The organism is Microbacterium sp. SORGH_AS_0505, assembly GCF_030818715.1.
Lineage (GTDB): Bacteria > Actinomycetota > Actinomycetes > Actinomycetales > Microbacteriaceae > Microbacterium.
Genome location: NZ_JAUTAT010000001.1, coordinates 2,824,647 through 2,939,989, shown reverse-complemented (window position 1 = coordinate 2,939,989; position 115,343 = coordinate 2,824,647). Strand labels below are relative to the sequence as shown.

Below are 115,343 nucleotides of genomic sequence, written 5' to 3'. Positions count from 1 at the left end.
TGTCGAGCCCCACGAAGTCGACGTTCGGCGAGAGCGGGCTACCGCGGCCGCCCCAGTCCGAGACGCTCACCCAGAGCGCCATGAGGACGGGGAGGAACAGGAACACCCCGAGGATCACGACGACGGGGGAGACGAACAGCCACCCGGCGACACCCTCGCCGCGACGCAGACCGTGTGAGCGGTGGTCGCGGCGAGGGGTCTTCTCGGGTGCCCGTTCGGTGGTGACGGGCGAGGCCATGTCAGCCGACGATCGCCTCGAGGTTGGACTGGACGCTCTGCAGGATCGTGGCGGGGTCGCCGTCCTTCAGAGTCGCCAGCTGCGCGTTGAAGTCGGTGAAGACGTCGGACACGCCGTCGTTGGTCGGCACGCCCTGGGCGTAGTCCGCGCCGGCGAGGAACGCGGCGAGGTCGGGGTTGTCGGTGGTCCACTGATCGGCGGCGGACTGGACCGACGGCATCGGGCCGAACGCCTTCGAGAACGCGAGCTGCTGCTCGGCGGTCGTCAAGTACTCGACGAGGCTGAGAGCGGCCTCCTGGTTGGGACTGTCGGCGGCCATGCCCCAGCAGTTCGTGAACTGCAGGGTGCCCTTGCCGGCAGGGCCGGCGGGCAGCTCGACGACGAGCGGGTCGACGTCGGGGTAGTCGCCGAGCGCGCCGGTGATCCAGTTGCCCTCGATCGTCATGGCGCCCAGCTGCTTGCCGAACGCCTCACCGCCCCAACCCGCACCGACGTCGGCGGCGTAGGCGAACGTGCCGTCGGCGAGGTGCTCCTTGACGTAGGCGAGGGCGTCGGTGTTCTCCTGACTGTCGGCGACGGCGGTGGCGCCGTCCTCCGAGACCAGTCGGCCGCCGGCCTCTGCCATGAAGGCGCCCACTCGCTGGTACTCGCCGCTGAAGACGAGACCCGTGGTGTCGCCCGAGGTCAGCTTCTTCGCCGCTGCGGCCAGCGAGTCCCAGTCGGTCGGGATGTCGGCATCCGTGAGGCCCGCGTCATCCCACAGGTTTCTTGTTGATGATGAGCTGCAGCGTCGAGAAGTCCTTGGGCGCGCAGTAGAACTCGTCGTCGTAGGTGAAGTTGGTGACGAGCGACGGGTAGAAGTCGTCCTTGTTCTCGAGCTGGTCGCCGTAGGCGATCACCGACCCGTTGTCGGCATACCCGGCGAGAAGTTCGGTCGCGAGGTAGAACAGGTCCGGCGGGTTGCCGCCGGCGAAGCCCTGCGAGAGCTGCTGGGTGAGGTCCGTGGCGGCGATGACCTCGGCGTCGACGCCGGATTCCTTCGACCAGGCCGCGACGGCCTCCTTGACCGCGGCCGTCTCGGCGTCGCCGGACGAGCCGATCATGATCGTGAGGGCGTCGTCGGACGATGTGAGCCCGCCGCCGTCGGCGGAGCCGGATGCAGCTGGGCCGTCGTCGAAGCCCGAGCCTCCGCATCCCGCGAGGGCGAGTGTGGCGGCGAGGCCGATGCCGCCGAGCGCCATGAGTCGTCTGCTGTGTCGCATGTCCGTATCTCCTTCGATCCCGGTGCTGCGATCGTTCCGACCGTGCTGATCTCGGTCGACTTTGAACGATCAAATTGTGGAATGCTGACCAACGTAAGAGGGTGGTCCCATCACTGTCAAGGGGGCGGGATGCGTCGATGAGTGAAAAGTCGATAACGATCGAGGACGTCGCCACGGCGGCCGGTGTGTCGCGTCAGACCGTCAGCAACGTCCTCAACTCGCCCGCCATCGTGAAGACCGCGACACGCGAACGCGTGCAGGAGGCGATCTCGCGCCTCGGCTACTCACCGCACGCCTCCGCGCGGCGGCTCCGCACGCAGCGGAGCGCGACCATCGGCATCCACCTCGATCCGTACGCCGGTGGAATCTCCGGCGTTGTGCTCGACCGGTTCGTCCACGCGCTCACCGAGAGCGCCGGCGACCGAGGACTGCGCGTGCTCGTGTACGCGGCATCCGATCAGGACGAGGAGATCCGGCGGATGTCCGACCTCGTCCACGCCGGCGACGTCGAGGCCGTCGTCGTCACGGGCACCCGGTACGACGACCGGCGGATCGCCTGGCTCACCGAGCGCGGCGTGCCCTTCGTGTCGTTCGGCAGGCCGTGGGATGCCGCCTCACCCGACGAGTCCGCGCACCTGTGGGTCGACGTCGATGGCGCGTCTGGCACGCGGGCCGCCACCGAGCACGCGCTGACCGTCGGCCCGCGGGTCGCGTTCCTCGGCTGGCCCGCAGGATCGCCGACGGGAGACGACCGCGAGCGCGGGTGGCGCGACGCGATGACGGATGCCGGTGCCCGCCCGGATCTGCGCCTGTCGGCCGAGGAGCGGGTCGCCGATGCGCGGGAGCGGGTCGCGGAGTTGCTGGCGACGACGGCAGTCGACGCGATCGTGTGCGCGAGCGACACCCTCGCCGTCGGCGCGCACGTCGCCGCCGTCGCGGCGCAGCGGCCGGACGTGCTCATCATCGGGTTCGACAACACCCCCGCGGTCGAGGCCCTGGGCCTGTCGAGCGTCGAGCAGCTGCCCGAGCTGGTCGCCGCGGGCACCCTCGACCTGCTGATGGGCAGCGGTGGCCGCATCGAGCGCCGCGCCGCGGGGGACGGCGAGGGGCACGTGCTGGTCCAGCCGCGCCTCGTCGTCCGCTGAGGCGCGGGCCTCGCGGCTCGCCGGGGTTCGCGGCTCGCCGGCCGTACGGCGGAGATTACCGCGACACGCCGGGGATCCCGGTGGCGGCCCGCGCGTGTCGTCGGGATCTCCGCCGTTCGGTCGCGTGCTACCGCCGGCCGATGCGGCGGGAGAGCTCGGCGGCCGCCTCGGCGGCGAGGGTCGCGAGGTGCTCGGGGTCGGCGGCGGCGTCGTCGGGCCAGGTCACGGCGATCGCAGCGGCGGGCCACTCGGCGTGGTCCCGGACGGCGACGCCGACCGAGCGGAAGCCGAGCGTGACCTCGCCGTCCTCGCTCGCGTGCCCCGCGGCGCGGGTCTGCCGCAGCAGTTCGCGCAGTTCGCCCGGGCGGCCGGGTCCACGACCCGTGCGCTGTGGGGAGAGGGATGCCGCGTCGGGGAACAATGCGCGGACCTGCTCGCGGGGGAGTGTGGCGAGCATCGCGCGGCCGGTCGCCGTCAGGTGCGCCGGCAGCCGCACGCCGACGTCGGTGATGAGGGCGGGGCGTCGCGGGGCTCGTTCCTCGACGATGTACAGGACGTCGCGCCCGGTCATGACGGCGAGGTGCGCGCTTTCGCCGGCGCGGTCGGCGAGTTGCGCGACGATGGGGCGTCCCAGCCGTGCGAGCGGCTCCTGCCGCGCGTAGCCGCCGGCGAGCTCGAACGCGGCGGTACCGAGTCCCCAGCGGCGGTCGCCGTCGAGGTGCACGACGAACCCGTGCGCCGCCATCGCCGCGAGCAGGTGGTACACCGTCGATCGAGGCAGCTCGAGGTGCGTCGCGATCGTCTGCGCCGCGACGGGCCCGCGCTGGTGCGCAAGGAAGCTCAGGATGCGGAGCGTCTGATCCGCCGCGGGGACCTTGGGCCTGTCGGGGGCCGGCGCCTGCGGCTTGTCTGGGATCGACGCCCGCGGCTTGTCTGGGATCACAGACACAGGATGCCACGTCCGCCTCCCGCGGACCGTCGCCGCGCGCTGGAATCGACGCATGCCCGTCCTCACCGCCGTCGTCCTCGCGGACGCCCCGCTCACCCCCGCCGAGGTCGTCGCCGTCGCCCGCCACGACGCGCACGTCGTCGTCTCGGACGCGGCGCTCGCCCGCGCGGCCGAGACCCGCGCGCTCATCGAGCGGCTCGCCGACGATCCCCACCCGCACTACGGCATCTCGACCGGCTTCGGCGCGCTCGCGACGACGTTCATCGCGACCGACCGGCGCCGCCAGCTGCAGGCGAGCCTCATCCGCTCGCACGCCGCCGGGACCGGACCCGAGGCCGAGCGCGAGGTGGTCCGCGCCCTGCACCTGCTGCGCCTGCAGACCCTCGCGACCGGCCGCACCGGCGTCCGCCCCGTGGTCGTCGAGACGTACGCCGCGATGCTCAACGCCGGGATCACCCCGATCGTGCACGAGTACGGCTCGCTCGGCTGCTCCGGCGATCTCGCCCCGCTCTCGCACATTGCGCTCGCCGCGCTCGGCGAGGGGCCGGTCCGCACGGCGGACGGCACGAAGGTCGACGCCGCCGAGGCGCTCGCGGCCAGCGGCATCCGTCCCCTCGTCCTCGAGGAGAAGGAGGGGCTCGCCCTCATCAACGGCACCGACGGCATGCTCGGGATGCTGTCGCTCGCCCTCGCCGACCTCGACACTCTGCTCGCGACCGCCGACCTGGCCGCCGCCCTGTCGGTCGAGAGTCAGCTCGGCACCGACGCCGTCTTCGCCGCGGACCTCATGGCACTCCGCCCGCAGTCGGGGCAGGCCGTGTCGGCCGCGAACCTGCGCCACGCGCTCGCCGACTCGCCGATCGTCGCGAGCCACCGCGATCCGGCCGTCTGCACCCGCGTGCAGGACGCCTACTCGCTCCGCTGCTCGCCGCAGGTGCACGGCGCCGCGCGCGACACCCTCGACCACGCCCGCATGGTCGCGGAGCGCGAGCTGGCTTCGGCCGTCGACAACCCCGTCGTCACGCCCGACGGTCGCGTCGAGTCGAACGGCAACTTCCACGGAGCGCCGGTCGCGTACGTCCTCGACTTCCTCGCGATCGCCGTGGCCGACGTCGCCTCGATCTCCGAGCGCCGCACTGACCGGGCGCTCGACCGTACGCGCAGCAACGGGCTGCCGCCGTTCCTCGCCGACGAGGTCGGCGTCGACAGCGGCCTGATGATCGCGCAGTACGCCGCGGCGGGCATCGTCTCGGAGCTCAAGCGACTCGCGGTGCCGGCATCCGTCGACTCGATCCCGTCGTCGGCCATGCAGGAGGACCACGTCTCGATGGGGTGGGCCGCCGCCCGCAAGCTCCGCCGCGCGATCGACGGCCTCGCCCGCGTGCTCGCGATCGAGGTGGTGACGGGATGCCGCGCCCTCGACCTGCGCGCCCCGCTGCAGCCTGCGCCGGTCACCGGGGCCGTCCGTGACCTCGTCCGCACGGTCGTCGCGGGGCCCGGGCCCGACCGCTTCGTCGCCCCGGACATCGAGGCCGCGACGCAGCTCGTCGTCTCGGGCGAGGTCGCCCGCGCCGCGTTCGGACCCGCCGCGGAGCGGACATCCGTCGCCGCGAGGACGAATCCCCCCGAATCCGTCCGCCCGGGCGCAGATCCCCGCCCGAGCGCCGCACCGTTCGAAGGAGAACAGGCATGACCGACACGACCACGACCCGCAGCGTCCGAGCGGAGCGAGGCGCCGAGAGGACAGCGAAGAGCTGGGGCGCCGAGGCGGCGAAGCGGATGCTGATGAACAACCTCGACCCCGAGGTCGCCGAGCACCCCGAGGACCTCGTCGTCTACGGCGGCACGGGAAAGGCGGCCCGCTCGTGGGAGGCGTTCGACGCGATCGTCCGCACCCTCGACGAGCTCGAGCCCGACGAGACGCTGCTCGTGCAGTCCGGCAAGCCGGTCGGCGTCTTCCGCACGCACGAGTGGGCGCCGCGCGTGCTCATCGCGAACTCGAACCTCGTCGGCGACTGGGCGACGTGGCCCGAGTTCCGGCGGCTCGAACACCTCGGCCTGACGATGTACGGGCAGATGACCGCGGGCTCCTGGATCTACATCGGCACGCAGGGCATCCTGCAAGGCACGTACGAGACGTTCGCCGCCGTTGCGCGCTCGCTCGGCCGCGACTCGCTCGCCGGCACGCTCACGCTCACCGGTGGCGCGGGCGGCATGGGTGGCGCGCAGCCGCTCGCCGTCACGATGAACGGGGGAGCGGTGCTCGTCGTCGACGTCGACGAGTCCCGCCTGCGCCGCCGCGTCGAGCACGGCTACCTCGACGAGCACACCGCCGACCTCGACGCCGCGATCGAGCGCGCCGTGGCTGCGAAGGACGCCGGCGAGGCGCGGTCCATCGGCGTCGTGGGGAACGCGGCCGACGTCTTCCCGGAGCTTTTGGCCCGCGGCATCCCCATCGACATCGTGACCGACCAGACGAGCGCGCACGATCCGCTCGCCTACCTCCCCTCGGGCGTCGCGTTCGAGGACTGGAAGGGCGCGGCATCCGCCGATCCCGAGGGCTTCACGGAGCGGTCCCGCGCGTCGATGGCGCGGCACGTCGAGGCGATGGTCGGATTCCAGGATGCCGGGGCCGCGGTCTTCGACTACGGCAACTCGATCCGCCGGGAGGCCGAGCTCGGCGGCTACGAGCGCGCCTTCGCCTTCCCCGGGTTCGTGCCTGCGTACATCCGGCCGCTGTTCGCGGAGGGGAAGGGACCGTTCCGCTGGGTCGCGCTGTCGGGCGACCCAGAGGACATCGCGAAGACCGACCGCGCCGTCGCCGAGCTCTTCCCCGAGGACGCCGCGCTGCACCGATGGCTTGAGAAGGCCGCCGAGAAGGTGCACTTCGAGGGACTTCCCGCACGCATCTGCTGGCTCGGATACCAGGAGCGCCACCTCGCGGGGTTGAGGTTCAACGAGATGGTCGCGTCGGGAGAGCTGTCGGGCCCGATCGTCATCGGTCGCGACCATCTCGACGCCGGCTCCGTCGCGAGCCCCTACCGCGAGACCGAGGCGATGGCCGACGGTTCCGACGCGATCGCCGACTGGCCGCTGCTCAACGCGCTGCTGAACACGGCATCGGGCGCTGCGTGGGTGTCGATCCACCACGGCGGCGGCGTCGGCATCGGGCGTTCCATCCACGCCGGTCAGGTCACCGTCGCCGACGGCACGCCGCTCGCCGCCGAGAAGCTCGCGCGGGTCCTGGTCAACGACCCGGGCACGGGCGTCATGCGCCACGTCGACGCCGGCTACGACCGCGCAAAGGAGGTCGCCCGCGAACGCGGCCTCACCGTCCCCATGCTGGACGCGTGACGTGGCGACGCTGTTCACCGGCATCGCCGAACTGACGACGAACGCGGATGCCGCGGCCCCCACCGCGACGATCGCCGACGCCGCCCTCCTCGTCGACGGGGGCCGGGTCGCGTGGTCGGGTGCGGCCACTGACGCCGAGACTGCAATCGCGCGCCGAGACAGCGGTCTGCTGCCGACGTCTCGGCCTGCCGCTGCAGTCTCGCGGTCGGAGGCCGAGGTCGCGCGCGTCGACCTCGGCGGCCATGCCGTGATCCCGGGCTTCGTCGACAGTCACACGCACCTCGTGTTCGCCGGCGACCGGGCCGACGAGTTCGAGGCGCGGATGACCGGCGTGCCGTATGCCGCGGGCGGCATCCGTCGCACCGTCGCGGCGACACGTGCGGCGACGGACGACGAGCTGCGCGCTCGACTCGCCGCGCTCGTCGCCGAACTGCACGCGCAGGGGACGACGACGTTCGAGGTCAAGACGGGCTACGACCTCACCGTCGACGGCGAGGCGCGGCTCGCGCGACTCGCGGCCGAGGTCACCGACGAGGTGACCTACCTCGGCGCGCACGTTGTGCCCGAGGGGGCGGACCGTGCGGCGTATGTCGACCTCGTGTGCGACGGCATGCTCGCCGCCGCCAGGCCGTACGTGCGCTGGGTCGACGTGTTCTGCGAGCGCGGCGCCTTCACCGAGGCCGAGAGCGAGCGCATCCTCCGCGCGGGAGCGGATGCCGGGCTCGGCGTCCGGGTGCACGGCAATCAGTTGGGCACGGGTCCGGGCGTGCAGCTGGCGGTGCGGCTGGGTGCGGCATCCGTCGACCACTGCACCCACCTGACGGATGCCGACATCGCGGCGCTCGCGGGATCCGATACCGTCGCGACCCTCCTGCCGGGTGTCGAGTTCTCGACGCGGCAGCCGTACCCCGACGCGCGCCGACTCATCGACGCCGGTGTGACCGTGGCGCTCGCGAGCGACTGCAACCCGGGCTCGAGCTTCACGAGCTCGATGCCGCTCATGATCGCGCTCGCCGTGCGAGAGATGGGGATGACGGTCGGCGAGGCCGTGTGGGCGGCGACCGCCGGGGGAGCGAGGGCGCTGCGCCGCACCGACGTCGGCCACCTCGGCGCGGGGGCGCGTGCCGACCTGATGGTGCTCGATGCCCCGAGCAGACGCCACCTCGCCTATCGGCCGGGCGTGCCGCTCGTGCGCCGCGTCTACCGCGGCGGCGAGGAGCTCAGTCCGCGCTGACGTCCCGCGGGGTGTCGACGCTCCACCGAGCCGGCGGCACGGACGTCGCGACGTCCCAGTCGTCGGTGTCCCAGGTGAACGTGGCCACCGCGCACGTCGGCATCTCGCCGATGCCGCCGTCCGACAGCTGCTCGGCGAGCACCGTCATCCCTGGATCGTGGGCGACGACGAGGACATCGGTCACGCCGCTCGCCGCGGCCGTCGCGAGCAGACGCGACCCGGGAGCACCGTACAAGCCCTCATCGGTCTCGACCTCGAGTCCGAGCGCGCCGGCGAAGGCCTGCGCCGTCGTCCGGGCCCGCACGGCCGTCGACGACAGGATGCGCGCGGGGCGTACGCCGGTCGCGGCGAGGCGTCGCGCCATCACGGGCGCGTCCCGCCTGCCGCGGTCGTTCAGCGGGCGTTCGTGGTCGTCCTGGCCGGTGCCCCAGTCGCTCTTTGCGTGACGGACGAGGATGAGGGTGATCATGCGAGTGCCCTTCCGGCGAGGAGTTCGAGGACGCAGAGCGCGGCGAGTCTGACGGTGCGGCCGTCTGCGGCATCCGCTGTCGCGTCGACCTCGACGATGTCGGCGCTCACGATGCGACGGTCCCCGGTCGCCGCGCGAACGAGGGCGCGGAGCTCCCACGCCTCGAGGCCGCCGGGGACGGATGCCGGGCACCCCGGTGCGACGGAGCGGTCGCACACGTCCACGTCGATGTCGAGATGCACGTCGCCCGCGGCTCCGGCGACGGCCAGAGCCTGGATCATGACGTCCTCGGCGCCGCGGCGGCGGACCTCGTCGAGCGTGATGACGGTGATGCCGAGGTCCGCGGCGCGCTGCGCGTACGCGACGGAGTTGGCGAAGTCCGCGATGCCGATCTGCACAATTCGTCGGGGGTCGAGACCGTCCTCGACGAGGCGGCGGACAGGGGAGCCGTTGGAGACGCCGTCGCGCAGGTCGAAGTGCGCGTCGAGCGTGATGAGCCCCGACACGCCGGCACCCTGCGCGGTCGCATACGTCACCGAGTTGTCGCCGCCGAGCGCGATCACGAGGCCCGCGTCGGCACGCAGTGCGCGGACGCGCTCGCGCACCCGGGCTTCGCCGTCGGGGCCATCCGGATCGTCGACGTCGCCGGCATCCGCGATCCGGAGAGCCTCGTTCAGGTCGACCGGGGGAGGCCCGATCAGCGTCGGGCTGAATCGGCGGAGCGCGTCGCGGACGGCGGCCGGTGTCGCGTGCGCGCCGGTGGGGGACAGTGAGGTGCGGAAGGCCGGCAGGCCGAGGATCGCGGCATCCACTCGTCCCTTCGGTGCGGGCCAGTCGCCGGCGCGCGGCCAGAGCGGATCAACGGAGAGCGCCATGGTCAGGGCAGCAGCAGGTGGGCGACGGTGAAGATCGCGAGTCCCGCGAGGGCGCCGACGATCGTGCCGTTCAGGCGGATGTACTGCAGGTCGCGGCCGACCTGCAGCTCGATCTTCTGGCTCGTCTCATCGGCGTCCCACCGCTCCACCGTGTCGGTGATGATCGACGCGATGTCGTGGCGGTAGCGGTCGACGAGGAAGACGGCGGCGTCCGCGATGCGCTTGTCGACGCGCTCCTGCAGCGCGGTGTCGGTCGCGAGCCGGTCGCCCAGGTCGCCGAGGGCGGCGGTGACGCGGCGGCGGAGCGGGCTCTCCTCGTCGGCGAGCGAGCGCAGGAGGCCCGCCTTCGCGGTGTTCCAGGCGTCGGCGGCGAGCGCGCGCACGCGCGGGCTGTCGAAGACCGCGCTCTTCGCGCCCTCGAGGCGGCCGATGGTCTCGGGGTCGTGCTGCAGGTTGTCGGCGAGGCGCTCGAGATACTGGTCGAGCGCCTTCCGGGCCGGGTGCTCCGGGTCGCGCTGCACGGCCGCGACGAACTTCGTGGCCTCGTGATAGACGGTGTCGTCGACGAGGCGCATGGCGACCGACGGCACCCACGACGGCAGGCGTCGTGAGACGAGTCCGTCGAACGCCTCGCGGTTCGCGTCGAGCCAGCGGGCGATGCTGTCGACGCCCAGGTCGACCGCGCCGCGGTGGGCGTCGGCGTCCACCACCCGCGACAGCCAGGTGCCGAGCGAGGGACCCCACGAGGGCGAGAGCAGGTGTTCGTGCGCGAGGTCGCTGATGAGGTCCTGCACCTCGTCGTCGCTGAGGGCGGTGAGGATGCCGGAGGCCATCGTCGAGGCCTCGGCCGCGACCGTCTTCGCGTGAGCCGGATCCTGCAGCCACGTGCCGGCGGTGCGGGCGATGTTGGTGGACTCGAGCTTCTGGCGGACGACGCCGGCCTCGAGGAAGTTGGTCTCGACGAATTCGCCGAGCGTGCGTCCGATCTCGTCCTTGCGGCGCGGGATGATCGCGGTGTGGGGGATCGGGATGCCGAGGGGGTGCCGGAACAGCGCCGTCACCGCGAACCAGTCCGCGAGGGCGCCGACCATGCCGCCCTCGGCCGCCGCGCGCACGTAGCCCCAGCCCGAGAGGTCCTTCTCGAGGATGAACGCGACGACGAAGACGATCGCCATGAACAGCAGGGCGCCGAGGGCGACCGCCTTCATGGTGCGGAGCCCGCGGTACCGCTGCTGGTCAGCGGTGCTCAGCGAGTCGTACGGGATGCGGGCCATTCGGCCATCCTGCCACGGTGGCCCTCAGCGACCCGGGCGACTCACGGTTCGACCGGCCCCAGCCACGCGTTCGCGAGCGCACTGTGCACCGACTCCGGGTCGGAGGGGTGGAACACACCGGCGAGCACGTCGCGGTAGAGCCTGCTCAGCTCGTTGCGGGTGAAGAAAGACGACCCGCCCGCGACGAGCATCGCCTCGTCGACGACCTGCTTCGCCGTCGTCGCGGCGCGGTGCTTGATCGCGGAGAGCTTCGGGAACCACATCGCGCCGTGGTCCGCGAGACCGTCGACGTCGGCCGCGAGGGTCTCGACCTGCACCGGGAGGGCATCGTAGGCGAGCGCCATGTCGGCCACCCGCCAGCGGATGTCGGGATCCTGACTGTAGGTGCGGCCCGTCTTCTTCGAGGTGCGCGAGCGGGCGGTCTCCACGGCCAGGTCGAGCGCGCGGCGGGCGATACCTGTGTATACGGAGGCCAGCAGGACCTCGAAGGCGCTGAAGATCCCGAAGACGAGCGGGTCGGGGCTCGGCCCGACCGGCAGCCGGCGGACGATCCGGTCCGCCGGGGCGACGGCGCCGTGCAGCTCGGTCGTCCGGGACTGCGTTCCGCGCATGCCGAGGGTGTCCCAGTCGTCGCGGGTGACGACGGCGTCGCTCCGGGGGACGAACGCGAACACGAGTCGCGGGTCGTCGGGGTCGGACGTGTCGAGGCCGTGGAGCCCCAAGTGCGTCCACACCGGCGCGAGCGACGTGAAGATCTTGGTGCCCGTGAAGGCGTACGAGCCGTCGGGGCGGGGCGCGGCATCCGTGTCACTGCCGAACAACACGAGGTCGTTGCCCGCTTCGCTGATCCCGAACGCGAAAACCTCGCCGCGGACGGCGCCCTCCTGCACGAAGCGGAGCGCGTCGTCGCCGCGGTCCGACATCACCTTCGCGACGCCGGTCCAGACGAGGTGCATGTTGATCGCGAGGGCCGTCGCGGGAGCGGCGCCGGCGAGCCGCTGCTGCAGGACGGATGCCTCGCGGAGCCCGAGCCCCGCCCCGCCGAGCTCGGTCGGCACGAGGATCGCGAGGTAGCCGGCGTCGCGGAGCTCGGCGAGGTCCTCGTCCGGGAAGCGGTTCTCAGCGTCGACGGCGGCAGCACGGGAGCGGATCCGCGCGAGCAGGTCATCCGGCAGGTGCGCGGCGGGATCGAACGTCATGACGGCAACCCCCACGTCCGGATCGCGTCGAGGAGCGCCTGGGCCGCGGCATCCGGAGCGTCGCGGTGCGGCGAATGCCCCGTGCCCGGTACGACGGACATCGACACCCGGGGATTCTGCAGCACCTCGGCGGCGAGGTCGCCCGTGAAGATCGAGTAGACGGCCGGGTCGCCCGCGATGACGTGGGTGGGGACGGTGAGACGGGATGCCGCCTCCCGCACGTCCCACGGCGTGTTCTGCAGTCCCGTCTGCTCGACGGCGAAGCGGCTCGCCTGCTGCGCGGCGACCGCCTTCAACTCGATGTCGAGCTCGAGCCACTCGGGGTGCGCGGCCCGGACGGCGTCGACCGAGGTGTCGGCGAACGCCTGCTCCTGGCTCGCGCGGACGGCGTCGCGATCGGCGTCCGCGAGGTGGATCGCGGGATCGACGAGGACGAGGTGACGTGTCCAGGTGGGGGAGGATGCGACGGCCACGGTCGCGGCCGCGCCGCCGAGCGAGTGGCCGAGGACGAGGTCCCACGTCGCGCCGTCGCCGGGCTGCGTCTGGACGAGGTCGGTCGCGTACGCGGCGATCGTGTAATCAAGGCCGCGTGGGGCGGTGCCGTGGCCGCGCAGGTCGACCGCGTCGACACGCCAGCCGGCGTCGGCGAGGGCGACGGCGTAGCGCCACATGAGCGCTCCGGTCGAACCGACGCCGTGGACGAGGAGTGCCCGGCGGTCGCTGCGCGGATTGCCCCAGCTCAGCCGGGGGAGAGTGACGGGTGACGGCATGCTCTCAGCCTAGGACGGGCCCCACCGGTCAGCGCAGGGCCAGGATGGGGGGATGATCTCCACCGACCTGGCACGCGAGCTGCGCGCGAGCGGCCTGATCTGGCGTCCCCGTTCCGGCGACCGGTTCCAGCTCGACGAACCCGAGTTCGAGGCCGACGTCTACACCGTCAGCGACATGACCGTCGAGGCTCGCAGCTACCCCACCGGCGATCTGCTCGCCTTCAACGGGACGACCGAGTGGGCGCTCGATTCGGTCGCCCTCGAGGACGCGCTGTGGCTGCCCTCCGAGGCGCAGCTGCGCGAGATGCTCCGCGGCACGTTCCGTTCGCTCCGTCGTCTTCCCGACATCCACGAGGTCGAGATCGAAGTGGATGCCGCCCCGCACCTCTTCCGGCACCCGCAACCCGCCGACGCGTACGCGCAAGCCGTCCTGTTCCTGCTCCGTCGCGCGGCGTGATGCGCTCGCTCAAGTGATGAGCGGGACGGGCTCCGTGTCGGGGATGGGGCTCGCGTCGCGGCCGCGCAGGTCGGGGAACCCGCGGACGAAGACGGCGGCGACGAGCGCGCCGGCGACGGCGAATCCGGATGCCGCGATGAACGCACCGACCGAGCCGACGCCGTCGATGAGGAAGCCGGCGACCGCAGAACCGGCGGCGGCGCCGATGAGCTGGCCGGTGCCGATCCACCCGTAGGCCTCTGCCGTCTCACTGAAGCGCACGCTGGCGCTCGTGATCGCGAACATGACCGCGAGGGCCGGAGCGATGCCGAGGCCGGCGATGAAGAGCGAGGCGCCCATCCACCAGGCGTTGAGGCTGATCATGACGAGTGAGACGCCGACGGCGACGATCGTCAGGCGACGGGCCATCGCCCACCGGCCGATCGGGATGTGGCCGAAGCCGAGACCGCCGGCGAGGCTGCCGACCGCGAAGACGGCCAGGACGATCCCCGCCTCGAGCCCCTCGTGGCCGAACGACGCGACGACGCCGGCCTCGACGGCCGCGCACGCGCCGATCAGCAGGAAGCCGGTCACGGTGGACAGCAGCACGACCGGCTTGCCGAGGACCCGTCCGAATCCACGACGGCTGCGGGGGATGCGGACACGCCCCACCTCGGGCGAGGCGATGAACCAGGTGCACCCTCCGATGAGGATGACGACGATCAGGAACAGCGCCGGAACCGTGCCCACCTGCGTCGCGACCAGCGTGATGAGAACGGGCGCGAAGATCCAGATGATCTCCTGCAGGCTCGCGTCGAGCGAGAAGAGCGGCGTCAGTTGGCGCGACGTCACGATCTTGGGATAGATCGTCCGCACGGCGGGCTGCACCGGGGGATTGGCGATGCCGGCGACGAAGCCGAAGACGATGAACCCCGGCATCCCGAACGGATTCACTGCGAGGGCGAGGACCGCGGCCGCGCAGACAGCGGCGGTCAGGGTGAGGACGCGGCGCATGCCCCAGACGCCCATCCACCGGCTGGTGACGGGACCGGAGATGGCCTGGCCGATCGAGACGGCGGCGAGGACGATGCCTGCGTAGCCGTAGGACCCGGTCGACTGCTCGACGTGGAGGAGTACCGCCAGGCTGGTCATCCCACTCGGGAAGCGTGCCGTCAGCTGTGCCGCGATGATGCGCGCGACACCCGGTGCGCGCAGGAGCTCCGAGTATCCCGCCACCCCTCCAATCTACCGTCGCCGACCGACATCCCAGATGTGGGGGTGAGGCCTCGGGGCGACACGCCGACGACACGCCGGGGCGCCGGATTCGCTCTCGATCCGATGTCGGAGGTTCCTCGTATCGTCCGACCTGTGGACAACCAGCCGAGGGCCTCGCGGTTTCGGCCGGAATCCCGGCCTTTTCGAGCCCGTTCCGAACTTCGCGGATTGGGGATGAATCGGTGGACAACCTGTGTTGTATCTGTGGAGAGATGCGGAAAAACTACACGGATGTAACTACTACCCCTTGTGGTGCTTCCGGGTGTCCGTACCCATATGTAGTATTGAGCTCCCGGCGGCCTCACACCCCCGGGAACCAGGTCGACGGGCGGATCCGGCCCGCATCCTGCAGTCAGATTTCACGAACGAGAAGGACCCCGCACCGGCGGGGGCCAGAGGCAGAGAGAGGGTCGACAGATGGCGATCACCGTGTACACGAAGCCGTCCTGCGTGCAGTGCAACGCGACGTACCGCGCGCTGGACTCCAAGGGCATCGACTACGAGGTCCTCGACCTCTCCGAGGACCCGGCGGCCCTCGAGCACGTCAAGTCGCTCGGGTACCTCCAGGCTCCGGTCGTCGTCACCGACGAGGACCACTGGTCGGGCTTCCGTCCCGACAAGATCGACGAGCTCGCGTCTCGCCTGGTCTGACCGATGAGCGCGGCCGTCATGACGAACGTGCCGCTGCTCGTCTACTTCTCGAGCGTGTCGGGTAACACGGCGCGATTCATCGAGAAGCTCGGGATGCCGGCTCGCCGCATCCCGCTTCACTCCTCCGAACCCGCTCTCCGCATCGAAGAGCCGTACGTCCTGGTCACCCCCACCTACGGGGGAGGCCAGGGCAGGGGAGAAGAGAAGGGCGCGGTCCCCAAGCAGGTCATCCGCTTCCTCAACGACGAGGGCAATCGGAGCCTGCTGCGCGGAGTCATCTCCGCAGGTAACAGCAATTTCGGCGAGGCGTTCTGCCTGGCCGGAGACATCATCAGCCGCAAGTGTCGTGTGCCGCACTTGTACCGGCTCGAAGTATTCGGCACGCCTGAGGACGTCGACCGCGTGAGCGGCGGATTGGAAGACTGGTGGAAGCTGCAGTGACCGACATGGCCTTCAAGACGGAGGTTCGTTTCGAGGGGATGGATTACCACGCCCTCAACGCGATGCTGAACCTGTACGGCGAGGACGGGAAGATCCAGTTCGACGCCGACAAGCGGGCCGCGCGGGAGTACTTCCTGCAGCACGTCAACCAGAACACCGTGTTCTTCCACTCCCTCAAGGAGAAGCTCGACTACCTCGTCGAGAAGGAGTACTACGAGGGTGCCGTCATCGAGGCGTACCCGTTCGAGTTCGTCCAGCAGATCCACGACCGTGCGTACGCGGCGAAGTTCCGCTTCGACACGTTCCTCGGCGCGTTCAAGTACTACACGAGCTACACGCTGAAGACCTTCGACGGCAAGCGCTACCTCGAGCGCTTCGAGGACCGCGTCGTCATGACCGCCCTGGCCCTCGCCGCCGGTGATCAGGACCTCGCGAACAAGCTCGTCGACGAGATCCTCTCGGGCCGCTTCCAGCCCGCCACCCCCACCTTCCTCAACGCAGGCAAGGCGCAGCGCGGCGAGCTCGTCTCGTGCTTCCTCCTGCGCATCGAGGACAACATGGAGTCGATCGCCCGCGGCATCAACTCCGCCCTCCAGCTCTCCAAGCGCGGCGGCGGCGTCGCCCTCCTCCTCTCGAACATCCGCGAGGCGGGCGCCCCGATCAAGCAGATCGAGAACCAGTCGTCGGGCATCATCCCCGTCATGAAGCTCCTCGAAGACAGCTTCAGCTACGCGAACCAGCTCGGCGCGCGTCAGGGCGCCGGTGCCGTGTACCTCTCGGCCCACCACCCCGACATCATGAAGTTCCTCGACACCAAGCGCGAGAACGCGGACGAGAAGATCCGCATCAAGACGCTGTCGCTGGGTGTCGTCGTCCCGGACATCACGTTCGAGCTCGCCAAGAACGACGAGGACATGTACCTCTTCTCGCCGTACGACGTCGAGAAGGTCTACGGCGTGCCCTTCGGTGACATCTCCGTCACCGAGAAGTACCGCGAGATGGTCGACGACGCGCGCATCAAGAAGACGAAGATCAAGGCGCGCGAGTTCTTCCAGACTCTCGCCGAGATCCAGTTCGAGTCGGGCTACCCGTACATCATGTTCGAGGACACGGTGAACAAGGCCAATCCGATCAAGGGCCGGATCAACATGTCCAACCTGTGCTCGGAGATCCTCCAGGTCAACACGCCGACGACGTTCAACGAGGACCTCTCGTACGACCAGATCGGCAAGGACATCTCCTGCAACCTGGGCTCGATGAACATCGCCCTGGCGATGGACGGCCGCAACCTCGCCGGCACGGTCGAGACCAGCATCCGTGCGCTCAGCGCGGTCAGCGACCAGAGCCACATCCGCTCGGTCCGCTCCATCGAGGACGGCAACGACAAGTCGCACGCCATCGGCCTCGGCCAGATGAACCTGCACGGCTACCTCGCCCGCGAGCACGTCCATTACGGCTCGGAGGAGGGTGTCGACTTCACGAACATCTACTTCTACACGGTGCTGTTCCACGCGCTGCAGGCCTCGAACCGGATCGCCATCGAGCGCGGCCAGGTCTTCGACGGCTTCTGGGACTCGAAGTACGCCACCGGCGAGTTCTTCGACAAGTACACCGAGCAGGAGTGGACGCCGGCGACGGCCCGCGTCGAGGAGCTCTTCGAGGGCATCCACATCCCGACGCAGGAGGACTGGCTGGAGCTGAAGGCATCCATCCAGAAGCACGGCATCTACAACCAGAACCTGCAGGCCGTCCCGCCGACCGGCTCGATCTCGTACATCAACAACTCGACGAGCTCGATCCACCCGATCGCGTCGAAGATCGAGATCCGCAAGGAAGGCAAGATCGGCCGCGTCTACTACCCGGCGCCGTTCATGACGAACGACAACCTCGAGTACTACGAGGACGCGTACGAGATCGGCTACGAGAAGGTCATCGACACGTACGCCGCCGCCACGCAGCACGTCGATCAGGGCCTGTCGCTGACGCTGTTCTTCAAGGACACCGCCACCACGCGCGACATCAACAAGGCGCAGATCTACGCCTGGCGCAAGGGCATCAAGACGATCTACTACATCCGTCTCCGTCAGATGGCGCTCGAGGGCACCGACATGACCGAGTGCGTCTCCTGCATGCTCTGACCGGCTGAGATTCGAGAGAGAAAAGACATGACCCCCGAACCCCTCAAGCTCCTCGGCTCGGTCCAGGCGATCAACTGGAACCGCATCCAGGACGACAAGGACCTCGAGGTGTGGAACCGCCTCGTCAACAACTTCTGGCTTCCCGAGAAGGTGCCGCTGTCCAACGACATCCAGTCGTGGGCGACGCTCACCCCCGAGGAGCAGCAGACGACGATGCGCGTGTTCACCGGCCTGACGCTTCTGGACACCATCCAGGGCACCGTCGGCGCCGTCTCGCTCATCCCCGATGCGATCACCCCGCACGAGGAGGCCGTCTACACGAACATCGCGTTCATGGAGTCGGTGCACGCGAAGAGCTACTCGTCGATCTTCTCGACGCTCGCCTCGACGCCGGAGATCGACGACGCGTTCCGCTGGTCGGTCGAGAACGAGAACCTTCAGAAGAAGGCCCGCATCGTCATGGACTACTACCGTGGCGACGAGCCCCTCAAGCGCAAGGTCGCCTCGACCCTGCTCGAGTCGTTCCTCTTCTACTCGGGCTTCTACCTGCCGCTGTACTGGTCGTCGAAGGCCAAGCTGACGAACACGGCCGACATCATCCGCCTCATCATCCGCGACGAGGCCGTGCACGGTTACTACATCGGCTACAAGTTCCAGCGCGGACTCGAGACGCTCGGTCAGGCCGAGCGCGACGAGCTCAAGGACTACACGTTCTCGCTGCTCTACGAGCTCTACGACAACGAGGTGCAGTACACGCAGGACCTCTACGACGGCATCGGTCAGACCGAGGACGTCAAGAAGTTCCTGCACTACAACGCCAACAAGGCGCTCATGAACCTCGGGTACGAGGCCATGTTCCCCGCTAGCGTCACGAACGTGAACCCGGCGATCCTGTCGGCGCTCTCGCCCAACGCGGACGAGAACCACGACTTCTTCAGCGGGTCGGGTTCGTCGTACGTCATCGGCAAGGCCGTCGCCACCGAGGACGACGACTGGGACTTCTGAGGCGCGGAGCCTCTGAAGAGGGCCCCCGGCACTGCTCGAGAGAGCGGATGCCGGGGGCCTTCCTCGTCCTCGCGACTGCGGGCGGTGACGGATGCAATAGATCGGGCGTGACGCGCCGCCGCGCGGGCGCTGGGAACGGCGTGTCGCGTCGGATCCATTGCATCGGCGCACGTTCAGCGAGGGCGAGTGCCTCGCCTCAGGCGGACTCTGCGGCCCGCCGCCGCAGGAACCGGCGCTCGGCCTCCGTGGGGGCCAGGTCGGCCGCGCGCTCGTAGTGTGCGAGCGCCTCGTCGCTCCGACCCGCCCGACGCAGGAGGTCCGCGACGGTCGCGTGGAGCAGGTGGTACCCGTCGAGCGTCCCTTCCGGCAACGCGGCGAGAAGTGCGAGGCCCGCATGCGGCCCCTCGGCGAAGCTCACGGCGACGGCGCGGTTGAGTTCCACGATCGGTGACGGCGCCACCCGCGAGAGTCGACCGTAGAGCTCGGCGATGCGCACCACGTCCGTGTGGCCGAGCGACGGCGCGGTCGCATGCAGCGCCGCGATCTCCGCCTGCAGCAGGTAGGGCCCGTCGACGCCGTCGACGAGGCGCCGTGCAGACCGAGCCGCCGCGAGCGCCGCGACACCGTCGGCGATCATCCGCGCATCCCATCGCGCGCGGTCCTGGTCGGCGAGGAGAACCAGGTCGCCCTCGACGTCGAGTCTGGCCGCGGTGCGCGAGTGCTGGAAGAACATGAGGGCGAGCAGCCCTCGCACCTCGGGAAGGTGCGGGGAGTCCACCATGAGGAGATCGAGGAGCCGGACGAGGCGGATCGCCTCATCCGCCAGAGCAGGCCGCACGAGGTCTCCGCCGCCGGAGTACCCCTCCGTGAACAGCGTGTAGAGCACGGCGAGCACGGCATCGGTGCGTGCGGGCCACTGTTCTCGCGCCGGGACCCGGTACGGGATGCCCGCGTCCCGGATCTTCGCCCGCGCGCGGACGAGCCGCTTCTGCATGGTGGCGGGGGCGACGAGGAAGGCCCGGGCCACCTCCTCCACATCGAATCCGACGACAGTGCGGAGCGTGAGAGCCACTCGCGCTTCCATCGAGAGCGCCGGATGGCAGCAGGTGAAGATCAGACGGAGCCGATCATCGCCGACCTCGGTGTGCTCCTCGGGGTCTCGCCACGCGGCGGTGCGTGCCTGATCGAGGTCCACCGCGGCTTCGACGGCGGCTCGTCGTGCGGTGGCCTGCCGCGTCGACGCCCGGCGGAGACCGTCGATGGCGGCATTCTGCGCGGCCGTCGTGAGCCATGCCGCCGGGTTGCGGGGGATGCCGGTGCGCACCCAGGCGGTGAGGGCGCTGGCTGCGGCATCCTGCATCGCGTCCTCCGCGAGCTCCCAGTCGCCGGTACGACCGATCAGGCCGGCAACGATCCGCAGGCGCTCGGCGGCGACCGTCTCGGCAAGCGCCGTGCTCACTGCGACGGTCGCCGGATCGCCGGTCACGGGGTCATCCCAACGGCCACACGGGGCGCACCTCGACGCGTCCGAAACGGGCCATCGGATGCCGCGACGCGATCTCGATGGCCTCATCGAGGTCGGCGACGTCGATCAGATCGAAACCCGCGATCCATTCCTTCGTCTCGGTGAAGGGGCCGTCGGTGAGGATGGTGCGACCGTCGCGGACGGTGACGGTCGTCGCATCGGACGGTGGGCGTAGACGATTGCCGACGCGCGCCGCGCCGCGCCGGTCCAGATCGGCAGCCCAGTCCTCGATGTCGTCCTCCTCCGGCACGTAAGTCGGGGCGGCGGGATCGCTGACGATGAACAGCAGATACTCCATGGTTCTCTCCTTCGAAGGTCGGTGTCTCAGGGACGACGCAGGTGGGGCCCGGACGAGGACACCGTGTGGAAGATCCGGTCGTTCCTGATTACACGACGGATGCCCCGCCGCCCAGAGGACAGCGGGGCATCCGTCGACGTCACGCCGGGCGTCGATCAGCCCTTGACGCTCCCGGTCGCCAGCCCGCTCTGCCAGTACCGCTGGAGGAAGAGGAACGCGATGATCAGCGGCAGGATCGAGACGAACGAGCCCGTGATCACCGTGGAGAACAGCGCCTGCGCGCCGCCGCCGGCGGACGCCGCGGACTGGAGCTGCGCAAGTCCCACCGTGACGGGGTACAGCTCCGACGTGTTCAGCATGATGAGGGGCAGGAAGTAGTTGTTCCACGTCGCCACGAGCGAGAACAGGAACACCGTGACGAGGCCGGGGCCGAGCAGACGCAGCCCGACCTGCCAGAAGATGCGGAACTCGCCCGACCCGTCGACCCGCGCCGCTTCCATGAGCTCCGTCGGAATGGAGTCGGCCGCGTAGACGCGCATCAGGTACACGCCGAAGGGGCTCACGAGCGACGGGACGATGATCGCCCACGGCGTGTCCGTCAGACCCGCGTTCGAGAAAAGCAGGTAGGTCGGCAGTGCGAGGGCGGTGAGCGGGATCATGATGGCGCCGAGGGTCGCGCTGAACAGTGCCTTCTTGCCCGGGAAGTCGTACTTCGCGAACGCGTAGCCGGCCATCGCCGAGAGGAGGGTCGCCCCGGCCGCCGACACGACGGCGTACAGCACCGTGTTGACGAGCCAGCGCCAGAAGATCCCGCCGCGCACGGTGAAGAGGGTCGCGAGGTTGTCCCACAGGTGGAAGTCGCCGCTGAACCAGAGTCCGAAGGTCGCGAACAGGTCGGAATTGTCCTTCGTCGCCGACACGATCAGCCACCACAGCGGGAGGACGAAGTACGCGGCGCATAGCCACAGCAGCACGGTCAACGGCACGTTCCGCTGACGCCCGCGGTCGTAGGCGCGACGGGCGCCGACTCGGTGTGCAGGCGTGCCGGTCACGACGGCGCGGGTCTCCAGATCGGTCATCGGACGGCCTTCCGTTCGCGACGCTCGCTGCGCTGGCTGGCGAGCTGGACGACGTACGAGACGATCGCGATGAACAGTCCGAGCAGGAACGCGATCGCCGCGGCGTAGTTCAGCTCCTGGTTGATGAACGCGAGGTTGTACGCGTAGTAGTTCGGCGTGTAGGAGTTGGTGATCGCGTCCGGCGCGATGTTGTTGAGCAGGCTCGGCTCGGCGAACAGCTGGAAGGTCCCGATGATCGAGAAGATGACCGTCAGCAGGATGGCGGGGCGGATGGCCGGGATCTTGATGCTCCACGCGACACGGAACTGTCCCGCTCCGTCGATCTCCGCCGCCTCGAACAGGTCGGCGGGAATGGCGCGCAGCGCCGCGTACATGATGATCATGTTGTAGCCGACGAACTCCCACGTGACGATGTTCATCATCGAACCGAGGATGCTGCCGGGCGAGAGGAACTCCGGAGTGCCCCAGCCGATGCCGCGGGCGATCTGCGCGATGGGGCCGAAGTCGGGCCCGTACAGGTAACCCCACATGAGGGTCGCGACGACCGCGGGCACCGCGTACGGCATGAATACCAGCAGGCGGACGCTGCGCGAACCGCGCACCCGGCCGCTGTCGAGGGCCAGCGCGAGGAACAGCGCGAGCCCGAGCATTATCGGCACCTGGATGACGAGAAACAGCCCCATGCGTCCGATGCTCGCGAGGAATGCGGAGTCCTGCAGGGCGCGGACGTAGTTGGCGAAGCCGGCGAACACGTCGCCGCCGATGAGCTTGCTCTGGAAGAGCGAGAGGTAGCCGGAGTAGGCGAGCGGCACGATCAGCATCGCGATGAACACGATGAAGAACGGCAGGATGAAGAGGTAGGCGGCGACGTTCTGCCGGCGGCGGTTCGAGCCGGTGCGACCGCGAGACGCGGCGGGGGAACGCTCAGCGCTGAGCGTCGAGGTGGTGGTCACGGATCCTCCTGGGATCGGATGCGGAGGGGATCGGGGCGCCCCGATGGGACGCCCCGATCGCACTCACTTGACGGTGAAGCCCTGGTCCTTCGCGTAGGAGACGAGCTGGTCCTGCCAGGTGTCCAGCGCCGCCGCGATGTCGCCCTTGTCGGCGATGACCGTGCCGAGGGTCTCTTCGTAGCTGGAGTAGACGTACTCCATGAAGGGGAGCCACTGGAAGTCGGTGTCGACCGTCTGGGAGATGTCGGCGAACAGCTTGTTCACCTGCTGGCCGCCGTAGAACTCCGACGTCGCGTCGAGGAACGCGGGGTCTTCGAGCACCGAGTTCTGCGGCGGGAAGAAGAACTGCTCCGTCGCCAGCATCATGGCGGACTCCTCGTCGTGGTTGATGAACTTCGCGAGCTCGGCTGCCGCGATCTTGTTCTCCGACGATGCGAGGACGGCGTCCGAGGACCCGCCCCAGTTGCCCGAGACCTGCGACCCGGCATCCCACTGCGGGAGCGGTGCAGCGCGCCAGAGACCGGACGTGCCCTCGGCGGTGCCCTGCAGGAAAACGGGCCCCCACGCGGCGGTCAGCCATCCGGCGTATTTGCCGCTGGCGAGGCCTTGGTACCACTGGTCGTTGAAATCGACGTCGGTCGAGACGAGGTCGCGCTGGATGAGATCGGTCCAGTAGGCGGCGACCTCCTTGGCCTCGGTGCTGTTGACGTCGATCGACACGGTCTCCTTGCCGTCGTAGCCGAACGGCTTGATGCCGCGCTGCCAGAAGAACCCGATGAGCTGGCCGGCCTGGGTCGCGCCGAGGTTCGAGATGTACGAGCCCGTCTTGGACTTCACCGCCTCCGCGGCCGTCGCGTACTCCTCCCACGTCGTGGGGGCCTCGGTGATGCCGGCCTTCTTCAGGATGTCCTCGCGGTAGAGGTTGCCCATGGGGCCGACGTCCTGCGGGATCGCCCAGACCTCGTTCCCCGGTGAGACCTGATTCCACGCCCATTCGACGTAGTCGCCCGACAGGTCGTCCGCGCCGTACGGCGCGAGGTCGAGCAGGGAGTCGGCCAGGACGAATGACGGGATGTACTGGTATTCGATCTGCGCGACATCGGGCGCCCCCTGGCCGGCTTCGATGGCGCTCCGGAGCTTCTGATAGTGGGGGAGGCCCTGGCCGACGTTCTCGACCGTGACGTCGATCTTCGGGTACTTCTTCTCGAAGAGTGCGACCTCCTTCTCGATGTCGGGCACCCACGTCCAGAACGTGAGCTTGGTGGGGGTGTCCATCGCCTCGTCGATCTGATCCTGCGTGACCGTCTCCTGCGAGGGGCCGTCGGAGGATGCCGGGGCGCAGGCCGCGAGCCCGCCGATGGACATGGCGCCGACTGCCAGCGCCGCTGCTGTCTTGCGTGCCGTTCTCATGTGATCTTCCTTCGTGGTGGGTGGGGTGGTTCAGTTGTCGGGGGTGGAGCTGAGGAAGCAGCGGGTCGCCCACGCTGCGAGGACGAGGTCTGCGCCGGGAGCGAGCTCTTCGCCGGTGACCGCGTCGCGCGCGCCGACGGCGAGCTCGACGGTCTGCGGCGCCCAGCCCCAGTTGAAGACGAACCAGGCCCGACGACCGTCCGGAAGCGAGCCGGACGCGACGGAGACGGGGAGGGCGGCCTTCTGGAGCAGTCCCGCCGAGATCGGTTCGGGGACGGCCCAGCGCACGAGATCGGCCGCGAGGGCGGGTGAGGGCAGCGTGCCGACGACCGTGATCCTGCCGCTGCCGTGCGAGCGCGTCGTGACGGCCGCGAAGTCGCGGAACCGCGGGTGATCGTAGGTCACGAGCGTGTCCGCATCCGTCGGCATCAGTCCGTCGGCCCAGGCCTCCGCGGTCGCGCCGGGCGTCACCTCGAGGGTTCCGACGCCGACCGCGGCCACCGGTCGCTGCAGATTCGAGAACTCCTCGTACGAGACTCCGGCGGGCTCGGCGAGGCGGGCCGGCGCAACCTCGATTCGGGCCCGCGCCTCGTGGTCGCCGTAGCCGGTGCGGATGCCGACGATCAGGTGGCCACCGGCATCCGCGTACTCCCGGAGGAGCTCGAGGGCGCCGTCGTCGGCGACGTAGACACCGGCCGCGATGAGGACGGGGAAGCGTGCCGCGAGTTCGGCTGCGCCGAGATCGCGGGCCTGCGCGACGTGGATGACCCGTGCCTGGGCGCCCGCGTCGAAGACACCCCGGTAGGAGGCGTCGAAGATGCGCTCGTACGACGCGGCGGCAGGTTCGCCCGCGTCGTCCATGAGAGGCGGGAAGAAGTCGAACGCGAACCGGCTGTCGGTGGACCAGAGGAGGGCGACGTCGGCGTCGGGCTCGAAGCCGTCGAGGGTCGGTCCGATGGCTCCGAAGGCCGCGCCGACCTCGGACAGCTCGCGGTACACACGTCCGGGCTCGAGGCTGTGGGGCAGGATGCCGCCCCAGTAGGTCTCCGTGCCGTAGGGCAGCGTGTGCCAGTGCCAGTACTCGATCATGGCCGCGCCGCGCGAGACGAAGGCGAAGGCGGCTTGCGTCAGCTGGCCCGGGTAGGGCGGCAGGTTGAAGGCGGAGCCGCCGATGGACTGGGCATCTGTCTCGGTGATGAGGAACCGCTCCTGCTTCGAGGAGAACGTGCGGTCCGCCTGGCGGAACATGCTGCTGACGCCCGACGTCGTCCACGGCGTGACCGGGGGGAGTTCCCGGGTCGCGTCGAGGTGGTCCTGCATCGCGTAGTAGGGATTTCCTGCCGTCACGTCGAGCTCGAGTGTCACCGAGCGGTCGTCGAGAGCCGGTCGCGGGTAGGCGATGCAGGTCGTCACGAACTGGTCCGCTGAGGCGTACTCCCGCACGATGGCCGCCTGCCAGGCGATGAATTCCGTCGTGAGGTCGGCCTGGTAGCGCCGCCAGGCCAGGTCGTACTGCGGCAGGCTGTTGCCGTCGGGTGTCCACAGTTCCGACCAGTCCGCAATGCGGTGGGACCAGTAGGTGAGCCCCCACTCTCGGTTGAGCGTCTCGACGTCGCCGTAGGTGGCAGCCAGCCGTCGGACGAATCGCTGGAACGTGCTCCGGTTGTGAGGCAGGAGCATGCCCGGCTCGTTGTCCACCTGGTAGCCGATGACCGCAGGGTGATCGGCGTAGCGGGCGACGACGGCGCGGATGATGCGCTCGGCGTAGTGGCGGAAGGCCGGGTGGGAGTAGTCCACTTCCTGACGAGCTCCCCACGGGTGCGGATGGCCGGTGGTGATCTCCGCGGCGATCTCGGGGTGGGCGACCTGAAGCCACGGCGGGACGGCGTAGGTGGGCGTGCCGAGGATGACCGCGATACCCCGGTCGTGAGCACCGTCGAGCACGGGCTGCAGCCAGTCGAGGTCGAACTCGCCGTCACGGGGCTCCCAGGTCGACCAGACCGACTCGCCGACACGGATGACGGTGAACCCCGCCTGCTTCATCAGGTCGAGGTCGAGTTCGGTGCGCTCCGTCCAGTGGTACTCCGCGTAGTACGCGGCGCCGAACAGAAGGTGCGAGGGCAGGGGCGCAGGCATGCAGGGACTCCGTCGTCAGGCTGGATGTTGTCGGAAACATCTCCGATGCGCACCATGATGTTTCCGATAACATCAGATGTCAAGTAACAGTTCGGGGACGAGGGCGCATGGCTGGTCGGAGCACGAAGCCGGCGACGATCTACGACGTCGCCGAGGCGGCCGGTGTCTCGCATCAGACGGTCAGCCGGTACTTGGCGGGGTACGAGGGTATCCGCCCGGCGACCCGGGAACGCGTCGAGCATGCCCTCCACCGGCTCGAGTACCGGCCCAACCTCAGTGCGCGGGGCCTGAAGCTCGGTCGATCGCACATCATCGCCGCTCTCACCCACGAGCTCGGGCAGGTGGGGCCGGCACGCGTTGCCGAGGGCGCCGCGGCCGCAGCCCGCGAGGCCGGGTACGTCCTCGACCTCATCACCCTCGACGTCCACAATCCGCGCGCGATCGAGGAGTCTCTGCGTCTGCTGAATCAGCAGACGCTCGCCGGCGTCCTCGCGCTGTCCTCAACGGACGAGATGAACCGGGTGTTCGCCGGAGCCGACTTCGCCGTGCCCCTTCACGTGCATTCCGAGCCCGACGATGCGACGGGCGCCCACGACACCGGTCTCCCGACGCTCATCGCGCACCTGGCCGCGCTCGGCCACCGTCGCATCGTGCACATCTCCGGCGCGGGCAACTGGCCAGCCAGCCGTAACCGCAGTCGGGCCGTCGCGGCCTCCGCGGCCGCCCACGGGCTCGAGGTGGTCGCGGAGTTCCAGGGCGATTGGTCGGCGGCGTCGGCTCACGCCGCCCTCGCTTCGCTCGAGCGGCTGCCCGCGGCATCCGCCTACGTCGCCTCGAATGACCAGATGGCCCTCGGCGCCATGCTCGCCCTCAAGGAGCGCGGTCTGCGCGTCCCCGAGGACGTCAGCGTCGCGGGTATCGACGACATCCCCGAGGCGGCGTTCTTCGACCCGCCGCTCACCACGCTTCGCGTCGACTTCGCTGCGCGCGGGCGTCAGATCGTCGCCGACATGCTCGACAAGATCGGCGCCCCCGCTCCCTCGAGCCCCGTCGTCGACGTGCCGACGCTGCAGGTCCGCAGGTCTACGGCCCCACCGCCCGACTGAACGGGTGCGGCTGTCGAGCGGAGGGGAAACGGCGGCGGCCGGCGACGCGTCACTCGATCCGGCCGCAGGGTGAGACGGCGAGGATGTCGAGCGTCTTCGGGCCATCACCCGCCTGTTCCGTCACGTCCACCGACACTCCGGTTCCCGCCCGGTTCACGCGGACGGTGGCGACGTCGGTGTCGATGCCGACGGGCTCGACGGCCCACTCCTCGCCCAGAGTCGTGGGGAGCTCGGTCAGGACGGCCCCGGTGTCCGCCGTGTCGGGAAGCACCGCCGACCCGTGGAACGTGGCGAAGGCGGTTCCCTCGGGACCGGAGGGGCCCGCGGTGCCGCTGTCGCACGCGGTCGACGTGGGGTCCCCGGTAGGGGTGAACTCGGCTCCGTCGGGCAGGGCGGCGACGACATCGGCGACCGCCTCTTGGGCGTGAGCGCGCACCGATGCGAACGTCGCTCCCTGCGGCGAGGCGCATCCCGCGAGGGCGAGGACGAGAAGACCGACGAGCACCGTTGCTGCGGCGGGGCGGGGCGCCATCAGCCGGTTCTCTCGCGAGCGAGGGAGGTGAGGAGGAGGCGGACATCGGCGAGCACGGTTCCGTTGGCCGACGCGTCGCCGCTGAAGAGGCGGTTGTGGAGCGTCAGCCCGCGAGCGAGCATGCCGCCCATCGCCGAGACAGGAACATCGGACAGGCCGGGATCGATGATGGTGATGCCGGGGAATTCCTCGGGTCCGACGCCGTAGCCGATGTCGCCCATCTGGAATCCGGCGTAGAGGCGGTTGATGTCGTCCGTTGCCTGCGCGGCGTAATAGGCCGTCCCGGGGGACGTCGTGTAGCCGTCGGTCGCCCCGACACCTGCCGCGAGGAAGCGGGCGTCGAAATGGGCACCGTCTTCTTCGGCGGCGCTGCCGACCTGCGATCCGGCGCTGTGCTCGTAGCTGAGCGTCGGCAGACCCGGGAAAGCGACGTCGATTCCCTCCACGATACGAGCGTAGCTCGCGCCCGCCGCCGTCGCGATCGTGTTGTTCTGCGGCCCCGAGGCGAGGTCGATCGAGAGCTGCGGCATCGGGGCGGCGAGCACGGTGAAGGCGACGACGGGTGTCGACGGGTCCGCGTGGTCCACCTGCCAATCTGCGAACGCGGTCACCGGGTCGGGCACCATGAAGCTTCGTATCGACGCGTTCGTCCCCGGAACGACCAGGAGGATGCCGGTGGCGGTCGCCGGATCTCCCGTCATCTCGACGAGGGCGCTGCGGTCCGGGGCGAAGAGGTAGAGCTTCACGGCGCCGCTGACGACTCTTGCCAGGTAGGAGTGTTCCTGCCGCAGGGGCTCGAGTTCCGCCTCCGAGGCGGGAGCGGACTCCCGTCGCGCCAGCGTCGTGAGGACCGTTTCGAGCTCGCTGAGTCGTTCTCTCGCCACGACGCGGTTGGCGGCGACACGCACGTCCGCGGGAAGACCGTCCAGAGCACCGATCCGCTCGGGAGCGGACCGGATGAGGGTTTCCCGCGTCGCGGCAGACAGGCCCGACCACCACACCGCGGCGGCAGAGGGGGCGATGTGACCGGCGTGGACGGGTATCGGCGAGTCGGAACCGGCAGCATCGTGAGCGGGCGAACGGTGCGTGCTCCCCGACGATCCGATGTGGGCGAAGAACAGGACGGCGGCAGCAGTCAGCGCGACGGCGGGGTGGGCGAGCGCGCGCAGCATACCGCTGATGATAGGGCTCCGCGGAGACACTCATCTCCCTCTTGAATACTGACCGCGGGCGCGGGTCACTCATAGACTTCTGCCGTGGTAGATACCCCCGCAGAGGACGCACCGCGTTTCAGTCCCGTCATCGCGTTGCTCGCCGTCTCGGCATCGTGGGAGGCCCAGCTCGCGGCAGAGCTTCGGGGCCTCGGTATCTCGACCCGGAAGTTCGGGCTGCTCGGGCACATCGGGGCCGAGCCGGGGATCTCCTTCTCCGAGCTCGCCCGTCGCTCGCGCATCACCGTCCAGTCCGCTCATGCCGCCGTGCACGCTCTGGTGGACGACGGCCTCGTCGCCGACGCGACGGCCCAAGCCGGGGCGGCGAGCGACCTGAGCGTGACCGAACGCGGCGCACAGGTGCTGCGCGACGCTCAGGACCGCCTCGAGCGACTCGACGATGCGCTGTCGCAATCGCACCCCCGTATCGCGGACTCTCTCGGCGGCATCCGCGCGGGCGTGATCGAGTGAGCCCGCGCCGCGGTCGGCCGCTGGCGATCGTCCGCGGCGTCGCGCGGATTCTTCTGGCCGTCCTCCTGATCGGGGCGGGCCTCGGCCACCTGACGGTTCTCCGGCGCGGGTTCCGGGTCGCTGTCCCCGACTGGTCGACCCGCGTGCTGCGGACGGACAAGGACACGATCGTCGTCGCCTCGGGCGTCGTCGAGATCGCGCTCGGCCTCGCCCTCATCGCCCTGCCTCGAGAGCGACGTCGGGTCGGGTTCGCCGTCGCGGCGCTGTTCGTCGCCGTCTTCCCCGGGAACATCCACCACTGGCGCTCGGGACGGGACGTGCCCGGGCTCGACTCGGACGCGAAGCGGTTCGGGCGGCTCTTCCTCCAGCCGGTGCTCGTCGCATGGGCCGTGTGGTCGACGCGGCGCTGACCGCGTTCTCACCGCCCCGCTCCTTCAGGTAGGCTGAAGGCGTGTTCCGCACCCCTCTCTCGATCTTCCGCATCCTTGCCATCGCCGAGGTGTTCTCATGGACCCTGCTCATCGCGGGTCTCATCATTCGTGCCGTGGGAGGACCCGCGCTCGCCGTCACGATCGGCGGCGGCATCCACGGCTTCGTCTTCCTGTCCTACGGGGCGACCGCGCTCGTCGTCGCCCTCAACAACCGGTGGGGTCTCGGCACGGCGGTGCTGGCGGTGGGATCAGCTGTCGTCCCCTACGCGACGCTCCCCGTGGAGATGTGGCTGCGACGCAGCGGAAGGCTCGACGGCGCGTGGCGAATCGACGAGACGTCGGACCCGCGCGACCGGCGCCCCGTCGACCGGTTGCTGCGCTGGTTCCTGCGGCACGCCGGCATCCTGATCGCGCTCGTCGTGGTCGCGGTCGTCGCCCTCTACGTCGTGCTGCTGATCGTCGGCCCTCCCGGAGGGCGTTGATCGTCAGCGACGCGTCGACACCGTCACGGTGAACTTCGCATCCCTCGCCACCTGACGGGTGGGTCCGACGAGCCGTTCGAGATCGCCGCGGTACCGCATCCCGGAATTCCAGACGCACCAGAGCTCGCCTCCCGGACGCAGGACGCGTGCCGCGTCGGCGAACAGCCGGAGCGCCAGCCGCTCGGTCAGCGCCGCACCGCTGTGGAACGGCGGGTTCAGTGCGACGAACGAGACGGATGCCGCGGCTCGGCTCGCGAGCAGATCATCGCGGACGACCTCGACCCGGTCCGCGACGCCGTTCGCGGCTGCCGTCGCGCGCGCCGAGGCGACCGCTGCCGCGGACTGATCCGAGGCGTAGACGGAGGCTGCGGGATGCCGCTTCGCGAGGTGCGCTGCGACGGCGCCCGTTCCGCACGCCATATCGATCAGCGGATCCTCCGGCGATCCGCCGGCAGGGTGCTCCGGCAGATGTGCGAGGAGGAGTCGGGTGCCGTGGTCGAGGCGCGCGCCCGCGAACGCGCCGCCGAAGGCGCGGATCTCGAGCTCGCTCTCGCGTCCTTCGGCGGGCGCGGGGTCACGGCCGTCCCGGGGTTCTTGTGCGAACAGGACGCGGGACTTCTGTCGGGCGTGCGAGACGTCGATGCGTCCGAAGTGCTCGCCCAGCACGTCGTTCATCGTCGGGGTCATGTGCTTCAGGCGGCCGCCGGCCATCACGACGACGTCGGGGGAGGCGTGGGCGGAGATGAGCCCCGCGACGTCGCGGAGCGCGTCGAGCGCGCGCGGCAGACGCAGGAGCACGACCCGAGCGTCTCGGACGGCGTCGGCGTCGAGCCCGACGACCCGGACGCGATCGCTCAGCCCGAGCTCCTCGGCGTTCCGGGCGATCGCCTGTTCACCGGCCAGGGCATCCTGATGGACGCGGACGTCCCGCGCGCCATCATGCGCGGCGGCCAGGGCGAGAGCGCCGTGGGTATCGCCGATCGCGACGATCGACCCGGCCGGTGCACCGGCGCGGAGGTCGGCGGACTCGTCCAGGATGAGCCGGTCGGCGGCATCCGATGCCACCAGATCCGGACCTTCGACGTCGGGGCGACGGGAGAGCCGGTCGAAGGGGAACGGGTCGGGTCGCGTCACCTCACCAGCGTAGGCGAGGGCATCGGCCGGTTCGTCGCCGGGCGGGGGATACTCGGAGGATGAAGACAATCGCTCGCTGGGCTCTCGCCGGCGCCATGGTGTTCGCCGGTCTCAGCCACCTGTTCTGGGCGCGCAAGGAGTTCCAGGCTCAGGTTCCCGACCTCGTGACCGACACCCTCCCGATCGACAAGGACGGTGTCGTCGTCGCCTCCGGCGCCGTCGAGATGATGCTGGGTGCCGCGCTCGTGGTGCTCCCGAAGGAGCGGCGCCGGATCGGCGTCATCCTCGCCGCCTTCTTCGTCGCGATCTTCCCCGGCAACATCGGGCAGGCGCTCGGCAAGCGCGACGGGTTCAGCCTCGACAGCGACAAGGCTCGGTGGGGCAGGCTGCTGTTCCAGCCCGTGCTCGTCGCGTGGGCTCTCTGGTCGACGCGCGACTGAGGAACGCATCGATCTGAGGAACCTCACCTCAACATTGTCGTCCTCGCGTCCGAAGGCTACTTTGACGTCAAGAGCCACGGCGGCTCCGTCGAAGGGGGATTCAATGAGGATGAATATGAGCAGACGCGGCCGAGTGAAGGCTCTCGTGGCTGTCGCTGTCGCTGCGCTGCTTTTCAGCATGGGGGCGACCCCGGCTCAGGCGGCCACAAGTAAGAGTTTCTCGAAGGCGGTGTCGGCATCCGGCTCGCTTTACCTCACCGCCGAGCGCGTGTGCATGAGGTACGCAGTGTCGGGAACGATGAAGTACACCACGAACCTCGGGGGTGGTGGCGGTGCCGACGTCTACGTCGTCAACGCATCCTTGAACTCCCCGGAGGTCAAGGTGTCATTCACGACGAATTGTTCGAGCTGGACGTACGTCAAAGCTCGAAGCGTGACCGCCAAGCTCTCTGTGTACTCATCATCATGTGAGCCCTCGCTCAGTGCGGGATTGACGCTTCCCTGGGCATTCAGTGTCGGCGTGTCATTGAGTTGCGCCTCCGGTCAGAAGACCGCGACGGGAACGGCCACCGACTCAGTCGACCGGACGCAGTATCGGTTCACCAATCAGGGTGTGGTCATCAAGCTCCCCGCGGAGTCAAACGACGCCAACATCGGGTCGAAGACCATCAAGTACTGCAGTCGTGTGGGACTGAAGCTCGGCACCACCCTTCCTGCGGGCACGGCCAACCCGGCCGCAAGAAACCTTTCGCTCTGCTCCACAGTCGCGAACCCCTTTTACGGGGGCTGAGTAGATCGCCGCATCGGCGTTCTCGCACACAGGACGAGGCCCTCGACCTGCTCCGGTCGAGGGCCTCGTCGCGTCGCTGCGGACGATCAGGTGCGCATGCCGCCGGTCCGCAGCCGCGACAGGGCGTCGACGGTGGCCGCGAGGATCAGGACGCCGCCCGTGACCAGGAGGTTGAAGCCCGCGTCGAGCTGCAGCAGGCCGAGTCCGTTGATGATGACCGCGATGACCAGTGCTCCGATCGCCGCGTGGATGAGGCGCCCTCGGCCACCGAACAGGCTCACGCCGCCGACGACGGCGGCCGCCACGCCTGAGAGGACGATGTCGCGTCCGACGGCGCCGTCGACCGACCCGACGCGCGCCTGATTGAACAGCAGCGACACGACGGCGAGGCCCGAGGCGGCGACGAAGCACCACCACTTCACCCAGCGCACCTTGATGCCGGCGCGGCGAGCGGCCTCGGCGTTGCCGCCGATGGCGTAGACGTAGCGGCCGAACCGGGTGCGGTCGAGGACGAACGTGCCGATGAAGAGGATCGTCAGCACCACCGGCACGATGATCGGCACGCCCTCGATCGGGATGATCGACTGCGACCGATTGAGGTTCAGCACGAACACGGCCGCTCCACCGAGGATCGTGAGGACCGCGAGCTTGGCCCACACGAGGGCGATGGGACGGTTGGGAACGCCGGCGCGGGTGCGGCGTCGGCGATCCCAGAACGACAGGCCGCCCGAGATCAACAGCATGATCAGAAGCATCACCCAGCCGCCCCAGACGGGCAGACGTCCGTTCTGCAGCGCCAGCAGCTCCGGCGCCTCGATCGGGTAGAGACCGCCCGCGCCGATGATGAGCAGGGCGAGACCCTGGTAGCCGAGGAACAGGCCGAGGGTGACGACGAACGACGGGATGCCGATCCTCGCCACAAGGAACCCGATCAACGCTCCGGTGGCCAGGCCGACGAGGAAGCCGATCGCGAGGGCGGGCGGCCAGGGGATGTCGAACTTCACGTTCAGCACGACGAACGTGGCGACGCCCACGCCGCCGGTGACACCCGCCGACAGGTCGATCTCGCCCAGGAGGAGGACGAACACGAGCGCCATGCCGAGCACGACGAGGGATGCCGCCTGGCTCATGAGGTTCGCGAAGTTGATGGGGGTGAAGAAGTACTGACTCAGCGTGCTGAACAGGATGACGAGCAGGACGAGGCCGCCGACGGCGGGCAGGGCGCCCATCTCGCCGCCGCGCACGCGCTGGAACCAGGCGCCTATCTGGTCGCCGACGCCGCCTTCGACGCCGCTGCCGATGAGGTCGCTCGCGACGGGGTCGGGTGCCGCCGCGGTCCGGGTAGTGGTGCTCATGCGTCGCCTCCGACGGGGATGGTGGATGTGCCGACGAGCTGCACGCCCGGCGGGACCTTGGTTCCGGTGATGTAGCCGACGATCTCGTCTCGGGTCGACTCCGAGGTCGGGACCTGCGCGACCATCTGGCCGAGGTAGAGGACGGCGATGTCGTCGGCGACCGCGAACACGTCGGCCAGATTGTGGCTGATCAGGACCACGGCGACGCCCTGGTCGGCGAGGCGTCGGACGAGGTTCAGCACCTGCTCCGTCTGGGCCACGCCGAGGGCGGCGGTGGGCTCGTCGAGGATGACGACGCGGGCCTTCTTGAGCACGGCGCGCGCGATGGCGACCGTCTGTCGCTGACCGCCGGAGAGGCTCGACACCTTCTGCCGGACGCTCTTGACGGTGCGCACCGATAGGGAGCGCAGCGTGTCCGAGGCATCCTTCTCCATGCGGCCCTCGTCGAACGTGCCGCCGATGACCTCTTCGCGGCCGAGGAACATGTTCTGGACGATATCGAGGTTGTCGCAGAGGGCGAGGTCCTGATAGACCACCTCGATGCCCAGTGCGCCCGCTTCGCGGGGGGTCCGAAGCGACTGCTCCTGACCGTCGACGAGGATCTCGCCGGTGTCGTAGGGCTGCACGCCGGCGAGGCCCTTGATGAGGGTGGATTTACCTGCGCCGTTGTCGCCGACGAGGGCGGTCACCATGCCCGGTCGGACTATGAGGTCGACGCCCTTGAGGACGCTGACCGGACCGAAGGACTTCGTGACGCGGCGGAGTTCGATGATGGGTTCGCTCATGCGGGTTCTCCAGGGAGATCGAGGGGTATCGCGCGGACAGAGGGGAGTGGGGATGCCGCGGGTCGCGGCATCCCCACTCCCGTCAGATCACTCGACGCCGAATTCGGTGCACTTGTCGGCGAGGCTGACACCGGCGATGTCGCCGGTGCAGACGTCCGAGGCGGAGGCGTCACCGGCGGCGACGACGTCCTTGACCTTGTCGGGGCCCACGAGCTGCGGCGTGACCGCGATGTAAGGCGTGCCGTCGTCGAGCTTCTGATCTGCCGTCGGGGTCGAGCCGTTCAGGAGGTCCGTGGCGATCTTGATGGCGGCCTCGGCCTCATCCTTGACGGGCTTGTAGACCGTGGCGGTCTGCCATCCGGTCAGGATGTTGCGCAGGCCCTCGACGTTGGCGTCCTGGCCCGAAACGGCGACACCCGTGAGGTCGCGGTCCTGGAGGACCTTGATGACACCGTCGGCGTTGGTGTCGTTGGCGGCCCAGACGCCGTCGACCTTGCCGCCGTTCGCGGTCAGAGCCTGCTCGAAGTTGGTCTGGGTCTTCGCGCCGTCCCAGACTCCCGGGGGCTCGGCGACCGGCTTGATGCCCGCCGCTTCCATGACCTCTTTCGCGCCCTTGAGGAACATGGCCGCGTTGCCGTCGGTGGGGTCGCCGCCCATGTAGTAGACGGCGGCCGTCTTCGGGTCCTTGCCGGCGGCCTTCAGGCCGTCGAGCACGGTCTGCCCCTCGAGCTTGCCGACCTCGACGTTGTCGAAGGAGACGTAGTAGTCCGCACCCTGGAAGGGGCGGTCGTAGGCGATGACCGGGATTCCCTGGGCCTTCGCCTTGGTGGCGACGCCGACGGCTGCGCCGTTGTAGTCGACCAGCATCATGACGCCGCAGCCCTTGGTGAGCTGCTGGTCGGCGATCGTCGTGTACTTCGACGTGTCGCCACCCGCGTTCTGGATGTCGACCTCGAAGCCGGCGCCGGTGAGCCCCTCTTCAAGATACTTGCGGTCGAAGTTCTCCCAGCGGGGCGACGACGCGGCGTCGGGGAGGATGACGCAGGCGCGCCCGGCTTCAGCGGGAGCCGCGCCACCGCTCGAGCCGCCGGGTGCCGGGGTGCTCGTGCTGGAACAGCCTGCGAGCAGGAGTGCGGCGGCCCCGAGGGCTGCGGCAACGGACAGGGACTTCTTCATCGTTCGCCTTTCGACAGTGAAATCGAGCGAGCGCGACTTCGCGCTTGACGACGATCTTGATGTGTTCACGAAATGAAGTCAAGATGTGAACATAACGCTTTCGTCACCGTCGACGGTCGTCCCGAACCCTCTTCGGAAGCGGCGTCCGGCGTGCCTGGATCAGGTCCGGCCAGCCCCGAGCTGCGTGCGTCGCGTGATCGCATCGAGAGCGACGGCGAACACGAGGACGGCGCCGGTCACCATGAACTGGACGGCCGAGCTGAGGTTGATGAGGGTCAGTCCCGACGAGATCGCCTGGATGACGACGACGCCGAGCAGGGCGGCGAAAGCCGAGCCCCGCCCGCCGAACAGTGAGGCGCCCCCGATGATCGCCGCGGCGATGGCGTTGAGGTTCGTGTCGGCGGCCCCCGTGCTCTGGTTGGCGGCGGCCAGCCGCGCGGCGGCGAGGATGCCGCCGGTCGCGGCCAGCACCGAGCACAGCACGAACACCGACACGACGATCCGGTTGACGCGGATGCCGGCCCGCCGCGCAGCCTCGATCGACCCGCCGACTGCGAACACCGACCGTCCCCACCGGGTGCGGGTCAGGGCGAAATGGGCGATCACGACGAGAACGACGAACAGGACGAACATGACGCCCACGCCGCGTGACAGGTTGAGGTACCAGGACCCGCCCACGAGTCCGACGAGCAGCAGCCCGCCGCGGATGAGGATGCTGACCGTGCGATCGCTCTCGAGCTCGGCCGCCGTGCGTCGCCGCGCGCGACCGAGCAGGGTGCCGGTGTAGCCGAGGGCCGTGGCCGCTGACAGGACGTAGGACAGCCACGCGGGCAGGTACATCTGCTGCGCGAACTGGACGATCCACGAGTCGAAGGGCAGGTTGATCGACCCCGCGTCGCCAAGGACCCACAGTTGTACGCCCAGGAGGCCCAGCAGGCCCGCCAACGTCACGACGAAGCTCGGGAGACCCAGCGTCGTGCGGAGCAGCCCGTAGACCGCGCCGACGACCGCTCCGGCGGTCAGGGCGGCCCCGATCGCGAGCCCGAGCGGCCATTGCAGCTGCACCGCGCCGACCGTCAGGATCGCGGCGGCCACACCGGACATGGAGCCGACCGAGAGATCTATCTCGCCGATGAGGAGGACGAGCACGATCCCGAGCGAGATGGTCCCCAGGGCGGCGCACTGCATGAGCATGTCGCTCAGGTTCCGGCTGGTGAGGAAGACCGGATTCAGGGCCTGGAAGACGATCGCGATGACGACGAGGGCCAGCACCACCGGCATCCGTCCCACGTCCCCGGAGCGGATCCGCGCGAGAACCCGGGCGAGGATCCCGACATCGCCGTTCACCGGTCGCCGTCCAAACGGCGCCGAGCGCCCGCGAGGGGGATGACCGGAGCGTGCGGCTCCTCGGGAGGAGGCAGGGGACGCGGGGAGTCGAGGGCGCCGGTGATCGCCGCGATCAGCACCTCGCTTGTCGCCGTCTCGGCGTCGAACTCGCCGTTGTTGCGCCCCAGGCGCAGGACCACGATGCGGTCGGCCACGGCGAGGACGTCGGTCAGGTTGTGGCTGATGAGGATCACGCCGTGGCCGCGATCGCGCAGGCGTTCGATGAGGTTCAGGACCTCGGCCGTCTGCGCCACCCCGAGGGCCGCGGTCGGTTCATCGAGGATCACGATGCGCGGCTCGCCGATCAGCGACCGGGCGATCGCGACCGTCTGACGTTGGCCGCCCGACAGCGTCGAGACCGGGACGCGAACGGAGGGGATCTTCGCCGCGAGCTCGCGCAGCAGCATCCACGTCCGCTCCTCCATGCCGACCTCGTCGAGGCGTCCGTGGTCGATGAGCTCGCGACCGAGCCAGAGGTTGGCGACGACGTCGAGGTTCTCGCAGAGGGCGAGGTCCTGGAACACCGTCGCGATGCCGAGGTCCTGCGCGTCGGCGGGGCTCGAGAGCTGCACGAGCTCGCCGTCGAGCTCGATCGTGCCGGCGTCGGCCGGGTGCACGCCTGCGAGGACCTTCACGAGGGTCGACTTGCCCGCGCCGTTGTCGCCGACGAGGGCGACGACCTCGCCCTCGCGCACACGGAAGTCGACCCCGCTGAGCGCGCGCACGGCGCCGAATCGTTTGTCGATGCCGCGCATCGACAGGACGTGGTCGCCGGTGCGACGGGAGGAGACGCTCACGCGGGGTGCTCTCATTCCAGGCCTGCCGCGGCGCAGGCCTCGGCGTAGGGGGGCGTGCAGATGTCCTCGACGGTCCAGAAGCCGTCGGCGACGACGGTCGAGGCGATGTCCTTCACGGTCACGGCGACGGGTGTCAGCAGGGTGGAGGGGATGCCGTCCACTGTCGTGTCGCCGGTGGGTCGCTCGCCCGCCGCCAGCTCCGTCGCGACGTCGGCGGCGATCGTCGCCTGTTCGCGGATCGCCTTGTAGACGGTCATGTACTGGTCGCCCGAGACGATGCGCTGCAGGGCCGTGAGCTCGGCGTCCTGTCCGGTGACGATGGGGAACGGCGAGACGTCGGCGGCACGCAGCGCTGCGATCGCTCCGCTCGCCGTGCCGTCGTTGGCGGCGTAGACCGCCGCGACGTCGTCGCCGTACTGCGCGAGCTGCCCCGCGACCCACGACTGCGCCTTGTCGGGACTCCAGTCGGGCGTGTCGTATTCGGCGAGGACGCGCAGGCCCGCCTTCTCGATCACACGCCGGGCGCCTTCGCGGAACTGCGCCGCGTTGCTGTCGGTAGGGGCCCCGTGCACCATGAGGATGCCGCCGTCCGAGCGGCCTTCGGCTTTCAGACCGGCGACGAGTGCCTCAGCCTGCAGCTCGCCGACGCGCTCGTTGTCGAACGAGACGTAGTACGCGGGCTCTCCGCCGCCGATGATCATCCGGTCGTACGAGATGACCGGCACGCCTTCGGTGGTGGCGGAGGCGAGGATGGATGCCGCGGCCCGCCCGTCGACGGGATCGAGGACGAGCACTGCAGCGCCCGCCGCGAGCGCCGATTCCGCCTGCTGCTGCTGGCGGGCGGCATCCTGATCGGCGTTCGTGTACAGCACCTGCGCGTCACCGAGCTCGGCGATCCGCTTCTCGAACACGGGGCGATCGAACGTCTCGTAGCGCGCGGTCTTCTTGTCGGGCAGGAGCAGCGCGATCGTCGTCTGTTCGGGGGAGTTGTCGGGAAGGGCGCACCCCGACAGTGCGGCAGCAGAAGCCGCCGCGAGCACGACGGCGGTGACGAGTCGCCTCATGCGGGGAGAGCGACCAGATCGGCGTCGACGGCCACGTGGTCGAGGGCCAGGGCGATCGCACCGCGGGTCTCGGCCCACTCCGCGAAGGCGGACGCGACGATTTCAGGAACCCCGCCGCCGAGGATCGCGCGGTCCAGGGCGTGCCGGAGAGGTGCCAGGAGGATCTCGCCGGCACGCGCCAACTCGCCGCCCACGACGATGCGTTCCGGGTCGATGAGGTTGCACAGGCTCGCCGCGGCGATGCCGATGTGGCGGCCGGCATCCGCGATCGTGCGCTGTGCGGCCGGGACACCGTCGCCCGCCGCCGTCACGAGGTCACGGAGGCGATGGATGCCGTCGGCTTCGCTGAAGCCGGCCAGGAGGGCGGGACCTGCGGCCACCGTCTCGAGGCAGCCTCGGTTTCCGCAGCGGCACAGCGCACCGTTCTCGTCGATCGTCATGTGCCCGATCTGACCGGTGCGGCCGCTGACTCCGCGGAAGAGCTCGCCGTCGACGAGGAGCCCTGCGCTGATGGAGTGGCCGACCGTGACGTACACCGACGACGAGGCCCCGCGGGCGGCGCCTTCGCGCGCTTCGGCGAGGGCACCGAGGTTCGCTTCGCTGTCCACGTGCACGGGGCGGCCGATCCGCGCGGAGAGGCTGCGTGCTATGTCGACCCCGTCCCATCCGGGCAGGAGGCCGGGCGTCGAGATGACGGATGTGCGCGGATCCACCGGGGCGGGCAGCGCCAAGCCGACGCCGAGCAGATCCGACAGGGACCCGCCGAGCCCGTCGACCATGTCGCCGAGCAGCAGACTCAGCCGGTCGAGTTCGGCGTCGTGCCGGTGGTCGGGGGCGAGCGGGATGGACGTCTCGGCGACGACGGACCGTGTCGCGTCGGCGATCGCGACGTGGAGTTTGCGGGTCGAGAAGTGCGCACCGGCGACGAGCCCGACCTGCCGCGCGAGCGAGACGAGGGTGGCGCGGCGGCCGCTGCGGGACGTGAAGGAGGTGTGGAGCACGCCGGAGGCGGTGAGCTCCTTGACGATGTTCGACACCGTTGCGGGGGAGAGCCCGGTGGCGCCGGCGAGCTCGATCTGCGTCAAGCGCCCATGCCTCTTGAGCGAATCGAGCAATCGTGCACGATTCGCCTCTCGCAGTGAGGACTGCGAGCCGGGCGGAGTTGACCGGCGAGCCACGGGGACACCCTACCGTGCCCGCCGTCGCCCGAGTCGGGATGGCGGCCCGGATCGCGCCGTCAGGAGCCGTCGACGGCGCGCACGCGGACGATATTGGTCGACTCGTCGAGTTCGGCGGCCTTCGGGTGCGCCTTCACGAAGTCCGAGAACGAGCGGTGACCCAGTGCCTTCTCGCTGAAGGAGGGATCCATGCGCTTGAGCAGATTCTTGACCGCCGAGAGGTGCATCCACTCCTCGTCGGTGCGGACCTGCTCGAGGCGCAGCGCGCGGGAGAGGAGCTGCTCGACGGGATCGACGGCCTTTCGGCGGCGGCGTGCCGTCGAGGGCGCGGTCTCCGGGGTGGGCTCGGGCTCGCGGGTCGCGACGCCCGGCAGGGCGTCGTAGGCGTCGAACTGGTCGCACGCGGCGGCGAGCGACTTGGCGGTCGATCCCGCGACGCCGACGGCGACGACGACGCGCCCCAGCCGCTTGCACCGCTGCGCGAGCGGGACGTAGTCGCTGTCGCCGGCGACGATGACGACATGGGTGAGGTCCTCGAGGCGGAACAGGTCCTCGACGGTGTCGACAGCGAGACGGATGTCGGCGCCGTTCTTCGCGTAGGCGGCCGCCGGGAAGAGCTGGACGAGGTCGACCGCGCGGGCGACGAGCTGCTGGCGGTAGAGCGAATTCACCGGCGACGACCAGTCGGCGTACGCGCGGGTGAGGACGAGCGTTCCGAAGGATGCCGCGTAGTCCATGATCGCGCCGACGTCGATCATCGCGGCGGCGAGGCGCTCCGAGATCTCCTTCTCGTCGGGGTCAGCGGCGATCCGCTGGCGGTCCCGCGAGTAGCTGTTGCGACCGTGGACCCGGTCGTACCAACTCATGACGATGTTGTCGAAATCGAGGTAGACCGCGACGCGAGGAGTGGAGGAATCCGGCATCCCCCCAGTCTTACAGCTTGTCCCGCGAGGGTGGTGAGGACGAGGGTGCGCGAAGACATGGCGTACTCATAGACTCTGGCCCATGCCGTACCTCATCTCGTTCGTCGTGCTGGCGGGCATGATCTTCGCGCTGATCGACATCATCACGAGGGATCAGAGCCTCGTGAAGCACATGCCGAAGACGGTGTGGTTGTTCGTCGTCATCCTGCTTCCGTTCCTCGGCACCGTGCTGTGGTTCGCGATCGGTCGGGAGTACCCGCAACGCGAGGTGCGCCGCGCGCCGCAGTTCGCGCCGTGGGCGACCGAGCCGGCGGCCGCGCCGGTGCGCCGATCGGACGCTCGGTCGACCGAGCAGCAGCTCGCCGATCTCGAGCGTGAGATCGAGGAGGAGCGGCTGCGCGCCGAGCTCGCCCGGCGTCGCGGGGAGCTCGGAGACCCGGCCTGAGGCGGACTCAGCTGCGCGGGTAGACGACGCCGATCTGGCGCCGGATCTCGTCGAGGGTGCCCATGATGGCGACGCTCTCGTCCATCGGCAGCAGGTCGCTGTCGGTGCGGCCCTCGGCGATGAGCTGCTCGGCGTAGAGCGCCTGGAACTGCATGCCGCGCCCGTCGATCTCGGCGCGGAACTCTTCGACGACCGCGCCGTCGACGTCGAACACACGGAAAGAGGTCGGCGCGTAGAAGACCCCGTCGATCTCGATGCGTCCCTTCGTCCCGACGATCTGCGCCGCGTTGGCGCCGGCGCCCCGCATGGAGGTGAGGAGCGACGAGACCCCGCCCGACGCGTGGCGCACGGAGATCGCGACGTCGGTGTCGGCGCCGGTCTCGCCGAGCTGCGCCGTCGCCAGGATCTCGGCGGGCGCGCCGAGGACGTCCCAGGCGAACGAGACGGGGTAGATCCCGAGGTCGAGGAGCGCACCGCCGCCGAGCGCGAGATCGTTGAGCCGGTGATCGGGGTCGGTGGGGAGGTTCTGCGTGTGGTCGGCGCTGAGCACCCGCACCTCGCCGATGACGCCCGCCGCGAGGATCTCCCGCAGGCGCACCATGTGGGGCAGGTACCGCGTCCACATCGCCTCCATCGCCAGCAGGCCGTGATCGGCGGCGAGGTCGCGGATCGCGACGGCCTGGTCGGCGTCGAGGGTCAGGGGCTTCTCGATGAGCACGTGCTTGCCGTGCTCGAGGGCGAGGGCCGCGCACGCGAGGTGGTGGCTGTGGGGCGTCGCGATGTACACGATGTCGACCTCGGGGTCGGCGACGAGCTCGTCGTACGATCCGTAGGAGCGGGGGATGCCGTACTTCGCGGCGAATTCCTGCGCCGACTCGGAGCGGCGCGAGCCCACGGCGGTGACCGTCAGACCCGCCGTCTTCAGGTCGGCGGTGAAGGCGTGCGCGATGCCGCCGGTGGCCAGGATTCCCCATCGAAGTGCGGTCATGCCCCGAGCCTATCGGCGGGCGCGGGTGGGTCGATCTAGAGTCGGACCGTGGCCCGCACCTCCGATTCCTCCCTCGGCCGCTTCCGCGAACTCCTGCAGATCCCGACGGTCTCCCTGGATCCGGGTGATGCCGACGCCGACGGCACGCACTTCCTCCGTTTCCACGACGCTCTCGTTCGTCTCTACCCGGCCCTGCATGCGGTCCTCGAGCGGGAGGCGGTGGCCGGGTATTCGCTCCTCTATCGCTGGCGCGGGCGGGATGCCGCGTCCCCGCTCGTCCTCATGGCGCACATCGACGTCGTTCCCGTCGTCGCGTCGGAGTGGTCGCATGAGCCGTTCGGCGCCGAGCTCGTCGGCTCCGGGGACACCGCCGAGATCCATGCGCGCGGCGCCGTCGACGACAAGGGGTCCCTCGTCGCGATCCTCGAGGCCGTGGAATCGCTCGTCGCGGAGGGCGTTGTGCCCGAGCGCGACGTATACCTGGCCTTCGGGCACAACGAGGAGGTCGCCGGCGACGGTGCGCAGGCGATCGTCGAGGTGCTGCGACAGCGGGGCGTGCGTCCGTCGCTCGTGCTCGACGAGGGCGGCGCCGTCGTCGAGGGAGCGCTGCCGGGGGTGACCGTCCCGACCGCCGTCATCGGCGTCGCCGAACGCGGCGTGATGACGGTGCACCTGACCGCCCGTGAACTCGGCGGGCACGCCTCGACGCCGCCCCGCGACCCCGCCACCGCGCGGCTCGCCCGAGCCGTCCTGCGGCTGCACCGGCGCCCGTTCCCTACCCGACTCGTGCCGCCGGTGCGGGCGATGTTCGAGACGGTCGCGCCATACACGTCGGGGCCGCTCCGGCGCGTGTTCGCGAGCATCGGGGTGACCGGCCGGCTCCTCGTCAAGGTCTTCCCGCGCCTCGGGCCCGAGCTCAACGCGCTCGTGCGGACCACCGCGGTCGTCACCGAGCTCTCCGGTGCAGCCGGGGCGAACGTCCTGGCCACGGCGGCACGGGCGAGCGTCAACGTCCGGCTCCTCCCCGGAGACACCGCGACGTCGGCGGAGGCGCGCATTCGCCGTGTCGTCGGCGACCCGCTCGTCGAGGTCGACGTGGTCTCGGCATCCGACCCGTCCCCCGTGTCCCCCTGGTCGGGTCCCGCGTGGGACCGTCTCGCGGCGGCGACGCGGTCGGCGCTCGGCGAAGAGGTCCTGCCGACCCCCTACATCCAGCTCGGCGCGAGCGACAGCCGCTGGTTCACCGAGATCAGCGGACACGTGTACCGCTTCACGCCGTTCCACCTCACTCGGGGCGAGCGCGAGGCGCTGCACTCGCACGACGAGCGGATCCGTGTGGGCTCGTGGCTGCGCGGCATCGAGTTCTACCGCGACCTGCTGCGGGCGAGCTGACTCAGCCCGCGAGCGCCTTCGAGATCCGCTGCAGCGAGACGGGCTCGGCCGTGCCGAGGCGCTGCGCGAACAGGCTCACGCGGAACTCCTCGAGCAGCCAGCGAGCGTGTTCGAGTCGCGCGGAGGTGCCGGCGGGCAACGGGAGGGTGCCCCCGGCATCCGCGAACAGGGCGGCGGCCCGCTCGTACTCGGTCATCCGCTGCCGGTCGCGACCGGGGTTGTCCGAGAGCCCGTCGACCCGCTCCTTCGCCCCCTGCAGGTAGCGGGGGAGGTGCGCGAGGCGCGCGGTGCCGGTGCGCGAGAGGAACCCGGGGTGGATGAGGCCGGCGAGCTGGCCCTTCACATCTCCCAGGGCGGCGAGGAGCGTCATGGAGTTCTGGTTCTTCACCGCCCGCTCGACGTCGCGCTGCAGGGTGAGGATGCGGGCGGCCAGCGACACGGTCTGGAACAGCTCGTCGACGACCCGGGAAGAGAACGCGTCGCGGGCGGCGGTGAACGCTGCTTCGGTCCGGATGACCGCATCGCCCATGACGGCGTCCGCGACGGCGACCCGCGCGTCTTCGATGAGCGCCTTCGCCGACGGATAGGGCGAGGCCGCCAGGGCGAGCTTCTCGGGCGCCGTCAGGTGATCCATGACGTACGCGGTCGGCGAGGGCACGGCGAGCAGCAGCAGTCGCCGGGCGCCGGCGCGGGTGAGCTCGGCGGCGCGTTCGGCGGTCGCCTCGATGCGCAGCGACACCCCGTCCTTCGCGTCGACGAGCGCCGGGTACCCGCGGACGACGCCGCCGGCGACCTTCGTGTCGACGACCTCGGGCAGGTCCCCGACGTCCCACGTCGTGATGCCGGTGCGCTCGATGGGGGCGCTCGCGGCGGCGACGGTCGCGGCGGGGGATGCCGCCGGCTGCGGGCCGCGCTTCGGCGCGAGCGAGCGGGCGACCGATTCGCGGGCACGGCCGGCGAGGCGATCCTGCAGCTCGCGCAGGTCGCGGGACGACCCGACGGTGCGCCCGCGCTGGTCGACGGCGCGGAACGAGACACCCAGGTGGGCGGGGACGCGCTCGAGGTCGAAGTCGCGCTCGGTGACCGGCTGGTGCGCGACGCGCTGGATGCGCGCGGCGAGGGCTGCACGGAGAGTGGATGCCGGGAGTCCGTCGGTGTCCTCGGGGCCAGACCCGCGCAGCTCGTCGCCGAGGGTGCTCGCCCAGTCCGCCGCGGGCACGACGTGTCGGCGGATCGCCTTGGGGAGCGCCTTGATGAGCCCGGTGACGAGCTCGTCGCGCATGCCGGGGACCTGCCAGTCGAACCCGTCGGGGCGCAGCTGAGCGAGCAGGGCAAGGGGCACGACGACGCTGACGCCGTCGTCGGACGCACCGGGCTCGAAGCGATAGGCGAGCGAGAGCACTTGGTCGCCCTGTCGCCAGCGCGTCGGGAAGTCGCGCTCGTCGGTGCGCGCGGACTCGCCGAGGAGGTCGGCCTCGGTCATGTCGAGGAGCTTCGGGGCGGCGGGCTGCGTCTCGCGCCACCATGCCTCGAACGAGCGGACGTCGAACACGTCGTGCGGCACGCGGGCGTCGTAGAAGGCGTACACCGCTTCGTCGCCGACGAGGATGTCGCGGCGGCGCTCGCGCTCCTCGATGCGCTCGAGCTGACGCCGCAGCTCGCCGTTGCGGCGCTCGAACGCCGTGAGCCGCTTGTCGAGGTGCTGGCTGTTCCACTCGCCCTCGACGAGCGCGTGGCGCAGGAACAGCTCCCGGGCGAGGTCGCGATCGCGGCGGGCGAGCTGCACCCGGCGGCGCGGGATGATCTCGACGCCGAAGAGCGTCACCTTCTCGGCCGCGACGGCAGCGCCGGCATCCTTCGACCAGTGCGGGTCGCTGAGGCTGCGGTGGGCGAGGTCACCGGCGAGGTCCTCGGCCCAGGCGGGGTCGATGGCGGCGACCGTGCGGCCGAACAGGCGGGAGGTCTCGACGAGCTCGGCGGCCATGACGGCGTCGGGAGAGGCCTTGCGCAGGCCCGAGCCGGGGAACACCGCGAACGAGGCGCCGCGCGCGCCGCGGTACTGCGGCAGCGGTTTGCGGGCGTTCTTCTTGGCGGGATCGGTCGTTACCGAACGCGTGTCGAGGATGCCGATGTGCGAGAGGAGCCCCGACAGGATCGCCCGGTGGAGCGCGTCGGGATCGGCGGCGCCCGCGGGCTGACGCGGGGCATCCTTCGGCGAACCGGAACGGGAGAGCGTCGAGAGCTGCCGGTGCACGTCGAACCACTCGCGGACGCGCACGTAGTTCAGGTGCTCGCTGCGGCAGAGGCGCCGGAAGGCGCTCGAGCCGAGCTCGCGCTGCTGCTCGCGCAGGTGGTTCCAGAGGTTCAGCAGGGTGAGGAAGTCGCTCGTCGGGTCGACGAACCGCGCGTGCAGGCGATCGGCCTCCTCGCGGCGCTCCTCGGGGCGTTCGCGGACGTCCTGGATCGACAGTCCCGACACGATCGCGAGCACGTCGCGCGAGACGCCGAGCTTCTCGGCCTCGAGCAGCATCCGCGCGAACCTCGGGTCGATCGGCAGTCGCGCGATGCGCCGACCGAGGCTCGTCAGTCGCAGCGCGCCCGTGCGCCCTGCGACGGCTCGGAGCTCGGTGAGCAGTTCGACGGCCGCCTTCACGCCGCGGCTGTCGGGCTTTGTGAGGAACGGGAACTCGGTGACGTCGCCGAAGCCGAGCGAGAGCATCTGCAGGATGACCGACGCGAGCGAGGTGCGGAGGATCTCGGGCTCGGTGAACTCGGGCCGCGCGGTGAAGTCGTCCTCGCCGTACAGGCGGATCGCGATGCCCGCCGACGTGCGACCGGCACGCCCGGAGCGCTGCTGCGCCGAGGCCTGCGAGATCGCCTCGATCGGCAGCCGCTGGATTTTCGACCGCACGCTGTAGCGCGAGATGCGCGCCGTGCCGGTGTCGACGACGTAGCGGATGCCGGGGACCGTGAGGCTCGTCTCGGCGACGTTCGTGGCGAGGATGACCCGTCGCCGGACGCCGGCCACCGCGGACGGTTCGAAGACTCGGTGCTGCTCGGCGGACGAGAGCCGTCCGAACAGCGGCAGGACTTCGGTGGGGCGGGCGTCCTTCGCGTACAGGCCGCGGACGGCATCCATCGCGTCGCGGATCTCGGCCTCGCCGGGGAGGAAGACGAGCACGTCGCCGTCGGGCTCCCGGTCGAGTTCGCGGAGGGCGGCGAGCAGGCCGTCGACGTCGTCCTCCGTCTCCTCATCGTGCGCGCGGTAGCGGATCTCGACGGGGTAGGTGCGGCCCGAGACCTCGATGATCGGGGCGGGGACGCGCTCGCCGTCCGGTGCCGTCGCGGCGAAGTGCGCCGCGAAGCTCTCGGGGTCGATCGTCGCCGAGGTGATGATCACCTTCAGATCCGGGCGCTCGGGCAGGATGCGGGCGAGGTAGCCCAGCAGGAAGTCGACGTTGAGGGACCGCTCGTGCGCCTCGTCGACGATGATCGTGTCGTAGCGGCGCAGCAGTCGGTCTCGGTGGATCTCGTTGAGCAGGATGCCGTCGGTCATCAGCGTGACCCGCGTGGCGTCGGTCACCTCGTCGGTGAAGCGGACCTTGTAGCCGATCGCCCCGCCGAGGGGCACCTGCACCTCGTGCGCGAGGCGTTCGGCGATCGACCGCGCCGCGATGCGCCGGGGCTGCGTGTGGGCGATACGGGTGCGGCCGAGCTCGAGGCACATCTTCGGCAGCTGGGTGGTCTTGCCCGACCCGGTGGCGCCGGCGACGATGACGACCTGGTTCTCCGCGATGGCGCGCGAGATCTCGTCCCGCGCGGCGCTGACGGGCAGCTCCGGGGGATACGAGAGGACGGGGGCGGGTGCGGACACAGCCTTCGATGCTATCGCGCGGGCGGATGCCGGCGGGCGCCCGCGCGCGTCGCGCCCGGCACCCGCCGGCGCAGGCTCAGCGGTCGGTGTTCTGCGGTTCGTCGAGCAGCGGCAGGTCGGCCGCCGTCACGAGGCGCGAGAGGATCGCGTGCTCGACGAGGCGTGCGCGCCGATTGGTGGCCAGCTTGCCGACGCCGCCGCGGAGCCCCTGGACGCCCTCGCGGTCGAACTTGTCGCACACGTTGTCGAGCTTGCGGTTGAAGGTCGTCAGCGGCCACCCGAGCCGTTCCGCGGCCTTCGCCGACGTCGGGATCTGGCTCGAGCCCATCATCCCGCCGCGCAGGATCGGCTCGCAGAGCGCGATCAGGAGGAGACGCTGACTGGCGGTCAGAGGAACCGCACCGATGGTCGTGCCCCCGTCGGTGCTGTCGCCGTCGAGCCCCGTGATCCGGCCCGTGAACCGCGCGGCTCCGTTGCGGATCGAGAATTCGTACGTGTACGCCCCGGCCGTGAACATGACCATCAATTCGGGGAAGACCAGCGGCACGCGGGTGCCGGGACCGAGCATCGCCTGGTAGGCGCCGTCCGACGTCGCCAGGGCGACGGAGATCGATCGCCCCGTGTTGGTGAGCCACCACATGCCCTGGGAGGACTCGATCTCGAGCAGCCGCCGGTGCAGGTACGGGTTCGTGTCGATCACGAGATCGGCGTCGCGCCCGATCGAGTACGTCTGGCCGGGCGTCGGGTGGAACCACTCTCCGCAGAACTCGATGCCGAGCTCGGCGGCATCCGTCTCGGCTGTCAACTCGATGTCTTCCGTCATCACATGCCCCCTTGAACGATCTGGATGATCCCCCACACGGCGCCGGCGACGAGCGTCACGCCCACGACCGTGATCGCGATGAAACCACCGCGGCGCGGACGTGCCGCGGGCGCGGGGGTCGTCGCTGTCGGCGGTGCGACCGGAGCGCGGGTGATCGCCGGCGGCGCCTCGCCGCCACGAGGTGCGTACACCGCGCGGGAAGCCAGGGTCCCCGCCGTCGAGGCGGAGCGGGGTGTGTCCGCCCGCCCGTGGACGACACCGCGCCCGGGGGGATCGGATGCCTCCCGCCGTTCGGCCACCCGGGTCTCCTCATCGGCCCGTCGCTCCGCGAGGAGGGTCGCGTCATCGGCCGCACGTCGTTCGGCGAGGAGCGTCTCGTCGTCGGGCGTGTGGCGCGCGGCGAGCCGGGTCTCGTCATCGGGCGAACGCCGCTCAGCCAGACGCGTCCGGTCGTCCGGGTCGTGCCGCGCCGCGAGCAGGGTCTCGTCGTCGGGTTCCTCGTGGTCGGCGCGATGAGTGCGGTCGTCGACCGGATCAGTCATGACGTCTCCGGCGGGAGGGGACCGTCTCGACCTCGATCGTGCCGGACGCGGGCTCGCTCGTGACGAGACCGCCCGTCGTGTCTTCGAGCCGGGGGTGGATGCCGCCGGCCACCACGTCCACGACGATCGCCGTGACGTTGTCGCGCCCGCCGTGAGCCAGGGCCTGCGAGATGAGCGCGCCGGTCGTCTGGGCGGGGGAGGCTCCCGAGAGGAGTCCGGCGCGGATCGCCTCGTCCGTGATCTCGCCGGACAGGCCGTCCGAGCAGACGAGCAGACGCTCGCCGGTGACCACGGGCAGGAGCCAGAAGTCGGCGGGGCTCTGCTCGCCGCCGACGGCTCGTGTGATGACGTTGCGTCCCTCGAACGACGACATGTCCTCGCGGGCCAGCCGGCCGGCATCCACCATCTCCTGCGCGACCGAGTGGTCGACGGTGAGCTGCTCCAGACGCTCGGACAGCAGCCGGTACACGCGGGAGTCGCCGACGTTGACGACGAGCCACCGGTTCTCGCCGTTCTGCTGGACCGCCACGATGCCGGTGAGCGTGGACCCCGCGCCCCGCGTCGTCCGCCGGGAGATCGCCCCGACCGACGCATGCGCGGCGTGGACCGCATCGGCGACCTCTTGGGGCGTCACGTCGCCGCGGCCCACGAAGCCGCGGAATGCGTCGATCACGGCTGCAGAAGCCAGATCGCCCGCCTCGTGGCCGCCCATCCCGTCGGCGACGACGAAGACGGGGAAGCTCGCGAGGTGCGAGTCCTCGTTGACGCGACGGCGGAGCCCCGTATCGGTGAGGGCGCCGCTGATGACCTCGAACGGGAGAGGCGAGGGCTCGCGGATCGTCATCGCGCGCCCGCATCGAGGGTGAGTTCGGCGTCGCCGAGAAGGAACCGGCCGGCGAGGGGAGTGGGCGTCCCGACGGGGATCTCGGATTCGCTGTCGCCGACGAGGACGCCGTTCGTGGACGAGAGGTCGGTGATGTTCCAGCCGTCGTCCGTGCGGCGCAGGAGCGCGTGGGTCTTCGAGACCGTACGGGTCGCGTCGTCGATCGCGACGGTCTGCGCCCCCGGCTCGTCCGTCGGCGGTGCGGGGTTGCGGCCCAGCACGATCACGGCAGCGGTGAGCGCGACGGTCTCTCCGGTCGGCAGTCGGAGCGTGGCGCTCGGCCGACGGTGCGCGGCGAGGACGGTGTGCTCCTCGACTCCGGTCTCGGCGGCCGGCGCCGCGTCGAACGGCGGCGCGACGGGCGCGGCGATGATCGGAGCGGCGGCCGGCGTCGCCGGCGCGAGCGGAGGCGGCGACCAAGGATTCGTCGGCACCGGTGCGCCCGGCTGCAGGGGCACCGCGACGGGGGCCGGGGATGCGAGCGACGGCGCGGGAGCGGCAGGCGCAGGCGCGGGCGGCGGCGCGAAGGCGGTGGTGTCGGCGGTCGCGGGCGCAGCGACCGGTGCAGCGGGCGGGGCGGCGAACGGAGTCGGGGGGATCCCGCCCCGAGGGACGCCCTGCCATGTCGCCGAACCCCACCCGATCACCGAGGCCCAGACGGGGAGGAGGAGGGCGCCGAGCACGACGAACCCGCTGCCGCGGCCGAAGCCGCGGTTGAGGGGACCCATCATGCGCAGCATCAGGATCACGGCGGCCGCAGCGAACACCAGGAAGAGGACGACCGGGACGACGGCCGCGGCCAGGAGGGCGCCCGAGGCGTCTCCGCCCCCGCCGAACGCGGCGTTCTGCGCGGACTGCGCGAACAGCGACGCCGTCACCGTCGACAGGATGACGGTCAGGATGCCGCCGCCCACCAGGACAGCAGCCCACCAGCCCTTCATCCCCGCCAGCTCGAACAGCAGCCAGAGGTTCCACACCGGGACCCAGGCTCGACCCGGCGGTCGGTCCGTCTTGCGGAAGACGGCCGCGAGTGCCATCGACCCCCAGACGTACACGCCTACCGCTGCGATCAGCTGGATCACGACGGCCACGAGTGACACCGCGGCGACACCTGCCAACGATCCGGCGGCGTCTTCGGCGATCGGGAGCACGCTCCCCGTCGTCACGCTCTGCATGTGTCCTCGTCCTCCGTCATGGGTTCCCTCGGTCCCGCATCGCACACCCTATCGGCGCCGGGGCCGTGTGCGCGGCAGCAATGAGCGGAGCGACAGTCGCGCCCGCAGTCGCGCCCAGAAGCCCTTGCCGGCGGCGAACCGGGAACGCTCGGCTGCGACGATCCGCCAGAACTCGTCGTTCTCCTCCGTCGACGGGGGAGCCACATCGAACACCGAGCGGTCGGCCCACGTCGCCAGCCGTGTCCCGGCGCCCCCGTCGGCACCCTGCGCGAAGAGGAGCGCGAGCTCCTGCCGGGTGAGATGCGCCGGTGCGGGGTATCCGTGGTCGACCGCTGTGTCGACGTACTCCTCCCAGCCGCCGGTGAACCGTCCGGCGACATCAGGGCGACGCCGTCGGCCGCGGCGTCGAAGCGCCTTGATCGCGAGAACCGTGACGAGTGGGCCGACGAGGACGACGACGGCGAGCAGGGAGATGCCGCCGATGCGGACCGCCGTCCAGAGCGCGGAGAGGTCGGCCTGTTCGTCCGGCGCATCCTGCGCCGGGCGGTCGCCATCGGCGGGAGAGGCGTCGGCGGGCAGGACCGGCTCGGCCTCGTCCCGTCGGACATCCGTCGGGTTCTCGGGATCGCGTCGCTGTTCGAGGTCGGGGGAGGGGAAGCTCTCGTGCTGCGGTGTCACGTCGATCGGGGTCCACCGGCCGGCGGCATCCTGCACCTCGATCCACGCGGCGAGATCCCCGCCGCGACAGGCGCCCTCGTCGCACACCGGCAGGTCCTCGGCGGACGCGAGGCGGGTGCCGACCACGACGCGGGCGTTGAAGCCGAGCTGATCGGCGATGATCATTCCGGCGACCGCGAACTGCTCGTCGTCGCCCACCGCGGCCACGAGGTCGGCATCGGAACCGCCGGGCGCCTCCGCCTCGCGGTCGAGGAGCTGAGTGAAGAGCGCACCGATCCGGTCTGCGGAGTGGCCCGCTCGCGACGATTGGAAACCGCCCTCGCCGAGGTCCTGCAGCCACGACGGGGTCTGACCCGGGGTCAGCTGCAGCGCGTGGCTCAGGTAGCCGCGCGAGCGCAACCGATCGAGCAGGGTCTCGAGCCCGCTCCCTCCCGATCCCGCCTGCTGCGCCTCGATCCACTCCGTCAGCGACGCCGGGACAGCCTCGGCAGGCAGGGACGGTCCGGTCCGCGACGGAACGAGGGATGCCACGGGCGCTGCGGCGGGCTCCGGGACGACGTCGAGCCGGTACGCGTCTCCCGCGGTGAGCCCCGGATCGGCGATCTCGATGGCGCCGCCGGTCGCCGCGTTGTGGAAGAAGCCGTCGGCGAAGTCGGCCGCACGCGGTCCCTCGAACGCGATCGCCCGGAGCGCGCCGATGGTCGGCACCCAGATGCCGGTGCCGGTGCCCATCCGCACCGTGACGACGGCTGCGCCGGCGGCACTCTCGTCGAGGCTCGAGGGCACTCGGGTGAACGAGGTCATCGGGTCCGCGGTGCCCGTGACCGGGTCGACCGCCCGGACGGTGCGACCGTCGTAGAACGGGAGCGTGGCGAGTCGCACACGATCGAGCCCCGCCGACGCCGTCACGGTGAACAGTGTCTCGTCGTAGCGTTCATCGGTGAACGACGCGCGGTAGGCGGCCAGCGGACTCGGTGCCCGTTCGAGTTCGAGGATCGGGTCGACGACACTCCGCGCGACCGACCGGGGCTGGTCGGCGAGAGCCCACGGGCCCCAGACAGCGGCAGCCGCGATGGCGACGACGACCATCCCGACCGCCGTCGCAGCGCGCGCCGCGCTGCCCCGTCGGCGGCCACCGGGTCCCCGCACCACTCCGGTTGCAGCGCTCGCCGTCGCGAGCGCCCGACGGCGCTCGTCGGTCGTCCGCCAGATGACGGCGACCAGAGCGGTCACGAGAGCCGCGATACCCACCAGTGTCTCGGGCTGAACCGCCACCGGACCGACGCGCAGGGGCGCGGCGAGCGAGCGGGCGCCGAAGGCGACCCCGAAGACGGCGGGTACCAGCGACACGGCGACCGCAGGCATCCACCATCTCGTTCCCCGCCAGGCGATCGAGAGCGCCGCGACGGCACTGCCGAGGAAGAGCAGGAGGGTGGGCGCGAGGGTCGCCTGGTAACTGCCGAGCGGCAGTTCGAGGGTCAGGAGGTCCTTCCACCCGGTCACCGGGGCCGTCGCGACGCTCACCAGGGCGCGGAGGGCGGCGTCGGCCGAGGAGAGGGACCCGGCGGCTGCAACGGGCACGCCCAGGGCCAGGTAGGCGCCGAGTGCCGCGAGCGCGACCCACCACCCCGACCACCGCCACCGGACGCCCATGGCCGCCACGACGTGGCCCGCGGCGATGCCCGCCGAGACGACCACGATGAACGCCGTGCTGCGGTAGATGGGCCAGGCAGCGATCGCACCCACCGCCAGGAGCAGGTCGATGACGACAGCCTGACCGACGTAGAAGCCGGTGCGCGAGGGCGCCGGACGGCGACGGGCGTCGCGACGGGTGGGCGCGGCGGTCATGACTGGCCGCTTCGCGCCAGGAGCTGCCGGAGGTCTTCGAGCAGACCGATCGAGACGACCGTCATGCTCCCGAGTCGCCGGATGCCGGGGGCCGCGGTCGGCGCGCACACGAGGGCGACGACGGCGACCTCGGAGCCGAACGCGAGGGCTGCGCTCTGCAACTGGGTGGGGGTGGGTGCCGAACCGCACACGAGGAAGGCGATCGAGGCATCCGGATGACGTTCCGAGGCGAGCGCCGCGACCTCGCGCAGCCGACTCGGGTTCTCGCCGCGCTCGATGCCGGCCAGGTCGTCGAGGAGGGTGCGGCTGGAGATGGTCGTGAGGGTGCGGAAGGTCCGCATCCGGCTGCGTGCGAACTCGGGGATCTCCGACCCCGCGACGACGTCCACATCGCGCCCGTCGCGGATGCCGCGGACGCCGATGGATGCCGTGGCGCTGACCGCGAGCTCGAACTCGTCCTCGTCGGCGTATTCGTCGGCCCCGAGGGCGAGGACGAGGATCATGCGGGAGCGTCGGGTCTCCTCGTACTGACGCACCATCATGGCGCCGGTCTTCGCCGTTGACTTCCAGTGCACCTGGCGGGGGGAGTCTCCGGGGGCGTAGGGGCGCAGCGCGTGGAAGGAGAAGTCCGCGTCGACGATGGTGCGGGAGGGGCTGCCCTCGAGGTCGCGGATGAGGCCGGCCGCAGAACTGCGGAGCGCGGTCGTCACGGGGTGCACGTAGAGCGTGTGCGTGTCCTGCCAGGTCGCTTCGCGGGTGAGGATGCCGAGGGGGTCGCCGCGCACGGTGCGCGCGGGACCGACCGTGATGACGCCACGATGCTGCGTCGGGATGACGACGGTCTCCGAGAGCTCGTGCCCTGGACGCAGAAGCGGCACGTGCACGTCGACGAGGCCGTCTCCGACCGGCAGATCCACCCTGCCGGGGAGCGCCGTGCGCCTGCCGACGTTGGTGACGACGAGAGCGCCTTCCACCGGGGTGCCCGCCACGACGCGGTCATGGGCCAGGCGGAGGGTGACCTGGTAGGCCCGCGCCCCGAAGAGGAACGGGACGGACAGAGCGAGGAGCAGAAGACCCGCGCCGCCTGCGACGGCGAATTCGAGCAGTCCGAATCCGAGTCCGAAGCAGAGTCCCACGACCGCCACCGCGACGACGACCCAGCCCGCGGGCGCGATGGTCTCAGCGGTGTTCCGCGCGGCACGGGCGACGCCACGGCGGAGCCGCCGCCAGCCCTGGACGCCGCGAACGGCGAGCACGGCCGCCGAACGCTCCGTGCCGTAGCGGGTGCGGGTGTACCCCGTCGTCCCCGAGGTTCGGGTGAGACGGGACTCGGTCGACGAGCTCACACGTTCTCTCGCTGACGACGTTCGTCCGCGCGCTCCTGCTGCGACGGCGGGACGACGTCCAGAAGGACCTGCCCGATCACGGCCTCGGCGGTCACGCCGTCGAACTCGGCCTCGGGATCCAGGATGAGGCGGTGGGCGAGGACGGGGACCGCGAGCGCCTTGATGTCGTCGGGGGTCACATAAGTGCGCCCGTGGGCCAATGCCCACGTCCGGGAGGCCTTCGTGAGAGCGAGCGCACCGCGGACGCTCACCCCGAGACGGACCTCGCGGGCGAGACGGGTCGCCTCGACCAGCCGCGCGATGTAGTCCAGGACGAGCGGCGCGAGGTACCCCCCGCGCGCGATGTCGGCCATGCTGACCACGCCCTGCGGGGTGACGACGGGCGCCACGTCGCGGGATGCCTCGCCGGAACCCTCGAGGATCCGCAAGGTCGCGGCGTGATCGGGGTAGCCGAGCGAGGTCTTCATGAGGAAGCGGTCGAGCTGGGCCTCGGGCAGCCGGTACGTTCCGGCCTGCTCCACGGGGTTCTGCGTGGCGACGACGAGGAAGGGGACCCCCACGTCCCGGGTGATGCCGTCGACGGTCACGTGCCCTTCCTCCATCACCTCGAGGAGGGCGGACTGCGTCTTGGGGGACGCTCGGTTGATCTCGTCGGCGAGGACGATGTTGGCGAAGATCGGGCCCTGGTGGAACTCGAACTCGCCGCGGCGCTGGTCGTAGACGGTGATGCCGGTGACATCGCCCGGCAGAAGGTCCGGAGTGAACTGGATGCGGGAGCTCGTCCCCTGGACCGAACGTCCCATCGCGCGCGCCAGCGAGGTCTTGCCCGTGCCGGGGTAGTCCTCGAGGAGCAGGTGACCCTCGGACACCATGGCGGTGAAGGCCAGCTCGATGACGTGGCGCTTACCGAGCACGACCTGCTCGACGTTGTCGACGAGCGAGGTGAAGGTCTCGGCGAACCAGGCGCTCTGCTCCTGGGTGATCGTCATCGTGTTCCTCTCGAAGAACGGGTGATCCGGGCGGGGGCGGTTCAGCCCGCCGGCGCCTCGGGGTCGGGATCGGGCTCCGGCTCGGGATCCGGTGGCGCGATCTGGCGGCAGTCGACGGTGAGACCCGGAGGGCTCTGCAGCTCCGCGAGCGCGCCCGTCCAACGGATCGTATACGTGACCGACACCGGGCCGAGGTCACCGGTGCGCACGTTCGTCTCGACGGTCGCGACATTGCGCCCGATGTCGCGGGGGAACCAGTCCCGTACCGCCTCGTCCGATCGGCAGGAGGGGATGTCGTCGGTGGCGACGTAGACGGGCCAGTCCGCGCTTCCGGACGAGGGCTCGATGGGCGTCTCGCCGGAGCATTCCGCGTCGAACCCGAGGAACGTGTCGCACCAGACGGCGCCCCAGCGGTCGCTGGGCTGGTTGACTCGCGGTGCGAACGCGTCCACGGATCGACCGTTGAGCCGGTAGCGCAGCTGTGCTCCCTCGAACGGCGGCTTTCCCGCGTCGCTGTGCCCGCTCGCCGCATAGGTGAAGCCGGAGCCCTGGTTCCCACTGGGGCTGGAGGAGACGGTGTAGGTCAGGCGTGGGGGTGCGTCGACACTGCCGGTCGGCCGCGCGGTGATCTGATCGCTCGTGACACCGAACCCGGCGGCGCCGTTGAACGTGCTTGTCACACAGACGTGGATGGTCTTGCGCTGGAACGCCACCGCGTCGAATCTCTGGCTGGACGAGCGGCTGTTCGGAGTGCAGGCGGGAGTCTCGCTGAATCCGAACAGCGGCTCGGTCCCGGCGCTCTGGCCGGTGACGCGGACCGACACCGTCATCGAACTCGACGTCGTCGTCTCGGACAGCTCGATCGTGGGTGCCCCCACTCCGTGCGCCGACAACTCCAGCGCCCGTCCCTCGCTGGAGCCGCCGGCGATGGGCGGCAGCTCGAACTCGGTGAGCGGCGTCGCGGTGAGCTGGGTCGGTTCGTTGGAGCCGACGCGATAGCCCGTGAACGTCGCCGTCCCTCCGCTGACCGGCTGCGTCGCGCTTCCCGCGACTCCGCCCGACAGCCGCACCGTCCCCGTCGTGTCGTCCAGGCCTGTCACGGTGATCGTGGCCAGGCCGCCGTCGCGTCCGTTCGGCTCGGGCTGGAACGACGCGGCTCCGGGCCGTGCAGGCGGGCGGTACGACCAGGCCGTCGTCCGGACGGCACCGCGGGACGCGCCGACGTCGTTCGTCGCGCGGGCCTCGTACACGCGCTGCTCGCCGACGGGCGCGGAGATCGGTGCGCACACGCCCGACGCGGGGCAGGTCGCGACCTCGCGGCCGCCCGTCGTGATGCGGTAGCCCTGGACCGCGGGGTAGGAACCGGCATCCGATGTCACTCGGAGGCTCACCGTGTCCTCGCTGTAGGCGGTCCATTCGACGCGCGTCGGGTTCGCGGGGAGCCCCCGCAGGTCCAGGACGATGGAGCCGTTGCGGTCGCCGCTGGACTGTCGGCCCTGGGCGTCCTCGACGACGAAGGTCCCGGCGCAGCGCGCCGCCCCCTCGGCAGCCGAACTCCAGCTGGCGCGGACGGCGCGGTCTCCCGCGGGCGCGAAGCGCACGCCGTCGCAGTTGCCCGAGCTCGATGCGCCGACCACGCGCAGCGGCGTCCCAGGGAGGGGATTGACCTCGCCGTCGGCGCCGACGACGTCGATCGTGCAGGAGGTGGTGCCGTCGGCCTGCGAGCACGTCTGCACCGCGGAACCGCCGCGGGGGAGCGTCGAAGGCGACGGACCGACGGTGAGGATGAGGCTCGCGGCGGCGGCGTCGGGATGGCTCGGCAACGAAACCGTGACCTCCTCCTCGCGTCCGGGACGGGCCTCGTCACGCCCGGTCACCGTCACGACGGCATCCTTCTGCGTGACGTCGAACTGGTCGCCGCGGTACGAGATCTCGACGTCGAGGGCACTCTCGTCGGCGGCACCGGCCCATCGCACCATGCGCGTGAGGTCGAAGGTCTGCGTCTGCCCCGGTCGCACCCCGATCGATGCGCTGCGCAGCGACGGCTGCGGGATCTCCGCCTCGATCTGCACGGGCACGGGCAGCACGGTCGGGGTGTCTCCCCCCGCCAACCGCGCCGTCACGATGCACGAATCGGTCCACGGTGCGCCGCGTCCCGCGCTGTAGCGGATGACGGTGCCCGACACGATGCGGCAGGTCGCCTCCGCTCGGGCGCCCCCAGCTTTCGTCCCCGTGCCGTCCAGCACGAGCGTCGCGTCGTCGGGAAGGGCGACGAGCTCGGCGAGATCCGCGTCGACGCTCTCGCCCTCGCGCACACGGAGCGGCTCGGCCCCTGCGCGAAGCGTGAGACGCACCTCGTCCGTCCCGGGGACGCGCAGGAATCCGTACGTCGTGACCTCGGTGCCGTCGAAAGCCGTTCCGGTCACCTCGAAGGGGATGAGGCGGCTCTGCGCGGGCAGCTCGCCCGAGATCTCCCAGCCGGACACGCGCAGATCATCCGGGGCGCCCCACAGGCGCAGCGTCAGTGACGACGGGTCCCCGCCGGTCCAGGCGACCCGTCCGCTCAGGACGTCGACACCGGTCGGGAACTGGTCCCGGTCCTCGATCGTCAGCACCGTGTCGGAGACGACGGGGTGGTCCGGCACCGGGTCCCGCACGACCTTGACGACCAGCAGACCGATCGCGGTGTCGCCGTCGGCATTGGCGACCTCGTACGAATAGGAGAACGTCCCGAGGGCCGTACCCGCCCGGACCGTGACGGCGGGGCCGTCGACGCTGACCCGATCGGCCAGCGCGGCGTATTCGGGACTGTCCGCAGGTGCGTTCGGAACGACGTCGGTGAGTTCGAGAGCGCTGCCGAACGGGTCGACGTCGTTGTCGGCTGGCCGGACGACGACGGTGCTGTCGGCTCCCGCCTGCACCTGGACGTAGTCGCTGAAGGTCACGGGGCTGGGGTCGCTCTGACCGGCGATGACGCCCACGCGGACCTCGCCGACACCGGTGGCGCCACGGGCATCCTTCACCTGGTACCCGAACCGCACCTGCCCCGACGTGGCCTCACTGCTCGTGTAGACGATCGACCGGCCGTCGGCGGAGACGGCGGCCGAACCCTGCTCCGGCTGAGTGGTGATGGTTTCGAGGGCGACGTCGTCGCCGTCGGGGTCGACCGCGTACGGATCGAAGCGGACGGTGACGGACTGTCCTGCGACGACGCGCCCGACGAGGGTGCGCGGCACCGGGGAGCGGTTGTCGTCGCCGCCGGTGACGGTCACGGTCACGCGCGCCGTGTCGACGACCTCGGGGAAGCCCACCCGGTAGATCGTGTAGGTGAGGGCGTAGGTGCCCGCTTCGCGCGGTGCGAGGTAGCGGAGCACGCGTCCCGAGGCGAAGGCGAGACCGCCGCCGGTCTCGTTGACGACGGACCCCGGGTCGATGCCGATGAGTGCACCCGCGGGCGCCCTGTCGTTGTCGAGGACGGGGATGTCGATCTGCGTGCCGCTGCGCACGGTGACGGCGTCGTCGACGGCGATCGGCTGCTCCGCGGAACCCGCCGGCAGCAGGATGACGGTGACCTCGCCCTCGGCGGTCGTCGCGTCTCCACCTCCGTCGGTGAGCGTGTACCGGACGACCCCCAGGCGTCCGGGCCGGCCGTCGCCGGTGGTGCCGCTGACGCGGAGGAGGCTCTGCCCCACGAGGTCGACGCTGAGCGACGCCGTCGGGTCGCTGTCGGGACGGACGTCCTCGAGCAGGAGGACGAGCCCGGCGGGGTTCGCCGCCGCCGACGCGACGTCGATCGTCGCATCCTCGCCGGGGCGGACGAAGGCGGTGAGCGGCGGCGTCGTCACGACGGTGTCCGCGGGTTCGCGGATCGTCACCCGCGCGAGGGCGGATGCCTCGGTCACGCCATCGCGCACGGAGTACTGGACCACGTACGACCCGGCCTCGCGTGCCGCGAAGGTCATGCGCAGGGCCGAGGGCGTGGGCGTCACCGTCGCGCGCTCGGAGTCCAGGGCGACGAGGGATCCGATCGTGAGCGGACCCGACGCTCCGGTGACGTACGGGGTCAGGTCGACGTCCAGCGGTTCGCCGACCACGCCGGTCACCGCGAACGACTCGGCCCGCAGATCGGGGGCGGGGGTCACCTGTACCGTGACGGACTGCGTGGTCGTGGCGCCGCGCGAGTCCGAGACCACGACCGGGACCGGGATGCTGGCTGCCTCCGTCGCGCTCGGATCGGGATGCTGGTACGTGAACTCTCCCTCCGGGGAGGTCGTGGCCGTCCCCACGGAGGGCGCCCCGTCGATCCCGGCGAGATAGACCGGGTCGCCGTCGGGATCCACCCAGCCCCGGAGGAGGTCGGCGGACACTGTTCCGCCCGGCGCCACCGAGAGGACGGGCCAGGTGGCGAGGCACGCGGCGACGCCGCACCAGACGGGAGGCGAGTTCTCCGCCTCGGGAATCACGCGCACGGTGACCGTCGCATACTCCGACAGACGTCCTCCCGACGACGTGCCGTCGGTGACGCGGTACCGGAACGTCGTCGTCCCCGTCGCGTCGGGGGCGACGTCGAGGGCGATCTGCTGTTCGGCGCCGGTGATGCTCGCGCGGCCGAAGGCGGCATCCACTCCGTCGAAGCCGCCGACGTCGATGCTGAGGACGTCCTCGTTCGGATCGTGGTCGTTCAGCAGCACCGGGAGCAGAGCGACGGAGCCGGCGCGGACCCCGAACTCGTCATCGACGGCCACGGGCGGTTTGGGTTCGAGGACCCGCTCGACGTCGTCCTCGGTGTCGGGCGCGGCTTCGCTCGTGTCCTCGGGGCGCCATTGCTGCGACGACGGCACGATCGCGCCGTCGGGCACCCGCCACACCCAGCCCGACCCGCGGTCGTTGACGGCCAGCCTCGATCCGTTGCCGACGAACACCGGGTCGACGCCGTCGCCGATGTCGGCACCGGCGTAGTCGAGGGGAACGGTCGCATCCGGTCGAGCGCTGGACCAGAGGCTGCCGCCGCCGGTGCCGTCCCCGAGCCATGCAGCGTGGACGGTGTTCCCCGACGGCGCAGGGACGGCGGGCGTGCCGAGGCCCGGGGACTCCACCGGGCGGTCCGCGGTGCCCGACTCGATCGGGACGCGCGTCAGGCCGGTCGGGTCGGCGATGTAGGCGGCGTCGCCGCTGGTCGCCGCGCGCTGCAGCACCGCGCCGGGGAGCGGGGCGGTCTCCACCAGGCCGTCCCGGCCGCGGACGGCCACGTCGCCGGTCGTGACGTCGTAGAGGACCCAGCGGCCGCCCACGGCGCTCAGCTGGGCGTCGACCGGGGCGATGGGGGTCTCGTCCTGCCCGACGATGCGTCCGGTGGCGGCGTCGGCGCGGACGATGAGCTTCTCGGCGGCAGAGTAGGCGTAGACGACGCCGTCCGCGTCGACGGAGACAGCGGATGCCGAGAAGCGCGGCGCCTGCTCGTCGTCGTCGCGTTCGACCTCTGCGTAGGGGTCGATGGGGGAGGCTGCGCCGCCGCCGGACAGGGTCGCTCCGAAGACGCCGCCGCCCTCGGTGCGGTAGACGATCGCGTCCCCGGCGGTCACGATCTCGACCGTGCCCGCGGGCGTCGGCGCCGTCGTGTCCTCGTCCTCGCCGGTCAGATCGGCGGGCTGGGCGAGGTCGACGTCGGAGAAGGCGGAGCCGCCCTCGCTGAACACGAACAGGCGGTCGGAGGTCTGCGCGACCTGGGTGCCGTTGACGACCTGCTTGACGGTGTCGATCTCGCCGAGGTCGAGGTTGACGCGTGCGTAGCCGCTGCCGGCGCCCGTCTGCAGCGCCCACACGGTCGGATCCTCGACGGGCGTCTGCTGCGCGTCGTAACCGGGCCAGACGACAGCGAGCGTACCGACGACGGCGACGACCGCCGTGACGGCGCCCGCGCCGATCCAGGTCGACCTGCGCACGCGCGGTCGCTCGGTGCTCGCGCGCGCCATTCAGCCGGCTCCGCCGAGAAGGACGAACGTCGTGGCAGCAGTCGCCGCGGCGACGAGGACGCCGGCGCCGACGATCAGCGCGACGACCGTGCCGCGCCGCATCCGCGATGCGGGTTCCGCGCCCGCCAGGATCGTGCCCTCGTCGGGCCGGCGTGCGGGCGTACTCCGGCGTCGCTCGGGACGGGACGAGGCGTACTCGACGGCGGGTCGCACCGGGCCGCGTGGCTGGTCGTCGGCGAAGTCGACGGTCGCCCCGGCGGACGCCCACTCGTCCACCGCGACTTCGAGCGGCGTGTGCGGCAGGCCCATCCGGTGCTGGATCAGTTGCAGGTCGTGGGCGAACGCCGCGGCGGAAGGATGCCGCGCGGCGGGGTCGCGGTTCAGGGCCCGCGCGAGGACGGCATCCAGTTCACCCGGGACGTCCGGGCGCCCGATCGGCGTGTAGACGGCCTTGCGGATGCGGGCCTTCAGCTGGTCGCGGGTGTTCTGGCCCCTGCCGGGACGCTCGAAGGGGCTGCGGCCTGCCAGCAGAGAGTAGACGGTGGCGCCGAGGCTCCAGACCTCGGCGGCGATCGATCCGGAGACGCGCTCGTCGACGACCTCGGGTGCGGACCACGGCACCGACATCGCGAAGACCTCCTCCGTGTCGGGGCGGGCTTCGACGGCGGCAGCGATCCCGAAATCGGACAGGACGGGCGATCCGAACGCCGTGATCAGGATGTTCGACGGCTTGATGTCGCGGTGCAGGAGTCCCGCTCGGTGCGCCGTCTCGAGCGCGGAGCCGATCTTGACGCCCAGTTGCAGGACCTCCGCGACGGGGATCTCCTCGCGGCGGTAACGGTGCGTGAGCGAGGTGGGGCAGTACTCCATGACGAGGTACGGCCGCCCGTCGGCCGACACCGACGCCTCGTGGATCGTGAGGATCGACGGATGGGCGCTCAGGCGGGCCATCACATCGGCCTCGGCGTTGAACATCCGCAGCACGTTCTCGTCGACCACGTCCTCCAGCAGCACCTTCACCGCGACGGGGCGCCGAGGGAGGTTCTGCTCGAAGAGGAACACGTCGGCGAAGCCACCCGCGCCCAGCGGACGGACGTACGTGAACCCGGACAGCCCGGGCGGCGAAGAGGGGAGCCTGCTGGACACGCGCTCGATCATCCCGCCGTCGAGGGTTCGAGCGCGTCGAACACGGCGGTGACACCGTCGCCGAGGTCCAGCTCCGTTCCGACCGGCACGCGGGAGGCCGCACCTCCGCGCAGAAGTGCAGCCGCACCGGTGGGCGGGCGCACGATCGTGCCGTTCGTGGAGTCCAGGTCGCGGACCACCAGGGTCGCCCCGTCGAGGATTGCCTCGAGGTGCGTCCCGGAGATCTCCTTGTGCGGCGAGGACACCCGCTCGATGCGGGCGTCGGGGTGCTCGCCCGCGCGCGGCCCGCGACCGAGGACGACGGGCCTGTCGAGCGGGACCGTCCGGCCGCCCGGAAGTCGGAGTCCGTAGGACGTCGCGGGTGCGGCCGGACGCGAGCCGCGGCGCGAGCCGAACCGCGTGCGCTCGTCGGGAAGATCTCCGCCGCGCGCGTCGTCGCGCAGGAAGTCGGGGAGCTCGAGGTCGTCCTCATCCTCGAAGAGCCGCGCGAAGAGGCTCCGGTCGACCGAGATGGTCTGGAGGACGTCGATCTCCTCATCGCGGGCCACCGGCGCCGGCGCGGAAGGAGCCGGGGCCGCAGGGGCGATCGTGGGGAGCGCGACCGTCACGGGCGCGAGGGTCCCCGGGGGAACCTCGCCCGCGGCGGCGGGCGTGACGTCGGCATCCGGTTCGCGGCCGGCGGGGAAAGGGCGGCCCCATGACAGTTCGTGGGCGCGCGTGACACCGAGGCCGAGAGGCAACAGGTCGCCGCCGGCGGGCCCGGTCTCGAGGGCGAGACGGATGCCGACGGCCCCCGCAAGCGCCGTCTCGATCCACGTCCGCGCGTCGGCTCCCGACACGCGCGTGCGGTCGGAGGTCTCGACGATCGCGGCACCGCGCACGGCGACGCGGACGGGCTGCGCATCGTCGTCGGGGAACTCGGCCACGGCGAAGTCCGGAAGGTCGTGGATGCCACCGGCGACGAGCACGCTGAGGACGTCCTCGAGGACGGCGGTCTCGGCCACCGCGGCGTTCCACAACCGTGCGATCACGCCCTCCGTGACGCCCGCACCGAGCAGGATGGCGAAGCGATCACCGGCGATGGCGTACCCCGCCTCGGCGGCGAGCGTCGGGGTGGGGTAACGGAACACGGTCACAGCCTACTGATGGGTGACACTCACACCCATCCGCGAAGCCAGTTGTGCATCCAGTAGAACTCCATCGGCACGCTGATCGCTGCCCACAGCGGATACCAGAACACCGAGACGGCGAGGACGATCGCCGCCGTCGCGAGCACGATCCGCCGGCCCGCGAGCCGCGACCCCGCCGCGTGGCGCCCCGACCCCCAGAGCGTGCGGAGCGCGAAGGCGACGGTCAGCAGCAGGAAGGGGAGGATCAGCACCGTATAGAACTGGAAGATCGTCCGCTCCGGGTAGAACAGCCACGGCACGTAGGTCGACCCGACACCGACGAGCACGATCCCCGCACGCCAGTCGCGGGTGCGGACGCCGTGCACGGCGAGCCACAGGACGGCCAGAACCCCGAGCCACCACAGGATCGGGTTCGGCATCGAGTACAGGATCTCGATGCAGCCGCGCGCACTCACGCACCCGTCGACGCCGTTCGCCGTGTTGCCCACGTACATCGATGTCGGGCGCAGCAGGAGAGGCCACTGCCAGGCGGGACTCGCGTAGGGGTGCGAGGAGGTGATCTGCGCCGTCGCCGTGTAGATCGTCTCGTGGTAGTGCCACAGATTCTGCAGGGGGAGGGGCACCCACGACCAGAACCCCTGTGCCGGTGTGGCGTCGACCGCGTGCCTGCCGTAGCCGCCGTCGCTCGACAGCCACCCGATCCAGGTCGACAGGTACACGACGACCGCGACGGGGACGAACACGAGGAAGGTCGCCGCGCCCTGGCGGACGGCATCCATCGGCCAGAAGAAGACGCCGAGCCGCCGCCGGGCCAGGGCGTCGCTGATGACCGCGTAGATCCCCAGCGCACCGAGGACCCACGCGCCCGACCACTTGACGCCGCACGCGGCGCCGCCGGCGATTCCCGCCGCGAACAGCCACGGACGCCACCAGAGCACCGGCCCCCACCACGGCGCTCGGCCCGCGGCATCCCGTCGCTGCATCGTGCGGGCCAGACGGTCGAGGTGGCGACGGCGGTCCAGCAGCACGAACCAGACCATGAGCAGGACGAAGAGGGTGAGCAGGATGTCGAGGATCGAGACCCGGCTCATGACGATCGCGAGCCCGTCGATCGCCATGAGTCCCGAGGCGACCGTGCTGAAGACGATCGAGCGGCTCAGCTGCCACGCGATCGCGTAGAGGACGAGGACGGCGAGAGTGCCCGCGAGGGCGACCGCGAAACGCCAGCCGAATGACGACGTCGGCCCGAACAGCGCCATCCCCGCACCGATCAGGAACTTCCCGAGCGGCGGGTGGACGGCGAAACTCGGCTCGGTGCCGTAGATGCCGGTCTCACCGTCGGCGAAGCGCTGGTCGGCGCCGTCGGGCCAGGTGGCGGCGTAGCCGAGGTCCCATTGGCTCCAGGCATCCTTCACGTAGTACGTCTCGTCGAAGACGATCGCGTGCGGGTGGCCGAGGTTCCAGAACCGCAGGATGCCGGCGAGGATCGTGACGATCAGCGGCGCGATCCACGACGCGGCCGGGAGAGTGTTCACCCGGCGGAGCAGGGCGTCCGCGCGGGCGTCGAGGCGAGGACGGACCGGGAGCGGCGGCAGCAGCGGTTCCGCGGTCGAGCTCACGGCGACCAGCCTATGCTGGGGCGGTGCTGATCCTCGCCGCGACCCCGATCGGAAATCTGGGCGACGCGACCGGGCGCCTGCGGACCGCCCTCGAGGACGCGACGATCGTCGCCGCCGAGGACACCCGCACGACGCAGCGGCTCCTACAGGCCCTCGGGATCGAGAACCGGCCGAGGCTCATCGCCCTGCACGACCACAACGAGAAGCAGCGCGCCGCGGAGCTCGTCGCCCTCGCTGCGTCCGAGGACGTGCTGCTGCTGAGCGATGCCGGGATGCCGACGGTCAGCGACCCCGGCTATGCGGTCGTCGCGGCCGCCGTCGAGCAGGGCGTCGACGTGACGGCTCTCCCGGGTCCCAGCGCCGTGATCACCGCCCTCGCGCTCGCGGGCCTGCCGACCGACCGATTCACCTTCGAGGGGTTCGCGCCCCGCAAGGCGGGGGAGCGGCGGACGATCTTCGGCGCACTCGCCTCCGAGGCGCGCACGATGGTCTTCTTCGAGGCGCCGTCCCGCCTCGCCGACACGCTCGTCGCGATGGCCGAGGCGTTCGGCGCGGACCGTCGCGCCGCCGTCTGCCGCGAGCTCACGAAGCTTCACGAGGAGGTCGTCCGCGGCCCGCTCGGCGAATTGGCGGACTGGGCCGCCCAGGGCGTCCGCGGCGAGATCGTCGTCGTGGTCGAGGGAGCGAGCGTCCGCGCCGTCAGCGAGGACGACGCGGTCGCTCAGGTGCAGGCTCTCGTGGCCTCCGGCATCCGGTTGAAGGATGCCGCCGGCGAGGTCTCGCGAGAGACCGGGTTGCCCTCGCGAGACCTCTACCGTGCCGCCGTCGCGGCGAAGAAGCCGCTCAGCCCTTGACGGACCCGGCGGTCAGACCGCCGACGATGTAGCGCTGCAGCGACAGGAACAGCGCCAGCACGGGGATCGAGGCGAGGATCGCCCCGGCGGCGAACAGACCCCAGTTGCTGGCGAGCTGGTTCGAGACCCACTGGAACATGCCGACCGCGAGGGTCCAGTTGTCCTCCGAGACGAGGACGATCTTGGCGATGATGTAGTCGCCGAACGCCGCGATGAAGGCGAGCAGGCCGACGACCGCCAGGATCGGGGTCACGAGCGGCATGATGAGGCGCCAGAAGATCTGGGCGTGCGTCGCGCCGTCGATCTTCGCCGACTCGTCGATCTCCATCGGGATCGTGTTGAAGAACCCGTACATCAGGAACGTGTTCACGCCCAGCGCGCCACCGAGGTAGACGCAGATGAGGGCGATCTTGGAGTTGAGTCCCAGGACCGGGAACACCTCGCCGAGGGTCAGCAGCATGAGGAAGATCGCGACGAAGGCGAGCGCCTGCGGGAACATCTGGACGATGAGGAGCGCCGTCAGGCTGATCCGTCGTCCCGTGAAGCGGAAGCGCGAGAACGCGTACGCGGCCGCCGCACCCATGAGGACGGCGCCGGCCGCCGAGGCCCCGCCCACGATGAGCGTGTTCCCGTACCAGGCCCAGTAGCTCGTGCCCGACAGGGCCGTGTAGTTGCCGACGTCGATGACCGAGAAGAGCGCGTTCGCCGCCGACAGGGTGCCGTTCGGGTTGAACGACGCCGACAGGATGTAGACGAGCGGGAACATCGCATAGAAGAGGATGCCGGCGGCCACGAGGTACTTCCAGCCGACCTCCAGCACCCAGCGCTTGCGCTGCGCGGGACGGAGGGCGGCGGTGCGTGTCGCGGAGGAACCGGTCGTGATCGTCGCGGTGGTCGCGGCGGTGGAGGGAGCGGACATCACTGGTACTCCTCGAGCTTCTTGGTCTGACGGAACGCGAGGGCCGAGACGACGCCCACGACGATGAACACGAGGATCGACAGGGCGCTGGCGAGGCCGTAGTCGGCTGCGCCGCCCGAGACACCGGAGATGTCGTAGATCGCCGAGATCAGGATGTCGGTGTATCCGAGCGCGTACGGCGCGCCGGGGATGGCCGGGCCGCCGTTGTTGAACATGTAGATGATCGTGAAGTTGTTGAAGCTGAACGCGAACGACGAGATCAGCAGCGGTGCCGTTGAGACCAGCACGAGCGGGAGGATGATCGCCCGCAGCTGACGGAACCGGCCCGCCCCGTCGATCGACGCCGCTTCGAGCGCGTCCTGCGGGAGCGCCTGCAGCGCCCCGGTGCACACGAGGAAGTAATACGGGTACGTGAGCCAGACGTTGACGAACAGCACCGCGGCGCGGGCGAGCCACGGATCACCGAGCCAATCGATGTTCGCGCCGCCGAAGAAGAACTCGTTGATGACGCCGAACTCGGCGTTGAACATGCCGCGGAACAGCAGTGCCGACATGAACGCCGGGAACGCGTACGGGAGGATGAACAGCGTTCGCAGCACCTTGCGACCGCGCACGCGCGGGTCGTTGAAGATGAGGGCGAACACGAGGCCCATCGCGAACGGGATGAGCACGGACAGGACCGCCCAGACGAAGGTCCACCCCGTCACGAGCCCGAGCGGCTCGAGGATCGCGGGGTTCGTGAACAGCTCGACGAAGTTCGAGAAGCCGACGTTGACGACCCAGCCGGTCGGCAGCGTCGTGCCGTCGTCGGCGACGAAGTTGCCGGTGGGGCTCGCGGTGTAGACGAGGCCGGTCGCGCTGTCGGTGATGGTCTGCGACTCGGCATCCCACGTCATCGTCGAGAGGTAGGTGGCGCCGCTCGATCCGTCGCGGGTGCGGATCGAGCCGTCGTTGGGGTCGTCCGAGACCGGCACGCGGAGGTCGATGACCGCCTGCTGAGTCGCCTGGTCGCCGATGATCTGGTTGCGGGGGACGACGTTCCACCCCGGGACCTCCGTCGCGGCACCGGATGCCGGGGCCGGGCCGACCACGCTGAGCGGGTCATCGGCGGAGCCTGCCAGCAGCTGGCCGTCCTCGACGACGGCGAAGCCGAGGTCGCCGTCGCGCTCGACGACGGTGAGGGGGAGGGTGGGAGCACCCTCGACGCGGCGCTCGCCCTGCGCGAGCGAGGCGGCGACCGCCTGCTCCTGGGACCCGATGTGGCCGGCGCCGTAGTTCGTGAAGGCGATGTACCCGGTGTACAGGAAGATGAACACCTGGAACACGAGCAGGAACGACAGCCCCGGCAGCAGGTACTTGAGGGGGAGCGCGCGTTTCGTGAAGTAGACGACGTCGGCTGCGAGCAGCAGAGCGACGGCGACGCCGAACACGATCCAGGACTCGGCCTGGAACGCGGCGATGATGCCGAGCAGGCCCACCGCGTTGATGAGGCCCATCAGGACCAGCTTGACCAGGAATCCCCAGCCGAGGCCTGACCAGCGCCGGGCGTGGGACTCCGCCGTCGGCGGTGCCTCTTCCGGCAGGGTGGGGCTCTGCAGAGCCGTCATGTCGTCTCCCTCTCGAGGAAAGTGGTCTCCGGGGGCGGGGCGTGGCCGCCCCGCCCCCGGAAGTGTGTCAGCCGATGGTCTTCTCGAGGTCGGCGACCATGGTGGTCCAGGTCGCCTTGGGGTCGGCGCCCTTGATGATCTGCACCTGCGCGGCGTTCCAGAGGTCCCACACCGATCCCATCTGGGGGATGTTGGGCATCGGAACGCCGTTCTGCGACGAGGCGACGAAGCCGGCGATCACCGGGTCGGACGAGACCTCTTCGGCGAGGTCGGACCAGGCCGGGATGCGCGGGTCGGCCTCGTACAGGGCCTTCTGCGCGTCGTAGGTCGCGAGGTACTTCGTCAGGAACTCCTGAGCGACCAGTGCGTTCTTGCTCTCGGCGCTGATGTAGAAGCCCTGCACGCCGACGAACGGCGACGCGGTCTCGTCACCGGCCGAGGGGATCGGGTTGACCTTGATCTTCGCGCCCTGTGCGGTCAGCGCCTCGACGGCCCACGGACCCTGGATCGTGTACGCGGCCTTGCCCGAGGCGAACAGCTCGTTGTTGGTGTCGTAGTCGATCGTGGTCGAGATGTCGCCCGAGCCCTTCTCGCCGTTCTCGCCGAGCCACTCGGCGAAGGCGTCGCCGGCGTCGCCGCCCATGCCGACCTCGGCCGTGTACGAGCCGGAGTCGTCCTGGACGAAGACCGGGGCGCCGAACGAGGTCTGGAACCCGTACATCGTGTACGCGTCACCGGTCTGACCGGCCGTGTTGATGACGACGGGACGCTCAGCGCCCGCCTCCTTGGCCGCCGCGATCATGTCGTCCCACGTCGCGGGGGCGTCCTCGCCGACGAGGTCGGTGTTCTGCACGAGGGCGATCGTCTCGAGCGAGTACGGCAGCGCGTAGGTCTGGCCTTCGTAGGTGAACGCGTCGGTGGCGACCTTCTCGAAGTTCGCCGCGGACTCGCCGAGGTCGACGGTGGCCACGACACCCGCCTGGACGAGGCTGCCCAGCCAATCGTGCGCACCGATCGTGATGTCGGGGCCCTCGCCGGTCGGGACCTGGTTGGTGAAGTCGTTGCGGATGTCCTCGAAGTTCTTCTGGACGAGCTCGATCTTCGCGCCGGTCTCCTCCTCGAACGTCTTCGCCGCGGCCTCGATGGCGGGCTTGCGGTTCTCGTCGGTCCAGACGGTGAGGGTCACGCCGCTCGCGTCGATCGGAGCCGCGGACTCGGACTGTGCCGGGGCGGTGTTGCCGCTGCCGCCGGCGCAACCGGCCAGCAGCAGGGAGCCGGCCGCCAGTGCGGCGATGCCGATACCCATCTTGCGCATGGATCTTCCTTCCGGATGTGGTCGCTCCGGCGGCCCTCTTGCGAGGTCGCGCCGTCACGACCGGGGTGTGATCGCCGCAGCCGGGTGGCCGCGACGGGTTTTCTCTCAGTGCGTTCGACGGTGTCCCGTCGTGGGGCGATCGGTCATCGATCCCCCCGAGGAGCTGTGTGCGCCAGGCGGACGACGGCGACGTCGCCTCCCGGGAGCACCAGCGTGTCCCGGACCTCGGCCTGCGCCAGCAGGTCGGTTCCGGTGGTCGTGAGCGACACCTCACTGGTGCCGTGGTTGATGGCGACGAGGTAGTCCGCGTCGCGTCCGTGACGGACGATCGTCTCCACGCCGTCGGGCGTCGCCGGGATCTCGAGGCCGGCGTCGGCGTAGACCTCGCGCATGATCGCGCGGAGGCCCTCGGCATCCGGTCGCGTGCTGATGTACCAGCCGACACCCTGACCGTGGACGTTCCGCGTCACGGCGGCCCGGCCTTCCGCAGGACCGGAGGTGTAGGTCCCGCGGACGTCGGCGGTCGTGACGACGAGGTCCTCCTGCCAGACATCGGCGGCGAAGTCCTCGTCGTCGACGCGGATGCCGGTGACGTGTCCCTCTCGCAGGGGCAGGTGCTCCTCGACGCGGACCCCGAGCGTGTCCGCCAGTACGGCGCCGTACCCGCCCGGGTGGACGGCGTCGTTCTCGTCGACGACAGCCGAGAAGAACGAGACGACGAGCGTCCCGCCCTGAGCGACGTAGGCGGTGAGGTTCGCGGCATCCGCTGCGGTCAGCAGATACTGCGACGGGACGACCACCAGGCGGTAGCGCGAGAGGTCGTGACCAGGGAGGGCGAAGTCGACGGTGATGTCGTCGCGCCAGAGCCGCTCGTAGAACGCGCGGATGCGCTCGTCGTGGCTGACGTCCTCCGAGGGGCGCCACTCCAGGTCTTGCGCCCAGAACGACTCGAAGTCCCACAAGACGGCGACGTCGGCCTCGACGCGCGACCCCTGCACCTCGGCCAGGCGGCCGAGCTTCGCGCCGAGGTCGACGACCTCGCGGAACACCCGCGACTCGGTTCCGGCGTGGGGGAGCATCGCGGAGTGGAACTTCTCGGCGCCGGAGCGTCCGGCGCGCCACTGGAAGAAGAGGATGCCGTCGGCTCCGCGACCGACGTGGCTCAGGGAGTTCCGGGCCATCTCGCCGGGGCGCTTCGCGATGTTCCGCGGCTGCCAGTTGACGGCGGAGGTGGAGTGCTCCATGAGGATCCAGGGCTTGCCGCGGCCGACCGAGCGGCTGAGGTCGGCGGCGATCGCGAGCCCGATCTCACCCTCCTCGTCGGCTGCCCACAGATAGTGGTCGTCCGAGATGATGTCGACCTCGTCGGCCCAGGCCCAGAGGTCCACGCCGTGGTGCTGGTTGGCCATGAAGTTCGTCGTGATGGGCTGCGAGGCGTGCGCGCGGATCGCGTCCTTCTCGGTGCGGAAGCACGCGCGGAGCATCTCGTCGGTGAACCGGGCCCAGTCGAGCTTCTGCGACGGGTTGATCGTCGAGGGGGCGGCGGCGGGCGCGCCGACGTGGTCCCACTGCTCGTAGTGCTGACCCCAGAAGGCGGTGCCCCAGGCGGCGTTGAGACCCGCGACATCGCCGTACTTCTCCTGCAGCCAGAGGCGCCAGGCGCGGACGGAGTGCGGGGAGAAGTCCTCGCCGACGGGCACACCGTATTCGTTGTGGATGTGCCAGAGGACGACGGCGGGGTGGTCGCCGTACCGCTCCGCGAGGGCTCCGGCGATGCGGTCGATCGCGGTGCGGTACTCGGGAGCGGAATGCGACACCATGCCGCGCGCGCCGAAGCCCATCGGGACGCCGTCCTTCGTGACGGCGCGGGCGTCGGGGTACTGCGCGAAGAACCAGGCCGGGGGAGAGGCGGTCGGGGTGCCGAGGTCGACGGCGATGCCGTTCGCGTGCAGGAGGTCGATGATCTCGTCGAGCCAGGCGAAGTCGAACTCGCCCTCGCGGATCTCGAGGAGACCCCACGAGAAGATGCCGATGCTCACCATCGTGACGCCGGCTTCGCGCATGAGGCGCACGTCGTCGTTCCAGACCTCGCGGGGCCACTGCTCCGGGTTGTAGTCACCGCCGTAGGCGATGCCGTCCAGTCGCGGCCAGGCGGGGGTCGTCATGCTGCGGTGCCATCCTCATCGATCGAAGCGCTGACCGGTGCCGCGGTGACGCGACTGGGACCGGTAACAGGTACGTCTGGAAGTGTAAATCGGATGCCGCGTCCCACCGGCCCCCGTTACCGAACTGTGACCGGTCCCAGAAGTGATCGGCGCCGCCGCCGCCGGGGTATAGAGTCAGCGCGTGGTTCTCCCTTCCGAACGCAGACGTCCCACCATCCGCGACGTCGCGGAGGTCGCGGGGGTGTCGCACGGGACGGTGTCGCGCGTCATCAACGGCGGACGCTGGGTGTCGGAGGAATCCCGGCTCGCCGTCGAAGAGGCGATCCATGCGACCGGCTACACCGTCAGCCACGCGGCCCGCTCCCTGGCGACCGGCAGGGCGAACTCCGTCGCGTTCCTCCTGACCGAGCCGCAGCACCTGCTCTTCGCCGATCCCACCTTCGCCCTCCTGCTGCGCGGGGCGACGGAGGCCCTCGCCGCCCGGGACATGACGCTCGTCCTTCTCATCGCGGAGCATCCCTCGCAGTACGCGAACATCGAGCGTTACGTCCGTGCCGGCCACGTCGACGGCGTCCTGCTCATCTCGTCGCACGAGTCCAATCCTCTGCTGGCCGCGCTGACCGAAGCCGGCGTGCCGACGGTGTGCACGGGCGTCCCTCTCGGCGACCGGGCGCACGTGCCCACCGTCTCCGTCGACGAGGAGGCGTCGGCGCGCGCGATGACCCGACATCTGATCGGCCGCGGTTACGAGCGCATCGCGATCATCACGGGTCCCGACGACACCCCGGGCGGCCGCTACCGGTTGGTCGGCTTCCGAGACGAGATGGGCGAGCGCTTCGACCCCTCACTCGTCGAGCAGGATGTCTACTCCAGTGATGCGGGCGAGGCCGCCATGACGCGACTCCTCCGGCGGGCACCCGACATCGACGCCGTGTTCGCGGCATCCGACATCATGGCCGTCGGGGCGATCGCCGCCCTCCGCAAAGCCGGACGACGCGTCCCCGAGGACGTCGCCGTCGCCGGCTTCGACGACTCGGGGCTGGCGGCCACCACCGACCCGCCGCTCACCACGATGCGCCAGCCGTGGACGGAGATCTCGCGGCGCATGGTCGAGGTGCTGCTCGAGGTCGTGGACGGCGGTCCCGGCCAGTCCATCGTGCTGCCGACCACGCTCGTACCGCGCGCGAGCGCCTGAGTCGCTCGACGGGGCGCCCGTCATGAACGACGGGGGTCGTCGCGTCGCCCGTAGAATCTCCAGGTGACTTCCGGCGGCTCCTTCTACATCACCACCCCCATCTACTACCCGAGCGATCTGCCCCACATCGGGCACGGGTACACGTCGGTGGCGGTGGACACGCTCGCGCGCTGGCACCGCCAGTCGGGCGACGACACCTGGATGCTCACCGGCACCGACGAGCACGGGCAGAAGATGCTCCGTGCCGCGACGGCGAACGGCGTCACGCCGCAGGAGTGGGTCGACAAGCTCGTCGAGGAGTCGTGGTTCCCGCTGCTGAAGACCCTCGACGTCGCCAACGACGACTTCATCCGCACGACGCAGCCCCGGCACGAGGAGCGCGTCAAGACCTTCGTGCAGGCGCTCTACGACAGCGGGTACATCTACGCGGGTGAGTACGAGGCGCTCTACTGCGTCGGTTGCGAGGAGTTCAAGCCCGAGGCCGAGATCGTCGACGGCACCGGCTCCTTCGAGGGCCTCAAGGTCTGCGCGATCCACTCGAAGCCGCTCGAGCTGCTGCAGGAGAAGAACTACTTCTTCAAGCTCAGCGAGTTCCAGGACCGCCTGCTGGAGCTCTACAAGACGCAGCCCGACTTCGTGCGCCCCGACTCTGCCCGCAACGAGGTCGTCTCCTTCGTCCGCTCGGGCCTCAAGGACCTGTCGATCTCGCGGTCCGCGTTCGACTGGGGCATCCGCGTGCCGTGGGACGATTCGCACGTCATCTACGTGTGGGTCGACGCGCTGCTGAACTACGCGACCGCCGTCGGGTACGGCGACGACCCCGAGCAGTTCGAGCGTCGCTGGCCGGCGTATCACGTCGTCGGCAAGGACATCCTCCGCTTCCACGCCGTCATCTGGCCCGCGATGCTGATGGCCGCGGGACTCGAAGTGCCGAAGGGGATCTTCGCGCACGGGTGGCTGCTCGTCGGCGGCGAGAAGATGTCGAAGTCGAAGCTCACGGGCATCGCGCCGACCGAGATCACCGACGTGTTCGGATCGGATGCCTACCGGTTCTACTTCCTGTCGGCGATCGCCTTCGGCCAGGACGGCTCGTTCTCGTGGGAGGACCTGTCCGCGCGCTACCAGGCCGAGCTCGCCAACGGGTTCGGCAACCTCGCCTCGCGCACCGTCGCGATGATCGGTCGCTACTTCGACGGCGTCGTGCCGGCTGCGGGTGAGGCCGCCGAGATCGACCTGCGGGTGCAGCGGACCGTGGCGGATGCCGCGACTGCCGCCGACGCCGCGATGACGGCGTTCCGTCCCGACGAGGCGATCGCAGCGATCTGGACGATCGTCGACGAGCTCAACGGTTACATCACCGAGAACGAGCCGTGGGCGCTCGCGAAGGACGAGGACAAGCGCGAGCGGCTGTCGACCGTGCTGTACACGGCGGCGGAAGGACTGCGAGCCCTCGCCGTGCTGCTCTCGCCCGTCATGCCGCAGTCGACGGCGACGCTCTGGAACGCTCTCGGCGCCCCCGGCGAGCTGACGGCTCAGCCGCTGCGCGACGCCGGGACGTGGGGCCAGCTTCCCGCGGGAAGCCGCGTGGCTGCGCTCGCACCGCTGTTCCCCCGCGTCGAGCAGACCGCATGACGACGGAACCGACGGATCCGAGCGGCTACGTCCGTCAGCGCGAGCAATCGGCGCGGGACGTCCGCTGGCCGGACGCGCCCGAGCCCCTGTCGGTAGCTGTTTACGACAACCACACGCACCTCGAGATCGAGGACGGCGACGAGCCGCGCGGCCTCGATGAGCAGCTCGCCCTCGCGGCCGGCGTCGGTGTGGCGGGTGTCGTGCAAGCCGGCGGCGACATCGACTCGTCGCGCTGGTCCGCGTGGGCCGCGGCATCCCACCCGGCGGTGCTGGCAGCCGTCGCCATCCACCCGAACGAAGCGCCCGCCTACAAGGAGGCCGGGCGCCTCGACGAGGCGATCGCCGTCATCGACGAGCTGGCTGCGCAGCCGCGTGTGCGGGCCGTGGGCGAGACGGGTCTGGACTTCTTCCGCACGGACGCGGATGGCATCCCGGCGCAGGTCGAGAGCTTCGAGGCTCACATCGACATCGCGAAGCGCCATGGCATCGCGATGCAGATCCATGACCGCGACGCCCACGACGCCGTCCTCGAGACCTTGGAGCGGGTCGGAGCGCCCGAGCGCACCGTCTTCCACTGCTTCTCGGGCGACGCGGACATGGCCCGCTCCTGCGCCGACCGCGGCTATTGGCTCAGCTTCGCCGGGAACGTGACCTTCAAGAACGCGCAGAATCTGCGGGATGCCCTCGCGGTCACCCCGCGTGAGCGGATCCTGGTCGAGACGGATGCCCCCTTCCTCACGCCCGTGCCGCACCGCGGGCGACCGAACGCTCCGTACCTCGTGCCGGTCACGGTGCGCTTCCTCGCGGCGGAGCTCGGCATCGACCTCGACGACCTGTGCGCACAGCTGGCGCAGAACACCCTCGAGGTCTACGGAGCCTTCACCGACTGAGCCGCCTGAGCGGCGACGAGGCTCGCCGTGAGAGGCGGGCGCGTCGTCGCTCCGGGGACGAGCTCCCACGGCAGGTCGACGACGCGAGGCCCCTCGTCCAGGAGGGCGGCCGGAAGCGTCTCGAACATCGCCTCGGCGGCGAGGTCGGGACGGATGCAGACATGGGTGACGCCCAGTCGGCGGTTGACGGCGCAGTCGGTCGTGCAGAGGGCCACCAGCTGGACGTCCCGCGGGATGACGAGGCGCATCTCCTCGAGCTGGAGGTAGACGTCGGGCCCGTCTTCGGCGCCCGCGAAGACGGCGTCGGCGCCGTCGGCAAGGGCCTCGGTGAGGAGGCGGGGGAGCGTCCTGCGGGACGGGTCGACGGCGCGCACGAGCGGCTCGCGTCCGCGCACCGAACTCCAGATCTCGTACGCCGCGCGCCCGATCTCGTCGCGGGGCTCCCGCCCCTCCTCGGTCAGGAAGAGGATCCGCTTGGCCCCTGCGCGCTCGAGCTCGTCGAGTCCGGCACGGACGGCGGCGTCGTAGCCGGTGCGGATGCTGAGGCCGCGCGAGCCGTCGACGAACTGATCGTCGGCGACGATCGGGATGCCGCGGGCGATGGCCGCCTGGAGCAGAGGCTGATTGCCCCGCGCGTCGGGCACGTAGAGGGCGTCCAGGGTCGTGCCCGAGATCAGATCGGGGTTCGAGTCGGGGAGGACGGTCACGGTGAAGCCGTGGGCGGCGGAGGCGCGGACGAGCGAGATGAGTTTGCGCGCGCGCTGCAGTTCGCCGCGCCGGTCGGCCTCGGCGTCGTCGACCATGACGAACCCGACGGTCATCGTCCGACCGCTGCGGAGGGCGGTGGCGTGCCGGTTGGGCACGTAGCCGAGTTCGGCGGCGATCGCCTTGATGCGCTCGCGCGTCTCGGGACGCATGCTGCCGCGATCGTTGAGCGCCTGGCTGATGGCCGCCGTCGACACGCCTGCGGCGCGCGCGATGTCCTTCAGCGTGACGCTCGGGCTCACGGCTGTTCGCCCTCGTCCGGCGAGATGCCCGCGCGACCGCCCGGAAGGACCGTGCGGATCGCCTCGGCCCACTCGGTGCCCGCGCCCGAGGAGGCGAGCGTGTGGCCGCGGGCGATGAGCTGGTGCATCAGGACGCCCGAGAAATGGCGCAGGGCCGTCTCGACCTCGGGCGAGTCGCCGCGGCGCCGTGCGCGTGTCAGTTCCTCGTCGAGGACCCCGTGGACGAACCCGCGGAGGTCGACGACCGAGGGTGCGACCTCGTGCACGCGGCGGGCGGCGGCGTGGCGCTGCGCGGCGGCCTGCACGATCTCGCGGGCCTGACCGACGGTCTCGGCCTCGTCGACGGGGGCGTGAAGACGGATGGTCTCGAGGTCGAGCAGTTCGACTCCGGGCAGGAGTGCGACTTCGGGGTCGACGTTGCGGGGCAGACCGAGGTCGATGACGACCTGGGCCCGTGCGCTGCCCGCGCGGGCCGTCGCGTGCGAGAACGCCTCGAGGGCGAAGGTGTCGGTCGTCGCCGTACACGTGACGACGACGTCCGCGGCGGCCGCCTCCTCGGCGTAATCCTCGGTGCTCACGTGGACCAGGTGCTCGCGATTCGCGAACCGCTGGCGTCCGGACCGGGAGTGCACGCGGATGTCGGTGGCGCCGACGGCGCGGAGGGCGGCGAGCGCCGCCGCGGCGTAGCGTCCGGTGCCGACGAGCAGGACGCGCGCGGTGTCCCAGTCGACGCGGGAGCTCACGAGGTCGACGGCGAGACGGACGAGCGAGCGGCCGGATTCGCCGAGGCGCGTCGTGTTCTTGACGGCACGGGAGGTCTCGGTCGCGCGTTGGAAGAGATGCTCGAGGGGTGCGGTCGTCAGGCCGCGGCCGCGGGCGGCCTCGAGGGCGCGCCGCACCTGTCCGGCGATCTCGTCCTCGCCGACGGCGACCGAATCGAGGCCCGATGCGACGGTGAAGAGGTGGTGGGCGACCTGGTTCCCGTGGGCGAAGTCCACGTTCTCGCGCAGCGACCGGTAGTCCATCTCGGCGGCACCGGCGATCGCCTCCATCGCGGCATCCATTGCGGGAACGGGGGAGGCGAGGTCGGGCTCCTCAGCGAGGTCGAAGTAGGCCTCGAAGCGGTTGCAGGTGGCGAGGACGACGGCGCCGCGCACCGAGTCGTGGACCGCGGACAGACGCTCTGCGAGGTCGTCGCCGACCGTCGAGAGCCGCTCGAGCGAGTCGAACGGTGTGGAGCGCTGATGCGCGGTCAGGCAGACGAGCACGGTGCGGAGAACCCCCTTGGATCGCGACTAGTATATCGATTAACCGATTCGAGGAGTTCATCATTCCCGGCCTCAGCCACCCTCTCGTCGCCGCACGCACCCGCGAGTCGCGACTCGTCCGTGCACTCCTGGGCGACCGCCCCGACATCACCCCCGTCTGGTTCATGCGCCAGGCGGGTCGTTCGTTGCCGGAGTACCGGGCGCTGCGGTCCCAGGGGACGATGCTTGACGCGTGTCTCGACCCTGCTCTGGCGAGCGAGATCACGATGCAGCCCGTGCGCCGCCACGGCGTCGACGCGGCCATCTTCTTCAGCGACATCATCGTTCCGCTCGCGCTCCTCGGCATCGACGTCGAGATCGCCGCCGGGCGAGGCCCCGTGTTCTCCGAGCCCCTGCGCACCGCCGCCGACATCGCCCGCACGACGGCGATCGACCCGGTGCTCGTGACGGAGCGCGGTGAGGCCATCGCGGATGCCGTCGGTCGCACGACGGCGATGCTCGCCGATCTGTCCGAGGAGCGCGGCGAGCCGCTGCCGCTCATCGGGTTCGCCGGCGCTCCCTTCACCCTTGCGGCCTATCTCGTCGAAGGCGGACCGTCGAAGGATCACCTCGCCGCCCGGCGCCTCATCCACGAGGATCCCGCGGCGTGGCAGGACCTCACGATGTGGCTCGCCGAGGTCACGGGCCGATTCCTCGCCCTCCAGATCGAGGCGGGCGCCAGCGCCGGACAGCTGTTCGACTCGTGGGCGGGTGGCCTGAACCCCGATGACTACCGCGCGTCGGTGCTCCCGGCGTCCGTCGCCGCGCTGCAGCACGCCCGGTCGCTCCCGCTCCCGGGGGGCGTCGACCGCCTGCCGCTCGTGCACTTCGGCGTCGGCACGGGCGAGATCCTCGCCGACATGGCGACGCCCGACATCGACGCGCTCGGCGTGGATTACCGAGTGCGCCTGAGCGACGCGCGTCGACGCATCGGTCGTGACCTCACGCTGCAGGGCAACCTCGACCCGGCGCTGCTGTTCGCGCCCGAGGCGGTGCGGACGGCGGAGGTGCGCCGCATCCTCGAGGATGGCCTGACCGCCCGCGCCCACGTCTTCAACCTCGGTCACGGCGTGCCCATGGAAGCCGACCCCGACGCCATCTCGGCGGTGGTCCGGACCGTCCACGATTGGCGGGCGCCGTGACCGTGGACGTGACCCACGACGTCGTCATCGTGGGCGGCGGCATCGCCGGCCTGACGATCGCGTGGGAGCTCGCCCGCGCGGGTCGGGACGTCGTCCTCGTCGAGGCGTCCGAGGACGCCGGCGGGATGCTGCGTCGAGGTGCGGTCGCCGGCCTCGACGCAGACCTCGGCGCGGAGTCGTTCGCCACCCGGACGACGGGGGTCGCCGACCTCGTCGCCGACGCGCGCCTTCCCGTCCAGCTCGTCGAGCCCGTACCCGCTGGCGCCCACGTCGCCTTCCGCCGCCGGTCCGGTCGAGTGGACCGGGCGCCCCTGCCCCGCCGCGCTCTCGTCGGGATGCCCGCCGACCCGACGGCCGCCGACGTCGTCCGCATCATCGGCCGCGCCGGGGCTCGGCGCGCGGCGCAGGAACGCTCGATTCCCTGGTCGACCGGCCCCGAGCCGACGCTCGCGGAGCTCGCTACGAGCCGCTACGGTGCCCGCGTCACGGCTCGCCTCGTCGAGCCGCTCTGCCGGAGCGTCTACTCGCAAGCGGCCGACAGCGTACGTCTGTCCGCGCTCCACCCGGTGCTGTGGGAGCGGGCAGAGGCTCTCGGCTCGCTGACGGCTGCGGTCGACGCGCTCGCGCCGGCCGTCCGCGCCGGGTCCGCCGTCCGCGGTGTCGAGGGCGGGCTCTGGCGTCTCGCCGCGGAGCTCCACGCCGCGGCGCTCCGCGCGGGCGCCGTCATCCGCACCGGCGCGCCCGCCCGCGCCGCCACGGCGACGACCGTCGAGCTCGACGGCGAAACCCTCTCGGCGCGAGCCGTGGTTATCGCGACCGGGCCGACGGCCGCGGCACGGCTCCTCCAGGTCGAGGTCGCTCCCGCGCCACCCGTCGGACTCATCGTCGCCGAGGTCGTCGCCGACGCCCTCGACGCCTTCCCGGTGGGGTCCGGGGTCATCGCCGCCCCCGACGTCGACACTGCGGCGAAGGCGCTGACCCACGTCGACGCGAAGTGGGAATGGGCCGCGGCCGCTCTCCCCGGCGGCACCCACCTCGTCCGCCTCTCCGCGCAGGAGGGTCGCCACGGGGAACTGACGGATGCCGCCGGCGTCGCCACCGCGATCCGCACCCTGACCGGGGTCCGCATCTCGCCCGCCGACGTGCGACGCGTCATCCCGATCGCGTGGCCGGATGCCGTCGCGACCCCGTCCGCTCGCGCGGCGGTCACCGAGGCTGCGGCGACCCGCGGCATCCGACTCGCGGGAGCTGTCGCGGCCGGAACCGGGCTCGCCTCGGTCATCCCGCATGCGCGAGCCCTCGCCGCCGCCCTCACGTCCTCTCACACCCCATCCGAAGGAGCACGTCATGTCCGCTGACGAGACTGTCCCCGGCCTCGGCTACACCCTCTTCGCGATCCTCGCGGGTCCGCGTCCCCGTGCGGGGACCCCATCGCCGGGTGATCTCGACGCCCTGCGTGCCGTCGCCGAGGGACTCCCCGCGGACGGCGTCACCCTGCGCGGTCTGTACGACGTCACGGGCATGCGCGCCGAGGCGGACCTCATGGTGTGGCTGCACGGCGAAGACCCCGCTGCTCTCCAGAAGGCTCTGCGGCAGCTGCGTCGGACCTCTCTGCTCGCCTCCTTCACCAACGTGTGGAGCGCGATGGGCGTGCACCGCGAGGCCGAGTTCAACAAGCGTCACGTGCCCGGCTACCTGCGCGGCGAGCATGCGCGCGGCTGGCTGTGCCTCTACCCCTTCGTCCGTAGCTACGAGTGGTACCTGCTCCCCGAGGACGAGCGCTCGCGGATGCTCGCCGAGCACGGCCGCAAGGGCGCCGCCTTCCGCGACGTCGTCGCGAACACGGTCTCGACCTTCGGGCTCAGCGACTACGAGTGGCTGCTGCCGCTCGAGAGCGACGACCCGATCAGCCTCGTCGACATGATGCGCGAGCTCCGGGCCACCGACGCGCGCCGCCATGTGCGCGAGGAGGTCCCGTTCTACACCGGCCGTCGCGTAGAGATCGACGAACTGGCGGAGGTGCTCTCGTGAGCGCACAGAACATCGGCGCGGTGAACCCGGAGTTCCGTCCCAAGCCGCCGCGGGCGAGCGGCGTGGTCGTCGCCGAGGGCGCCGTCATCCCGAACGCGACCGAGGGGGCGCGCGCGGGCGATCCGCACGCGACGATCCCCGTCGACTACGACGGGATCCTGCTGCTCGGCTTCGGCGGACCCGAGGGACAGGACGACGTCATCCCGTTCCTGCGGAACGTGACGGCGGGCCGCGGCATCCCCGACGAACGTCTCGAGGAGGTCGCGCACCACTACCGTCACTTCGGCGGCGTGTCGCCGATCAACGAGCACAACCGCGAGCTGAAGGCGGAGCTCGACGCCGAACTCGCGTCCCGCGGACTCGACCTGCCCGTCTACTGGGGCAACCGCAACTGGATGCCGTACGTCACCGACGCGATCGACTCCGCCGTTGCGGACGGGCGACGCAAGCTCCTCGCGATCGCGACGAGCGCGTACAGCTCGTACTCGTCGTGCCGGCAGTACCGCGAAGACCTCGCCGACGCCGTCGAGGCCACCGGCCACCAGACCGACGTCCAGATCGACAAGGTCCGGCAGTTCTTCGACCACCCCGGCTTCGTGGCGCCCTTCGTCGACGGCATCCGTGCGGGCATCGCCGAGCTCGCCGAGCGCGGTGTCACCGACCTCGCGAACGAGGTCGAGATCCTCTTCTCTACCCACTCCATCCCGACCTCCGACGCCGATCGTTCCGGCCCGCCCGAGCGCGGATTCGGCCCCGGCGGCGCCTACGTCGCCCAGCACCTCGCCGTCGGTGAGGAGATCATCTCGCGCCTCGGCTTCCCCGGCGCGTGGCAGCTCGTCTTCCAGAGCCGTTCCGGCCCGCCGCAGGTGCCGTGGCTCGAGCCCGACATCAACGACGCGATGCAGGAGCTGCCCGGCCGCGGCCGGAAGGCGGTCCTCATCGTGCCCCTCGGTTTCGTGAGCGACCACATGGAGGTCATGTGGGACCTCGACACCGAGGCGATGGAGACCGCGGAGGAGCTCGGCCTCGTCGCCGTCCGCACCGCGACCCCCAGCACGCACCCGACCTACGTCGCCGGTCTCGTCGACCTCGTCGAGGAGCGACTGAAGGGCACTCCGGCTGCCGAGCGCCCTGCCGTGACGGACCTCGGTCCCTGGTACGACGTGTGCCGTCCCGGTTGCTGCGAGAACAAGCGCCTCGGCTTCCAGCCGGCCCTGTCGGGGGTCGCACCGTGACCGGCGCCTTGCGGCTCGGAACCCGGGCGAGCCTGCTCGCGACGACTCAGTCGCAGCATGTGGCGGATGCCGTGGCCGAGGCATCCGGTCGCGATGTCGAACTCGTGCCGATCACCAGTGAGGGCGATGTCCTCACGGGGCCGCTCGCGCAGATGGGCGGCACCGGCGTCTTCGCGACGGCGCTTCGCGATGCGCTGCTGCGGGACGAGTGCGACTTCCTCGTGCACTCGATGAAAGACCTGCCGACGGCGCCGTACCCCGGCATCGTCGTGGGCGCCGTGCCGGTGCGCGCGTCGCAGCGCGACGTCCTGCACTCCCGCGAGGGGCTGACCCTCGATGCGCTGCCCGCCGGCGCCCGTGTCGGCACCGGTTCGCCGCGACGCGTGGCCCAGGTGCTCGCGCGCCGCCCCGACCTCGTCGTCGAGGGCATCCGCGGGAACGTCGACAGTCGCCTCCGCAAGGTCGCCGACGGTCAGTACGACGCGATCGTCCTCGCCGAGGCTGGCCTGCGACGCATCGGGCGCGACGCCGCGATCACCGAGGTGCTCGACTGGCCGACCTCGGCCGCACAGGGCGCGCTCGCCGTCGAGATCCGCGACGGGGATGCCGCCGTGGCCGACGCCGTGCGCCTCATCGAGCACGCCGACACGGCTCTCGCCGCGACCCTCGAGCGTGCCGTGCTGCGCCGGCTCGAGGCCGGCTGTGCCGCGCCCGTCGCGATCGACGCGGAGCACCACGGCGACACGGTGACGCTGGTGGCCCACGTGTACGCCGAGGACGGGCGCCGGTCCGTCGTCGCGTCCCGTCGCCTCGACCCGCACATCGATGCGGATGCCGCTGCCGCCGACGTCGTCGCCGAGCTGCTCGAGGGCGGTGCCGCCGACCTCGCCGATCTTGCGGGGTCGTCGCGATGAGCGGCGCGTTGCACGGCGCCCGCGTCCTCGTCCCCCGCGCGGGGGCGTGGGGGGAGCGGGTCCGCGCCGACCTCGCCTCGCGGGGCGCGGAGGCCGTGGTCGCGCCTGTGATCTCGTCTGCGCCGCCGCGCGACACGACGACCCGCGATCGCGCGTTCGCCGCCCTCGCGCACGGTGCGTACGCCTGGCTGTTCGTCACGAGCGCCGCGAGCGTGGAGCAGCTGCGGCAGCACGGTGTCGTGATCCCCGCGTCGACCCGGATCGCCGCCGTCGGTCGGGCGACCGCCCGCGCTGTCGCGGACGCCGGGTGGGAGGTCGACTTCGTCCCGGCGGGTGCCTCGTCGGCTGTGGCCCTGGTGACCCAGTGGTGCGCGGCCCGCACGCCCGCCATGACCGGTCGCGCCCTCGTCGTCCGCAGCGACCTCGCGCAGGCCGTGGTGAGCGACGAGCTCGAGGTCCGGGGCTTCGCCGTCGACGTCTGCATCGCGTACCGCACGATCGGCGTCGACCTCGCGCCCGCCGTGGTCGAGGGGCTCCGGTCCGGGGACATCGGCATCGTCCTGCTGACGTCCCTGAGCGTGGGACGCGAGCTCCGCAGGCAGGTCGGGGGCCTCCCGGCATCCACCCTCGTCGCCTCGATCGGTCCCGGTACGACCCGCGACGCCACCGCCCTCGGATTCACCGTCGGCCACACCGCCCAGAGCCAGAGCATCGACGCGCTGATCGCCGAGCTCGACGCCCGCGTCCTTTCGGAGAAGTCCTCATGACGTCGTTCCCCACCCGCCGCCTCCGCCGCCTCCGCGGCACGCCCGCCCTGCGTCGCCTCGCCGCCGAGCACCACGTCGTGCCGTCGCAGCTCGTGCTGCCGGTGTTCGTGAAGGAGGGCATCACCGCCTCGCAGCCCATCGCGAGCATGCCGGGGGTGTCGCAGCATCCGCTCGACGCGATCGCCGACGTCGTCGACGAGGCCGCCGCCGCGGGCATCGGCGGGATCATGCTCTTCGGCGTTCCCGCCGTCCGCGACGCGGTCGGCAGCGGAGCGACCGACCCGGACGGCATCCTCAACCGCGCGATCGCCGTCGCGGCGCGCGCCGCCGCGGGTCGCCTCACGGTACAGGCCGACCTGTGCCTCGACGAGTTCACCGACCACGGCCACTGCGGTCTGCTGGCCGCCGACGGCTCGGTCGACAACGACGCGACCCTCGAGGTCTATGCCGAGATGGGCGTCGCGCAGGCCCGCGCCGGCGCCGACGTGCTCGGCCTGTCGGGGATGATGGACGGCCAGGTCACGGCGGTCCGCGCGGGACTGGATGCCGCCGGCTTCGCGCACGTGGCGATCCTCGCCTACTCCGCCAAATACGCCTCCGCCTTCTACGGCCCCTTCCGCGACGCCGTCGAGTCGACCCTCCAGGGCGACCGTCGCACCTACCAGATGGACCCCGCGAACGCGCGCGAGGGCGTCGAGGAGGCCCTCGTCGACATCGCCGAGGGCGCCGACGTCGTCATGGTCAAGCCCGCCATGCCCTACCTCGACGTGCTCGCCCGCGTCTCGGACCGCTCGAACGTGCCGGTCTGGGCGTACCAGGTGTCGGGGGAGTACGCGATGATCGAGCACGCCGCCGCGGCCGGTCTCATCGACCGTGAGCGCGCCATCGGCGAGAGCCTGCTCGGCATCCGCCGCGCCGGTGCCGACGCCATCCTCACCTACTGGGCCGTCGAAGTCGCGCACTGGCTGCGCGCTGGGAAGGAGCTCGCATGAGCCGCAATCAGGAGCTGTTCGACCGGGCCCGCGGAGTGATCCCCGGCGGTGTCGACTCGCCCGTCCGGGCCTACGGCTCGGTCGGTGGGACGCCGCGCTTCATGGTGTCGGCGCAGGGCGCCTACGTGACGGATGCCGACGGCCGCGACTACGTCGACCTCGTCGCCAGCTGGGGTCCCGCCCTCCTCGGCCACTCGCACCCCGCCGTCGTGGACGCGGTGGTGGCAGCTGCGCGCCGCGGCCTCTCGTTCGGTGCGCCGACGGCCGCCGAGACAGAGCTCGCCGAGGAGATCCGCTCGCGCGTCCCCGCCGCCGAGCGGATCCGCCTCGTCTCGACCGGCACCGAGGCGACGATGACGGCGATCCGTCTCGCCCGAGCCGCGACCGGCCGCGACCTGCTGATCAAGTTCGCCGGGCACTACCACGGGCACTCCGACGGCCTGCTCGCGCAGGCGGGCTCGGGCCTCGCGACCCTCGCCCTGCCCGGCTCGGCGGGCGTCCCGGCTCCGATCGCGGCGCAGACCCTCGTCATCGGTTACAACGACCGCGCCGCCGTCGAGGAGGTGTTCCGCGCCCACGAAGGCCGGATCGCCGCGATCATCACCGAGGCCGCCGGCGCGAACATGGGCGTCGTGCCCCCGGCACCCGGCTTCACGGCGTTCCTCTCCGAGATCGCCCACCGGAACGGGGCGCTTCTCATCAGCGACGAGGTGCTCACCGGGTTCCGCTCGTCGCGCTCGGGCTACGCCGGTGTGCTGGATGCGGCGGGGGAGCACGTCGTCCCCGACCTCATCGCGTTCGGCAAGGTCATCGGCGGCGGACTCCCCGTCGCCGCGGTCGCCGGTCGTGCCGACATCATGGACCTCCTCGCGCCGAGCGGCCCCGTCTATCAGGCCGGCACGCTGTCGGGGAACCCGGTCGCCGTCGCCGCGGGACTCGCGACCCTCTCGAACGCCGACGACGCCGTGTACCGCACGCTCGACTCGGTGGCGCACACGGTCGCGGACGCGGCATCCGCTGCGCTCACGGATGCCGGGGTGCCGCACGTCGTGCAGTGGGCGGGGACGCTGTTCAGCATCTTCTTCGGCGAGTCCGTCGTGCACGGCGTGCCCGACTACGCGACGGCGACCTCGCAGGACGCGGACGCCTACGGCCGGTTCTTCCACGCGATGCTCGAGGGCGGCGTCTCGCTGCCGCCATCGGCGTTCGAGGCGTGGTTCGTCACGGCCGCGCACGACGATGCGGCCATCGGCCGGATCGTCGACGCGCTGCCCGCCGCTGCGACGGCGGCCGCCGGCTGAACGACCGTCCGGGAGACGACGGCACGACCCGTCGCCCGGACCTCGTCCCGCCCGCCCCTCGGGATCATTCCCGTCCCGGCGGTCGTGCACCCGTCAGCGCGTGCGTAAGCGACCGACGAGAGCGAGCACGCTGTCGAGTCCCGCCGGAGTGCCCGGCCAGTGCCGTTCGAGGGCGTCCCTCCCGGCGTGACGCAGAGCAAAGCGCAGGGCGATGACCACGACGATCGCATCGTCCGCGTACCCGAGCACGGGGATGACGTCGGGCACGAGGTCGATCGGCGACAGCAGGTAGACGAGGAGCCCGCCGAGCCACCAGCGGACGGCCCGGGGCACCGTGCCGTCCGCGACCAGGCGGCGGATTAGGCGCACCACGTCGGGGACGAGCCGCACCGCCTCGCGCCAGTCGATCGTGCCCCCGGAACGTCGCACCTGCGCCCACAGCACGACGAGCAGGGCGACCCACAAGAGGACGACACCGCCGACGATGCTCGCCGTGATCACCCAGCCGCCCGACATGAGCCCATCATCCCCTGATCGGCGGCACGAGGCCCGGCAACTAGGCTGGAACCCATGCCCGTCACCCTCCTCGGAGCCGCCGAGATCCGCGCCCTCGCCGCCGACCTCGACGTCACCCCGACCAAGAAGCTCGGGCAGAACTTCGTCGTCGACGCCAACACGGTCCGCAAGATCGTCACGGCCGCGCGCGTGACATCGGCCGACCGCGTCGTCGAGGTGGGGCCGGGTCTCGGCTCGCTGACCCTCGCCATCCTCGAGACCGGCGCCCCGGTCACCGCCGTCGAGATCGACCGCCGCCTCGCCGAGCGCCTGCCGGCCACAGCCGCGGCGCACGGCGTGCCCGACGGTGCGCTCACCGTCGTGGCCCAGGACGCCCTGCGGGTGAGCGAGCTCCCCGGCGACCCCGACGTCCTCGTCGCGAACCTGCCGTACAACGTCAGCGTCCCGGTGCTCCTGCACTTCATGGAGCACTTCCCGACCATTCAGCGCGGCGTCGTCATGGTCCAGGCCGAGGTCGGCGAACGCCTCGCGGCTCCGTCGGGCTCGAAGATCTACGGTGCTCCGAGCGTCAAGGCCGCCTGGTACGGCACGTGGCGCCTCGCGGGAACCGTCTCGCGTCAGGTGTTCTGGCCCGTCCCCAACGTCGACAGTGTCCTGGTCGGCTTCGAACGGGATGCCGCGGCGCGCGGCACCGAGGAGGAGCGACTGCGCACCTTCGCGATCGTCGACGCGGCGTTCCAGCAGCGCCGCAAGATGCTCCGCCAGGCGCTGTCCACCGTGCTCGGCGGCTCGTCCGCCGCGGCCAGCGAGGTGCTCGAGCGCGCCGGCGTGGCTCCGACTGCCCGCGGCGAGGAACTCACGATCGAGGACTTCGTCCGCATAGCCCGCGCCTGATCGCTCGGCATCCGTCATCTCCTCCCGACGCGACACACCACCTCGTTCTCAGCGAGTTCGCGCGTCGTTCATCACGGGTTCCCGAAACATCCCGGTAACGTGTCGGAGCAAGGCGGGGGCACCCGAGCTCTCGCACTGACGGAAGAAGTGACCATGCGCCGCGCCGAGCATCCGGCCGCCGAACGGATCCTGCTCCACCTGAGTGACACGCACCTGCGTGGCCCGGGACCCCGTCTGTTCGACAGCGTCGACGGTGAAGCATCGCTGACCGCCGCTCTCGACGCCATCGAATCCAGTGGCATCGCTCCCGACGCGATCGTCTTCACGGGCGACCTCGTCGACCTCGGCGAGGCCGCGGCCTACGACGCGATACGCGCGCTCGTCGAACCGTTCGCCGAACGGCTCGGGGCGTCCCTGCTCTGGGTCATGGGCAACCACGACGATCGCGGCGCGTTCCGGGAGCACCTGCTCGACGAGACGCCCGCCGACCCGACGGCACCCTACGACCGCGTCGACGAGCTCGACGGGCTCCGAATCGTCACCCTCGACACGAGCGTTCCAGGTCGCCACCACGGCGAGCTCTCCGACGCCCAGCTCGAGTGGCTGCGCGACGTGGTCGCGACCCCGGCCCCGCTCGGTACCGTCCTGGCGATGCACCACCCGCCCGTCCCGAGCGTCCTCCCGCTCGCGGCGAGCGTCGAGCTCCGCGACCAGAACCGACTCGCCGACGTCCTCCGCGGCACCGACGTCCGCGCGATCATCGCCGGGCACCTGCACTACTCGACGTTCGCGACGTTCGCGGGCATCCCCGTGTCGGTCGCGTCGTCGACCTGCTACGCGCAGGATCTGACCGTCCCCGTCGGCGGATCGCGTCCGCAGGACGGCGCGCAGGCCTACAACCTCGTGCACGTTTACGACGACACGGTCGTCCACTCGGTGGTCCCGGTCGATGTGCCGCGGCCGCTCGAGTACATCGACCCCGACGAGGCTCAGCGACGCCTGCGCGAGGCGGGCGTCACCGGCTCCGTCACGCGTGCAGCTCGACCGGGCGTGCCGGCGCTGCGCTGACCGCCGGGTCCTCCCACGGCGCGCGCACCGGGAAGAGCCGCTCGAGCAGACCCGTCACGGCGCGCACGCGCACCGCTTCGGGCACCTCGAGGTCGCCGCCGTCGTTGAGGCAGAACATGTCCACATCGCTGCGCTCGGCGAGTCGCTCCATGCGGCGGAGCGACGCGGCCTGCGTCGTCTGGAAGTAACGCACGCGCGGCGCGGTCGAGGCGATCGCGCGACCCGTGAACTGCGCGTAGTAGTGGTACAGGCAGTTGGTCACCGACACGTCGGTGGCGGAGCGGAAGCGGGATGCCGCGGTGCGCCGGACCTCTTCGGGGAACTCCCGCTCGAGCTCGAACATCACCGAGCGGCGCAGGGGCGCTGCGCAGTGCTCGAGGTCGCGGACGATCGTGCGGCCGAAGCGTTCCCGGAGCAGCTCGCGGTTGAGCCGCAACGCGTTGTCGTGGCCGCTGCGGGCGACGCGGCGTGGTCCGGTCCCGATGCGCACGTCGCACTCGACGAACGACGAGACGCCGGCGGGGGAGAAGAAGAGCTCGGGCGACAGCGGCCGACCGAAGAACATGTCGTCGTTCGAGTACAGGAAGTGCTCCGACAGCCCCTCGATGCGGTGCAGCTGGGCTTCGACCGCGTGCGAGTTGTGGGTCGGCAGCACCGAGGTGTCCTCGAAGAACTCCTCGCTGCGGACGATCGTCACCTTCGGGTGGTCGAGCAGCCACGCGGGGGCGGGGGAGTCGGTGGCGATGAAGATGCGGCGCACCCACGGCGCGTACATGTGGACGCTCCGGAGGGCGTACCGCAGTTCGTCGACGTGGCGGTAGCGGGCGGGCCCGTCGTCACCGTCGCCGACCACGTACTCCGACATCTGCGCCGCGCGCTGGCGCTGGAACTCCGACGACGAGCCGTCGACCCACGAGAAGACCATGTCGATCTCGTGCGTCACGTCGCCCGGATGCGGGTCGAACATGCCCTGAACGGTCTGCCACGTGCGCCCGTACCGCTCGACGGTCGCAGGCTCGACGTCCTCGGCCGCGAAGACGCGACGCGTGAGGTCGTTGGCGTGGGGCGCTTCGACCAGCTCCTCGCCGAAGCGCCAGAACTCGACCCGCACGCCGTGGCCGGCGCCGTAGCGGAGCTCCCCGGCGATGCGCGGGCGGAACACCCGCACCGAGGAGGGGCCCGACGCGCGCAGGCGGAGCTCGCCGAGCGGCACGGGCGTACCGCCCTTGGCCTTCGCGTACAGCGGCTCGGTGACGGCCTGATCGGCGAGCGCGCTCAGCGCGCGATCGCGGTGGTCGAGGTCGACGACGAGACCCGGCACGGAACGGGAGTGGCGGATGAGGAGATGAGGGATGCCGGCATCCGCGAGGGAATCGGCGATCAGCAGCAGGTCGGCGATGCGCGCCTGCTCGGGAGTGGTGTCGTCATGGCGCAGTTGCAGCATGCCTCCGATGAGGACGATGTCCTCGCGTTCGAGGAGTGCGGTCCAGGAACCACCCTCGGACGGCAGTGCAGTCAATCGCGCCATATGTTCTCCTTGTTGTGCGTATTCGGTCGGGCAAGAGTAGATGTCGGTCGTTTCGCCGACGTTTCGGGTGTCCGGCATCGCTAGCCTGGGGTGATGACCGACTACGCGGACCGTTTCCCCCCGTCGCGCAATGGCGACACCCACCGCCCCTATCAGGCGGCGTCCTCCCGCTACGATGCGGGGGCTTTCCGCCAGGTCGGCTCGAGCGGCCTGTATCTGCCGGCGATCTCGCTGGGACTCTGGTGGAACTTCGGGGACAACATCCCCTTCGACAACCAGCGTACTCTGCTCCGGCACGCGTTCGACCGGGGCGTCACCCACTTCGACCTCGCGAACAACTACGGCCCGCCGTTCGGTTCGGCCGAGACGAACTTCGGTCGCATGATGCGCGAGGACTTCGCGCCGTACCGCGATGAGCTGATCCTCTCGTCAAAGGCCGGCTACGACATGTGGCCGGGCCCGTACGGCAACTACGGGTCCCGGAAGTACCTCATCGCGAGCGCCGAGCAGTCGCTCACGCGCATGAGCGTCGACTACGTCGACATCTTCTACTCGCACCGCGCCGACCCCGTGACGCCGATCGAGGAGACCATCGGCGCCCTCGACACCCTCGTCCGCCAGGGCAAAGCCCTCTACGTCGGCATCTCCTCCTACAGCGCGGAGCGCACCGAAGAGGCCGTCGCCGTGGCGAAGAGCCTCGGCACGCCGCTCATCATCCACCAGCCCTCCTACTCGATCCTCAACCGCTGGGTCGAGGACGGTCTGACCGATTCGCTCAAGACGGCCGGCATGGGCGCCATCGCCTTCACCCCGCTCGCGCAGGGCCTGCTCACCGACAAGTACCTCGGCGACGGCCGCGCCGAGCGCGCCCAGAGCCGGTTCTCGCTGCCCGACGGTCGGCTCAACGAGAAGGCGCTCGACACCCTCCGCTCACTCAACGACATCGCCCAGCAGCGCGGCCAGACGCTCGCACAGATGGCCATCCAGTGGGTGCTGCGCGACGAGGTCGTCACCTCCGCGCTCATCGGCGCATCGCGTCCGGAGCAGCTGGACCAGAACCTCGCCGCCGTCGACGGGGCGCCGTTCGACGATGACGAACTCGCGCGCATCGACGAGCTGTCAGGAGCGATCGACGTCGACCTGTGGGCCGACTCGGCGAACGCGTGAGTCTGCCCCTCGATACTGCCCGGCGCGTCCACGTGCGCGCGCCGGGCAAGATCAACCTCTTCTTCGAGGTCGGTCCCGTCGGCGACGACGGCTACCACGACGTGGCGTCGGTGTACCAGGCGGTCTCGCTGTTCGAGGACGTGTGGGCGTCGCATGCCGACGTCACGAGTCTCTCCGTGAGCGGTGACGTGGACGTGTCGGGCGTCCCGCTCGACGCCTCGAACCTCGCCCTGCGCGCGGCGCGCCTGGTGACGGGCGCCGTTGGATGGGAGGGCGGCATCCGTCTCGAGATCCACAAGGGCGTCCCCGTCGCCGGCGGCATGGGAGGCGGGTCGGCGGATGCGGCGGCGGCTCTCGTCGCCGTCAACGATCTGATCGGCGGCGGTCTCAGCTCGGGCGACCTGCACGCGCTGGGTTCGCAGCTCGGCGCTGACGTCCCGTTCGCGCTCCTGGGCGGCACAGCGGTCGGGACGGGGCGCGGAGACGAGCTCGCTCCGGCTCTCGGTCGCGGTTCCTTCGCGTGGGTCCTCGTCGCGGACGGCGGCGGGCTCTCGACTCCCGAGGTGTACGGCACGCTGGACCGCCTGCGCGCGGACGCCGACATCGCCCCTGACCGGGCGACCCCGTCGGTCGACCCCGCGGTCCTGCGGGCTCTTCGGTCGGGGGATGCCGCGGCCCTGGGCGCGGCGATCCGCAACGACCTCCAGCTCGCCGCGGTCCACCTCCGTCCCGACCTCGCCGTACTCATCGACGAGGGTCTCGCCGCCGGGGCGCTGGGCGGCATCGTGTCAGGGTCGGGCCCGACGGTCGCGTTCCTCGCCTCGAGCGCGGGACACGCCCGCGAGGTCGCGGAGCGTCTGGGGGCGGCGGGTCGGCAGGCCCACGCGGTCTCGGGTCCGGTCGCCGGCGCGAGGCTGGTCTGACCTGGCATCGTGTCGCCACCCCCGCATAGCCTGGGGGCATGAGCTCTCTCGCTGACCAGTTCCATTCGGCCGCGCTCGACGAACACCTCGCCTCGACATTCGAAGCCCGGGGACTCCGGGCTGCTCGCGTCGGCGACGACGATCGTGAAGGTACGCACCGGTGGCAGGATGCCGTCGCCCGCGGCTTCCTGGACGGAGAGCCCACCGAGGTCCAGTACGCCGAGTCCTTCGCGCGCAACGGATACCGCCGCAAGGTAGGCGTCTACGACGACGGCGGCGTGCAGGCGGACGTCCCGGTCGCGACATTCGCGTCGTGGGGGACGGAGCTCACCCTGCCTGGCGGTTCGGCGATCCCGATGTGCGCCGTCAGCGCGGTCACGGTGGCGCCCACGCATCGGCGCCGCGGCATCCTCAGCACCCTCATGCGCGGCGAGCTGCGCACCGCGGTCTCGCTCGGCTTCCCGATCGCGGGGCTCACCGTCAGCGAGTCCGGCATCTACGGCCGGTTCGGCTTCGCTCCCGCGGTCACCGCCACCTCGTGGGAGATCTCCACTCGCCGCACCGGGTGGATCGGCCCGGTCGCCCCGGGGCGCATCGACTACGTCACGCGGGAGCAGGGGCGGGATGCCGCGACCGCGCTGTACGAAAGGGTCCGTCTGGACACACCCGGCGAGATCGCCATGCCCGGGGGCCACTGGGACCGCACATTCGGCACGCGCCCTGATGTCGAGAAGGCCGACAAGCTGCGCGTCGTCCAGTACCGATCGCCGTCGGGCGAGGTCGAGGGCGTTGCGATCTACAGCATCAGCGAGGACGACGACGATTGGGCCGCCTCGACGGCCACGGTGTCGCGGGTGGTGGCGGGGACGGATGCCGCCTACGCCGGGCTCTGGCGCTTCCTGCTGTCCCTCGATCTGGTGGGTACCGTCCGGGCCAGCGAGCTGTCGGTCGACGAGCCGCTCTGGTGGATGATCGACAACAAGCGAGCGGCCCGCATCACCAGTCGCGACCACCACTACCTGCGCGTGCTCGACGTCCCGGCGACCCTGGCCGCACGCAGCTACGACGTCGACGACGTCATCGCACTCGAGGTGAGCGACCCGCTCGAGATCGCCGGCGGCACGTTCATCCTGTCGGCGGGTGAGACTCCCGGCGTCAACGTCGTCGACGAGCCGCCCCTCGGGGTGCCCGTCGTCCGGCTCGGCGTCGCGGAGCTGTCCGCGATCCTCCTCGGCGGTGTCTCGCCGGTGACCCTCGCCCGGGCCGGCCGCATCGAGACGGACGACCCGCACCGCGCCGCGCGGGTCTTCGCGGCGACCACCACGCCGCGCCTCAGCTTCTGGTACTGACCGTGGACACGCTCGCCTGGGTAGGGATCTTCGTCGGCGGTGTCCTGCTGACGTGGTCGCTGTGCGCGACGCTGCGCGCCAACGCGGGACGCCGCATTCCGATCCTGAGGAATGCGGACGTCGTGCCACCCGGGTCGATCGTGACGCGCGTCGTCGGCATCGTCGTTTTCGTGTTCTCGGCGTTGAGCCTCGCGGGCCGTTCGGGTGTATGGCCGGCGGTCATCCTCTTCGCGGGCGCGCTCGTCGGTCTTCTGGCGATCGCCTGGCACAATCGGCGGACCGCACACGCGGGCCGGTCAGGCGACGCCGCGTAGCCTGGAGGCGATGGCACATCTTCTCGGGGCCGAGGCCCTGCACCTGGAATACCCGACCAAAGTCGTCTTCGACGGCGTCTCGCTCGGCGTCGACGAAGGCGACCGCATCGGCATCGTCGGCCGCAACGGCGACGGCAAGTCGAGCCTCATGGCGATGCTCGCCGGTCGTCGCGAACCCGACTCCGGCCGGGTGACCGTTCGCGGCGGCGTGACGATCGGGGTGCTCGAGCAGAGCGACGTCCTCCCCGACGACCTCACCGTGGGACGCGCCGTCGTCGGCGATGGCCCCGAGCACGAGTGGGCGCGGGACGCACGCGTTCGCGACGTCATCGCGGGCCTGCTGTCCGACCTCGACTGGGATGCCGCCATCGGCACGCTCTCCGGTGGTCAGCGTCGCCGTGTCGCCCTCGCACAGCTGCTGACGGGGGACTGGGACGTGCTCGCCCTCGACGAGCCCACGAACCACCTCGACGTCGAGGGCATCGCCTGGCTCGCCGAGCATCTGAAGCGGCGCTGGTCGGCCTCCTCCGGGGCGCTCATGGTGGTGACGCACGACAGATGGTTCCTCGACGAGGTCTGCACGAAGACCTGGGAGGTGCACGACCGCATCGTCGAGCCGTTCGACGGCGGCTACGCGGCGTACATCCTGCAGCGCGTCGAGCGCGATCGCCAGGCGGCGTCCATCGAGGCGCGGCGGCAGAATCTCGCCCGCAAGGAGCTCGCCTGGCTTCGCCGCGGCGCACCGGCACGCACGAGCAAGCCGAAGTTCCGCATCGACGCCGCGAACGAGCTCATCGCCGACGTCCCCGAGATCCGCGACCGAGTCTCGCTGCAGTCCCTCGCGGTCGCTCGGCTCGGCAAGGACGTCGTCGACCTGCTCGACGCGGGTGTCGCCTATGACGGCCGCGAGATCCTGCGGGGCGTCGAGTGGCGCATCGCGCCGGGGGAGCGTACCGGCATCCTCGGCGTCAACGGCGCAGGCAAGTCGACGCTCCTCGGCCTCGTCTCCGGCGCCGTCCAGCCCACGAGCGGGCGGGTCAAGCACGGCAAGACCGTGAAGGTCGCAACCCTCACGCAGCGGATGGACGAGCTCGACCCGCACCTGCACGAGCCCGTGCGCGTCGTCGTCTCGCGGCTGCGGACGACCTACACGTTCGGTGCCGGTTCGAAGGCTCAGGAACTCACGCCCGGGCAGCTCCTCGAGCGGATGGGCTTCGCTTCGGCGCAGCTCTCGACCCCCGTAAAGGATCTCTCCGGCGGCCAGAAGCGTCGCCTGCAGTTGCTGCTCATCCTCCTCGACCAGCCGAACGTCCTCATTCTCGACGAGCCCACGAACGATCTCGACACCGACATGCTCGCCGCCATCGAGGACCTTCTCGACTCGTGGGCCGGCACGCTCATCGTCGTGTCGCACGACCGCTACTTCATGGAGCGTGTCACCGACCAGCAGTACGCCGTCATGGGCGGCGGCCTCCGGCACCTCCCCGGCGGCATCGAGGAGTACCTGCGCCTGCGGGCCAGCCAGCCGCAGGCGACGGGTGCGGCGGCTCCCGGTGGTCAGAAGGCGGATGCCGCGGCACCGACGGCATCCTCTCTGTCGGGCGCCGACCGCCGCACGGCCGAAAAGGAGGTCACGAGCCTCGAGCGCAGGATCGCCAAGCTCTCCGACCAGATCACGAAGGCGCGGACGGCACTCGCCGATCACGACCAGGGCGACTACGTCGGGCTCGGCGAGAAGATGCAGCAGATCACCGCGTTGGAAACCGAGGTCGCCGAAGCCGAGGAGCGGTGGTTCGAACTCAGCGAGCAGCTGGGCTGATCAGACGCGACCCGCTTCGCGCAGCGTGAGGCCGGTCGTGAACTCGCGCGTTCGGCCGCTCAGGGGATCTACGAAGCGCAGTTCGCGGGCCAGCAGCTGCAGCGGGTGCTCGGGGTCGTCCGGCGCTTCGTCGAGCAGGTCGGGGTAGAACCGGTCGCCCAGGATGCCGAGGCCGATCCCGGCGAGGTGGGAACGCAGCTGGTGCATGCGGCCCGTCCGCGGATGCAGGCGGAGGTGGGCGGTGGTCTCGCCGATGCGGATCGCCTCGACGAGAGTCTCGGCGTTCGGTTCGCGGTCGTCTTGCACGATGGCCCGGAGGCTTCCGCGGGTGCTCGTGAGGTGCGACCGGACGACGCGGGGAAGCTCCGGCATCCCGTCCGCCGGAATCGCTGTGACCGCTTCGTAGACCTTCTCGACGGCGCGGTCGGCGAACAGGGTCTGGTACGCGCCGCGGGTCGCCGGGCGGACGGAGAACATCACGAGACCGGCCGTCGCCCGGTCGAGTCGGTGGATGGGCGTCAGATCCGGGTTGTCGAACCGCCGGCGCAGGCGCACGAGGGCGGAGTTCATCAGGAACCCGCCGCCCGGTGTCGTCGGCAGGAAGTGCGGCTTGTCCACGACCAGCAGATCGTCGTCGAGGTGGCGCACCGCGACGTCGTACGGGATGTCGGGCTCGTCGGGCGGCTCGCGGTAGTACCAGACGAAGTCCTCGGCCCCCAGCGGCGTCTCCCGCGTGAGCTTCGTGCCGTCGAACGCGACGACCTCACCGCGGTCGAAGCGACCGAGGAGGATCTCGGAGTCGATGTGCGAGAACCGGCCGGTCACGTAGTCGGCGATCGTCTCCCACGGACCCGTCCGCGGTACCCGCAGCCGGGTGGGACCCACCCCGTCGCGGACGGGGAGCGGAGCGCGCATCGCCATGTCGCGCTCAGGCGTCGAAGCCGAGGCTGAGTTTGCGCAGCAGCCCGGCGAGGCGCTCGCGGTCGGCGCGCGAGAGCTGACCGAGCAGCTCCGCCTCGGCGTCGACGAGTCTCGTGATCGCGGCATCCACTCGGTTCCGGCCCTCTTCGGTCAGGGTCACGAGCACACCGCGGCCGTCACCGGGATCTGCGGCGCGGACGACGAGGCCGCGCTCGACGAGACGGTCGATGCGGTTGGTCATCGTGCCGCTCGAGACGAGGGTCTGCTGCAGGAGCTGCTTCGGGCTCAGCGTGTAGGGCTCGCCGGCGCGGCGGAGCGCGGAGAGCACGTCCCACTCCCACGGCTCCAGGTCGCTGCGGTGGAACGCCTCGCGGCGGGCGCGGTCGAGGTGGCGGGACAGGCGGTCCACGCGCGAGAGGACCTCGAGGGGGGAGAAGTCGAGATCCGGCCGCTGCGCGACCCACGCGCTCACGATCCGGTCGACCTCGTCATGTTCGGGGACCATCCCCTCATCATCGCAGAGCGCCTGCTACTGTGACCGGTAACAGGCGGGCGATGACGTGACCGCCGAGATCGAAGAGGATCCCCTCGATGCCTGCATCGCGCGCCCGGCGGACGACCGCCGTCTCCACCACCACCGCCCTCGTCCTCGGCTTGCTGGGTGCCGGCGCGATCGTCGCGCCCGCCGCTTCGGCCGCGGAGGGACCCGTCGACGCGGGCATCGCCGTCCGCAAGGTCGACGGCCTGCCGGCCGACTTCATCAACGGCGTGGACGTCTCGTCCGTGCTCTCCCTCGAGGCCTCCGGCGTCGTCTTCCGCGACGACGACGGTGAGCCCGCCGACCTGTTCGACGTCCTCGCAGACCACGACGTCACCGATGTCCGCGTCCGCGTCTGGAACGACCCGTTCGACGCCGACGGCAACGGTTACGGCGGCGGTGACGTCGACGTCGACCGCGCCGTCGAGATCGGTCAACGCGCCACCGAGGCGGGGCTGCGCGTCCTCGTCGACTTCCACTACTCGGACTTCTGGGCGGACCCGGCGAAACAGCAGGCGCCGAAGGCGTGGCGGGATCTCAGCGTCGACGAGAAGGCCGGTCGGACCCGGGAGTACACCGCCGACGCCCTCGAAGAGTTCGCCGACGCGGGTGTCGACGTGCACATGGTGCAGGTCGGAAACGAGACGAACAACGCCGTCGCAGGGGTCACCGGGTGGCCCGGGATGTCGAAGATCTTCTCCGCCGGTTCGGCCGCCGTCCGCGACGTGTTCCCTGACGCGCTCGTCGCGGTGCACTTCACCAACCCCGAGACCGCGGGTCGCTATGCCGGTTACGCGGCCAACCTGAAGTCCTACGGCGTCGACTACGACGTCTTCGCGTCGTCCTACTACCCCTTCTGGCACGGGAGCACCGCCAACCTGACCTCCGTCCTCCGGCAGGTGGCCGACACGTACGACAAGAAGGTCATGGTCGCCGAGACGTCGTGGGCGCACACCCTCGACGACGCCGACGGTCACGGCAACGTCATCGACCTCCCCCCCGAGGCGACGCAGTACCCCGTCTCGGTGCAGGGACAGGCCACCGCGGTGCGGGACGTCATCCAGGCGGTCGTCGACGTGGGCGACGCCGGTATCGGCGTCTTCTACTGGGAGCCGGCCTGGCTCCCGGTCGGCCCGCCCGAGCGGCTCGAGCAGAACAAGGTGCTGTGGGAGCGTGACGGATCAGGCTGGGCGTCGAGCTTCGCGGGCGGGTACGAGCCCGAGGACGCCGGGCACTGGTACGGCGGATCGGCCTGGGACAACCAGGCGCTCTTCGCCGCCGACGGTGTCCCGCTCGAATCGTTGAACGTGTTCTCCTACGCCCGCACCGGCGCTGTCGCCCCGCGCCAGGTCGTCGACGTCGAGGACCCCACGGTCACCCTCACCGACGGGGACGAGATCGTCCTCCCGTCGACGGTCGCCGTCACCTTCAACGACGGTTCCGTCGACGACGAGACGGTCGAGTGGTCGCGGGATGCCGAGTGGATCGGCGGACCGGGCACGTACACGCTGGGCGGCACGACCGCATCGGGGCATGCGACGACGGTGACCGTCGTCGTCCGTCCGGTGAACGCACTGCGGAACCCCGGATTCGAGGATGCGGACGTGTCGATGTGGCGCGCCACCGGTGCGGGACTGACGCTGCGGTCGACCGATGATCCCCGCACGGGTACGCGGTCGGCGCACTTCTACTCCGGGTCGGCCTACACCTACACGCTCCGTCAGACCGTGACGGGGCTCCCCGCGGGCCGGTACTCCGCATCGGGAGCACTCCAGGGTGACGGGGAGGGCAACGACGGGACCGTCCGGCTGACCGTCTCGTCGGGGGACGCTGCGGCCTCGGCCGACTTCGGGCTCGACGGTTGGCGTGCCTGGTCGACGCCCGCGACGGACGCCGTCACCGTCGTCGAGGGCGGCACCGCGACCATCGAGGTCACGGCATCCCTTCCCGCCGGCGCGTGGGGCACCCTCGACGACCTCGTGCTCACCCGGGCCGCCGACGCGGTCGACACCGCCGACCTCCGGGCGCTCGTCACGCGCGCGGACGACGTCGACCGTGCGGCCGCCACCACGGGATCGATCGAGACGCTCGACGAGGCCGTGCGCATCGCGCGTCTCGTCCTGTCGTCGTCGGCCCCGAGCGCCGACCGCGTCACCGCCGCCGAGACTGCGTTGGCGGCCGCCTTCGAGGGTCTCGTGCTCGTCGGCGAGGCGCCCGCACCCGTCGTGCTGCCGGTCGCCGTGACCGTCCGCGAAGGCGAACCGGTGACCCTGCCCGCCTCCGTGAACGTCCGCGCCTGGGACGGGGCGGTCCGCACCACGCCCGCTACCTGGTCGGACGCGGTCTCGTGGATCACCGGGCCCGGCGAGTACACCGTTCGCGGTCGTGCCGCCGACACGGACATGACGGCCGCCGTCACCGTCACGGCGGCCGCCTGGGTGCGCGACGGGGGCTTCGAATCATCGGGCGCATCGCCGTGGACCGTGACCGGCACCGGCGCCGCCATCGGAGCGACGACGGATGCCGCGGCCGGCGCTCGTGCCGTGTCGTTCTGGTCCGGGTCCGCGTACCGATTCGCCGTGACGCAGCGCATCGAGGGCGTCACGCCCGGCACGTACGCCGTCTCGGCGACCGCGCAGGGAGACGGAGAGGGGAGCGGTGCCCTCACGGTCACCGCGACCAGCGGAGCTCGCACCGCCGATGCTCCCATCCCGCTGGAGGGCTGGCAGCAGTTCAAAACCGGCACGACCCCCGCCATCACGGTCGGGTCGGACGGGATCCTCACCGTCGGTGTCGCCGCCGATCTGCCCGCCGAAGCGTGGGGCACCGTCGATCAGATCCGCGTCGTCCGCACCGGCGACCGGGTCTCGACCGACGAGCTCGCCGCGCAGATCGCCGAGCTCGCAGAGCTCGACACCGCGCCGTACACGGCGTGGTCGGCGAAGCGGGTCCCGGCGGGGCTTGAGAAGGCCCGCATCGTCGTCGCTGCCACCTGGCCCACCGCGGCCGACGTCGACCGCGCCCGGGCCCTGCTGTCCGACATCCGCGCCGGACTCGTCCGGGCGGACGCCGACACCGCCACGGCGCGGCCGGCGGAGGCGACCCTGTCGAACGACAACGGGTACGACACCGGACTGAAGGACGGCGACTTCACGGTCACCATGAACCTCTGGTGGGGTGAGAACGCCTCGTCGGTGCGCTTCTACGAGAACGGCACTCTCCTGAGCACCGTGCCCCTCGCGTACCGGGGTACGCGGGCGCAGACCGCCCGGGTGCCGATCGCGGGACGAGCCGACGGTACGTACCGCTACACCGCCGTGCTGGCGAACACGCGCGGCGAGACGCGCACCGCCGAGATGACGGTCGTCGTGGATGCCGCGGCCCCCGGCATCCCTGTCCTCAGCCACGACGACTACGACGGCGATGGCACCTTCACCGTGACCGCGGACCTGTGGTGGGGCACGAACGCCACGTCCTACCGGGTGTTCGAGGACGGCCGCGTCGTGGCGGAGGGTGACCTGGTGGCGCGTACACCCAAGGCGCAGCGGGCGAGCTACGCGGCATCCGGTCTCAGCCGCGGATCGCACGTGTTCACTGTGGAGTTCCGGAACGCCGCCGGCACGACGATGAGCAAGCCGCTCACGGTGACGGTGCGTCGCTGACGCGCCCGGAGGGACGGCGGTCGCATGGCAGACTTGTCAGGCGGCCGCCGGACCCCGGACGGCTGCGGTCCGCCGTGGTGTAATGGCAGCACGACAGCCTTTGGAGCTGTGAGGTCTAGGTTCGAGTCCTGGCGGCGGAGCATGACCGAGAACCTCGATTCGCGCCTGGCCGTCGTCATCCTCGCCGCTGGACAGGGCACGCGGATGAAGTCCTCTCTCCCCAAGGTCCTGCACCGCATCGGCGGACGACCTCTTCTCGGTCACGTCCTCGACACCGCACTCGACCTCGGGCCCGCGCACGTCGTGGTCGTCGTGCGCCACGAGCGCGACCAGGTCGCCGACGCCGTGCTGGGCGTCGCGCCCAAGGTCGTCGTGGTCGATCAGGATGAGATCCCCGGCACGGGGCGTGCCGTCGAGGTCGCGCTCGGTGCGCTGACCGGCTTCGACGGGGACGTCCTGGTCCTCAGCGGCGATTGCCCGCTGGCCGACTTCGGCACGCTCGATGCCTTCGTCGCCGAGCACCGTGCAACCCGGGCCGACGCGACGCTCATGACCGCCGTCGTCGACGATCCGACCGGGTACGGCCGCATCATCCGCGAGAGCGACGGCAGCGTCGCCCGCATCGTGGAGCAGAAGGATGCCTCGCCCGACGAGGCCGCCGTCACCGAGGTGAACGCCGGGATGTACGTCTTCGCGGCATCGGCCCTCCGCACGCACCTGCCGCAGCTCGGCACCGACAACGCGCAGAGCGAGAAATACCTCACCGACGTCGTCGCGCTGCTGCGCCGCGCGGAGGGTCGGGGTCGCGGCATCCGTCGCCACCGACGTCACCGTCACGTACGGTGTCAACGACCGCGTCCAGCTGTCCGAGGTGGGCCGACTGCTCAACGCCCGCACCGTCCGCCGTTGGCAGCTCGAAGGGGTCACGATCATCGATCCGGCGACGACGTGGATCGACGTCACGGCGACGCTCGCCCCCGACGTGACGGTGCTGCCGAACACGCACATCCTGCGCGCCACGAGCGTCGCCGAGGGCGCGACCATCGGGCCCGACACGAGCCTGGTCGACTGCGAGGTCGGTGCCGGTGCGACCGTGACGCGCACGGACGCGACCCTCGCCGTCATCGGTGCCGGTGCGACCGTCGGTCCGTTCGCGTATCTGCGCGCGGGAGCCGAACTGGGCGAGCGCGGCAAGGTCGGCACCTTCGTCGAGATCAAGAACTCCGTGATCGGCGAGGGCAGCAAGGTCCCGCACCTGTCCTACATCGGTGACACGACGATCGGACGGGGCGTGAACCTCGGTGCCGGGGCGATCACCGCGAACTACGACGATCTCACCAAGCACCGCACCGAGATCGCAGACGAAGTCCACGCCGGCTCGCACAACGTGTTCGTCGCGCCCGTTAGGATCGGTGAGGGCGCGAAGACGGGTGCAGGAGCCGTGATCCGCAAGGATGTCCCGGCCGGCGCCCTCGCCCTCAGCATCGCCCCCCAGCGGAACATCGCCGGGTGGGTCGAGAACAATCGACCGGGAACGGGAGCGGCAGAAGCCGCCGCTCGCGCCCGGTCCGCACAGGAAGCTGGCGATGGGTCGCAAGAAGCAGCACACGGTTGACCTCGACACCGAGCGCGGAATCGCGCCGGGCCTGGTGGCCAAGACCAAGAAGCGCCTCGTCGTCGCGTCGGGCCGCTCGCACGAGGAGCTGTCGACCGACGTCGCCGCAGCCCTCGGCACCCAGCTGGTGCCCACCGAGCACCGCACCTTCGCCTCGGGCGAGATCCTGACCCGTTTCGAGGTCTCGATCCGCGGCTGCGACTTCTTCCTCATCCAGAGCTTCGGCCCGCCGGTCAACGAGTGGCTCATGGAGACGCTCATCATGCTGGATGCCGCCAAGCGCGCCTCCGCGAAGCGGATCACCGTCGTCGCGCCCTACTTCCCCTACTCGCGTCAGGACAAGAAGGGCCGCGGCCGCGAGCCGATCAGTGCACGCCTTGTGGCAGACCTCTTCAAGACCGCCGGCGCTGACCGGGTCATGAGCGTCGACCTTCACGCGGCCCAGATCCAGGGCTTTTTCGACGGTCCCGTCGACCACCTGTTCGCCAAGCCCGTCCTCCTCGAGTACTTCGAGAACACGCTGTCTCCCGAGGACCGCGCCAAGCTCACGGTCGTCTCGCCCGACACCGGCCGCGTGCGGGTCGCCGACACGTGGTCCGACAGCCTCGGCGCACCGCTCGCCATCATCCACAAGCGCCGCGACCCCAACGTCGCGAACCAGGTCACCGTTAACGAGATCGTCGGTCAGGTAGACGGCCGCGTCTGCCTCCTCGTCGACGACATGATCGACACCGGCGGCACCATCGTCAAGGCGGCCCAGGCACTCAAAGCGAACGGCGCCGAGCGCGTGATCGTCGCGGCGACGCACGCGATCTTCAGCGACCCCGCTACCGAGCGTCTCCAGGACGCGTCGATCGACGAGGTCGTCGTCACGGACACGGTTCCGCTGCCCCCCGAGAAGCGTTTCGAGAGCCTCACGATCCTGCCGATCGCACCGTTGCTCGCGCGCGCCATCCGCGAGGTCTTCGAGGACGGGTCCGTCACGAGCATGTTCGACGGCGCGGCCTGATCTCAGCCCTCCTCCTGGACAGGAATTCGGCTGTCCGTTAACGTCGCGTTCACGGACGGCCGTCGTCCTCAGCCGATGCATAGGCTTCTGCAAGCATCGGCATGTGAGGACTGGCTTTTCTTGAGGTCAACGCCCCGTACCCCAGACCGGGCGGGAACGACACGAGGAGGACCTCTCATGATCCGCACCACCGCCGTACCCCGGCCGATCCGCGTCGGTGCCGCCGCCGCATCCGTTGCAGGGCTCGCCCTGCTCGCCGGCTGCGCCGGCCAGACCACGTCCGAATCCACCGACGCCGGCACGTCGTCGCAGAACCCGTCCGCCTCCGCCGACGCGGGGAGCGGTGCGTCCACCGGCACCTACAAGGACGGCACGTACACCGCCGACGGCACGTACCAGACCCCGGAATCGGTCGAGGAGATCTCGGTCACCCTGACCCTCGCGGACGGCACCGTGACCGACGTCGAGGTGACCGGCGAGCCGAAGGCTCGTGAGACGCGGCAGTACCAGGGCGACTTCATCGGCGGCATCCAGGACGAGGTCGTCGGCAAGAAGCTCGACGATCTGTCGGTCGACAAGGTCGGCGGCTCCTCCCTCACCAGCGGTGGGTTCAACGCCGCGGTCAAGGAGATCCGGACCGAAGCCGCGTCATGACCTCGACCGCCCCCCTCGTCCACTCGTGGACGTTCGAGGCGATCGGAACGGTATGGCGTATCGACGCCGCATCACCCCTCGACGATGGCGTCCGTGATCAGATCACGGACGCCATCGTCGCGTTCGACCTGGAGTGGTCGCGCTTCCGCGCCGAGTCGCTCGTCAGTCGGCTGGGGACGGAGGGCGGGGAGGTGACGGCTCCAGCCGACGCCGTCGCCATGCTCGACGCCTACGATGCTCTCGACACCGCCACTGCCGGGGCCGTGAACCCCCTCGTCGGAGATGCGCTGGCGCGGCGCGGCTACGACGCCGATTACTCGCTCGTCGATCGTGGTGTCGTGTCGGCCCCCAGAAACTGGCGGGACCTTCTCGTGTGGTCTCCCGAGACGCTCTCCCTCGCGGAGCCTGCCTCGATCGACGTCGGAGCGCTCGGCAAGGGCCGTCTCGCGGACATCGTGCTGGAGCTCGTCCCGGCGGGCCCCGCGGTCGTGGATGCCGGCGGCGACATCGCCGTTCGCGCGGCGACGCAGCGGATCGCTCTCGAGCATCCGTACGACGCGTCGCGTGCGATCGGGGTCTGGTCGGTGACGGATGCCGCCCTCTGCGCCTCGGCGGTCAACCGGCGGGCGTGGGGCGACGGTCTCCACCACGTGCTCGACGCCCGCACCGGTCAGCCGGTGCGCCGATACGCGGCCACCTGGGCCGCAGCCTCCGACGCGATGACGGCCGATGCCGTCGCGACCGCGTTGTTCTTCGACGGCGGCCCCCGGTTGGCCGCCGAATGGGGAGCCGAATGGGTGCGAATGGGCACCGACGGCTCCGTCGAATGGTCCCCCCGATGCGAAGCGGAGTTGTTCTCGTGATCTCGTCCCTCAGTGCCGGATGGACGCGCCTCATCGGCGCGCTCGGTCGGCTGTCCATGTACCGCCTGGTCCTGCTGGCGTTGTCGGCTCTCGCCGTCATCGCGCTCGTGCTCTCCTTCACCGGTGCGGTATCGGTCGCCCCGCTCGACCTCGTGGTCTCGTTCGCGGTCCTCGCCGCATCGATCATGGTGGTGGATGCCGTCGCCCAGCGGATCGTCCGCAGGCCGTGGCGCATCGAATCGGCGCTCATCACGGCCCTCATCCTGGTGTTCGTCCTCCGTCCGGGAATCGAACCGATCGCGCTCCTGGGGCTCGCCCTGGCCGGGGCGATCGCGTCGGCGTCGAAGTACATCCTCGCCTGGCAGGGGCGCCACATCTTCAATCCCGCAGCGGTGGGTGCGAGTGCCCTCACGATCATCAGCATCTGGGCGCCGGATCTCGGATTCTCCGCCTGGTGGATCGGCTCTCCCGCGATGACCGTTCCCGTGGTCCTGCTGGGGCTCGCCGTTCTCGTGCGCACCGAGAAGGTGCGCGTGGTGGGTCTGTTCCTCGTCGTCGCGATCGCTGTCGGCCTCGTCCGCACGATCGTGCAGGCGCAGGAAGCGGGCCTCGCCCTCGATCCCGCGATGACGTTCTCGAGCCTCGTCCTGTCGTCGCCGTTCCTGTTCCTCGGCGCGTTCATGCTCTCGGAGCCGCTGACGCTCCCGCCGCGACGGTGGCAGCAGTTCACCGTTGCGGCCGTGGTCGGCATCCTGGCGGGCTGGCCACTCGCGGTCGGCGACATCACCCTCGGCCAGGAGCGCGCCCTGCTCATCGGCAACCTCGTCGCGTTCGTCTTCGCACTCCGGACCGCCGTCCGCCTCACGATCGTCGAGCGCACCGCGGTGACGCCGAGTGTGCGCGAGTACAGCTTCCGCGCGGAGCGGCCGGTGAAGTTCACTCCGGGCCAGTACCTCGAGCTCGAGGTGCCTCATGCGCGACCCGACTCGCGCGGCACGCGGCGCGAGTTCAGCATCCTCTCCTCGCCGGCGGAACTGCCGGTCGTGCGGATCGCGATGCGGGAGGGGTCTCAGTCGAGCTACAAGAAGGCGATCGCGACCGTCGAACCGGGGGACGAGCTGGCCATCACCGGCATCTGGGGCGACTTCGTGCTGCCGCGCAAGACCGAGACGCCCGTCCTCATGGTGGCCGCCGGCATCGGGGTCACGCCGTTCGTTTCGCACCTGCGGCACCTGCGGATGAGCCAGGAACAGCGCGACGTCGTGTTCGTCTACGTGGCATCGGGGAGCGAGGAGCTCGCCTTCCGCGACGACCTCGAAGCCGCCGGCATCCCGGTCATCGTCGTGACCCGTGACGAACCGACGAACCTGCCCGACGGCTGGACGTGGGGCGGCGGGAACCGGCTCGATGCCGAAAGCCTCGTGCGCCACGTTCCCGACATCGACCGGCGACACGCCTTCGTGTCCGGTCCGCCGGCGCTCATCGCCACGTTGACGCCCGCGCTGAACCGCGCGAGGTCCATCACCACGGACGCCTTCAGCGGCTACTGAGCTGCCGGGACCTCGATCAATTCACTCCGGTGGTGGCGTCGGCGGGGGAGTCGGGGCGGGCGGGCAGCCGCACCTCGAACGTGGTCGAGCCGGGCTCGGAGTCCACGACGATCCGGCCGCCGTGTCCGGTGATGATCGCTCTGGCGATCGAGAGCCCGAGTCCGGTACCGCCGGTCTGACGGGCACGCGAGGAGTCCGCCCGGCTGAACCGCTCGAACAGTTCGTTCACGACGGAGGGGTCGATTCCGGGGCCGTCGTCGTGGACCCGCAGGATCGCCTCACCGTCCTGGGTCTCGACGGTCGTCGTGACCCGGGTGCCGGCGGGGGTGTGCAGTCGGGCGTTCGCGAGGAGGTTGGCGGCGACCTGGTGCAGGCGCCCCGCGTCACCGGCGACGATCACCGGGTCGTCGTCGACCTCGAGCACCCAATCGTGATCGGTGCCCGCGACACGGGCGTCCGAGACCGCTTCGACGGCGAGCCGGGTGAGGTCGACGGCGCTGTAGACCAGTTCCGTGCCCTCGTCCAGGCGAGCCAGGAGCAGCAGATCCTCGACGAGCGCCGTCATCCGCAGCGACTGCGCCTGGATGCGCTCCAGGGACTCCTTCGTCGTGTCGGCGATCACCCCGGCGGCGTGAGGGCCGGAGGCCTCCGCCTGACGGATGCCGCGGAGGGAGAGCTCGGAGTATCCGCGGATCGAGGCGAGGGGCGTGCGCAGCTCGTGGCTCGCATCGGCGACGAAGGCCCGCATCCGATCCTCGTTGCGCTGGCGGGCTGCCAGCGAGCTCTCCACGTGATCGAGGAGAGTGTTGAGGGCGTGACCGACCTGTCCGACTTCCGTGTGTGCGTCGGTGTCCTCGTCGGGCACGCGCTCGGTGATCGTGACGGCTCCCTCGGAGAGGGGGAGCGACGCGACACGGGATGCCGTCGCGGCGACCGATCGCAACGGTGCGAGAGCGCGACGGATCAGGAGGGCGATGATCGCTGCGAGGACGAGGAGACCGCCCGTCGTCAGCAGCGCGACCGTGGTGACGATGCGAGCGCTGACGCTCGTCACCTCCGAGGTGGGCAGACCCGTGATGGTCGTGTACGGCCCCGGTTCTTCGTGGACGCGATAGTGGCCGAGGCCGGTGACGGTCGCGTCGGCCCAGCCGTCCTGGTCCGACGGGACGAGCATGATGCGGCTGACATCGAGCGAGCGCACGTTTCCCTCGTCATCGACGTAGGCCGCGGTGATGCCGCTGATGTTGCTGACGACGAGGATCGTGCCCCGCTCCTGACGGCTGCGGCTGAGGATGTCTTCGGCGCGGTTGTTGAGATCGACGTAGATCGAGTCCTGCGCTCGGGTGACTTTCGCGTCGAGGTTCTCCCGCAGGATCGACTCGAGCACCGTCCCCGTGCCGAGCCCGACGGTGATGAGGATCACCGACACGAACGAGACGACGGCGGTGATGAGCCGCGCCTGCAGACTCCAGCGGTGCCGCCGCCGTCGGGGTTTCGTGCTCACTGGCTCGCTTTGATCATGTACCCGACGCCGCGCACGGTGTGGATGAGGGGCTCCTTGCCCGCGTCGATCTTCTTGCGGAGGTAGGAGATGTAGAGCTCGACGACGCTCGAGCGTCCGCCGAAGTCGTAGTTCCAGACGCGATCGAGGATCTGCGCCTTCGACAGCACGCGACGCTGATTGCGCATGAGGTAGCGGAGCAGTTCGAACTCGGTGGCGGTCAGTTCGATCTCGTCGTCGCCGCGGAACACCTCGTGGGAGTCCTCGTTGAGCGTGAGGTCGCCGACGCGGAGGATCGGGTCGGCGGTGTCGGTGGATGCCCCGGCCCGGCGCATCAGCCCGCGCAGGCGTGCCACGACCTCCTCCAGGCTGAACGGCTTCGTGACGTAGTCGTCTCCGCCGGCGGTCAGGCCGGCGACCCGGTCGCTGACCGAGTCCTTCGCGGTGAGGAACAGGACGGGGACGTCGTCCCCGGCCTGGCGCAGACGTTGCAGGACAGCCATGCCGTCGAGGTCGGGCATCATGATGTCGAGCACCATGGCGTCGGGGGCGAACTCGCGCGCCACGTTCAGCGCGTCGAAGCCGGACGCCGCGGTGCGGACCTCCCATCCCTCCATGCGGAGCGCCATCGAGAGCAGATCGGTCAGCATCTGCTCGTCGTCGACGACGAGGACGCGCAGGGGGGAGCCGTCGGGGCGCTGGAGAAGGGGGGCAGGCATCGTCATGTCTCTCATTCTCATGACATTCCTATGCGCACGCTATGCGACGCCTTCGGTCACGCTTCGGATCGCACCGGATGCCGCGGGTTCGGCGGCGAGAGCAGGAATGCCAGGAGGAGCATGAGGCACATACCGATCACCGAGCCGAGGGTATTGGCGACGACGTCCCGCACGTCCGAGACGCGGGTGTCGATGAAGACCGCCTGGAGCACCTCGATCGTGGCGCTCCCGAGGGCGCCGAGGATCGGGGCCGCCCACCATCCCCGCACGCCGAACCACAGGACCGCGATGACCCCGAGGGGGACGAACATCGCCACGTTCGCGCCGAACTCCACCCGGTCGAAGGTGATCCACGCGGTGGAGGGCCGTTCGGCGAACCAGACCAGCAGCCGGTCGAGGGCCGAGCCGATGTCCGATCCGTACGGCGCCGCGCGCAACGTCATCCACGCCACCATCCACGCGTAGAGCGCGGTGAGGATGGCGAGGACGATGCGCGCGGCGACGCGGTGGACGCGGAGCGCCGTGTCGGTGCGACTCAGTGGGTGTCCTCGGCCTCGATCTCACTGCGGTCGCCGGACCACACCGTGTGGAAGGTGCCGTCCTTGTCGATCCGCTTGTACGTGTGTGCGCCGAAGAAGTCGCGCTGCCCCTGGATGAGGGCGGCCGGCAGGCGGTCGGCGCGAAGGCCGTCGTAGTACGCCAGCGACGAGCTGAAGGCGGGAGCCGGGATGCCGGCGGCCGCCGACACGCGGACGATCTCACGCCAGGCATCCTGCGTCCGGCCGAGGGCCTCGACGAAGTAGGGCGCCGTCAGCAGGACGGGCAGGTCGGCCTGCTCGTCGTACGCGTCGGCGATGCGGTTCAGGAACTGCGCACGGATGATGCAGCCGCCGCGCCAGATCTTGCTGACGGCTCCGAGGTCGATGTTCCAGCCGTACTGCGCGGCGCCGGCGCGGATCTCGTCGAAGCCCTGGCTGTAGGCGACGATCTTCGAGGCGTAGAGGGCGAGGCGGACCTGCTCGATGAACGCGTCCGCGTCGGGGACGGTGAAGTCCTCGGAGGACGGTCCGGGGAGCTCGCCCGCGACGTCGCGCTGCTCGCGGTGGCTCGAGAGCGACCGGGCGAAGGTGGCTTCGGCGATGCCGGAGACGGGGACGCCGAGGTCGAGCGCGGTCTGCACCGTCCATGCACCGGTGCCCTTGGCGCCCGCCTGGTCGACGATGACGTCGACGAGGGGCTTGCCGGTGGTGGCATCCGTCTGGCGGAGGACTTCGGCGGTGATCTCGATCAGGTAGGACTCGAGTTCGCCGCGGTTCCATTCGGCGAAGACGTCGGCGATCTCGGCGGGGGACTTGCCGGTGCCGCGGCGGATGAGGTCGTACGCCTCGGCGATCAGCTGCATGTCGGCGTACTCGATGCCGTTGTGCACCATCTTCACGAAGTGACCGGCACCGTCGTGGCCGATGTGGGTGACGCAGGGCTCGCCCTCGGCGACCGCAGCGATCGACTTCAGGATGGGACCGAGCGTGACCCAGGCCTCATCGGGGCCGCCGGGCATGAGGGACGGGCCGTTGAGCGCGCCCTCCTCGCCGCCCGAGACGCCCATGCCGACGAAGTTGTACCCGGCTTCGGAGACCGCCTTCTCGCGGCGGATCGTGTCGGTGAACAGGCTGTTGCCGCCGTCGATGATGATGTCGCCGGGCTCGAACACGCGCATGAGCTCGTCGATGACGGCATCGGTCGGCTTGCCGGCCTTGACCATGATGATCGCGGTGCGCGGCTTCTGCAGCGACGCGGCAAACTCCCCGTACGTGAACGCGGGGACGAACTCGGCCTCGGGGTGGGCCTCGATCAGCTCGTCGGTCTTCGACCGCGACCGGTTGAAGACGGCGACCGTGTTGCCCTCACGGGAGGCGAGGTTGCGGGCGAGGTTCGAACCCATGACCGCGAGGCCCACGACGCCGATGTTGGCGGACCCGGACTCGGTGCCGGTGGACGCCGCCTCCGGGTGGGTGGGGCGGTCGACCTCTTCGGGCTGCGGCGCCCCCTCGTGCTGCTGCGTGGCTTCGTTCGGAGCCTGGTCCTGGTCGTTGGAATGTCCGGTGGAAGAGGGGGACGACGACATGCGTAGCTCCAGGTCTGCGTGGGGTTCGAGCGGGAGGGAGGGGGATGCCGGGAACCGGCTGAGCCCCATCGGTCACTGTATCGGCTGGACCGAAGGGGCGATTCCGTGTTGCGCTATCAGTCCTTGTAGCCGCGGCCCATCGAGAAGAATGCGCCGACGACGCAGACGGCGGTTGCGGCGCTCAGCGCTCCGACGAACCAGAGCAGTGCGTGCGACATCCATCCGTAGTCCATGGGTTCCTCCGTCTTTCGGGCGTGGCGGGACTGACGTTCCATCGTATCCATCGCGCTGATAGACTCGGAGCGAACTTCGGCGAGGGATGCACCGCATCCGTGATCGACGCGGTGAGCAGGCTTCGCGGCTTTCCTCACGCGCATGCGTTCGAGTCGAACCACAGACCACGTCGAGGCCGTATCGGCCCCGATGACAGACGAGGCCGTACCGGCCCCGATTGACTGGGCCGCGAAGGCCCGCAAGGAGAACACTCATGTCGACTGAGACCGACACCAAGGTCGTCGCCGAGCTGCGCGAGCAGTTCGGCAAGGGATTCGCCCGCCGTCTGCGCGCCGCCGGCAAGATCCCCGCCGTCATCTACGGCCACGGCACGGACCCCGTGCACGTCGCCCTGCCCGGCCACCAGGTCTCGCTGCTCATCCGCCGCGCCAACGCGCTGCTCGAGCTCGAGATCGACGGCAAGCAGCAGCTCACGCTCGTCAAGGACGTCCAGAAGGACCCCGTGCACCAGATCATCGAGCACATCGACCTCCTCGTCGTGAAGAAGGGCGAGAAGATCCAGGTCGACGTCCCCGTCTCCGTCACCGGCGAGCCGTTCCCCGGCACCATCGCGAGCCTCGAGTACACCTCGGTCACGCTCGAGGTCGAGGCCACCCACATCCCGCAGAACATCGAGGTCTCGGTCGAGGGCCTCGAGGACGGCACGCACATCACCGCCGGCGAGCTCACGCTGCCCCGCGGCGCGGTGCTGGTGACCGACCCCGAGACCCTCGTCGTCGGTGTCGCGCTCCCGCCGGCCCCCGTCGAGGACGAGGCGGAGGAGTCCGAGGAGGGCGCCGAGGCATCCTCCGACGAGGCTCCCGCCGAGGAATCCGCCGAGTAAGACACCCACGTCCGAAGCCCGTCGCCGCATCCGCTGCGACGGGCTTCGTCGTCGAAAGGACCGCTCATGGCCGACACCTGGCTGATCGTGGGACTCGGTAACCCGGGGCCGCGCTACGAGGCGACCCGTCACAACGTCGGGCAGATGGTGATCGACGAGCTCGCGCGGCGCCGGTCCGAGTCGCTGCGCTCCCACAAGGCGGGGGCGCGCGTGGCGGAGTCGTGGCTGCGGCCGGGCGGCGCGAAGCTCGTGCTCGCGAAGCCGAACTCGTTCATGAACGTCTCGGGCGGCCCGGTCTCGGCGCTCGCGGCGTTCTACTCCGTGCCGCCGGAGCGCGTCGTCGTCGTCCACGACGAGCTCGACATCCCGTTCGACTCGCTCAAGCTCAAGGTCGGCGGCGGGCACGGCGGCCACAACGGCGTCCGCGACGTTGTCAAAGCGCTCGGCACGCCGGACTTCCCCCGCGTGCGCGTCGGGATCGGCCGTCCGCCGGGACGCCAGGACCCGGCCGACTGGGTCCTCGATCCGTTCGGTTCGGCCGAGCGTCAGACGCTGCCGATCATGATCGGGGACGCGGCGGATGCCGTGGAGCTGCTCGTCGGCGAGGGGCTCCTCGCGGCCCAGCAGCGCCACCACGCGCCGCGCGCCTGAGCGGGCAGCGTCCGCGGCGGATCCGATGTCCGATGCGCCGCGTAGACTTCCCCGGTGACAATTCCCGGGATCGTGCGCGCCCTCGAACAGGCTGACAGCTTCCGGGAGGCCCTCGACGGCGCCGCCTCGGACGTGGACTTCTCGGCGGTGACGGGCCTCGACGCCCCGCTCCTCGCTGCTCTCCTCGAGCGGCGCGCCGCGTCGGGACAGCCTCCCGTGCTGCTCCTCGTGGCACCCACCGGGCGCCGCGCCGAGAGCATCGGCGCCGCGGTGCAGTGCCTCCTCCCCGACGCCGCCGTCCGGCACCTGCCCGCATGGGAGACGCTCCCGCACGAGCGCCTCAGTCCCAGCGCCGAGACCGTCGGGCGCCGTCTGAGCGTCCTCCGCGAAGCCGCGGACTGGGATGGTCGCACGCCCCTGGTGGTGACGGCATCCGTCCGCGGTGCGCTGCAGCCGATCGCGGCGGGACTGACGGATGCCGGTGTCGTCCGGCTCGAGCTCGGCTCGCGCGGGCAGGAGCTCGACGACATCGTCCACCGCCTCGTCGACCTCGCCTACCACCGGGTCGACATGGTCTCGCGCCGCGGCGAGTTCGCCGTGCGCGGCGGCATCCTCGACGTCTTCCCGCCGGTCGCCGACCACCCGTACCGCGTCGACTTCTTCGGTGACGAGATCGATCAGATCCGTGCGTTCTCGGTCGCCGACCAGCGCTCGCTGCCCGGTGACGTGCGCGACGTGACCCTGCTCCCGAGCCGCGAACTCCTCCTCACCGACGCCGTCCGCGAACGCGCCGCGGGCCTTCGCGACCGGATGCCGGGGCTCGGCACCATGCTCGAGAAGATGAGCGAGGGCATCCCGGTCGAGGGCATGGAGTCGCTTCTCCCGGCTGTCGCCGACGCGGTGCTGCCGCTCGTGGACTACCTGCCGGAGGGCGCGGCCGTCGCGGTCGTCGACCCCGAACGCGCGGTCACCCGCGCGATGACCCTCTCCGAGACGAACCGCGAGTTCCTCGAAGCCGCGTGGAGCGCGGCGACGGCGGGCGCCGACAGTCCCGTCGACCTCGGTGCCGGGGACTTCCTGACCCTGCCCGAACTGCGCGACGCGGCATCCGCTCGCGGCGGCGTGTGGTGGAGCCTCAGCACCTTCGACTCCGGTGCGGCGGACGCCGCCGAGGAGGGTCTCGTCGAACGGGCGGATGCCGCGGTCCGGATCCCCGCGACCGCCGTGCCGTCCTTCCAGGGCAACGTCGAGGGCGCGAGCGAGCACATCGGCAACCTGCTCGGCGCCGGATGGCGCGTCGTCGTCGCCGCCTCCGGTGCGGGACTCGTCGACCGTTCGCG

General features: G+C 70.7%; 96 protein-coding genes, 1 tRNA gene and 2 pseudogenes (2 of these 99 cut by a window edge). 46 read left to right on the top strand and 53 right to left on the bottom strand.

Translation table 11 applies throughout. From position 1 onward, the window contains the following. Positions 1-238, bottom strand: the start of a protein-coding gene (locus QE428_RS14610; protein ID WP_091354979.1) for a carbohydrate ABC transporter permease. It extends 884 nt beyond the left edge of the window; only the first 238 of its 1,122 coding nucleotides appear in the window; the start codon lies at positions 236-238; its stop codon lies off the left edge, out of view. A gap of 1 nt (position 239) precedes the next feature. Then, positions 240-1,479, bottom strand: a pseudogene (locus QE428_RS14605) (extracellular solute-binding protein). A gap of 158 nt (positions 1,480-1,637) precedes the next feature. Between QE428_RS14605 and QE428_RS14600 the strand changes: the two are divergent. Then, the gene (locus QE428_RS14600; protein ID WP_307470548.1) at positions 1,638-2,645 is read left to right on the top strand and encodes a LacI family DNA-binding transcriptional regulator; all 1,008 of its coding nucleotides are present in this window, start codon (positions 1,638-1,640) and stop codon (positions 2,643-2,645) included. 127 nt (positions 2,646-2,772) lie between these two features. Here the strand turns inward: QE428_RS14600 and QE428_RS14595 are convergent, their stop codons facing one another. Then, entirely contained in the window at positions 2,773-3,594 is an 822-nt protein-coding gene (locus QE428_RS14595) for an IclR family transcriptional regulator (protein ID WP_307470546.1), read from the bottom strand. 52 nt (positions 3,595-3,646) lie between these two features. On the opposite strand from QE428_RS14595, the gene hutH reads away from it, so the two are divergent. From hutH to hutI, 3 genes are read left to right on the top strand one after another with little or no spacing between them, the layout of a single operon-like run. Next, complete coding sequence (gene hutH / locus QE428_RS14590) at positions 3,647-5,287, top strand: histidine ammonia-lyase (protein ID WP_307470544.1); 1,641 nt, start codon at positions 3,647-3,649, stop codon at positions 5,285-5,287. Then, a complete protein-coding gene (gene hutU / locus QE428_RS14585; protein ID WP_307470542.1) occupies positions 5,284-6,948 on the top strand; it encodes a urocanate hydratase in 1,665 nt (554 codons plus the stop codon). Before hutH ends, hutU begins: the two co-directional genes overlap by 4 nt. A gap of 1 nt (position 6,949) precedes the next feature. After that, complete coding sequence (hutI, locus tag QE428_RS14580) at positions 6,950-8,182, top strand: imidazolonepropionase (protein ID WP_307470540.1); 1,233 nt, start codon at positions 6,950-6,952, stop codon at positions 8,180-8,182. Here hutI and QE428_RS14575 read toward each other — a convergent pair. The 5 genes from QE428_RS14575 to QE428_RS14555 are packed head-to-tail and all read right to left on the bottom strand — an operon-like array spanning position 8,169 to position 12,769. Beyond that, positions 8,169-8,651, bottom strand: a complete 483-nt coding sequence (locus tag QE428_RS14575; RefSeq protein ID WP_091354962.1) for a histidine phosphatase family protein — start codon at positions 8,649-8,651, stop codon at positions 8,169-8,171. The two genes, hutI and QE428_RS14575, sit on opposite strands and share 14 nt — an antisense overlap. After that, positions 8,648-9,526 carry an arginase family protein gene (locus tag QE428_RS14570; RefSeq protein ID WP_307470537.1) on the bottom strand — a complete coding sequence of 293 codons (879 nt, stop codon included), beginning with the start codon at positions 9,524-9,526 and terminating at the stop codon, positions 8,648-8,650. The genes QE428_RS14575 and QE428_RS14570 overlap by 4 nt, the downstream gene beginning before the upstream one ends. A gap of 2 nt (positions 9,527-9,528) precedes the next feature. Beyond that, a complete protein-coding gene (locus tag QE428_RS14565; protein ID WP_307470535.1) occupies positions 9,529-10,800 on the bottom strand; it encodes a DUF445 domain-containing protein in 1,272 nt (423 codons plus the stop codon). 41 nt (positions 10,801-10,841) lie between these two features. Then, entirely contained in the window at positions 10,842-11,999 is a 1,158-nt protein-coding gene (locus QE428_RS14560) for an acyl-CoA dehydrogenase family protein (protein ID WP_307470533.1), read from the bottom strand. Then, positions 11,996-12,769 carry an alpha/beta fold hydrolase gene (locus QE428_RS14555; protein ID WP_307470531.1) on the bottom strand — a complete coding sequence of 258 codons (774 nt, stop codon included), beginning with the start codon at positions 12,767-12,769 and terminating at the stop codon, positions 11,996-11,998. Before QE428_RS14555 ends, QE428_RS14560 begins: the two co-directional genes overlap by 4 nt. Before the next feature lie 52 nt (positions 12,770-12,821). Between QE428_RS14555 and QE428_RS14550 the strand changes: the two genes are divergently transcribed. Further along, positions 12,822-13,226, top strand: coding sequence for a hypothetical protein (locus QE428_RS14550; protein WP_018188441.1), 405 nt, complete (start codon positions 12,822-12,824; stop codon positions 13,224-13,226). 9 nt (positions 13,227-13,235) lie between these two features. Here the strand turns inward: QE428_RS14550 and QE428_RS14545 are convergent, their stop codons facing one another. After that, positions 13,236-14,441, bottom strand: a complete 1,206-nt coding sequence (locus QE428_RS14545; protein WP_307470529.1) for an MFS transporter — start codon at positions 14,439-14,441, stop codon at positions 13,236-13,238. Between the two features lie 456 nt (positions 14,442-14,897). Here QE428_RS14545 and nrdH point away from each other — a divergent pair, with 456 nt between their 5' ends. From nrdH to nrdF, 4 genes are read left to right on the top strand one after another with little or no spacing between them, the layout of a single operon-like run. Next, complete coding sequence (nrdH, locus tag QE428_RS14540; RefSeq protein WP_018188439.1) at positions 14,898-15,131, top strand: glutaredoxin-like protein NrdH; 234 nt, start codon at positions 14,898-14,900, stop codon at positions 15,129-15,131. A 3-nt stretch (positions 15,132-15,134) separates the two neighbouring features. Next, positions 15,135-15,572, top strand: coding sequence for a class Ib ribonucleoside-diphosphate reductase assembly flavoprotein NrdI (gene nrdI, locus QE428_RS14535; protein WP_091354941.1), 438 nt, complete (start codon positions 15,135-15,137; stop codon positions 15,570-15,572). A 5-nt stretch (positions 15,573-15,577) separates the two neighbouring features. Then, complete coding sequence (gene nrdE / locus QE428_RS14530) at positions 15,578-17,710, top strand: class 1b ribonucleoside-diphosphate reductase subunit alpha (RefSeq protein ID WP_307470525.1); 2,133 nt, start codon at positions 15,578-15,580, stop codon at positions 17,708-17,710. A gap of 27 nt (positions 17,711-17,737) precedes the next feature. Then, a complete protein-coding gene (nrdF, locus tag QE428_RS14525; RefSeq protein WP_091354938.1) occupies positions 17,738-18,715 on the top strand; it encodes a class 1b ribonucleoside-diphosphate reductase subunit beta in 978 nt (325 codons plus the stop codon). A gap of 196 nt (positions 18,716-18,911) precedes the next feature. On the opposite strand, the gene QE428_RS14520 is transcribed toward nrdF, so the two are convergent. The 6 genes from QE428_RS14520 to QE428_RS14495 form a co-directional block, all read right to left on the bottom strand. Next, the gene (locus tag QE428_RS14520; RefSeq protein WP_307470522.1) at positions 18,912-20,201 is read right to left on the bottom strand and encodes an RNA polymerase sigma factor; all 1,290 of its coding nucleotides are present in this window, start codon (positions 20,199-20,201) and stop codon (positions 18,912-18,914) included. A 4-nt stretch (positions 20,202-20,205) separates the two neighbouring features. Continuing rightward, positions 20,206-20,538 (bottom strand): YciI family protein, encoded by a 333-nt coding sequence (locus QE428_RS14515; RefSeq protein ID WP_091354933.1) that lies wholly within the window; start codon positions 20,536-20,538, stop codon positions 20,206-20,208. Between the two features lie 155 nt (positions 20,539-20,693). Then, a complete protein-coding gene (locus tag QE428_RS14510; RefSeq protein ID WP_133399931.1) occupies positions 20,694-21,617 on the bottom strand; it encodes a carbohydrate ABC transporter permease in 924 nt (307 codons plus the stop codon). After that, on the bottom strand, positions 21,614-22,570 hold the full coding sequence (locus tag QE428_RS14505; protein ID WP_240741345.1) for a carbohydrate ABC transporter permease: 957 nt from the start codon (positions 22,568-22,570) through the stop codon (positions 21,614-21,616). Before QE428_RS14505 ends, QE428_RS14510 begins: the two co-directional genes overlap by 4 nt. Before the next feature lie 63 nt (positions 22,571-22,633). Continuing rightward, entirely contained in the window at positions 22,634-23,980 is a 1,347-nt protein-coding gene (locus tag QE428_RS14500; protein ID WP_307470518.1) for an ABC transporter substrate-binding protein, read from the bottom strand. A gap of 30 nt (positions 23,981-24,010) precedes the next feature. Continuing rightward, positions 24,011-26,116, bottom strand: a complete 2,106-nt coding sequence (locus tag QE428_RS14495) for a beta-galactosidase (RefSeq protein ID WP_307470516.1) — start codon at positions 26,114-26,116, stop codon at positions 24,011-24,013. 107 nt (positions 26,117-26,223) lie between these two features. Here QE428_RS14495 and QE428_RS14490 point away from each other — a divergent pair, with 107 nt between their 5' ends. Beyond that, complete coding sequence (locus QE428_RS14490) at positions 26,224-27,222, top strand: LacI family DNA-binding transcriptional regulator (RefSeq protein ID WP_091354923.1); 999 nt, start codon at positions 26,224-26,226, stop codon at positions 27,220-27,222. A gap of 49 nt (positions 27,223-27,271) precedes the next feature. Here the strand turns inward: QE428_RS14490 and QE428_RS14485 are convergent, their stop codons facing one another. Both QE428_RS14485 and QE428_RS14480 read right to left on the bottom strand, forming a co-directional pair. After that, complete coding sequence (locus QE428_RS14485; protein ID WP_307470514.1) at positions 27,272-27,754, bottom strand: hypothetical protein; 483 nt, start codon at positions 27,752-27,754, stop codon at positions 27,272-27,274. Beyond that, positions 27,754-28,926: a hypothetical protein gene (locus QE428_RS14480; protein WP_307470512.1), complete on the bottom strand. Its 1,173-nt coding sequence runs from the start codon at positions 28,924-28,926 to the stop codon at positions 27,754-27,756. The genes QE428_RS14485 and QE428_RS14480 overlap by 1 nt, the downstream gene beginning before the upstream one ends. Before the next feature lie 84 nt (positions 28,927-29,010). Between QE428_RS14480 and QE428_RS14475 the strand changes: the two genes are divergently transcribed. From QE428_RS14475 to QE428_RS14465, 3 genes are read left to right on the top strand one after another with little or no spacing between them, the layout of a single operon-like run. After that, positions 29,011-29,436 carry a MarR family winged helix-turn-helix transcriptional regulator gene (locus QE428_RS14475; protein ID WP_231916581.1) on the top strand — a complete coding sequence of 142 codons (426 nt, stop codon included), beginning with the start codon at positions 29,011-29,013 and terminating at the stop codon, positions 29,434-29,436. Beyond that, a complete protein-coding gene (locus QE428_RS14470) occupies positions 29,433-29,846 on the top strand; it encodes a hypothetical protein (RefSeq protein WP_307470509.1) in 414 nt (137 codons plus the stop codon). Before QE428_RS14475 ends, QE428_RS14470 begins: the two co-directional genes overlap by 4 nt. A gap of 41 nt (positions 29,847-29,887) precedes the next feature. Then, entirely contained in the window at positions 29,888-30,349 is a 462-nt protein-coding gene (locus tag QE428_RS14465; RefSeq protein WP_133399925.1) for a DUF3817 domain-containing protein, read from the top strand. Between the two features lie 3 nt (positions 30,350-30,352). On the opposite strand, the gene QE428_RS14460 is transcribed toward QE428_RS14465, so the two are convergent. Further along, positions 30,353-31,483, bottom strand: a complete 1,131-nt coding sequence (locus tag QE428_RS14460; protein ID WP_307470507.1) for a class I SAM-dependent methyltransferase — start codon at positions 31,481-31,483, stop codon at positions 30,353-30,355. 59 nt (positions 31,484-31,542) lie between these two features. On the opposite strand from QE428_RS14460, the gene QE428_RS14455 reads away from it, so the two are divergent. Next, positions 31,543-31,923 (top strand): hypothetical protein, encoded by a 381-nt coding sequence (locus tag QE428_RS14455; RefSeq protein WP_307470505.1) that lies wholly within the window; start codon positions 31,543-31,545, stop codon positions 31,921-31,923. A gap of 115 nt (positions 31,924-32,038) precedes the next feature. Beyond that, entirely contained in the window at positions 32,039-32,713 is a 675-nt protein-coding gene (locus QE428_RS14450) for a hypothetical protein (protein WP_307470503.1), read from the top strand. Between the two features lie 86 nt (positions 32,714-32,799). Here the strand turns inward: QE428_RS14450 and QE428_RS14445 are convergent, their stop codons facing one another. The 8 genes from QE428_RS14445 to QE428_RS14410 form a co-directional block, all read right to left on the bottom strand. Further along, the gene (locus tag QE428_RS14445) at positions 32,800-34,068 is read right to left on the bottom strand and encodes a sugar ABC transporter permease (RefSeq protein ID WP_091354899.1); all 1,269 of its coding nucleotides are present in this window, start codon (positions 34,066-34,068) and stop codon (positions 32,800-32,802) included. Continuing rightward, complete coding sequence (locus QE428_RS14440) at positions 34,065-34,853, bottom strand: ATP-binding cassette domain-containing protein (protein WP_091354896.1); 789 nt, start codon at positions 34,851-34,853, stop codon at positions 34,065-34,067. The genes QE428_RS14445 and QE428_RS14440 overlap by 4 nt, the downstream gene beginning before the upstream one ends. Positions 34,854-34,940: 87 nt before the next feature. After that, positions 34,941-36,029, bottom strand: coding sequence for a sugar ABC transporter substrate-binding protein (locus tag QE428_RS14435; protein ID WP_091354893.1), 1,089 nt, complete (start codon positions 36,027-36,029; stop codon positions 34,941-34,943). Between the two features lie 159 nt (positions 36,030-36,188). Further along, complete coding sequence (locus QE428_RS14430) at positions 36,189-37,376, bottom strand: sugar ABC transporter permease (RefSeq protein ID WP_307470500.1); 1,188 nt, start codon at positions 37,374-37,376, stop codon at positions 36,189-36,191. After that, entirely contained in the window at positions 37,373-38,212 is an 840-nt protein-coding gene (locus QE428_RS14425; RefSeq protein ID WP_091354886.1) for an ATP-binding cassette domain-containing protein, read from the bottom strand. The genes QE428_RS14430 and QE428_RS14425 overlap by 4 nt, the downstream gene beginning before the upstream one ends. Positions 38,213-38,223: 11 nt before the next feature. Then, complete coding sequence (locus tag QE428_RS14420; protein WP_307470498.1) at positions 38,224-39,276, bottom strand: substrate-binding domain-containing protein; 1,053 nt, start codon at positions 39,274-39,276, stop codon at positions 38,224-38,226. After that, complete coding sequence (locus QE428_RS14415) at positions 39,273-40,454, bottom strand: ROK family transcriptional regulator (protein WP_307470496.1); 1,182 nt, start codon at positions 40,452-40,454, stop codon at positions 39,273-39,275. The genes QE428_RS14420 and QE428_RS14415 overlap by 4 nt, the downstream gene beginning before the upstream one ends. Before the next feature lie 59 nt (positions 40,455-40,513). Then, complete coding sequence (locus QE428_RS14410; protein ID WP_091354875.1) at positions 40,514-41,377, bottom strand: NYN domain-containing protein; 864 nt, start codon at positions 41,375-41,377, stop codon at positions 40,514-40,516. An 82-nt stretch (positions 41,378-41,459) separates the two neighbouring features. Between QE428_RS14410 and QE428_RS14405 the strand changes: the two genes are divergently transcribed. Beyond that, on the top strand, positions 41,460-41,822 hold the full coding sequence (locus tag QE428_RS14405) for a PLD nuclease N-terminal domain-containing protein (protein ID WP_091354871.1): 363 nt from the start codon (positions 41,460-41,462) through the stop codon (positions 41,820-41,822). Positions 41,823-41,829: 7 nt separating this feature from the next. Here the strand turns inward: QE428_RS14405 and QE428_RS14400 are convergent, their stop codons facing one another. Then, positions 41,830-42,810 (bottom strand): Gfo/Idh/MocA family protein, encoded by a 981-nt coding sequence (locus QE428_RS14400; protein ID WP_307470494.1) that lies wholly within the window; start codon positions 42,808-42,810, stop codon positions 41,830-41,832. A 48-nt stretch (positions 42,811-42,858) separates the two neighbouring features. On the opposite strand from QE428_RS14400, the gene QE428_RS14395 reads away from it, so the two are divergent. Next, a complete protein-coding gene (locus QE428_RS14395; RefSeq protein WP_307470492.1) occupies positions 42,859-44,202 on the top strand; it encodes a M20/M25/M40 family metallo-hydrolase in 1,344 nt (447 codons plus the stop codon). Position 44,203: 1 nt separating this feature from the next. Here QE428_RS14395 and hrpA read toward each other — a convergent pair whose 3' ends face one another. The 12 genes from hrpA to QE428_RS14335 all read right to left on the bottom strand — a co-directional run bounded on the left by hrpA (position 44,204) and on the right by QE428_RS14335 (position 66,227). Continuing rightward, complete coding sequence (gene hrpA, locus QE428_RS14390; protein ID WP_307470490.1) at positions 44,204-48,076, bottom strand: ATP-dependent RNA helicase HrpA; 3,873 nt, start codon at positions 48,074-48,076, stop codon at positions 44,204-44,206. A 76-nt stretch (positions 48,077-48,152) separates the two neighbouring features. Next, positions 48,153-48,899, bottom strand: coding sequence for a hypothetical protein (locus tag QE428_RS14385; RefSeq protein WP_231916579.1), 747 nt, complete (start codon positions 48,897-48,899; stop codon positions 48,153-48,155). Beyond that, on the bottom strand, positions 48,899-49,441 hold the full coding sequence (locus QE428_RS14380) for a hypothetical protein (RefSeq protein WP_307470488.1): 543 nt from the start codon (positions 49,439-49,441) through the stop codon (positions 48,899-48,901). Before QE428_RS14380 ends, QE428_RS14385 begins: the two co-directional genes overlap by 1 nt. Then, positions 49,434-50,285, bottom strand: a complete 852-nt coding sequence (locus QE428_RS14375; protein ID WP_307470486.1) for a PP2C family serine/threonine-protein phosphatase — start codon at positions 50,283-50,285, stop codon at positions 49,434-49,436. Before QE428_RS14375 ends, QE428_RS14380 begins: the two co-directional genes overlap by 8 nt. Then, entirely contained in the window at positions 50,282-51,499 is a 1,218-nt protein-coding gene (locus tag QE428_RS14370) for an FHA domain-containing protein (protein WP_307470484.1), read from the bottom strand. Before QE428_RS14370 ends, QE428_RS14375 begins: the two co-directional genes overlap by 4 nt. 48 nt (positions 51,500-51,547) lie before the next feature. Beyond that, on the bottom strand, positions 51,548-54,025 hold the full coding sequence (locus QE428_RS14365) for a transglutaminase domain-containing protein (RefSeq protein ID WP_307470482.1): 2,478 nt from the start codon (positions 54,023-54,025) through the stop codon (positions 51,548-51,550). Further along, on the bottom strand, positions 54,022-55,371 hold the full coding sequence (locus QE428_RS14360; RefSeq protein WP_307470480.1) for a DUF58 domain-containing protein: 1,350 nt from the start codon (positions 55,369-55,371) through the stop codon (positions 54,022-54,024). Before QE428_RS14360 ends, QE428_RS14365 begins: the two co-directional genes overlap by 4 nt. After that, on the bottom strand, positions 55,368-56,360 hold the full coding sequence (locus QE428_RS14355) for a MoxR family ATPase (protein WP_133399914.1): 993 nt from the start codon (positions 56,358-56,360) through the stop codon (positions 55,368-55,370). Before QE428_RS14355 ends, QE428_RS14360 begins: the two co-directional genes overlap by 4 nt. 41 nt (positions 56,361-56,401) lie before the next feature. Beyond that, entirely contained in the window at positions 56,402-62,302 is a 5,901-nt protein-coding gene (locus QE428_RS14350) for an Ig-like domain-containing protein (protein ID WP_307470478.1), read from the bottom strand. Positions 62,303-62,332: 30 nt separating this feature from the next. Then, entirely contained in the window at positions 62,333-63,490 is a 1,158-nt protein-coding gene (locus tag QE428_RS14345; protein ID WP_307470476.1) for a serine/threonine-protein kinase, read from the bottom strand. Then, the gene (locus QE428_RS14340) at positions 63,487-64,608 is read right to left on the bottom strand and encodes an FHA domain-containing protein (protein ID WP_307470474.1); all 1,122 of its coding nucleotides are present in this window, start codon (positions 64,606-64,608) and stop codon (positions 63,487-63,489) included. Before QE428_RS14340 ends, QE428_RS14345 begins: the two co-directional genes overlap by 4 nt. A gap of 26 nt (positions 64,609-64,634) precedes the next feature. Further along, positions 64,635-66,227, bottom strand: a complete 1,593-nt coding sequence (locus QE428_RS14335) for a dolichyl-phosphate-mannose--protein mannosyltransferase (RefSeq protein ID WP_307470472.1) — start codon at positions 66,225-66,227, stop codon at positions 64,635-64,637. Positions 66,228-66,250: 23 nt separating this feature from the next. On the opposite strand from QE428_RS14335, the gene rsmI reads away from it, so the two are divergent. Further along, positions 66,251-67,081: a 16S rRNA (cytidine(1402)-2'-O)-methyltransferase gene (rsmI, locus tag QE428_RS14330; protein ID WP_307470470.1), complete on the top strand. Its 831-nt coding sequence runs from the start codon at positions 66,251-66,253 to the stop codon at positions 67,079-67,081. On the opposite strand, the gene QE428_RS14325 is transcribed toward rsmI, so the two are convergent. From QE428_RS14325 to QE428_RS14310, 4 genes are all read right to left on the bottom strand, one after another. Then, positions 67,071-68,000: a sugar ABC transporter permease gene (locus QE428_RS14325; RefSeq protein WP_091354823.1), complete on the bottom strand. Its 930-nt coding sequence runs from the start codon at positions 67,998-68,000 to the stop codon at positions 67,071-67,073. The two genes, rsmI and QE428_RS14325, sit on opposite strands and share 11 nt — an antisense overlap. Further along, positions 68,000-69,607: an ABC transporter permease subunit gene (locus QE428_RS14320; RefSeq protein WP_091354819.1), complete on the bottom strand. Its 1,608-nt coding sequence runs from the start codon at positions 69,605-69,607 to the stop codon at positions 68,000-68,002. The genes QE428_RS14325 and QE428_RS14320 overlap by 1 nt, the downstream gene beginning before the upstream one ends. A gap of 67 nt (positions 69,608-69,674) precedes the next feature. Then, positions 69,675-70,922 carry an extracellular solute-binding protein gene (locus QE428_RS14315; protein WP_091354815.1) on the bottom strand — a complete coding sequence of 416 codons (1,248 nt, stop codon included), beginning with the start codon at positions 70,920-70,922 and terminating at the stop codon, positions 69,675-69,677. A 143-nt stretch (positions 70,923-71,065) separates the two neighbouring features. Then, positions 71,066-73,087 (bottom strand): beta-galactosidase, encoded by a 2,022-nt coding sequence (locus QE428_RS14310; RefSeq protein ID WP_307470464.1) that lies wholly within the window; start codon positions 73,085-73,087, stop codon positions 71,066-71,068. Between the two features lie 181 nt (positions 73,088-73,268). Here QE428_RS14310 and QE428_RS14305 point away from each other — a divergent pair, with 181 nt between their 5' ends. The 3 genes from QE428_RS14305 to QE428_RS14295 all read left to right on the top strand — a co-directional run bounded on the left by QE428_RS14305 (position 73,269) and on the right by QE428_RS14295 (position 76,804). Continuing rightward, positions 73,269-74,282 (top strand): LacI family DNA-binding transcriptional regulator, encoded by a 1,014-nt coding sequence (locus tag QE428_RS14305; protein WP_091354808.1) that lies wholly within the window; start codon positions 73,269-73,271, stop codon positions 74,280-74,282. 63 nt (positions 74,283-74,345) lie between these two features. Then, complete coding sequence (gene metG / locus QE428_RS14300; protein ID WP_307470462.1) at positions 74,346-75,914, top strand: methionine--tRNA ligase; 1,569 nt, start codon at positions 74,346-74,348, stop codon at positions 75,912-75,914. Then, positions 75,911-76,804, top strand: a complete 894-nt coding sequence (locus QE428_RS14295) for a TatD family hydrolase (RefSeq protein WP_307470459.1) — start codon at positions 75,911-75,913, stop codon at positions 76,802-76,804. The genes metG and QE428_RS14295 overlap by 4 nt, the downstream gene beginning before the upstream one ends. Here the strand turns inward: QE428_RS14295 and QE428_RS14290 are convergent. Both QE428_RS14290 and QE428_RS14285 read right to left on the bottom strand, forming a co-directional pair. Continuing rightward, on the bottom strand, positions 76,783-77,811 hold the full coding sequence (locus QE428_RS14290) for a LacI family DNA-binding transcriptional regulator (protein WP_307470457.1): 1,029 nt from the start codon (positions 77,809-77,811) through the stop codon (positions 76,783-76,785). The two genes, QE428_RS14295 and QE428_RS14290, sit on opposite strands and share 22 nt — an antisense overlap. After that, the gene (locus QE428_RS14285; protein WP_307470455.1) at positions 77,808-79,079 is read right to left on the bottom strand and encodes a glutamyl-tRNA reductase; all 1,272 of its coding nucleotides are present in this window, start codon (positions 79,077-79,079) and stop codon (positions 77,808-77,810) included. Before QE428_RS14285 ends, QE428_RS14290 begins: the two co-directional genes overlap by 4 nt. Positions 79,080-79,138: 59 nt before the next feature. Here QE428_RS14285 and hemE point away from each other — a divergent pair, with 59 nt between their 5' ends. Genes hemE through hemL form a run of 8 tightly spaced genes read left to right on the top strand, consistent with a single transcriptional unit; the run spans position 79,139 to position 87,500 of the window. Beyond that, positions 79,139-80,260: a uroporphyrinogen decarboxylase gene (hemE, locus tag QE428_RS14280; RefSeq protein ID WP_373457724.1), complete on the top strand. Its 1,122-nt coding sequence runs from the start codon at positions 79,139-79,141 to the stop codon at positions 80,258-80,260. Further along, entirely contained in the window at positions 80,257-81,618 is a 1,362-nt protein-coding gene (locus QE428_RS14275; RefSeq protein ID WP_307470453.1) for an NAD(P)/FAD-dependent oxidoreductase, read from the top strand. Before hemE ends, QE428_RS14275 begins: the two co-directional genes overlap by 4 nt. Next, complete coding sequence (gene hemQ / locus QE428_RS14270; protein ID WP_307470451.1) at positions 81,608-82,291, top strand: hydrogen peroxide-dependent heme synthase; 684 nt, start codon at positions 81,608-81,610, stop codon at positions 82,289-82,291. Before QE428_RS14275 ends, hemQ begins: the two co-directional genes overlap by 11 nt. Further along, positions 82,288-83,526, top strand: a complete 1,239-nt coding sequence (locus tag QE428_RS14265; RefSeq protein ID WP_307470448.1) for a ferrochelatase — start codon at positions 82,288-82,290, stop codon at positions 83,524-83,526. The genes hemQ and QE428_RS14265 overlap by 4 nt, the downstream gene beginning before the upstream one ends. Continuing rightward, complete coding sequence (hemC, locus tag QE428_RS14260; protein WP_307470446.1) at positions 83,523-84,440, top strand: hydroxymethylbilane synthase; 918 nt, start codon at positions 83,523-83,525, stop codon at positions 84,438-84,440. The genes QE428_RS14265 and hemC overlap by 4 nt, the downstream gene beginning before the upstream one ends. Then, the gene (locus tag QE428_RS14255) at positions 84,437-85,207 is read left to right on the top strand and encodes a uroporphyrinogen-III synthase (protein WP_307470444.1); all 771 of its coding nucleotides are present in this window, start codon (positions 84,437-84,439) and stop codon (positions 85,205-85,207) included. Before hemC ends, QE428_RS14255 begins: the two co-directional genes overlap by 4 nt. Next, the gene (hemB, locus tag QE428_RS14250; protein WP_307470443.1) at positions 85,204-86,199 is read left to right on the top strand and encodes a porphobilinogen synthase; all 996 of its coding nucleotides are present in this window, start codon (positions 85,204-85,206) and stop codon (positions 86,197-86,199) included. The genes QE428_RS14255 and hemB overlap by 4 nt, the downstream gene beginning before the upstream one ends. Further along, positions 86,196-87,500 (top strand): glutamate-1-semialdehyde 2,1-aminomutase, encoded by a 1,305-nt coding sequence (hemL, locus tag QE428_RS14245; protein ID WP_307470441.1) that lies wholly within the window; start codon positions 86,196-86,198, stop codon positions 87,498-87,500. The genes hemB and hemL overlap by 4 nt, the downstream gene beginning before the upstream one ends. A gap of 93 nt (positions 87,501-87,593) precedes the next feature. On the opposite strand, the gene QE428_RS14240 is transcribed toward hemL, so the two are convergent. Next, a complete protein-coding gene (locus tag QE428_RS14240; protein ID WP_307470439.1) occupies positions 87,594-88,016 on the bottom strand; it encodes a YkvA family protein in 423 nt (140 codons plus the stop codon). 54 nt (positions 88,017-88,070) lie between these two features. Between QE428_RS14240 and rsmA the strand changes: the two genes are divergently transcribed. Together rsmA and QE428_RS14230 are read left to right on the top strand one after the other, a co-directional pair. Next, entirely contained in the window at positions 88,071-88,910 is an 840-nt protein-coding gene (gene rsmA, locus QE428_RS14235) for a 16S rRNA (adenine(1518)-N(6)/adenine(1519)-N(6))-dimethyltransferase RsmA (RefSeq protein WP_307470436.1), read from the top strand. Between the two features lie 153 nt (positions 88,911-89,063). Next, the gene (locus QE428_RS14230) at positions 89,064-89,978 is read left to right on the top strand and encodes a phosphodiesterase (RefSeq protein ID WP_307470435.1); all 915 of its coding nucleotides are present in this window, start codon (positions 89,064-89,066) and stop codon (positions 89,976-89,978) included. On the opposite strand, the gene QE428_RS14225 is transcribed toward QE428_RS14230, so the two are convergent. Next, positions 89,938-91,506: a stealth conserved region 3 domain-containing protein gene (locus tag QE428_RS14225; protein ID WP_307470434.1), complete on the bottom strand. Its 1,569-nt coding sequence runs from the start codon at positions 91,504-91,506 to the stop codon at positions 89,938-89,940. The two genes, QE428_RS14230 and QE428_RS14225, sit on opposite strands and share 41 nt — an antisense overlap. Positions 91,507-91,599: 93 nt before the next feature. On the opposite strand from QE428_RS14225, the gene mgrA reads away from it, so the two are divergent. Genes mgrA through QE428_RS14200 form a run of 5 tightly spaced genes read left to right on the top strand, consistent with a single transcriptional unit; the run spans position 91,600 to position 97,078 of the window. Continuing rightward, positions 91,600-92,673 carry an L-glyceraldehyde 3-phosphate reductase gene (mgrA, locus tag QE428_RS14220; protein WP_307470433.1) on the top strand — a complete coding sequence of 358 codons (1,074 nt, stop codon included), beginning with the start codon at positions 91,600-91,602 and terminating at the stop codon, positions 92,671-92,673. After that, on the top strand, positions 92,670-93,596 hold the full coding sequence (locus tag QE428_RS14215; protein WP_307470432.1) for a 4-(cytidine 5'-diphospho)-2-C-methyl-D-erythritol kinase: 927 nt from the start codon (positions 92,670-92,672) through the stop codon (positions 93,594-93,596). Before mgrA ends, QE428_RS14215 begins: the two co-directional genes overlap by 4 nt. Positions 93,597-93,634: 38 nt before the next feature. After that, positions 93,635-94,945: a GNAT family N-acetyltransferase gene (locus tag QE428_RS14210; RefSeq protein WP_307470431.1), complete on the top strand. Its 1,311-nt coding sequence runs from the start codon at positions 93,635-93,637 to the stop codon at positions 94,943-94,945. Positions 94,946-94,947: 2 nt separating this feature from the next. Then, complete coding sequence (locus tag QE428_RS14205; protein WP_307470430.1) at positions 94,948-95,259, top strand: hypothetical protein; 312 nt, start codon at positions 94,948-94,950, stop codon at positions 95,257-95,259. Between the two features lie 10 nt (positions 95,260-95,269). After that, positions 95,270-97,078: an ABC-F family ATP-binding cassette domain-containing protein gene (locus QE428_RS14200; protein ID WP_307470429.1), complete on the top strand. Its 1,809-nt coding sequence runs from the start codon at positions 95,270-95,272 to the stop codon at positions 97,076-97,078. On the opposite strand, the gene QE428_RS14195 is transcribed toward QE428_RS14200, so the two are convergent. Continuing rightward, complete coding sequence (locus tag QE428_RS14195; protein WP_307470782.1) at positions 97,079-97,993, bottom strand: pseudouridine synthase; 915 nt, start codon at positions 97,991-97,993, stop codon at positions 97,079-97,081. Between the two features lie 13 nt (positions 97,994-98,006). After that, a complete protein-coding gene (locus QE428_RS14190) occupies positions 98,007-98,504 on the bottom strand; it encodes a MarR family winged helix-turn-helix transcriptional regulator (protein WP_091354740.1) in 498 nt (165 codons plus the stop codon). Positions 98,505-98,590: 86 nt separating this feature from the next. On the opposite strand from QE428_RS14190, the gene QE428_RS14185 reads away from it, so the two are divergent. From QE428_RS14185 to QE428_RS14155, 7 genes and pseudogenes are all read left to right on the top strand, one after another. Beyond that, a complete protein-coding gene (locus QE428_RS14185) occupies positions 98,591-102,199 on the top strand; it encodes a glycosyl hydrolase 53 family protein (protein ID WP_307470428.1) in 3,609 nt (1,202 codons plus the stop codon). A 68-nt stretch (positions 102,200-102,267) separates the two neighbouring features. Beyond that, positions 102,268-102,339, top strand: a tRNA-Gln gene (locus QE428_RS14180). A 1-nt stretch (position 102,340) separates the two neighbouring features. Next, positions 102,341-103,814: pseudogene (gene glmU, locus QE428_RS14175) on the top strand (bifunctional UDP-N-acetylglucosamine diphosphorylase/glucosamine-1-phosphate N-acetyltransferase GlmU). Continuing rightward, positions 103,786-104,823 (top strand): ribose-phosphate diphosphokinase, encoded by a 1,038-nt coding sequence (locus QE428_RS14170; RefSeq protein ID WP_091354730.1) that lies wholly within the window; start codon positions 103,786-103,788, stop codon positions 104,821-104,823. Before glmU ends, QE428_RS14170 begins: the two are co-directional and overlap by 29 nt. 177 nt (positions 104,824-105,000) lie before the next feature. Further along, entirely contained in the window at positions 105,001-105,477 is a 477-nt protein-coding gene (locus QE428_RS14165; RefSeq protein ID WP_307470426.1) for an FMN-binding protein, read from the top strand. Beyond that, positions 105,474-106,340 (top strand): FAD:protein FMN transferase, encoded by an 867-nt coding sequence (locus tag QE428_RS14160; protein ID WP_307470424.1) that lies wholly within the window; start codon positions 105,474-105,476, stop codon positions 106,338-106,340. Before QE428_RS14165 ends, QE428_RS14160 begins: the two co-directional genes overlap by 4 nt. Further along, complete coding sequence (locus tag QE428_RS14155; RefSeq protein WP_307470422.1) at positions 106,316-107,890, top strand: FAD-dependent oxidoreductase; 1,575 nt, start codon at positions 106,316-106,318, stop codon at positions 107,888-107,890. Before QE428_RS14160 ends, QE428_RS14155 begins: the two co-directional genes overlap by 25 nt. Positions 107,891-107,906: 16 nt before the next feature. Here the strand turns inward: QE428_RS14155 and QE428_RS14150 are convergent, their stop codons facing one another. The 4 genes from QE428_RS14150 to gndA are packed head-to-tail and all read right to left on the bottom strand — an operon-like array spanning position 107,907 to position 112,235. Continuing rightward, a complete protein-coding gene (locus tag QE428_RS14150) occupies positions 107,907-109,394 on the bottom strand; it encodes a cell wall metabolism sensor histidine kinase WalK (protein WP_307470420.1) in 1,488 nt (495 codons plus the stop codon). Next, on the bottom strand, positions 109,391-110,116 hold the full coding sequence (locus tag QE428_RS14145; protein WP_133399886.1) for a response regulator transcription factor: 726 nt from the start codon (positions 110,114-110,116) through the stop codon (positions 109,391-109,393). The genes QE428_RS14150 and QE428_RS14145 overlap by 4 nt, the downstream gene beginning before the upstream one ends. A 50-nt stretch (positions 110,117-110,166) precedes the next feature. After that, entirely contained in the window at positions 110,167-110,589 is a 423-nt protein-coding gene (locus tag QE428_RS14140; protein WP_373457723.1) for a VanZ family protein, read from the bottom strand. A 56-nt stretch (positions 110,590-110,645) separates the two neighbouring features. Continuing rightward, positions 110,646-112,235 (bottom strand): NADP-dependent phosphogluconate dehydrogenase, encoded by a 1,590-nt coding sequence (gene gndA, locus QE428_RS14135; protein WP_307470416.1) that lies wholly within the window; start codon positions 112,233-112,235, stop codon positions 110,646-110,648. A 487-nt stretch (positions 112,236-112,722) separates the two neighbouring features. On the opposite strand from gndA, the gene QE428_RS14130 reads away from it, so the two are divergent. From QE428_RS14130 to mfd, 3 genes are all read left to right on the top strand, one after another. Further along, positions 112,723-113,352, top strand: a complete 630-nt coding sequence (locus QE428_RS14130) for a 50S ribosomal protein L25/general stress protein Ctc (protein WP_307470414.1) — start codon at positions 112,723-112,725, stop codon at positions 113,350-113,352. A gap of 66 nt (positions 113,353-113,418) precedes the next feature. After that, positions 113,419-114,003, top strand: coding sequence for an aminoacyl-tRNA hydrolase (gene pth / locus QE428_RS14125; RefSeq protein ID WP_307470412.1), 585 nt, complete (start codon positions 113,419-113,421; stop codon positions 114,001-114,003). Positions 114,004-114,057: 54 nt separating this feature from the next. Further along, positions 114,058-115,343, top strand: the start of a protein-coding gene (gene mfd, locus QE428_RS14120; RefSeq protein WP_307470410.1) for a transcription-repair coupling factor. It continues 2,302 nt past the right edge of the window; only the first 1,286 of its 3,588 coding nucleotides appear in the window; it begins with the start codon at positions 114,058-114,060; its stop codon lies beyond the right edge, outside the window.

Bases quoted from the DNA above. Each gene is read 5' to 3' on its own strand.
- QE428_RS14600 (WP_307470548.1), top strand. From the start codon at position 1,638: ATGAGTGAAAAGTCGATAACGATCGAGGACGTCGCCACGGCGGCCGGT.
- hutH (WP_307470544.1), top strand. From the start codon at position 3,647: ATGCCCGTCCTCACCGCCGTCGTCCTCGCGGACGCCCCGCTCACCCCC.
- hutU (WP_307470542.1), top strand. From the start codon at position 5,284: ATGACCGACACGACCACGACCCGCAGCGTCCGAGCGGAGCGAGGCGCC.
- QE428_RS14575 (WP_091354962.1), bottom strand. From the start codon at position 8,651: ATGATCACCCTCATCCTCGTCCGTCACGCAAAGAGCGACTGGGGCACC.
- QE428_RS14570 (WP_307470537.1), bottom strand. From the start codon at position 9,526: ATGGCGCTCTCCGTTGATCCGCTCTGGCCGCGCGCCGGCGACTGGCCC.
- QE428_RS14565 (WP_307470535.1), bottom strand. From the start codon at position 10,800: ATGGCCCGCATCCCGTACGACTCGCTGAGCACCGCTGACCAGCAGCGG.
- QE428_RS14560 (WP_307470533.1), bottom strand. From the start codon at position 11,999: ATGACGTTCGATCCCGCCGCGCACCTGCCGGATGACCTGCTCGCGCGG.
- QE428_RS14555 (WP_307470531.1), bottom strand. From the start codon at position 12,769: ATGCCGTCACCCGTCACTCTCCCCCGGCTGAGCTGGGGCAATCCGCGC.
- QE428_RS14550 (WP_018188441.1), top strand. From the start codon at position 12,822: ATGATCTCCACCGACCTGGCACGCGAGCTGCGCGCGAGCGGCCTGATC.
- nrdH (WP_018188439.1), top strand. From the start codon at position 14,898: ATGGCGATCACCGTGTACACGAAGCCGTCCTGCGTGCAGTGCAACGCG.
- nrdI (WP_091354941.1), top strand. From the start codon at position 15,135: ATGAGCGCGGCCGTCATGACGAACGTGCCGCTGCTCGTCTACTTCTCG.
- nrdE (WP_307470525.1), top strand. From the start codon at position 15,578: ATGGCCTTCAAGACGGAGGTTCGTTTCGAGGGGATGGATTACCACGCC.
- nrdF (WP_091354938.1), top strand. From the start codon at position 17,738: ATGACCCCCGAACCCCTCAAGCTCCTCGGCTCGGTCCAGGCGATCAAC.
- QE428_RS14515 (WP_091354933.1), bottom strand. From the start codon at position 20,538: ATGGAGTATCTGCTGTTCATCGTCAGCGATCCCGCCGCCCCGACTTAC.
- QE428_RS14510 (WP_133399931.1), bottom strand. From the start codon at position 21,617: ATGACCGATCTGGAGACCCGCGCCGTCGTGACCGGCACGCCTGCACAC.
- QE428_RS14500 (WP_307470518.1), bottom strand. From the start codon at position 23,980: ATGAGAACGGCACGCAAGACAGCAGCGGCGCTGGCAGTCGGCGCCATG.
- QE428_RS14495 (WP_307470516.1), bottom strand. From the start codon at position 26,116: ATGCCTGCGCCCCTGCCCTCGCACCTTCTGTTCGGCGCCGCGTACTAC.
- QE428_RS14490 (WP_091354923.1), top strand. From the start codon at position 26,224: ATGGCTGGTCGGAGCACGAAGCCGGCGACGATCTACGACGTCGCCGAG.
- QE428_RS14485 (WP_307470514.1), bottom strand. From the start codon at position 27,754: ATGGCGCCCCGCCCCGCCGCAGCAACGGTGCTCGTCGGTCTTCTCGTC.
- QE428_RS14480 (WP_307470512.1), bottom strand. From the start codon at position 28,926: ATGCTGCGCGCGCTCGCCCACCCCGCCGTCGCGCTGACTGCTGCCGCC.
- QE428_RS14455 (WP_307470505.1), top strand. From the start codon at position 31,543: ATGAAGACAATCGCTCGCTGGGCTCTCGCCGGCGCCATGGTGTTCGCC.
- QE428_RS14450 (WP_307470503.1), top strand. From the start codon at position 32,039: ATGAGCAGACGCGGCCGAGTGAAGGCTCTCGTGGCTGTCGCTGTCGCT.
- QE428_RS14445 (WP_091354899.1), bottom strand. From the start codon at position 34,068: ATGAGCACCACTACCCGGACCGCGGCGGCACCCGACCCCGTCGCGAGC.
- QE428_RS14440 (WP_091354896.1), bottom strand. From the start codon at position 34,853: ATGAGCGAACCCATCATCGAACTCCGCCGCGTCACGAAGTCCTTCGGT.
- QE428_RS14435 (WP_091354893.1), bottom strand. From the start codon at position 36,029: ATGAAGAAGTCCCTGTCCGTTGCCGCAGCCCTCGGGGCCGCCGCACTC.
- QE428_RS14420 (WP_307470498.1), bottom strand. From the start codon at position 39,276: ATGAGGCGACTCGTCACCGCCGTCGTGCTCGCGGCGGCTTCTGCTGCC.
- QE428_RS14410 (WP_091354875.1), bottom strand. From the start codon at position 41,377: ATGCCGGATTCCTCCACTCCTCGCGTCGCGGTCTACCTCGATTTCGAC.
- QE428_RS14405 (WP_091354871.1), top strand. From the start codon at position 41,460: ATGCCGTACCTCATCTCGTTCGTCGTGCTGGCGGGCATGATCTTCGCG.
- QE428_RS14400 (WP_307470494.1), bottom strand. From the start codon at position 42,810: ATGACCGCACTTCGATGGGGAATCCTGGCCACCGGCGGCATCGCGCAC.
- QE428_RS14385 (WP_231916579.1), bottom strand. From the start codon at position 48,899: ATGACGGAAGACATCGAGTTGACAGCCGAGACGGATGCCGCCGAGCTC.
- QE428_RS14380 (WP_307470488.1), bottom strand. From the start codon at position 49,441: ATGACTGATCCGGTCGACGACCGCACTCATCGCGCCGACCACGAGGAA.
- QE428_RS14375 (WP_307470486.1), bottom strand. From the start codon at position 50,285: ATGACGATCCGCGAGCCCTCGCCTCTCCCGTTCGAGGTCATCAGCGGC.
- QE428_RS14370 (WP_307470484.1), bottom strand. From the start codon at position 51,499: ATGCAGAGCGTGACGACGGGGAGCGTGCTCCCGATCGCCGAAGACGCC.
- QE428_RS14365 (WP_307470482.1), bottom strand. From the start codon at position 54,025: ATGACCGCCGCGCCCACCCGTCGCGACGCCCGTCGCCGTCCGGCGCCC.
- QE428_RS14355 (WP_133399914.1), bottom strand. From the start codon at position 56,360: ATGACGATCACCCAGGAGCAGAGCGCCTGGTTCGCCGAGACCTTCACC.
- QE428_RS14345 (WP_307470476.1), bottom strand. From the start codon at position 63,490: ATGATCGAGCGCGTGTCCAGCAGGCTCCCCTCTTCGCCGCCCGGGCTG.
- QE428_RS14325 (WP_091354823.1), bottom strand. From the start codon at position 68,000: ATGTCCGCTCCCTCCACCGCCGCGACCACCGCGACGATCACGACCGGT.
- QE428_RS14320 (WP_091354819.1), bottom strand. From the start codon at position 69,607: ATGACGGCTCTGCAGAGCCCCACCCTGCCGGAAGAGGCACCGCCGACG.
- QE428_RS14315 (WP_091354815.1), bottom strand. From the start codon at position 70,922: ATGCGCAAGATGGGTATCGGCATCGCCGCACTGGCGGCCGGCTCCCTG.
- QE428_RS14310 (WP_307470464.1), bottom strand. From the start codon at position 73,087: ATGACGACCCCCGCCTGGCCGCGACTGGACGGCATCGCCTACGGCGGT.
- QE428_RS14295 (WP_307470459.1), top strand. From the start codon at position 75,911: ATGACGACGGAACCGACGGATCCGAGCGGCTACGTCCGTCAGCGCGAG.
- hemQ (WP_307470451.1), top strand. From the start codon at position 81,608: ATGTCCGCTGACGAGACTGTCCCCGGCCTCGGCTACACCCTCTTCGCG.
- QE428_RS14255 (WP_307470444.1), top strand. From the start codon at position 84,437: ATGAGCGGCGCGTTGCACGGCGCCCGCGTCCTCGTCCCCCGCGCGGGG.
- hemB (WP_307470443.1), top strand. From the start codon at position 85,204: ATGACGTCGTTCCCCACCCGCCGCCTCCGCCGCCTCCGCGGCACGCCC.
- hemL (WP_307470441.1), top strand. From the start codon at position 86,196: ATGAGCCGCAATCAGGAGCTGTTCGACCGGGCCCGCGGAGTGATCCCC.
- QE428_RS14240 (WP_307470439.1), bottom strand. From the start codon at position 88,016: ATGTCGGGCGGCTGGGTGATCACGGCGAGCATCGTCGGCGGTGTCGTC.
- rsmA (WP_307470436.1), top strand. From the start codon at position 88,071: ATGCCCGTCACCCTCCTCGGAGCCGCCGAGATCCGCGCCCTCGCCGCC.
- QE428_RS14230 (WP_307470435.1), top strand. From the start codon at position 89,064: ATGCGCCGCGCCGAGCATCCGGCCGCCGAACGGATCCTGCTCCACCTG.
- QE428_RS14225 (WP_307470434.1), bottom strand. From the start codon at position 91,506: ATGGCGCGATTGACTGCACTGCCGTCCGAGGGTGGTTCCTGGACCGCA.
- mgrA (WP_307470433.1), top strand. From the start codon at position 91,600: ATGACCGACTACGCGGACCGTTTCCCCCCGTCGCGCAATGGCGACACC.
- QE428_RS14210 (WP_307470431.1), top strand. From the start codon at position 93,635: ATGAGCTCTCTCGCTGACCAGTTCCATTCGGCCGCGCTCGACGAACAC.
- QE428_RS14200 (WP_307470429.1), top strand. From the start codon at position 95,270: ATGGCACATCTTCTCGGGGCCGAGGCCCTGCACCTGGAATACCCGACC.
- QE428_RS14195 (WP_307470782.1), bottom strand. From the start codon at position 97,993: ATGCGCGCTCCGCTCCCCGTCCGCGACGGGGTGGGTCCCACCCGGCTG.
- QE428_RS14190 (WP_091354740.1), bottom strand. From the start codon at position 98,504: ATGGTCCCCGAACATGACGAGGTCGACCGGATCGTGAGCGCGTGGGTC.
- QE428_RS14185 (WP_307470428.1), top strand. From the start codon at position 98,591: ATGCCTGCATCGCGCGCCCGGCGGACGACCGCCGTCTCCACCACCACC.
- QE428_RS14170 (WP_091354730.1), top strand. From the start codon at position 103,786: ATGGGTCGCAAGAAGCAGCACACGGTTGACCTCGACACCGAGCGCGGA.
- QE428_RS14165 (WP_307470426.1), top strand. From the start codon at position 105,001: ATGATCCGCACCACCGCCGTACCCCGGCCGATCCGCGTCGGTGCCGCC.
- QE428_RS14160 (WP_307470424.1), top strand. From the start codon at position 105,474: ATGACCTCGACCGCCCCCCTCGTCCACTCGTGGACGTTCGAGGCGATC.
- QE428_RS14155 (WP_307470422.1), top strand. From the start codon at position 106,316: ATGCGAAGCGGAGTTGTTCTCGTGATCTCGTCCCTCAGTGCCGGATGG.
- QE428_RS14145 (WP_133399886.1), bottom strand. From the start codon at position 110,116: ATGACGATGCCTGCCCCCCTTCTCCAGCGCCCCGACGGCTCCCCCCTG.
- gndA (WP_307470416.1), bottom strand. From the start codon at position 112,235: ATGTCGTCGTCCCCCTCTTCCACCGGACATTCCAACGACCAGGACCAG.
- QE428_RS14130 (WP_307470414.1), top strand. From the start codon at position 112,723: ATGTCGACTGAGACCGACACCAAGGTCGTCGCCGAGCTGCGCGAGCAG.
- pth (WP_307470412.1), top strand. From the start codon at position 113,419: ATGGCCGACACCTGGCTGATCGTGGGACTCGGTAACCCGGGGCCGCGC.